Below are 113,309 nucleotides of genomic sequence, written 5' to 3' on the forward strand. Positions count from 1 at the left end.
TTCCGGCGCCACCAGCCAGCCCAGTCGCCAGCCGGTCATGCCGAAATATTTCGAGAAGCTGTTGATCACGAAGGCATCCGGACACTCCGCCAACGCCGTATGTGCAGGCACGCCATAGGTCAGGCCCTGATAGATCTCATCGACCAGCAGGTGAGCGTCCCGGGCTCTGCACAGCTCCCCCAGCGCCTGCAGCTCCTGTGGCGACAACACGTGCCCGGTGGGATTGGAAGGAGATGCCACCATCACCGCACGGGTGTTCTCGCGCCAGACCTCATCGGCAAGCTCCGCGGTCAGCTGCCAGCCGCTCTCGGCGCTGACAGGCACCACGTCGAGCTGGGCATCGACCAGCCCCATGAAATGGCGATTGCACGGGTAGGTCGGATCCGCCATCAGCACGCTGTCACCGCGCTCGGCACACAGCAGGGTGGCCAGCAGCAGAGCGCCAGAGGCGCCGGGCGTGACGATGATGCGCGAGGGCGAGACCGTGACACCGTGACGGCGCTGGTAGTCTGCCGCGATGGCGTCGCGCAGCGCGGGCAGGCCACAGGCGGGCGTGTAGCGAGTCTGGCCGGCGGCCAATGCCGCCTGGCCGGCCGCGATCACCGGCGCAGGGGTCGGGAAGTCGGGTTCGCCCACTTCCAGATGGATGACATCATGCCCGGCAGCCTCTCGCGCCTGGGCGGCTTCCAGCAGCGTCATCACGCGAAAGGCGGCAACGGATTCAAGACGGCGGGCAAACTGCATGATGGCACTCCTCGTGACGGAAGCTTCATTCTAGGCACCTGCCAAGGCCCATTCCCACCCCCTTTTCACAGGAAAATGCATGTTTGCGTGAACAGGCCTGTTCATGAGCCGGCACAAACTATCGTCGGAGTTCGGTTGCAAACTTGTCATTTTTACGCTAAATAAGCTGATCTTCTCGCGAGGGCAGCAGTCAGGACAGCCCCCTCGCCGTGGCCAAGGAGGCAGTGCAACAGACTGTCGACGGCCCAAGTCACCTTGCGGAATGAGGCGGTCCCATGCCAGTAGCTGAAACCAAGCCGGAAGCGCTTAAGAAATTCACCCCGTACGAGCCGGCAGCGGGTGAAGAGTACATGAACGAGAAGCAGCTAGCGCACTTCCGTCAAATCCTGCTGGACTGGAAACAGGAGCTGATGGAAGAGGTTGATCGCACCGTGCGTCACCTGCAGGAAGATGCCAACAACTACGCGGACCCTGCAGACCGTGCCACTCAGGAAGAGGGCTTCAGTCTCGAACTGAGAACGCGGGACCGCGAGCGCAAGCTGTTGAAGAAGATCAACGAGACCATCGAGAACATCGATGAGGACGATTACGGCTTCTGCGAAGCCTGTGGCGTCGAGATCGGTATCCGCCGACTGGAAGCACGCCCGACCGCGACCCAGTGTGTCGACTGCAAGACACTGGCCGAGCTGAAGGAAAAGCAGCTGGGCCGCTAAGCCCCGCTGTCGGTGAACCGACGGCCCGCCGTCGACCTCATCCCCCATACGGGCACCCTCCTTGGAGCGGTGCCCGTATGCGTTGGGGTCCATGCCCACCGCCTACCGTGGCCGTTTTGCCCCGACCCCCTCTGGCCCACTGCACGCCGGTTCACTGCTGGCGGCCGTGGCCAGCTACCTGGATGCCCGGCATCACGCTGGCCAATGGCTGGTGCGCATCGAGGACATCGACCCGCCACGCTGCCCCGCAGGCAGCGCCGACACCATCCTGCGTCAGCTGGAGGCCTTCGGGCTGCACTGGGACGGCGCGGTGCGCTATCAGAGTGATCGCCATGCCGCCTACGACGAGGCGCTCGCGAAGCTCAAGGCCACGGGTATCGCCTATCCCTGTGATTGCTCCCGCAAGCAGTGGCGGGACTTCGCGGTCTACCCGGGCTGGTGTCGCGATCGCGATGAGCCACCCGCTGGCGAGCACGCCTGGCGTCTGGACGTGCGAGCGGCAGAGCGCTTCGGTGGAGCCGGTGCCATCGCCGGCTGGCACGATCGCCTGCAAGGCCCGATCCAGCAGGAACTGGCGGCACTCGGCGACGTGGTGCTCAAGCGTCGCGATGGCCTGTGGGCCTATCAGCTGGCCGTGGTGGTGGATGATGCCGAACAGGGAATCACCGACGTCGTACGCGGCCTGGACCTGCTCGACAACACGCCTTGGCAACGCCTCCTGCAGGCGTCCCTTGGTCTTCCCACACCGCGCCTGACGCACCTGCCACTGATCACCGCCGACAATGGGCAGAAGCTCTCCAAGCAGAACCTGGCCCCGGCCCTGCCGGTCGATGAAGTCGCCATTCGCCAACTGCTGCATCACACGCTGACGCTGCTCGGGCAGGCACCGCCATCATTTCTTCACGCACTCCATCAGGCGAGCGATAGCATTCCATGGCCCGGATTCTGATCATCGAAAAGGAAGGTGCCACACGCACTGCCCTTCAGCATCTGCTGGAGCGCGACGGGCACGGCGTGGTGCATGCCAATGGACTTGAAGACGCCTGTCGTCAGAAACCCGGCGAGTTTGCACTGGTCATCTGCGATGTCGCGCTCGCCGGAGAACATGCCAAGCCCGTTCTCGAGGCCAGCCACCCTGCCCCGGTGATCCTGCTGGCGGATCCCCCCAGCCTGCATGGCGCCATCGCCTGCCTGAAAGCCGGCGCCGCGGATTATCTGCCCAGACCCTTCGATCAGGAGGCCTTCGCGCGCAGCGTACGTGAGGCGCTGGCCTTGCCGCGCCATTCCGGAGCCACCGGCTCGCAGGTCGAGATGATCGGCCACTGCCGTGCGATGCAGCAGGTCTATACCCGCATCCGCAAGGTGGCCCCCGCGGATGTCACCGTACTGGTACTTGGCGAATCCGGTACCGGCAAGGAACTGGTCGCACGTGCGATCCATCGCCAGAGCGGACGGCATCAGGCACCGCTGATCTGCGTCAACTGTGCCGCCATTCCGGAAACCCTGATCGAATCCGAGCTGTTCGGGCATGAAAAGGGCGCCTTCACCGGCGCAACGACGGCGTGAACGCGAGGCGGCACCCTGTTCTGATGAGATCGGTGCCGTGCAGCTGTGCGTGTCCTCAGGAGGATCGTGGCACGCGCCTGATCCGCTATCGCGGCCACACGTGACCTGCCCCCGGCGATTCGGACTCTATACGCCTAACGTCTGTACTGCCCCTGCGTGAGCGGAGATCTGAGCTGGCCGAACACCTGCTGAAGGGCATCGCGCGCCGGCATGCCCGGGAGGGGATGCGGCTGTCACAGCGTGCGCGCCAGGAGATCCATCAGTACGGCTGGCCCGGCAATGTGCGCGAGCTCGAGAACGCCCTGGAGCGCGGCGTGATCCTGGCAGACCGTCGGATCATCGCCCCGGAAGACCTGGGCCTGCGCGCGGCCTCGCTAGACTTTAGTGCCGAATCCATGCCGGAAAACACTTCCCAATCATTAGCTTGCGAGTCACTCCGTTAGACCTTCGCACCAATTGTTACCATCGACCCCAAACAGTGCCCCCATCCAGCGCGGTAATGGCCACGTCAGGTAACACCTCAGCCTCACCTACGCCTCACGTCTCAGCGACCTATGTCTAAATGACTGAATTACGTGTTTTTTTTAAGCTGTGGCACATCCGATGCAATAACACGGTCAAGAAAAAGAACAACCGGAAATACGAAGCGCGTCCAACAACAACAAGATTGCGCAAGGCTTCGAAAACCCTCGACACCAACAACAACAAGATTCGTCGAGCGAGTGACATTGATGATGACAGGCAAGCACGGCCGAGATTCATGGCCGGATGCTGGAGCCACAACAAGAACAAGCGGCCGCACGTCATCATCCGCCGAACCAACAACAACAAGATATCGGCAGTCCGGAATCTACTGACCAGGACGCGACGAATCCGGCCTCGAGTGCCAACAACAACAAGATACTCGACCCCGGATCACCCCCGACCCAACAACAACTCGCGGGGGAGGCTATTAAGCCGTCGGTGAATGGAAGATTGTTTTGAATACGAGATGGTCACTGAACAGACGGTCAGATAACAACAATAGCTTCATCTGTCTGCGTGATTGGCGACTGTGGTGCGTATTCAAGGCGATGCGCCTTCACGAAAAAGAACATCTGCTCAAGGATGCGTGTACTCTACCTGAAAGGGAGACCGAGAAATCGGTCTCCCTTTTTCCTTGCCCGAGAGGCATTTCTTCCCTCATCAGGCACCTTGAAGTGCAGTCTCGGCCCATCAGTGGCAGACCGGCGCTTTGCCAAGGTATCTGCCCTCCGCTACACTGGGCGGCCTGCTACGCACGAGTCGAATCGCTGCATGTTCAAAGGATTTACCCGCTTTCTCCAACGCCCCGGTGACCGCTTGAAGACGCTTTTCAATGCAACTGACGCGCCCGAGGCCACCCTGCCCAGCCTGCGTGTGATACCGCGGGATGAGCATCCCGTGTCCCGCCGCCAGCTCAGCGAAAACGCGCTGAAGGTGCTCTATCGCCTGCAGAGCGGCGGCTATCAGGCCTATCTGGTCGGTGGCTGCATCCGCGATGCCCTGCTCGGCGAGCGCCCGAAGGACTTCGACGTGGCGACCAACGCCACGCCGGAACAGGTCCGCGAGCTGTTCCGCAACGCACGTATCATTGGCCGACGCTTCCGCATCGTGCATGTACGCTTCGGCCGTGAGGTGATCGAGGTCACCACCTTCCGTGGCAAGCCTGCCGACAGCACGCCGAGCCAGCATACCCAGCAGTCGGAAGATGGCATGCTGCTGCGCGACAACGTCTGGGGCTCCATCGAGGAGGACGCGCTGCGCCGCGACTTCACGATCAACGCCCTCTACTACGACGTGTCCGACTTCACGATCCACGACTGGGCACATGGCGTGCGTGACATCGAAGCGCGCATGATCCGCCTGATCGGTGACCCGGAAACGCGCTATCGCGAAGATCCGGTCCGCATGCTGCGGGCGGTCCGCTTCGCCGGCAAGCTGGACTTCGACATCGAGGAAGCCACCGCCGAACCGATGTACGAGCTGGCACCGCTGCTGCTGCAGATTCCGCCGGCACGCATGTTCGAGGAAGTGCTGAAGCTGTTCATGTCCGGCTACGCTCTGGAAACGTTCCACCTGTTGCGTGAGTTCGGTCTGTTCCAGATGCTGTTCCCGGAAACGGAAGAGAGCTTCGCGCACTATCACTGGTCCATGCCGCTGATCGAGAAGGCGCTGGCGAGCACGGATGATCGTATCCGTGACGACAAACCGGTCACGCCGGCCTTCCTCTACGCTGCGCTGCTGTGGCCTGGCGTCAAGGCACGCACCGACCAGCTGGTCGCCAGTGGCATGCCGGACATCCCGGCCGCCCACCAGGCGGCTCAGCAGGCGATCGCCCGTCAGCTCAACCACACCTCGATTCCGAAGCGCTTCAGCATCCCGATGCGCGAGATCTGGGACATGCAGGCCAAGCTGCCGCGTCGCCGTGGCAAGCGCGCCTTCCAGACCCGCGAGCATCCACGCTTCCGCGCCGCCTATGACTTCCTGCTGCTGCGGGAATTCGCCGGCGAAGTGAAGCCGGGACTGGGCAAGTGGTGGACCGACTTCCAGGAAGTCGATTCCCGTGCTCAGGTCGCCATGATCGAAGGCGTGTCCGATGAGGGGCCGGCAGGCAGCAAGCCCGCGGGCACCAAACGTCGCGGCAAGCGCCGTCGCAATGGTCGTGGACAAGGCTGAGCACTGACGTGCCCACTGACGTGCCGACGCAGGAACCTCGCATGACTTCGACAGCCTTGATCGGCCTCGGTGCCAATCTTGACGATCCGCGCGCTCAACTCGAGCGCGCACTTGAGGCGCTGGACCGCCTGCCGCTGACCCGCTGCACGCGCCACTCGCGCCTGTATGCCAGCAAGCCGGTCGGGCCTCAGGATCAACCTGACTTCGTCAATGCCGTCGCCGAGCTCACCACACGCCTCTCCCCCCTGGCGCTGCTGGATCAACTGCAGGCACTCGAACAGCAGCACCGTCGCGTACGATTGCGCCACTGGGGGCCTCGCACCCTGGATCTGGACCTTCTACTGTTCGATGATCGCTCCATCACTACCTCGCGCCTGTCAGTGCCGCACCCCGAGATGCTCACACGAGGTTTCGTGCTGCGTCCACTGGCGGACCTGCTGGGCCCCGTACGCGTTTCCTCCCTGAGCGAAGATGACCTGGAGACGCTGGCACAGCGGGTTGAAGGAGATGACTTGCTCCCCCTCGGGCCTCGGGAGTAGAGTTTCGCCACATTGTTACCGATGCGCCCACTGATCGTGGCTCGGTAACACTTTCTGGTAACACCGGCTCGTCACACGCGCCGCAACGAGTACGCTTCCTGATGAAAAACGTCACCCTGAGCACCCTGCGCCGCCTCAAGGCCGACGGTGAGACGTTCAGTTGCCTCACTGCCTACGACGCGACCTTCGCCCACCTCGCTGGAGAAGCCGGCATTGAAGTACTGCTGGTCGGCGATTCCCTCGGCATGGTCCTGCAAGGCCACACCAGCACCCTGCCTGTCACCATCGATGACATCTGTTACCACACCGCGGCCGTCGCGCGTGGCAAACAGGGCAGCCTGGTCATGGCTGATCTTCCCTTCATGAGCAATGCCAGCACCGAGATACTTCTCGACCATGCCGCACGTCTGATGCGTGCCGGTGCCGAGATGGTGAAGGTGGAAGGCGAAGCCTGGCTCGCCGAGGCCGTCACGGCCCTCGTCCAGCGTGGCGTGCCGGTCTGCGTGCACATGGGCCTGACGCCGCAGCATGTCCATGCCTTCGGAGGCTACAAGGTGCAGGGCCGCGAGGAAGCGCGCGCCACGCAGATGATCGCCGACGCCCGCACGCTTGAAGCCGCCGGTGCCGCGATCATTCTGCTCGAGTGCGTGCCTGCCGAGCTCGCCGCACGCATTCGTGATGCGGTCGAGGTGCCGGTGATCGGTATCGGCGCAGGCGTCGAGGTGGACGGCCAGATTCTGGTCATGCATGACATGCTCGACCTGACACCGGGCCGCAAGCCGCGCTTCGTCAAGAACTTCATGGCTGAGGCCAGCAGCGTGCAGGACGCCTTCGCTGCCTATCATCGGGCCGTCAAGGAACGCAGCTTCCCGGCAACGGAGCACACCTTCTGATGGAGACCCTCACTCACATCAGCGCCCTGCGCGAGCGCCTGGCCGAGGTGCGCCGCAAGGGCCTGCGCATCGCGCTGGTGCCCACCATGGGCAATCTGCATGCAGGCCATCTGTCCCTGGTGCGCGCGGCACGCCAACAGGCGGACTTCGTCGTCGCCAGCATCTTCGTCAACCCGCTGCAGTTCGGGCCGGGCGAAGACCTCGACAGCTACCCGCGCACGCTTGTCGATGACCAGAACGCATTGACCGCAGAGGGCTGCGATCTGCTGTTCGCCCCGTCGACAGCGGAGCTGTACCCCGAAGGGCGCACCGGACTGTGCAACGTGCAGGTCCCGGGGGTCTCCGAAGGCCTGTGCGGTGGCAACCGACCGGGACACTTCGATGGCGTGGCCACCGTCGTCAGCATCCTGTTCCATCTGGTGCGTCCCGATGTCGCCTGTTTCGGCGAGAAGGATTTCCAGCAGCTGGCGGTGATCCGCAAGCTCAATCGTGATCTGCACTTCGGGATCGAGATCCTCGGCGTGCCCATCGTGCGTGCCGAGGATGGTCTGGCACTCTCCTCGCGCAACGGCTACCTGAGCGCCGAAGAACGCGCCATCGCCCCTCGCCTTGCGCAATGCCTGAATGCGCTCAAGGACAGCCTCGAAAGTGGCACCGCGCCTGCCGAGGCCCTGCGCGTCGCACTGGCCGCCATCGGCGAGTGCGGCTTCAAGCCGGATTATCTCGAACTGCGCCGCGCCGAAGACCTGGGCCCGGTGCAGGACGACACCCGTGATGCCGTGATTCTGGTCGCGGCACACCTGGGACGTACCCGTCTGCTCGATAACCTGAAGGTCGCCTTGCCGGTGGCCTGATGCCTGAATAGACTGCGCCGCCCTGCCTGCGCCCGGCGGCGCTCAACCGGAGATATCCCGATGCAAGCCATCATGCTCAAGGCCAAGCTGCACATGGCCCGCGTGACCCATGCCGTTCTCAATTACGAAGGCTCCTGCGCCATCGATGGTGACCTGCTCGACATGGCAGGCATCCGTGAGTACGAACAGATCCAGATCTACAACGTGGACAATGGCAAGCGTTTCACCACCTATGCCATCCGCGGTGAAGAAGGTTCGAAGATCATCTCGGTGAATGGTGCCGCGGCCCACCAGGCCGACGTCGGTGACCGCGTGATCATCTGCGCCTTCGCCAACTATGCAGAGAGCGAGCTGGAGGCCCACAAGCCCTCCATGGTCTATCTGATGGAAGGCAATGAGGTCAGCCACACGGCCAACGCCATTCCGGTGCAGATGGCCTGATCGCCTTGACTCAGACAGTCTCGCGAGAGAACAGGAGCGTTCAGATGCAAGATGTGGTGATCGTAGCAGCTCGTCGTACCGCCGTAGGTGCCTTCGGTGGCAGCCTCGCCGGCATTTCCGCCGCTGACCTCGGGGCACATGTCATCAAGGATATCCTCGCCAGCACAGGGGTGAGCGGTGATCAGGTCGACGAAGTTCTGCTCGGCCAGGTGCTGACGGCAGGCTGCGGCCAGAATCCGGCTCGTCAGACCGTCATCAAGGCAGGCCTGCCGGAAGGCGTGCCGGCGATGACCATCAACAAGGTCTGTGGCTCTGGCCTGAAGGCACTGCATCTGGCCACCCAGGCCATCCGCTGTGGCGATGCCCAGCTGATTCTGGCCGGCGGTCAGGAGAACATGTCACTGTCTCCTCATGTGCTGCCCAACTCCCGCAATGGCAAGCGCATGGGCGACTGGAAGGCGATCGACACCATGGTCCACGACGGACTTTGGGATGCCTTCAATGATATCCACATGGGCATCACCGCCGAGAACCTGGCAGAGAAGTACGAGATCACCCGCGAAGCGCAGGATGCCTTCGCTGCCGCATCCCAGCAGAAGGCCTGCGAGGCCATCGAGGCGGGCCGCTTCAAGAGCCAGATCGTTCCGGTCGAGATTCCGCAGCGCAAGGGCGACCCGATCGTCTTCGACACCGACGAGAACCCGCGTGCCGGCACCACTGCCGAGAAACTTGCCGGCATGCGTCCAGCCTTCAAGAAGGATGGTACCGTCACCGCAGGCAACGCCTCGGCGCTCAATGATGGTGCCGCCGTGGTCATGCTATGTTCCGCCGACAAGGCCCGCGAACTTGGCCTGACGCCGCTGGCGACCATCAAGGCGTACTCCAACGCCGGTGTCGACCCGAAGATCATGGGCATCGGGCCGGCTCCCGCCACCCGCCTGTGCCTCAAGAAGGCCGGCTGGAGCCTGGAAGATCTCGATCTCGTCGAAGCCAACGAAGCCTTCGCCGCCCAGGCGCTCTCCGTCAACAAGGAGCTGGGCTGGGATGTCGACAAGGTCAACGTCAATGGCGGTGCCATCGCGCTGGGCCACCCGATCGGGGCATCCGGCTGCCGTGTACTGGTCACGCTGGTACACGAGATGATCGCCCGCGATGCCAAGAAGGGTCTGGCGACCCTGTGCATCGGCGGCGGCCAGGGTGTCGCACTGGCCATCGAGCGCAGCTGATCGCTCACGGATCTCGGCTGCCTGACGTGCCACGAAAGCCGCCTTCTCTTCCTCGCTGATCTCCTTCAGCGACAGCTTGACGCGATTGCGGTTGTCGATGTCGAGCACCTTGACCACGACCTCATCGCCTTCATTGAGATAATCGCGCACGTCATTGACGCGCTCCTCGACGATCTGGGAGATATGCAGCAGGCCATCGGTGCCCGGCATGAAGGTGATGAAGGCCCCGAAATCGGCGATGCGAGCGACCTTGCCGGCGTACAGCTTGCCGATCTCCGCCTCGGCGATGATGCCCTCGACATAGTGAGCGGCCGCCTGGGCCTGGGCCTTGTGCTCGGCATAGATACGCACGCTGCCGTCATCGTCGAGATCGACATTGGCACCGGTCTCTTCACAGATCTTGCGAATGGTCGAGCCACCCTTGCCGATCACGTCACGGACCTTGGTCGGCGCGATCTTCAGCGACAGCATCGCCGGGGCGTTGTCGGACACCTCTTCGCGGCTACCCTTCAAGACAGCGTTCATCTGCTCGAGAATGGTCAGGCGCGCCTCAAGGGCCTGCTCCAGCGCCTGCTCCATGATGGCCTCATCGATCCCCTCGATCTTGATGTCCATCTGCAATGCCGTGACGCCCTCTGCCGTCCCCGCGACCTTGAAGTCCATATCCCCCAGGTGATCTTCATCCCCGAGAATATCGGTCAGCACGGCCACGCCATCGGCATCCTTGACCAGCCCCATGGCAATCCCCGCCACCGGCGCCTTGAGCGGTACCCCGGCATCCATCAATGCCAGCGACGCCCCACACACGGACGCCATGGAGCTTGAACCATTGGACTCGGTGATCTCGGAGACGACACGGATCGCGTAGGGGAAGTCCTCGACGGTAGGCAACATCGACTCGATCCCACGTCGCGCCAGACGCCCATGACCGATCTCGCGACGTTTGGGAGAACCGATGAAGCCCGTCTCGCCGACACAGTAAGGCGGGAAGTTGTAGTGCAGCATGAAGCGATCATGCTTCTCACCTGACAGCCCCTCCACCAGCTGGGCGTCACGCGTGGTGCCCAACGTTGCCGTCACCATGGCCTGTGTCTCGCCGCGCGTGAACAGCGCAGAGCCGTGGGCCTTGGGCAGGACGCCAACGGCAATGTCCAGCGGACGCACGGTGCGTGCATCACGACCATCGATGCGCGGCTCACCGGCAATCACGCGCTGACGGACGATGCGCTTCTCCAGTGCAGCGAAGGCACTGGCCACCGCACTCGCCTCGAAGCGTGCATCCCCTTGCGTCTCCAGCGCCTGAATCGCCCGAGCCTTGAGTGATGCCAGCGCATCCTGACGCTCCATCTTGTCATGCAGACGGTAGGCTTCACCGATCTCCTCGCCCACCTCACGCTCCAGCGCCTCCATCAACACGCTATCGTGCGTCTGGGCGACCCAGGACCACTGGGGACGATTGACCTTGGCGGCAAACATCTCGATCGCCGTGATCACCTTCTGCATCTCATGATGACCGTAGAGCACCGCGCCCAGCATCTCGTCTTCCAGGAGTTCCTGCGCCTGGGACTCGACCATCAGCACTGCCTGCTCGGTACCTGCCACCACCATGTCCAGCTCGGAGTGGGCAAGCTCGCTGTAGCCGGGATTCAGGAAGTAGCCCCGTTGCTCACTGAAGCCGACACGCGCCGCTCCCACGGGGCCGGCAAAGGGCACACCCGAGATGCTGAGCGCCGCCGAGGTACCGATGAGCGCCGCGATATCCGGATCGACATTGCGCTCTGCCGACATCACCGTGCAGACCACCTGCACCTCATTCATGAAGCCTTTCGGGAACAGCGGACGGATCGGGCGATCAATCAGCCGCGAGGTCAGCGTTTCCTTTTCCGTCGGGCGCCCTTCACGCTTGAAGAAACTGCCGGGGATGCGGCCGACCGCGTAGGAGCGCTCCTGATAATGCACCGACAACGGGAAGAAGGACTGTCCAGGCTTGGCGGACTTGCTGGCCACTACCGTGCACAACACCGAGGTATTGCCCATGGTCACCATCACGCTGCCGGTGGCCTGACGCGCGATGCGACCGGTCTCGAGCGTGATGGTGTCATTACCGTACTGGAAGCTGTGCGTAACCGGGTTCACGGCGCATGTCCTTTAGTCTGATTCCCCACGGTATCAGGCACAAAAAAACCGACACCGCCCGCAGGCAGTGTCGGTTTTCCTGTGCCCACCGGGGGCCCGCCATGCACCGGAATGCATGGCGGCAACATCGCTGATTAGCGACGCAGACCCAGACGCTGGATCAGAGCGGTGTAACGCTCGAAATCCTTGCGCTTGAGGTAGTCAAGCAGCTTGCGGCGCTGGTTGACCATGCGGATCAGACCACGACGGGAGTGGTGATCCTGCTTGTTGGCCTTGAAGTGGCCCTGCAGGCCATCAATGTTGGCGCTCAGCAGTGCAACCTGAACTTCCGGGGAACCGGTGTCGTTCTCGCCACGGCCGAATTCGCTAACGATCTCAGCCTTCTTCTCAGCGGTAAGTGCCATCTGTCTCTCCAGTAAGCAATATGCTTGGTAGATAAGAAATGTCGAAGACCACGCATATTTGCAGTCTTCATGCGGCTTGCGGCCAGGCCGCAATCAGCTCACCCAGCCGCCGCCTCGACAGCGGAGCTGAGCAGTCGGCGAGGAGCGATGATGCCCTCCGCCGCAATCCGGACCAGCCCGAGCAACTGCTGGTCCTGATACACACGAGCCAGGGAGTCCACTTCCAGCGACCCTGTCGTCGTTTCAGCCTGTTGACCACGCAATATCTTCCGAGCCATCTCGGCAGTGATGTCGAGACGTGGAAGATGATCGAGCAGGATGTCGACAGGCAACAGAACGCCTTCACGTGCCTGCTGATCTGCCAGCGCCTCGAGGCGCTCGAAATCCAGCATGGCATCACCCGTGAACGGGCCTGTCTTGAGACGACGCAGTGCCGTGAGGTGGGCTCCACAGCCCAGCGCCTCGCCGATATCCTCGGCCAGACTGCGTATGTAGGTGCCCTTGCTGACCGCCACTTCGATCTCGATACCATCGGAGTGCCGTGCAAGAAGCGCCATATTGTAGATGGTAACGCGACGGACTGCACGCTCGATTTCAATTCCCTGGCGCGCCAGCTCATAGAGCGGACGTCCCTGGTGCTTGAGCGCGGAGTACATCGGCGGCACCTGATCTATCTCGCCACGGAACCGGTCCAGCACCGCTTCCAGCTCGGACTCCGCAAGCTCGGGAATCTCCCGCTCACGCAGTATCTCGCCTTCCGCATCACCGGTGTCGGTGACCTGGCCAAACTTGATCCGTGCCCGATAGACCTTGTCCGCCTCGAGCAGATGCGAGGAGAACTTGGTGGCCTCACCGAAGCAGACCGGCAGCAAGCCGGTTGCCATCGGATCGAGCGTGCCGGTATGCCCTGCCTTCTGTGCCTGGTAGAGGCGGCGTGCCTTCTGAAGCGCGTAGTTGCTGGACATGCCCTTGGGCTTGTCCAGCAACAGTACGCCGTCAATCGGCAGGCCGCGACGACGACGGCCCATCAGGCGTCCGGCGTGGTGCCCGGGGCACCGTCTTCGCTGTCATCATCACCACGTTCTGCACTGCGCTTGCGGTCATCAGCGACCGCCGTATTGATCAGTGAAGACAGGTGATGGCCACGAACGACGCTCTCATCGTAATGAAAGCGCAGTTCCGGCACGTGACGCAGCTGAATGGTGCGCGCCAGCTGGGAGCGCAGGAAACCTGCCGCGCGCTTGAGCACGGCAAGATTTTCCTTGATGCGTTCCGGACTGTCGTCACCCAGCAGGGTCACGTAGACATCGGAGTAGGACAGGTCGCGGCTGACCTTGGCGGCGCTGACCGTCAGCATGCCAAGGCGCGGGTCCTTGACCTCGCGCTGAATCAACAGCGCGAGCTCCTGCTGGATCTGGTCCGCCACGCGGTCAGTACGGCTGTATTCACGCATCCGTGATCTCTCCTCGCAGGGGCGCTATCAGAGGCTACGCTCGACCTGAATCTGGTCGAACACCTCGATCTTGTCGCCCACCTGCACGTCGTTGTAGTTCTTGACGCCGATACCACATTCCATGCCGTTGCGGACTTCGTTGACGTCATCCTTGAAGCGACGCAGGGATTCCAGCTCGCCTTCGTAGATGACCACGTTGTCACGCAGCACGCGGATGCGCTTGGAGCGGTACATGGTGCCTTCGACGACCATGCAACCGGCGATGGCGCCGATCTTCGGTGCCTTGAAGACATCGCGCACTTCGGCCACACCCACGATCTGCTCGCGGAATTCCGGTGCCAGCATGCCGCTCATGGCCAGCTTGACCTCGTCGATCAGCTGGTAGATGACGCTGTAGTAGCGCAGATCCAGGCCTTCACGCTCGACGATCTCACGGGCGGAAGCGTCAGCACGGACGTTGAAGCCGACCAGGATCGCTTCGGAAGCGAGTGCCAGGTTGGCATCGGTGCCGGTGATGCCGCCGACGCCGGAAGAGACCACGGCCACCTTGACTTCGTCGGTGGAGAGCTCTTCCAGAGCGCCACGGATGGCTTCCAGAGACCCCTGCACGTCGGCCTTGAGGACGACGTTGACCTTGGCGACTTCTTCCTGACCCATCTGGGAGAACATGTTCTCCAGCTTGGCCTTCTGCTGACGCGCCAGACGCACCTCGCGGTACTTGCCCTGGCGGAAGTTGGCGACTTCACGCGCCTTCTTCTCGTCCGGGACCACGGTGAACTCTTCACCGGCTTCCGGCGTGCCACCCAGGCCCTGGATCTCGACCGGCATGGCCGGACCCGCGGAATCGACCTGCTTGCCGACTTCGTTGATCAGCGCACGCACGCGGCCGTAGTGCAGGCCAGCGAGGACGATGTCGCCCTTCTTCAGGGTACCGTTCTGGACCAGCACGGTCGCGACCGGGCCACGGCCCTTGTCGAGACGCGACTCGACCACGACGCCTTTACCCGGCGCGGACGGCACGGCCTGAAGCTCGAGCACTTCGGAGACCAACAGGACGGCTTCCAGCAGCGCGTCGATGTTTTCGCCAGTCTTGGCGGAAACGTGGACGAACTGGGTATCACCCCCCCATTCCTCGGAGATGACGCCGTGCTGGGACAGCTCATTCTTCACGCGGTCCGGATCAGCGCCTTCCTTGTCGATCTTGTTCACTGCCACGACCAGCGGGACACCCGCGGCCTTGGAGTGCTCGACAGCCTCGATGGTCTGCGGCATCACGCCGTCATCGGCAGCCACCACCAGGATGACCACGTCAGTCGCCTTGGCACCACGAGCACGCATGGCGGTGAACGCCGCGTGGCCCGGAGTATCCAGGAAGGTCACATCGCCGTTGTCGTGCTCGACGTGGTAGGCACCGATGTGCTGGGTGATACCACCCGCTTCACCTGTGGCCACCTTGGTACGGCGGATGTAATCCAGCAGCGAGGTCTTGCCGTGGTCAACGTGACCCATGACAGTGACGACCGGCGCGCGAGTGATCTGCTCACCCTCGTAGGAGATACCCTCGAGAACGGCTGTCTCGAGCGCGTCATCCTTGATCAGCTTGGGCGTGTGACCCATTTCCTCGACCACGATGGTCGCGGTTTCCTGATCGATCGTCTGGTTGATGGTGACCGCAGCGCCCATGTTGAACATGGCCTTGATCACTTCAGACGCCTTGACGGCCATCTTGTCGGCGAGGTCTGCCACCGAGATGGACTCGGGGATGGAGACTTCACGCACGAAGGTCTGGACCGGCTTCGGCGGCTGGCGATTGGTATCGCGACCACCACGACGACCGCCGCGACGCTCTGCGCGCTTGACCTTCTTGGCCCCGCCACGCTTGCGCTCGCTGCGATCTTCACGGGCCTCACGGCGATCACGTGATTCATCACGCGGCGCAGCCTTGGCACGACGCGGTGCATCACCACGCGGCTCCTTCGGCGGCGCATTGACTTCCGGCGCAGCATCCGCGACCGGTGCAGCGGCAGCGGCCGGAGCACTCTGACGCGGACGCTCTTCGCGACGGTTGTCGTTGCCACGACGCTCATCACGCTGCGGGGCAGCAGCCGGCTTCTCGGCGGCAGGCGCCTTGGCAGCCTGTGCCTCAGTCGCCGGCGCATCTGCGGCCTGCTCTTCACCATCCTTGACGTAGGTACGCTTCTTGCGGACCTGCACCTCGATGGACTTGCCGCGACCGCCGCCAGTGTTGATGCGTGACTTGGTCTTGCGGGTCAGGGTAATGCGGTTCTTCGGCGCTGCCGGGGCAGCACCACCGCCGTGGCTCTTGGTGAGGTGGTCAAGCAGCTTCTGCTTGTCGACCTCGGACACGGCGTCGTTCTCTGACTTGTGCTTCAAACCAGCTTCGTGCATCTGTTCCAGTAGGCGGGCTGACTCGCGGCCCACCTTCTTGGCGAATTCTTTGACTGTCATTTCTGACATGTACGACCCTCCTGAGCCCGTGACCTAGTTACTGTTCGCTTGCGAACCAGGGCGCGCGGGCGGTCATGATCAACGCCGCTGCTCGCTCTTCGTCGACGCCTTCGATGTCTTTCAGATCATCGATGGCCTGCTCGGCAAGGTCTTCCATGGTGACGATACCCTTGCTGGCCAGGATGTATGCCAAATGACTCTCCATGCCTTCCATGTTGAGCAGATCTTCGGCCGGCTGTGCGCCGTCCAGCTGCTCTTCAGTGGCGATGGCGAGATTCAGCAGTTCATCCTTGGCCCGAGCGCGCAGCTCCTCGACCAGATCCTGGTCAAAGCCCTCGACCTCGAGCATTTCCTCGAGCGGGACATAGGCGATTTCCTCGAGTGAGGTGAAGCCCTCGTCCACCAGGACACGGGCTAGATCCTCTTCAATCTCGAGATGAGTGATGAAATATTCGACAAAGCTGTCGATTTCCTGCTCGCGCTTGCCCTCGGCTTCCGCCTCGGTCATGACATTGAGCGACCAACCTGTCAGCTCACTGGCCAGGCGCACGTTCTGACCGCTACGACCAATGGCCTGTGCCAGATTGTCCGCGGCGACAGCGACATCCATGGAATGGGTGTCTTCGTCGACCAGAATGGAGCCGACATCGGCCGGTGCCATGGCGTTGATGACCAACTGGGCAGGATTGTCATCCCACAGGATGATATCCACGCGTTCATTACGCAGTTCGTTTGACACGGCCTGCACACGCGAGCCGCGCATGCCGACACAGGCACCGATCGGGTCGATGCGCTTGTCATTGCTCTTGACCGCAATCTTGGCCCGCGAGCCCGGATCGCGAGCCGCGCCCTTGATCTCGATCAGCTGCTCGGCGATTTCCGGCACCTCGATCTTGAACAGTTCGATGATCAGCTCCGGACGCGTCCGCGAGAGTATCAACTGGGATCCACGCGCCTCGGTATCAACCTTCCAGAGCAATGCGCGTACTCGCTCGTTCAAGCGGTAACGCTCGCCATGGATCATCTCGCCGCGCGGCAGGAAGCCTTCGGCGTTGTCGCCCAGGTCGATGATCAGGCCGTCACGTGTCGTTTTCTTGACGATCCCCGCGACCAGCTCGCCTTCACGCTCCGCGTACAGGCGCACGACTTCGGCACGCTCGGCTTCGCGCACCTTCTGCACGATGACCTGCTTGGCCGTCTGGGCAGCGATACGACCGAAGGCTTCGGACTCGATCTGCTGCTCGACCACGGCGCCCAGCGCCAGCGGCTCTTCGCGCTGTTCAGCGATACTGGCCTTGATCTCGTAGTCCGGCGTCTCGAACTCGTCGTCTTCCACGACGGTCCAGCGACGGAAGGTCGCATAATCACCGGTGACACGATCGATCTTGACGCGGATATCCGCCTCTTCCTGATCGAAACGCTTGCGTGAAGCCGAAGCCAGTGCCGCCTCGACGGCCTCGAAAATCACATCCCGCGGCACGCCCTTCTCATTGGAGATGGCGTCAACGACCAGCAGAATCTCTTTGCTCATGACTTTGCCTCGCCAGAAACCTGTCCTTGCGCATCGACTCTAGCTCGCCAAGCGAGCAATGTGCCGACAACGTCAGTTATTTGAACTGCGGCACAATGCGTGCCTGGTCGATGCTTTCGATCGGAAAGCAGTATTCTTCTTCGTCGACCCGGATCACGACATCACCGTCTTCGGTGCCAGTCACCAGCCCCTGGTACTTGCGCTGGCCATCGAAGGCCTGACGCAGTCGCAGTGCCACCACATGACCGATGTAGCGCTCGTACTGATCAAGCGTGAACAGCGGACGATCCATGCCTGGGGATGAAACTTCAAGCTGGAACTGGCCCGTGATGGGGTCCTCGACATCCAGCACGGCTCCGACCTGACGACTGACGCTTGCGCAGTCATCCACGGAAATGCCATCGGAATGGTCGATATAGATCACCAGACGGGACTGCTTGCCTTGGGAGAGATAGTCGATACCCCAGAGCTCGAAGCCCAGAGCAGAAACGACGGGATCGATAAGCGCTTTAAGCGTAGCGTCCTTGGTTGACACAGACGAGGCTCCTACAGCAGTTGCATCAGGCACCTGACCGGGAGTAGAGAGGAGAGCTAGGTGGCTGATTGGCACTGGTGCTAACAAAAAGCCCCTTCATAGGAAGGGGCCTTTCAAGAAACTTGGTAGCGGGGACCGGATTTGAACCGATGACCTTCGGGTTATGAGCCCGACGAGCTACCAGACTGCTCCACCCCGCAACAATAGTCGGACGATGGTAATGTCACCGTAAAAGGAGGTCAAGGAATGACGTCTTTCAAAGGTGGCAGAGTTGCGTCCAGACTGCCAATCGATCTAACAGGATGGTGCCGAAGGGGGGACTTGAACCCCCACGACCATAAGGTCACTACCCCCTCAAGATAGCGTGTCTACCAATTCCACCACTTCGGCACGGGGGCGGGTATCGCCTGAGACGTTACCCGGAAGAATTCAAACGATAATGCCTTGAATTCCTTAGAGTACTGGTTGGTCTGCGTTGCCGCTTTCCTCGAGCACTGGCGACGTATTCTCCACACTTTCACTGGAGTCGTCAAGTGATGGCAGTGAATTTTTCTGCTGCTCGATCACGCTGGCATTCGGGATGCCCGCTTCCACGGAGGTCTGGTTGGCATTGGAGGCGAACCAGGCCAGGGTCAGGGACGTCGCGAAGAAGCCTGCTGCCAGCACGCCGGTGAAGCGCGCGAGGAAGTTGCCACTACCGCTGGACCCGAAAACGGTCTGGGAAGCACCACCACCACCGAAGGCAGCGCCAGCTTCGGCACCCTTGCCCTGCTGGAGAAGGACGAGCACGATCAGTGCGACCGCGAGTACCACATGGACCATCAGAACGGCTACTTGCATGAGATTCAACCTGCAGACTGGCAAATGGCTAGGAATTCGTCGACCTGGAGAGAAGCACCTCCCACCAGGCCGCCGTCGATATCCGGCTGCGCGAGCAGCTCGGCGGCATTGGCAGCTTTCATGCTACCGCCGTACAGCAATTGCATGGCATCCGCGAGAGACGCGGACCACTCGCCCAGGCGTGCACGGATAGCGGCGTGCATGGCTTGCGCCTGCTCAGGCGATGCCGTGCGGCCGGTACCGATCGCCCAGACCGGCTCATAGGCCACGACAAGACGGGCACGCGCCTCAGCGGACAGCTCGGAGAACACGGCCTCCAGCTGACCCAGCACGACACGCTCCGACTCACCGGCTTCACGCTCTTCCAGTGTCTCACCGATGCACAGTACCGGCGTGAGGCCTGACGCGAGAGCCGCATTGACTCGTGCAAGCACGGCAGCATCGTCCTCGCCATACAGGCTGCGACGCTCGGAGTGCCCGACCAGCACCAGCGTCATGCCCACATCCTTGAGCATGCTGCCTGCCACCTCACCGGTGAAGGCGCCTGATTCCGCCGGATTCAACGTCTGGGCGCCCAGCAGGACCGTCGCCGGCAGCCGCTCGCGCGCAGCGCTCAGATAAGGGAAAGGCAATGCCAACGCCACCTGAACCCCCTGAGGCAGCGCTGCGGCCCCCAGTACGTCGGCGAACTCGTCGATCAGGGCAAGATCGCCATTCATCTTCCAGTTACCGGCAATCAGCGGTGTACGCATGTGCTTCTCCCTTATGAGCAGTGCGAGGATGGTAATGGAGCGGCCCCTGACTGACAACCTCATCGCGAACTGTCAAGCCCTGCAGGCACGCTCGATTGGGCCTTTCATGGCGTCCAGAATCGACGACAGGCGCACTGGGCGCCTGTCGTCGATTCTGATGACCGCGGGTAATATCAGCGGGCCTGCATGCTGGCCTCGACCGCCGAGGCGATCTGACGGGCCAGTGCCTGCACATCAAAGTGCGGCCGCCCCTCGACCATGACACGGATCAGTGGCTCGGTACCACTGGGACGCAACAGTACGCGACCTTCGCTGCCCAGCGTCTCTTCCACTTCCGCTACCGCGGCCTGGACGGCATCCGCCGCCATCAGCGCCTGGTTGTCACAGCCCGGAGTCAGACGCACGTTGATCAACGCCTGCGGCGCCTTCTCGAAACCGACCAGCAACTCACTGAGAGAACATTCCTCACGCGCCATGATCGCCAGCACCTGCAGCGCGGAGACGATGCCATCGCCGGTGCTCTGGATATGGCTGCAGACGATGTGACCGGAGGATTCCCCCCCCAACTGCCAGCCATTGGCTTCCAGACGCTCGATGACGTAGCGGTCACCGACCTTAGCACGCTCGAAGGGAATTCCCAGACCTTCCAGCGCTGCCGCCAGACCGAAGTTGGACATCAGCGTACCGACGACACCGCCCCCCAGCACCCCACGCTCGTGACGATCCCGCGCGATCATGTAGAGGATGTCATCGCCATCGATGACCCGGCCATCGGCATCGACCAGGATCAGACGGTCCCCGTCGCCATCGAAGGCCACGCCAAGATCGGCGCCCTGCTCGATCACGGCCGCCCGCAGTGCCTGCGGGTTGGTGGAGCCGACATCCTGGTTGATGTTCAGACCATCCGGCTCGCCACCGATGACGCTGACCTTGGCGCCCAGCTCACGGAAGACATTCGGCGCGATGTGGTAGGTCGCGCCATGCGCGCAATCCAGCACCACTTTCATGCCATGCAGGCCCAGACGGCCCGGCAGGGTCGACTTGCAGAATTCAATGTAACGGCCGGCGGCATCCTGGATGCGCGAGGCCTTGCCGAGGCTATCCGGCCCGACGATCTCGATATCGCGATCCAGCTCGGCCTCGATCTCGGCTTCCAGCGCATCATCCAGCTTGGTGCCGGCCGCGGAGAAGAACTTGATGCCATTGTCCGGATAGGCATTGTGCGAGGCCGAGATCACGATACCGGCATCCGCGCGGAAGGTCCGCGTCAGATAGGCGATGCCCGGTGTCGGCATCGGCCCCAGCAGCGAGACATCCACGCCTGCGGCAGAAAGACCGGACTCCAGCGCCGACTCGAACATGTACCCCGAGATGCGCGTGTCCTTGCCGATCAGTACCTTGCCGCGGCCATGGCGCGCAAAGACACGCCCGGCCGCCCAGCCCAGCTTGAGCATGAAGTCTGGCGTGATCGGGAATTCACCGACCGTGCCGCGAATACCATCCGTACCAAAATAACGTCGACTCATCGTATCGTGCCTTCCTGTAGCACGGCCCACGTCATGTCGACAGCATCGACAGTCGGGGCCACGTCGTGAACGCGTAGCAATCGGGCACCTTCACGGACGGCAAGTGCCGTCAGCGCCAGATTGCCAGCCAGTCTATCCTCTACCGCGCGCCCGAGCGCATTGCCGATCATGCTCTTGCGAGAGGTGCCGATCAGCAGCGGGAGGGTGAATTCGTGCAGCTGCGCCATGCGGTGATACAGACGCAGATTGTCTTGCAGGGACTTGCCGAAGCCGAAGCCGGGGTCCAGCAACAGACGCGAACGCTCGATCCCTGCGGCCTCACAGACGGTGATGCGCTCGGCTAGAAAGTCACTGACCTCATCCTCGATCGACTGCGCATAGGCGGTATCCTGCTGCATGGTGTCCGGCTCGCCACGCATGTGCATCAGGCACACCGGCAGGCCGCTGCGCGCGGCCGCCTCAAGGGCGCCCTCACGACGCAATGCACGCACGTCATTGATCATGCCAGCCCCGAGACGCGCCGTTTCCTGCATCACCTCCGGGGTACTGGTATCGACGCTCACCAGCGCCCCCAGCTCGCTCACCAGCCGCTCGACGACCGGACAGACACGTGCCAGCTCCTCATCCGCACTGACAGGGCTCGCCCCCGGGCGGGTCGACTCACCGCCCACGTCGATGATGGCGGCGCCATCGGCCAGCATCCGCTCGGCATGGCGCAGCGCGGCATCCAGGGTCGCGCTGCGCCCACCATCCGAGAAGGAGTCCGGGGTCACATTGAGAATCCCCATGACACGCGGGCGTGACAGGTCAAGCGTGCGTCCACCGCAGTCAAGCGCCATTGAATGGCCCACCACGGGCTCGCGTGGCAGTGAATCAGCGTAAGTCGACATGATCACCCATGCAGTCACCGTCGTCAGTGTCTGCGTCATCACCGTCAGACCCGGGGGCCTCAGGCGCCTCAGCTTTCGGCGTGTCGGCCACCGGTGCGACGAGACCACTGTCACCACCACCGGCCGGGCCACCCCAGTCCTTGGGCGGACGCGGAGTGCGCCCTGCCATGATGTCGGCCAGCTGCTCGGCATCGATGGTCTCGTAGGTCATCAGCGCCTCGGTCATCGCATCCAGCTTGTCGCGATTCTCCTCAAGGATCTGCTGCGCCTTGGCGTAGCACTCGTCGATGATACGACGCACTTCCTTGTCGAGACGTGAGGTGGTGTCGCCCGACTTCAGCTTGCCGCCGCCCTGACCCGGACCGCCGAGGAACTGGTGAGACTCGTCCTCATCGTACATGATCGGGCCCATTTCACTGGAGAGACCCCATTTGGCGACCATGTTGTGGGCAAGCTCGGTGGCACGCTTGATGTCGTTGGAAGCCCCGGTGGTGACACCATTCGGCCCCAGCGTCATCTCTTCGGCGATACGACCGCCGAACAGCGAGCAGATCTGACTGATGATCTGCTGGCGAGAATAGCTGTAGCGATCCTCTTCCGGCAGGAACATCGTCACACCCAGCGCACGGCCTCGCGGAATGATCGAGACCTTGTAGACCGGATCATGCTCTGGCATCACCAGACCGATGATGGCGTGACCGGACTCGTGATAGGCCGTGTTGCGCTTCTCCTTCTCGGACATGACCATCGATTTGCGCTCGGCGCCCATCATGATCTTGTCCTTGGCCAGCTCAAGCTCTTCCATGCCGACCAGGCGCTTGTTGCGACGTGCAGCGAACAGGGCCGCTTCATTGACCAGGTTGGCCAGATCCGCGCCAGAGAAGCCCGGCGTACCCCGTGCGATATTGACCGGCACCACGTCGTCGCCCATCGGCACCTTGCGCAGGTGAACGCCGAGGATATGCTCGCGGCCACGGATGTCCGGCAGGCCTACCATGACCTGGCGGTCGAAACGGCCCGGGCGCAGCAATGCGGGGTCAAGCACGTCTGGACGGTTGGTCGCGGCGATGACGATGATGCCGTCATTCGCTTCGAAGCCATCCATCTCGACCAGCAGCTGGTTCAGGGTCTGCTCGCGCTCATCGTGACCACCGCCCATGCCGGAGCCACGGTGGCGGCCGACGGCGTCGATCTCATCGATGAAGATGATGCACGGCGCCTGCTTCTTGGCCTGCTCGAACATGTCACGCACACGGGAGGCACCGACACCGACGAACATCTCGACGAAGTCAGAACCGGAGATGCTGAAGAACGGCACCTTAGCCTCGCCGGCAATCGCCTTGGCGAGCAGGGTCTTGCCGGTACCCGGCGGACCCACCATCAGTACGCCACGCGGAATCTGACCGCCAAGACGCTGGAACTTGCTGGGGTCCTTGAGGAAGTCGACCAGTTCCTCGACCTCTTCCTTCGCTTCGTCACAGCCCGCGACGTCGCTGAAGGTGGTCTTGATCTGATCCTGGCTCAGCAGCTTGGCCTTCGACTTGCCGAAGCTCATCGGGCCACCCTTGCCGGCACCACCACCCTGCATCTGGCGCATGAAGAACATGAAGATGGCCAGGATGATCAGAATCGGGAAGCTGGCAATCAACAGACGTGTCCACAGCGACTGCTGCTCAGGCTTCTTGCCGATGACCTCCACCTTGTTGGAGAGCAGGTCATCCATCAGCTTGGGATCGGACGCCGCCGGCCGGATGGTGGTAAAGCTGGAGCCGTCGGCCCGCTCACCCTCGATGGTGTAGCCATCGATGGTCACACTCTTGATCCGGTCGTTCTGCACCTGCTGGACGAACTGTGAATAGTTCATCGCCTGCGGCGAGGTATCGACGCTGAAGTTGTTGAACACCGTCAGCAGCACTGCCGCGATGATCAACCAGAGAATCAGGTTCTTCGCCATGTCGTTCAAGGGGACACCCTCATTGCATGAATCTGTCTTGGCATGCCGTGAATACTCCGACTGCCGTCTTGTGGTGGCCTGCCATGCTATCTGATCGTGCCTGCGGGGTATCAAACGACGCAACACGCCGCCTTGCCTACCGAGTCACTCAAAGCTTGCCCGTCAGCCCTTGAACCCCTGCCCAAGCAAATAGACCTCGCGCGAGCGGGCGCGCGACGCTTCCGGCTTGCGCGTGACGACCTTGTTGAAGCTGCCACGCATGTCCTTCAGGTAGGCATCGAAGCCCTCTCCCTGGAAGACCTTGACCAGAAAGTTGCCACCCGGCTTGAGCGTCTGGCGCGCCAGATCCAGCGCCAGCTCGACCAAATACATGCCGGCAGGCTGATCTATCGCGCTCATGCCGCTCATGTTGGGTGCCATGTCGGAGATCACGAGATCCACCGGGCGATCCCCCAAGGTGGCCAGAATCTGGTTCAGCACGGCCTCTTCGGTGAAGTCACCCTGGATGAAATCAACACCGGCCAGGGCGTCCATCTCAAGGATGTCGGAGGCGATGACCACGCCTTCCATGCCGACGCGATCCGCGGCGATCTGGCTCCAGCCACCGGGGGCGGCACCTAGGTCGATGACGGTAGCGCCCGGCTTGAGCAGGCGGTCCTTGTCATCGATTTCAATCAGTTTGTAGCTGGCACGGGAACGATAGCCATCGGCCCAGCTGCGCTGGACATAGGCGTCATCAAAGTGTTCCTTCATCCAGCCAGCGCTGCTCTTGCTGGGGTGAGCCACGTTGTCACCTGGAATGTCGGGGGAAATCGAATACTGGCGGGAGATGGTGCGGGGGGATAACGACGACACGAAAGGCGTGGCAAGCTTGCGCACGGGTCGTGTCATGAGCGTCGTCATGGAGTAGAATGGCGGGTCCTGCGCGCGGTTCCGCCCGCGGGCACAGACATTGCCTGCGCAACAGACGGGTTCACACCCCTGGATTTCAAGCCCTGGAGTCGACCCTGTCTTTCGCTACGCTCCCCGCTCCCATCGGACGCCAACAGGGAAACTTTACGATACCATGAGCTTGTCACAGTCACAAAAGAAAGCATTTCGCAGCATCGGGCACCATCTTGACCCGATCGTCACCGTCTCGGAAAACGGCCTTTCCGACGGCGTCGTGACCGAACTCGAGCGCGCACTGCACGATCACGAACTGATCAAGCTGAAGCTGGCGATCAATGATCGCGAAGCCCGTGGCGAGGTGGCTCGCCACCTGTGCAGCGAAACCGGCGCGACCCTGATCCAGAGCATCGGCAAGATCGCCCTGCTGTATCGCCGCAACCCGCAGGCCAAGCCGAAGCTGTCCAACGTACAGCGCTTCAGCGAGAAGTAAGCCGCCGGGCCCAGGCCTGACGAGGCTCACCTCGCACGCCACGCCTGCCGCAGACAGAAACGCCGCCCTCATCGAGGGCGGCGTTTCTGTTTTCTGTGACTGACAATCACGACCTGACGCGCTGATTCAGCTCAAAGGTGATGTCGTCCAGCGCCCGCTGGGTGACCTGATGACGCTTGAGTGTCGTCTGTCTGGACTCCCCCTCACCGCTGCCGGCATCACGATACTTGATGACCAGCGTCTTCTTGTCGAAGGTGAAATCCTCGATCAGCTCATACTCGATCTTGCGACACCCCATGAGTGGTGACGGCCGCAGATAAAGCGACTGATTGCCGAAGTGCGCCAGCGGCACCACCAGGTGGAAAACTCCCCTCGCCAACAGGGCACTCCCCAGGACCAATGACGGCGTCAACAGCGCCGAGTCCCCGGTGTACCGATAGGCAAACGACTGGGAGACCACATATGCCACCCCGAACAGCATGAACCCGAGCACCATGAAGATGGCCACCATGGAGGTTGCCATGATGCGCTTTTCCGGCTGACTTCCCTGTACTTCCATTACTCCCTCCCTGAAGGATTTCGTGCCCGCAGGCAAAAAAAACAGCCCTGCCGGGATGACCGGCAGGGCTGTCACGACATCAGGATCTGACGAATCAGAGGCGATGCTCTTCAGATGTGACGTGCTTCAGATGTGATGCACTTCGGAGATTTCATACTCCACATCGCCACCCGGGGTACGCACGACCACGACATCCCCTTCTTCCTTGCCGATCAGCGCACGCGCGATCGGTGAGGTAACGGAGATCTTGCCGTCCTTGATGCTGGCCTCATCCTCACCCACGATGCGATAGCGCACTTCGCTGTCGTCATCGAGGTTCATCAGATCAACCGTGGTACCGAAGATCACCTTGCCTGTCTTGGGCAGCTTGGTGACATCGATGACCTGGGACATCGAGAGCTTGGCTTCAATCTCCTGGATACGCCCCTCGATGAAACCCTGTTGCTCACGCGCGGCGTGATACTCGGCGTTCTCCTTGAGATCGCCGTGCTCACGTGCTTCCGCGATGTCAGCGATGACCTTGGGGCGTTCCGTGCCCTTGAGGTGCTCGAGCTCCTTGCGCAGGCGATCTTCGCCCTCGACGGTCATCGGACTTCTACTCATATCATGACTCCTGCATGCAGATCCTGGAGACGACGGACCTTGACATCGTTTCCGTACTCGAGCGCCATGCACACGGCATTGGCACCCGCCAGCGTCGTGGCATAGGGCACCTTGTGCGCCAGCGCAGTGCGGCGAATCACGGACGAGTCATTGATGGCCTGACGTCCCTCAGTGGTGTTGACGATGTAGGCGATCTCGCCGTTCTTGATCATGTCGACGATATGCGGCCGCCCCTCGAACACCTTGTTGACGGGTTCAACCTCGAGCCCGGCAGCGGCAATCACCTCTGCCGTGCCACGGGTAGCACAAAGCGTAAAGCCCAATGTTACCAGAGAGCGGGCCACCTCGATAACGCCCGCCTTGTCGAACTCGCGCACGGACAGGAACGCCTTGCGATCGCCCGTCAATGTCGGGATGGCTTCCCCGGCGCCCAGCTGCGCCTTGTAGAAGGCCTCGGCGAAGGTATCGCCAGAGCCCATCACTTCACCGGTGGACTTCATTTCCGGTGACAGGATCGGATCGACACCCGGGAACTTGGCGAACGGCAGCACCGCTTCCTTGACGCTGTAGAAGGTCGGCACGATTTCCTGGGTGAAACCGATCTCTTCCAGGGTCTGGCCGGCCATGCAACGCGCGGCGATCTGCGCCAGCGACTGGCCGATGCACTTGGAGACGAACGGCACGGTACGCGAGGCACGCGGGTTGACCTCGATGACGTAGATCACGCCATCCTGCCAAGCCAGCTGAACGTTCATCAGACCGACGACGTTGAGCTCCAGCGCCATGCGCTTGACCTGCTCACGCATCTCTTCCTGGACGTCTGCCGGCAGCGAGTAAGGCGGCAGTGCGCACGCCGAGTCACCGGAGTGGATACCAGCCTGCTCGATGTGCTGCATGATGGCGCCGATCACGACCTGCTTGCCATCGGACACCGCGTCGATGTCGACCTCGATGGCGGCATTCAGGAAGTGGTCCAGCAGCACCGGCGAGTCATTGGAGACCTTGACCGCGTGGGTCATGTAGTTCTCGAGCTCGGAGGCGGAGTAGACGATTTCCATCGCGCGGCCGCCCAGCACGTAGCTCGGACGCACCACCAGCGGGTAGCCGATGGTTTCGGCCTTGACGAAGGCCTCCTCGAAGCTGCGTGCGGTGGCGTTTTCCGGCTGGATGAGACCGAGCTTCTCGATCATCTGCTGGAAACGTTCGCGGTCTTCGGCGCGATCGATGGCGTCCGGCGTGGTACCGATGATCGGCACACCGGCGGCCTCGAGCTCACGGGCCAGCTTCAGCGGCGTCTGACCGCCGAACTGGACGATGACACCGACAGGCTGTTCCTTGTCGGCGATCTCCAGCACGTCTTCCAGCGTCACCGGCTCGAAGTAGAGGCGATCGGAGGTGTCGTAGTCGGTGGACACGGTTTCCGGGTTGCAGTTGACCATGATGGTCTCGTAGCCGTCCGCGCGCATGGCGAGGGAGGCGTGGACGCAGCAGTAGTCGAACTCGATGCCCTGACCGATGCGGTTCGGACCACCGCCCAGCACCATGATCTTCTTCTTGTCGCTGACCTCGGCCTCACACTCCTCCTCGTAGGTGGAGTACATGTAGGCGGTGTCGGAAGCGAACTCCGCGGCACAGGTATCGACACGCTTGTAGACCGGGCGGATGCCCTGCTGCTGACGATGCTTGCGGAAGGCTTTCTCGGACACGCCCATCAGGCGCGCCAGACGGGCATCACTGAAGCCCTTGCGCTTGAGACGGAACAGACGATTGGCATCCATCTCGCCCAGAGAACTTGCCGCCACTTCGCCTTCCTGAGCGATCAGGTCGGCCAGCTGCACCAGGTACCAGCGGTCGATGTTGGTGAGACGGAAGATCTCTTCGATGCCAAGGCCGGCACGCATGGCGTCGGCGATGTAGAAGATACGCTCGGCACCGGCGGCCTGCAGCTCGCCCTTGATGCGCGCCATGTTCTCGTCGCCGTAGTCGGCCACGATGGGATCGAGACCATCGACACCGGTCTCCATGCCACGCAGTGCCTTCTGCAGGGATTCCTGGAAGGTACGACCGATGGCCATGACTTCGCCGACCGACTTCATCTGCGTGGTCAGACGGTCATTGGCCTGCGGGAACTTCTCGAAGGTGAAGCGCGGAATCTTGGTGACGACATAGTCGATGGACGGCTCGAAGGACGCCGGCGTCTTGCCACCGGTGATGTCGTTCTGCAGCTCGTCCAGGGTATACCCGATGGCCAGCTTGGCGGCGATCTTGGCGATCGGGAAACCGGTCGCCTTGGAGGCCAGCGCAGAGGAGCGCGACACGCGCGGGTTCATCTCGATCACGACCATGCGACCGGTGTCCGGGCAGATGCCGAACTGGACGTTGGAGCCACCGGTCTCGACACCGATCTCGCGCAGGACGGCCAGCGATGCATCACGCATCAGCTGGTATTCCTTGTCGGTCAGGGTCTGTGCCGGGGCGACAGTGATGGAGTCACCGGTATGCACGCCCATCGGGTCGAAGTTCTCGATGGCACACACGATGATGCAGTTGTCGTTCTTGTCACGAACGACCTCCATCTCGTATTCCTTCCAGCCCAGCAGCGATTCGTCGATCAACAGCTCACGGGTCGGCGACAGCTCGAAACCGCGATGGCAGATCTCTTCGAATTCTTCACGGTTGTACGCCACGCCGCCGCCGGAACCGCCCATGGTGAAGCTGGGACGGATGATGGACGGGAAGCCCAGCTCGGCCTGGATTTCCCAGGCCTCTTCCATGGAGTGTGCGACCTTGGCCTTCGGGCACGCCAGGCCGATCTTCTTCATCGCCTTGTCGAAGCGATCACGGTCTTCGGCCTTGTCGATGGTATCGGCGTTGGCACCGATCATCTCGACGCCGAATTTCTCGAGCACACCTTCGCGCTCCAGGGCCAGTGCACAGTTCAGTGCGGTCTGACCACCCATGGTCGGCAGGATGGCGTCCGGACGCTCCTTCTCGATGATGCGCGCCACGGTCTCCCAGGTGATCGGCTCGATGTAGGTCGCGTCGGCCATCACCGGGTCGGTCATGATGGTGGCCGGGTTGGAGTTGACCAGGATGACCCGGTAACCCTCTTCACGCAGGGCCTTGCAGGCCTGTGCGCCGGAATAGTCGAACTCGCACGCCTGGCCGATGACGATGGGGCCGGCGCCGATGATCAGGATGCTTTTCAGGTCTGTACGTTTCGGCATGTCTCTTCCCGCAATGATCTGGTGACTGAACTCAACGATGGATCAGGCCCTCGGGCCTGCGCTCGGCTCAGCGTCGCGCGCGCATCATCTCGATGAAACGATCGAACAGCGGGGCGACGTCCTGCGGGCCGGGGCTGGCTTCCGGGTGACCCTGGAAGCTGAAGGCCGGACGGTCGGTGCGCTCGATGCCCTGCAGACTGCCGTCGAACAGCGACTTGTGGGTCGCGCGCAGATGGCTCGGCATACCGGCTTCATCCACCGCGAAGCCATGGTTCTGACTGGTGATCATCACCACACCACTGTCGAGATCCTGCACCGGGTGGTTGGCACCATGGTGACCGTGGCCCATCTTGACCGTGCTCGCACCGGAGGCCAGGGCCAGCAGCTGGTGACCGAGGCAGATGCCGAAGACCGGCGTCTCGGTCTCGAGCACTTCACGAATCGCGGTGATGGCGTAGTCGCAGGGTTCGGGGTCGCCCGGACCGTTGGACAGGAAGATGCCATCCGGGTTGAGCGCCAGCACCTCGGCGGCAGGCGTCTGCGCCGGCACGACGGTCAGACGGCAGCCACGCGAGGCCAGCATGCGCAGGATGTTGTGCTTGACGCCGTAGTCGTAGGCGACCACGTGGAAGGGGCGCTCTGACTCACGGGTGTCGGCGTAGCCTTCTCCCAGGGTCCATTCGCCTTCGTGCCACTCGAATGACTCGCGGCAGGAGGCTTCCTTGGCCAGGTCCATGCCCTTGAGGCCCGGGAAGGCACGAGCGGCTTCCAGCGCACGCTCGACGGCGTCATCTCCCTGAGCATCCTCACCGGCGAGAATGGCGCCGTTCAGCGAGCCCTTCTCGCGCAGGATGCGCGTCAAACGACGCGTATCGATATCCGCGATGCCGACGACATTCTCGTCACGCAGGTACTGATCGAGAGAGCGAGTGGAGCGGAAGTTGCTGGCCAGCAGCGGGAGGTCGCGGATGACCAGGCCGGCGGCCGCGACATGATCGGACTCGTTGTCCTCGTCGTTGATGCCGGTATTGCCGATGTGCGGATACGTCAGAGTGACGATCTGTCGGGTGTAGGAGGGATCGGTCAGGATTTCCTGGTAGCCGGTCATGGCAGTGTTGAACACCACCTCGCCACTGGTCTGCCCATCAGCGCCGATGGCGCTGCCGTGAAATACACTGCCGTCTTCCAAGGCCAGTATCGCGGGTTTGATCAACGCAACGTCCTCCCCTAAGTGTCCACTTTCCTGCCCGGAATCCGCGGTCGAACACCGGACATGCTGCTTGATTGTCGTACTCGGCTGACGCCGAGTCTGGGTCCCGCTGCCCGCTCGCCGGAAGCGGCAAATTCAGGCTGCAAAAAAGCGGGACGAAACCGAAAAATCAGGCTTCATCCCGCTTGTTATCATTCTTCGGAATATTGCTTGTCACAGCGGCCCCAAGAGTGCGGCCAACCAAGAGTGCGGCCAAATTGGGTAGAGATTACCCGAATCCTGCGGTGCTGACCACCCCATGACTGCACCGCGAGCGGGCGGCAGTGCCCACCATACGGTCGTTTCGTCACAGCGGTCAGCTTTCACTTGAGACCCAGCACGTCCTGCATGTCATAGCGTCCGACGCCACGCGCTGACAGCCACTCGGCGGCACGCGCCGCGCCCTTGGCGAAGGTCATGCGGCTTGAGGCCTTGTGGGTGATCTCGATGCGCTCGCCTTCGGTGGCGAACATCACGGTATGCTCGCCGACGATGTCACCGGCACGCACGGTGGCGAAGCCGATTTCCTTGTCGGTGCGCGGACCACACTGTCCTTCGCGTGCAAAGACACCGTGGGTCTCGAGATCACGACCGATGGCATGTGCCACCGCCTCGCCCATCGCCAGTGCCGTGCCGGAGGGGGCATCGACCTTGTGGCGGTGGTGCGCCTCGATGATCTCGATGTCATACCCCGCATCCCCCAGTGCCTGGGCTGCCGTTTCCAGCAGCTTCAGCGTCAGATTGACGCCGGAGCTCATGTTGGCGGCAAACACGAAGGGCACGCTGTCGCGATAGCCATCCAGTTGCTCGAGCTGCTCCGGGCTGAAACCGGTCGTGCCGATGACCATGCGCTTGCCGTGCTCCGAGCACAGCGCCAGATTGGCCAGCGTCACCTGCGGCGCGGTGAAATCGATCACGACATCGACGTCATCCACCACGGCGGCCAGACTGTCACTGGCGACCACACCCAGACGCCCCTGCCCCGCCAGCTCGCCGATGTCGGCACCTGCCAGGGAGCTGCCGGCCTCGACGATGCCCGCTGTCAGCGTCAGGCCTTCCACGGCACCGACGGCCTCGACCAACGTGCGTCCCATGCGTCCGGCGACGCCCATGATTGCGATACGGGTCATGCTGACTCCTGCCTGTTGTGGGTCTTGAGGGCAGCCACCCCCGCGAGTATATCAGCCGCCTGCAGCGTTGGCTGACGTCATGTATTTGCCCCCGTTACGCGCTAGAGTAGCTCCCTCTTCACCGCTCAGTTCCCGGAGTCAGCATGTCGCTACTTCATCGTTATGCCATTCGTCGTTGGCGCCTGCTACGCCTCGCGACCCTTGCCACGGCAGTTGCCGGCCTGCTGAGTGCCTGTGGCGTTCACCCGCGCCCCTACTCGCTGGCCTCGCCGGAGCAGATGAGCCAGCTGCCGGAGATCCAGTGGTGCGGCACCCTCAAGCTGCCAGGCAAGTGGCTGGATGGCACCCCCGTCGGCGGCCTGTCCGATATCGGCTGGGACAAGGATGAATCCCTGCTGTACGCCGTGTCGGACCGGGGCTGGCTGCACCGTCTGCGCCTGGCCTTCCGCCATGGGGAGCTGGTCGGCGCCAAGGCACTCAAGACCTATACGCTGCGCGACGAGACCGACATCTCCCTGCAAGGCGCCCTGAGCGATGCCGAAGGCATGCAGCTGCTGAAGGACCACAACGGCCGGCGCGGCGATACCCGTCTGGTCATCAGCTTCGAGCAGCAACCCCGAGTCGAGCACTTCCTGCCCAGCGGACTGGCGATCAGCGAACCCGCCACCCCCGTGGGCGTACGCGGTGCCGCCCCCAACAACGGCATGGAGGCGCTGACCCTGCACCCCGAGTACGGCCTGCTCGCCGGTCTGGAAGCCACCCCGGAGGGCATGGACGAAGGCACCACGCGCCTGTTCACGCTGGATGGCAAGCAGGAATGGCGCTACCCCCTGGCCAGCGACACGGGCTCGAGCCTGACCGCCATGGAGATGCTGCCGGACGGGGACATCCTGATGCTGGAGCGCGCCTTCTCGCCGCCCTATCCGCTGGTCATCAGCCTGCGGCGCGCGCATCTGGGAGAGCCGGGGACGACCGTCGAGGTCCGCACCCTTGCCCGCCTGTCGAGTGGCGAGGGGTGGTCACTGGACAACTTCGAAGGGCTCACGCACCTGGAGGGCAATCGCTTCCTGATGGTCTCGGATGACAACTTCAGCAGCTTCCAGACCACGTTGCTTAGCTGTTTCGCGGTGATCGAGCCCGAGGCCTTCACGGCCTAGGGCTTCATGTCCTCGAAGAACTTCTTCACGCCATCGAAGAAGCTGTTCTCCTTCGGCGAGTGGCTCTTGCCGGTATCGCCAAGGCTCTGCTGGAACTGGCGCAGCAGCTCCTTCTGCTCCTCGTTCAGGCTGACAGGTGTCTCGATGACCACCTTGCACAGCAGATCGCCGGCAGGGCCACCACGCACCGGCTTGACGCCCTTGCCGCGCAGTCGGAACAACTTGCCCGTCTGGGTCTCGGCCGGAATCTTGAGCACGACACGACCATCCAGCGTCGGGACGTTGAGCTCACCACCGAGCGCTGCATCCACGAAGCTGATCGGCACTTCACACTGCAGGTGACGCCCATCACGCTTGAAGATCTCGTGCTCGCGCAGATTGACCTGAACATACAGATCACCTGACGGCCCGCCGTTGACACCGCCCTCGCCTTCGCCGTTCAGGCGGATGCGGTCACCGGTGTCGACGCCCGGCGGAATCTTGACCGAGAGGGTCTTGGATTCCTGCACGCGGCCTTCGCCGTGACACTTGCGGCACGGCACGCTGATCTTCTCGCCACGCCCGTGGCAGGTCGGACATGCCTGCTCGACCGCGAAGAAGCCCTGCTGCATGCGCACCTTGCCCATGCCGTTGCAGGTCGGGCAGGTTTCCTTGGTGGAACCCGGCTCGGCGCCGTCACCATCACAGTGACCACAGGCAGCCAGACGCGGCACGCGGATGTCGACCGTGGTACCGGCGACCGCCGATTCCAGATCGAGATCAAGGTTGTAGCGCAGGTCGCTGCCACGCTGCGGAGCGTTCGGATTGCGACGGCCACCGCCGCCACCGAAGATGTCACCGAAGACATCGCCGAACACGTCGCCGAAGCCACCGGCACCACCACCAAAGCCACCGCCGCCGAAGCCACCGCCGCCCTGGCCGTCGACACCGGCATGACCGAACTGGTCATAGGCCGCGCGCTTGTCCGCATCGGACAGCACTTCGTAGGCTTCCGACACTTCGCGGAACTTCTCCGCCGAGGCCTCGTCATCCGGATTGCGGTCAGGGTGATGCTTCTGAGCCAGGCGTCGGTACGCCTTCTTGATGTCCTTGGTGTCGGCGCCACGCTCGACACCAAGCACTTCGTAATAATCACGCTTGGACATGGATCAGGTCCGCCTGGATTGCTGGCAGCCCAAGGCTGCCTGTCTGTTCTAGGATATCGGCTGTCACCGACAGCGTGCGCCCACGCGATACGCTACCGGTGCAAACGACAACGCGGGACACCTTCGCAAGGCTCCCGCGCTGTCATCAGACGTCGTTCAAGAGATCCCTCAGGACTTCTTGTCGTCGTTGACTTCCTCGTACTCGGCGTCAACCACGTCGTCGTCTTGCTTCTTGTCAGCCTGACCGTCGCCAGCCTGCTACCTGCACCTGCTCACCCTGGGCACCCTGCTCGGCGTACATCTTCTGCGCCAGGTTGCCGGAAGCTTCGGTCAGCGAATCCAGCTTGGCCTGGATCGCGTCCTTGTCGTCGCCTTTCAGGGCTTCTTCCAGCTCGGAGATCGCCGTCTCGATGGCTTCCTTCTCGCTGGCTTCGGCCTTGTCACCGGCTTCGGTCAGGGTCTTTCTGGTCGCGTGGATCATGCCATCGGCCTGATTGCGAAGCTGAACCATTTCCTCGAACTTCTTGTCTTCGTCGGCGTTGGCTTCCGCGTCACGCACCATCTGTTCGATCTCTTCGTCGGACAGGCCGCCGGAAGACTTGATGACGATGGACTGTTCCTTGCCGGTGGCCTTGTCCTTGGCGGACACGTTCAGGATACCGTTGGCATCCAGATCGAAGGCGACTTCGATCTGCGGCACACCACGCGGGGCCGGCGGGATGTCAGCCAGGTCGAAGCGACCCAGGGACTTGTTCTGTGCCGCCTGCTTGCGCTCACCCTGCAGGACGTGGATGGTCACCGCGCCCTGGTTGTCGTCAGCAGTGGAGAACACCTGAGACTTCTTGGTCGGGATGGTGGTGTTCTTCTCGATCAGCGGAGTCAGCACGCCACCCATGGTCTCGATGCCCAGCGTCAGCGGCGTCACGTCCAGCAGCAGCACGTCCTTGACGTCGCCACCCAGCACGCCACCTTGGATACCGGCGCCGACGGCGACCGCTTCATCCGGGTTGACGTCCTTGCGCGCTTCCTTGCCGAAGAATTCAGCGACCTTGGACTGCACCAGCGGCATGCGAGTCTGACCACCGACCAGGATGACATCGTCGATCTCGGAAGCGGACAGGCCGGCATCGGCCAGAGCGGTCTGGCACGGCTTCAGGGAGCGAGCGACCAGCTCATCGACCAGCGACTCGAGCTTGGAACGGGTCACCTTGACGTTCAGGTGCTTCGGACCGGTGTTGTCTGCGGTGATGTACGGCAGGTTCACGTCGGTCTGCTGAGCGCTGGACAGCTCGATCTTGGCCTTCTCGGCAGCTTCCTTCAAACGCTGCATGGCGAGATTGTCGCCGGACAGGTCGATGCCGCTGTCGGACTTGAACTGGTCAACGAGGTAGTTGATCAGATGCATGTCGAAATCTTCACCGCCCAGGAAGGTGTCACCGTTGGTGGCGAGCACTTCGAACTGGGTCTCACCGTCGACGTCCGCGACTTCGATGATGGAGATATCGAAGGTACCGCCACCCAGGTCGTAGACCGCGATGGTCTTGTCACCACGAGACTTGTCCATGCCGTAGGCGAGTGCCGCGGCAGTCGGCTCGTTGATGATGCGCTTGACCTCGAGACCCGCGATGCGGCCGGCGTCCTTGGTCGCCTGACGCTGGGAGTCGTTGAAGTAGGCCGGCACGGTGATGACCGCTTCGGTGACTTCTTCACCGAGGTAGTCTTCCGCGGTCTTCTTCATCTTCTTGAGGATTTCCGCACTGATCTGCGGCGGTGCCATCTTCTTGTCCTTCACCTGGACCCAGGCATCGCCATTGTCGGCTTCGACGATCTTGTACGGCACCATCTTGATGTCTTTCTGGACGACATCATCCTTGAACTTGCGACCGATCAGACGCTTGACCGCGAACAGGGTGTTCTCCGGGTTGGTCACTGCCTGACGCTTGGCCGACTGACCGACAAGGATCTCGTTGTCGTCGGTGTAGGCGATGATGGACGGCGTGGTGCGGCCACCTTCAGCGTTTTCGATGACCTTGGTCTTGTCGCCGTCGAGCACTGCCACACAAGAGTTGGTAGTACCCAAGTCAATACCGATGATGCGTCCCATAATCGTATACCTCGAATCTGTTGCTAGCCTGAAAGATGAGTCTGGTTGTCGGTACCTTGTGTCGGCACCTGAACTTGCTTCAATAAGTGGGGTCGCGCGTCAGGCTTTCAAGGGCCTCAGTTGGCCTTGCTGACCGCGACCATCGCCGGACGCACCAGGCGACCATTGAGGGTGTAGCCCTTCTGCATCACGTCGATGACGCTGTTCGGCTCGGCATCCGGAGATGGCACCATGGCGACCGCCTGATGGTATTCCGGGTCGAAGGGCTCGCCGTGGGGGTCCAGCTGCTCGACGCCTGACTTGTTCAGGGCATCCAGCTGCATTTTCAAGGTCATCTCGATACCTTCGACATGTGCCTTGGCTGCCTCGTCGTCGCTCATGGACTCAAGCGCCTTCTCGAGCGAGTCCACCACCGGCAGCATTTCCTTGACGAACTTCTCCAGCGCGAACTTGCGAGCCTTCTCGGCATCCTGCTCGGCGCGACGGCGCGCGTTCTGCGCCTCGGCAGCTGAACGCAGCGCCTGGTCCTTCGCCTCCTTCACCGCCTGCTCGAGTTCCTCGACCTGAGCGGCCAGCATCTCGGCTTCCGGATTGTCGATCAGCTCACCTTCGCTTTCGGCGGCGACATCGGTGGCATCCAGTATGTCTTCAATCACTTCGCCTTCCGGAGTTTCCGGCTGCGGCTCGGCGTCGCGAGCGGCACGCTGAAGTTCTTCATCCATCGGGGTCTGCGGATCCTGAGCCATGCTGTTCTCCTGCGGGCCGACGTCTGTGCGCCATTGCCCTGCCCTTCGGAGGTAGTCATGCTGCTACAGCTCGCCATTCAAGATTTCGCCATCGTCGAGACACTGGAACTCGATTTTCGCCGCGGCATGACCGCCATCACCGGCGAGACGGGGGCCGGCAAGTCCATCCTGCTCGGTGCGCTCGGTCTGTGCCTGGGCGAACGTGCCGATGCCGGCAGCGTGCGACACGGCGCGGATCGCGCGGATCTCATCGCACGCTTCGATATCACAAGCCTCAGCGACGCGCGTGAATGGCTGGACGAACGCGAGCTGGGCAGCGACGACTGCCTGCTGCGCCGGGTGATCACCGCCAGCGGACGCTCGAAGGCCTGGATCAACGGCACCCCCTGCACCATCGCGGACCTGCGGGAACTGGGTGAGCACCTGATCGACATCCATTCCCAGCACGCCCACCACTCGCTGTTGAAGGAAGAGACGCACCTGCGTCAGCTCGACGAGTACGCCGGGATCGAGACGCAGGTCACGCAGCTGCGCGAGGACTTCCGCCACTGGCAGGAGGCACATCGCCGCCTCAAGCGCATGAGCAATGATGGCGACGAGGTACGCGCTCGTCGCCAGCTGTTGCGCTATCAGGTCGAGGAGCTTGATGAGCTGGCACTCAGCGAGGGCGAGCTGGAGGCACTGGAGCAGGAGCAGGAAACCCTGGCCAATGCCGAACAGATTCTCAGCGAGGCGCAGGCCGCCGCCGAGTGCTGCGATCATGATGATGAAGGTGCCCTCGCGCGCCTCAATCAGGCCGTGGCGCGACTGACACACCTGCCGGGCAGCGAGCAGGGTTCGCTGGCCAGCGCACTGGGCATGTTGGAAGAGGCACGCATCCAGATAGAAGAAGCGGCACGCGAGCTGAACCGCTTCGTCGAAGTCACCGAACTCGACCCGGAGCGTCTGGCCTTCGTCGATGAGCGCCTTGGGCGCATCCACCAGATCGCCCGCAAGCATCATGTCTTGCCCGAGGAGCTGCATGGCCTGCACCAGCGACTGAGCGAGGAGCTGGAAGGGCTCGGGGGTGACGAGGAGGCCATCGAGGCCCTGCGTCAGGAAGTGGCGGCCCGCCGGGATGCCTGGAAGATCCTGGCTACTGAGGTCGGTACGTCACGAGCCGCTGCCGCCCCTCAGCTGGCCAGCGACATCCAGGATCAACTGGCCTTCCTCGGCATGGGCAAGGCGACGTTCGAGGTTGCCGTCGAGCCACGCGAGCGCCCGCAACCCGAAGGCATGGAGCGCATCCACTTCCGCATCAGTGCCAACCCGGGGCAGCCGCCGCGGGCGCTGGCCAAGGTCGCTTCGGGCGGTGAACTGTCCCGCGTCTCGCTGGCCATTCAGGTGGTGGCCGCCAGTCGCTCGACCATTCCGAGCCTGGTCTTCGATGAAGTGGATGTCGGCATCTCCGGTGCGACCGCCGAGATCGTCGGTCAGCTGCTGCGCCGACTGGGCGACAAGGGTCAGGTGCTGACCGTCACCCACCTGCCTCAGGTCGCGGCCCAGGCGCATCAACATCTGCATATCGAGAAGCAGGCAGAGAAGAACACCACACGTACCCACATGGCACTGCTGGACGAGAGTGGCCGCGTGCGGGAACTGGCACGCATGCTGGGCGGCATTCACCTGTCCGAGCAGACCCTGGCACACGCTCGCGAGATGCTCAGCGCGGCGGACAGCCGTCACTGAGCCCCGACAGGCATCAGCTGTCGCTCTTGGTGTCCTTGGGACGCACGTAGAGCACCAGCGCATGCTCGACCAGCTCATAGCCATGCTCCTCGACGATCTCGCGCTGGCGGCGCTCGATCTCGGGATCACAGAACTCTATGATCTCGCCGCTGTCCAGACATACCATGTGGTCATGGTGTTCTTCCTGGGACAATTCGAAGACAGCATGGCCGCCATCGAAATTGTGACGCATCACCAGTCCAGCAGTTTCAAACTGGGTGAGCACACGATAAACCGTCGCCAGACCGACATCTTCGCCAGCCTCAAGCAACGCCTTGTACACGTCCTCGGCACTCAGGTGTCGATCCATCGATTTCTCGAGGATCTGCAGGATCTTGACTCGCGGTAGGGTTACCTTGAGTCCCGCCTTGCGCAGTTCATGGTTCTGATCGGCCATGCTGGGGTACTCTTCGCAGTCGCTTGATGTATCAGGTATGATCGGCCAAGGCAAAACGATAGGGAATCTTCAGGGCAAATGCAAAACTTGATCAAAACAGTCGCCTTTTGCAGCGCCCTGTCGCTGCTCACCGGGTGTAGCTACTTCAGCGTCTACAAGCGCGACCTTCCACAGGGCAACCTGATCAAGCCGGAAATGGTCGAGCAATTGAAGCCGGGCATGAGCCGCGAACAGGTCATCTATGTGATGGGTTCACCGCTGCTAACCGCTCCCTTCAGTGAGAATAGCTGGGACTACGTATATCGCCTCAAGAAAGCGGACGGCGAGATCATCAACAAGCGCGTCACGCTGAATTTCGACGGCGATGTGCTTTCCACCATCGACAAGAGCGGCGACATCGACAAGGAAACCGTCATCGTGCCGGACCTCGACATCGACCCGCGTGCCGCACAGCCGAACCGCAACGACAGTGGTGCAGGCGCCGCTGACCTGCCGGACGAGCGCCTTGTCGGCTCGGCGCTTGCGAGCAAGCTTGGGGTCGTTGATCAAGGCACGGTAGACCTCGACCCGGTCACCGGCATCCAGCACGTGCTCATCGGGCTTGCGCAGCGCCTTGCCGAAGATCCCGAGATCCGCCTCGAGAAAGACCTCGGCGCCCAGTGTCGGGAAATGTTGCTCGAGATGTGCCATGCGTACGGCCTCGCGCGCCGTGGTTCCCGGCGCGACGGCCAGGGAGACGATCTTCTGCTTCTCCGGCAGCGCATAGGCCACCTCGACCGTGATTCTGTCGCTCATGCTTGCTCCTGTACAGCTGGTCAGCACGCCGCGTGAACGCCTCGACCATCTGACCGGCGACCTGACTGAACAACTTGCCGAAGGCCATGCCCAGCAGGCGATTGCTGAATTCGAAATCCAGCTCCAGCGAGACCTTGCAGGCATCCTCGCTCAGCGGCGTGAACAGCCAGCGTCCCTCGAGACGCTTGAAAGGGCCGTCGACCAGACTCAACTCTATGCGCTGGGGGGCGAACAGATCATTGCGGGTCACGAAGCTCTGCTCCATGCCCGCCTTGGACAGAGTCAGCCTGCCCACCAGATGGGCGTCATCCTGCTCAAGCAACTGGGCATCACTGCAGCCCGGCAGGAATTCGGGGTAACGCTCGAAATCATTGACCAGATCGAACATCGCCTGGGCCGAGTGCCGAACCAGGGCAGACCGGTTGACCGTAGGCATCTAGCTCTCCGCTGACTTGGATACGCGCCTTGCGTATCATGAACAATGGGCCGGCGCATGAAGTGCCGTCTGGCCTTGAATGGTAACACGCCTCCCCCCATCCAGAAGGATGCGCCAGCTGTCCGTCGGGCAGTGGCAGGAGCACACGACAAACGAGGCAACATGGGCAAGAAAAAGAAACCCCAACAGGGCGGCAACCTGATCGCCCAGAACAAGAAGGCACGCCACGAATACCACATCGAGGAAGCCTTCGAGGCGGGGCTGGTACTGGCAGGCTGGGAGGTCAAGGCGCTACGGGCGGGCAAGGGCCAGCTGACGGACACCTACATCGTGATCAAGAACGGTGAGGCCTGGCTGCTCGGCTGTCATATCCATCCGCTGGAGACGGTCAACACCCACGCGGTGGCGGACCCGCAACGCACGCGCAAGCTGTTGCTGCACAAGAAGCAGATCGCGCGCATCTTCTCGCGCACCCAGGACAAGGGTCACACCTGTGTCCCCATCAAGCTGTACTGGAAGAACGCGATCGTGAAATGCGAGATCGCGCTGGTGGAAGGCAAGAAGATGCATGACAAGCGTGCCACCGAGAAGGACCGTGACTGGAATCGCCAGAAGGCACGAATCCTGCGGGATCGCTGAGAAAAATTCCTGAGGCCTTGAACTGGCGTAGCACAGTCTCCACCTGTTATGATGACACCGTAGCAAAGCAGCAAAGCAGTAACACTGTTATGGGGGCGTTCTGGCATTCGACGCTGGTGGCAAACCCTGAGGTGCATGCCGAGATCGTAACGTATCTCGTAAATAAAACGTTGCAAATATATAGTCGCAAACGACGACAACTACGCTCTAGCTGCATAAGCTGCTCATGATACCGTTGCGCCTGTTCAAGGTGGATTGAGAACGAGCCCGTATAAACAGGATCGTCTTGGCCGACGTCTCTAAGGTCGAGATTAAAACTCAGAGAATCGCATTGCTGCAGCCTGTTCATTGGCGGCAGTCGTGTTAAATCAAATAATGAAACTAAGCATGTAGAGCCGAAGGCGGAGTGCCGGCGGACACGGGTTCGACTCCCGTCGCCTCCACCATATCCGTGACAAGAAGGCCTCCCCTCGGGGAGGCCTTCTTGTTTGCCACTCAGGCGCTCGTCCGTGCGCCGCACGCCGATCAACAGCGGGGTACCGGTCTCGGGGTCAGGAATCAGCCGGCATTCGACACCGTAGAGCTTGCGCACCAGCGCCGGTGTCACCACTTCGGAGGGCGGACCTTCCGCGACCACGCTGCCCGCATGCATCGCCACGAGGTGGTCGGCATAGCGACAGGCACTGGCCAGGTCATGCACCACCATCACGATGGTCTTGCCTTCCTCGTGGGCCAGCCGCTGGATCAGTTCGAAGACCTCGATCTGATGGCCGAGATCCAGCGCCGAGGTCGGCTCATCCAGCAACAGCAGCGGCGTCTGCTGCGCCAGCGCCATCGCGATCCAGGCACGCTGACGCTGGCCACCGGACATGGAGGCCAGCTCACGGTCGGCCAGACTCTCGATGTCAGCGGCCGCGATCGCCGCCGAGACCACCACCTGATCCTCCTGCGACCACTGACGGAAGGCTCCCTGATGCGGCTGGCGACCGAAGCGCACCAGCTCATGCACCGTCACGCCTTCCGGCGAGTGCGTCTCCTGGGGCAGCAACGCGATGCGCTGCGCGACATCACGGCGCCCGAGACGCCGTATGTCCTGGCCCTCCAGCAATACCGCGCCGGCATGCGGTGCCTGCAGGCGAGCCAGACCGGCCAGCAGCGTGGACTTGCCACAGCCGTTGGGCCCGACGATGGCCGTCACCTTGCCATCCGGCAGCGCCAGCGTCAGCGCATCGATCACGGCCACATGCCGCTGTCCGCTGCCATACCCCAGCGACAGCTCACTGGCCTTGAGAGTGGCGTCCACGGCGTCCCCGCAGCGGACTAGCGCGGGCTGCGCAGCAGGATCCACAGCAGATAGGGGCTGCCGACCACCGCCATCACGATACCGACCGGAATCTCGAGAGGTGACAGCAACGTGCGTCCCGCGAGGTCCGCCAGCACCATCACCAGCGCCCCTGCCAATGCCGAACCCAGCAAGGGCACTCCCTTGTGGCGCGACAGGTAGCGGGCGATCTCGGGACCGACCAACGCCACCATGCCCACCGGGCCGGCCACGGCCACCGCGGCGGCCGTCAGCAGTACCGAGAGCCACAGCGTCGCCATGCGCACACGGGCGACATGCTGACCAAGTCCGATGGCGACAGAATCGGTAAAGCGCAGCGTATTGAGCCCTCGCCCCAGCCACAACGCCGCCGGCACCGCCAGCAGCAAGGCAATCCCCAGCCATTCGAGCGAGGAGGCATCCCGTGCGTTGAGGCTCCCCACCGTCCACGGATAGGCGCTGTTGGCGACATCGATGGACACCCGCGCCAGCATCAGCTGGGTACCGGCACCGAACAGCGCCCCGACGCCGATCCCCGCGACCAGGAAGCGATAGCCGCGCGTGCCGATGCCACCGGAAAGCCCGAAGGCCAGCGCCGTGGCGACCACGGCGCCGCTCAGTGCCATCGCCGGTGGCGCCAGCGAGGCGCCGAGCCCGACGACGGAGGCAACCGCAAAGGCGGTCGCGCCATTGTCGATGCCGATGATGCCCGGCGTGGCGAGACGGTTGCTGGCCAGTGTCTGCATCAGACAGCCAGCCAACGAGAAGGCGGCGCCCGTTCCGAGGCCGGCCAGCAGTCTCGGCAGCCGCAGCTCCCGGACCACGAAGACATCGGCGAATTCACCATGGCCGAACGCGGCCTTCAGGGCGGCGTAGGGGCCCAGGCCCGCGCTGCCCAGCATCAAGGCGGCCACGCAGGCACTCAGCAGTGCCAGCAGCAGACCGAGGTTGGCCAGCAATGGGGCCCGATGCCACAGCAACGACAGGGGCCCGCAGCGCCACCAGAACGTATCGGCCGGTGCCGACAGAATCGGCAGGCGACGAGCGCGCACCACGGCAATCAGTACCGGCGCGCCCAGCAGCGTGGTCAGCACGCCCAGCGGCAACTCGGAAGGACGAACGAGCAGACGCGAGACCACGTCGGCGCTCACCAGCATCACCACGCCCAGCGGCAGGCACAACCACAAGGTGCGGCGGATATCCGCGCCACACAGCGCACGCGCGACATAAGGCACGGCCAGTCCCACGAAGGCGATCGGCCCCGCGAGGGCCGTGGCGGCCCCGACCAGCAACGCGACCACCAGTACCGTCAGCTTGCGCACGCGCCCCGGGTGATGGCCAAGTCCACTGGCCACCGCCTCTCCCAGCGCCAATGCCGCCAGCGGCCTGACCAGCCACAGCGTCAACGCGAGGGCGAGCATGAGGCTCGGCAGGCTGCCACCCAGCGCCTCCAGCGAACGCCCTGCCAGACTGCCGATGACCCAGAAACGGATCTCGTCTGCCGCGCGCTGGTCGATCAGCAATACCAGCGACGTGAGAGCCACCAGCAGGCTGGAAAGCGCTGCACCGGCCAGTACCAGGCGCACGGGGTCCTGGCGTGCACCACTCAGCCGCACCGTGCTCATCACGAACAGGCAGCCCAGCAAGGCGCCAGCCTGAGCCACCAGCACATGCAGGCCTGCGGCCTCCATCCCCAGCAACAGGGCGATGGCGACGGCAAAGGCCGCGCCTGCGCTGACACCCAGCAGCCCCGGCTCCGCCAGGGGATTGCGTGCGACCACCTGCATCAATGCGCCGCCGCAGGCCAGCATCATGCCCACGGCGATGCCGATCACGGTACGCGGTGCACGCAGCTCGGTGACCACGAAGCGGGCCTCCTCGCTGCCCTGCCCCATCAATACCGCCCACGCCTGGGCAGGGCCGATATCTCCCGCGCCCCACAACAGACTGGCCAGGCAGGCCAGTACCGCCGCCAGACACGCCACTGGCATGACCTGCCCCAACGACAGACGCCCGGCGACCTTGCGGGTCGCCGGGCGAAGAGCTGTCTGTGGGGAGCCAGGCCGTGAGGACGCTCCTTCAGCCGCCATGCTGCCTCCCGCGCTTACCCATCACTGCGCGCCTGCTCGATGTCCTTGAGCAGCGCCTCGGCCGCCAGCGGGCCACTGGCACTGGTCCACAACTGACCATTGACGCCGACCAGACTGTCACGCGATGCGTGCTCGAGACGCTGGAAGGCCGGCTCCTTCGCCAGGGCGTCAGCGGCAGCCTCAGAGGAATCATCCAGGGTCGCCAGGAAGAGTGTGTCGGCATCGATGCGCGCCATGTTCTCATCGCTCAGCGGGTCGGAGTGCGGACGCCCCGGCTTGACCAGATCCCCGCCCACCAGCTGATAGCCGGTCGCGGCGAGCAAGCCGGTCGCGAACAGCTCATCGGACATCGCCATCAGGCCACCCGGCATGCGACGCACCAGGCTGGCAGTCTGCGGTGTAGTCATCTCGGCCTTCAGGCGCGCCGCGTGAGCGTCGATGGCGGCCAGACGCGCCTCGAGCTCCGCTTCGGCCTCTTCCCCGAGCGCCAGGGCATAGACTCGGCTCTGCTGCTTCCAGGCCTCCCGGCTGAGCGCCTCCCCGCCTGGCACGATGGTCGGCGCCAGACGCGACATCAGCTGATATTGCGCCTTGTCCAGCCCCGGGGGAGCCAGAATCATGTCCGGCTTGAGCGCCACGATGGCCTCGAGATTGAACTCTCGCGGTGTACCGACGATCTCGATCTCCGGCACCCGAGATTGGAGATAGCTGGCCACGCCATCACCGCCGCGCGTGGTGACCGCGCCCAGCGGCGTCACCTCGCTGGCGACCGCCACATCCAATGCCCCTTCATAGAGCGTGACCACGCGCTGCGGAGTGCCCTCGAGCTCCAGTTCACCATAGGCGGTCTGGACCTCACGAGCCTCGGCAGACACCGTGGCTCCCATCAACACGACCGCCAGTGACGCCATCAGCCCCAGCGATGCTGACGCCGCCAGCTCGTCCTATGAGAGTCTGGCGACGTTGCTCGAGGACCCCGACCAGCGTGAGGCACTGATTGAAGGCTTGCGCCAGCTGGACAGCAAGACGAGCGAACAGGCAGCCGAGGTGGCGGGGACGGAAGTCACGCTGAGCGAGGACTCACCGTCACTGTCTCGCCAGCTGGCCGAGATCAGCCAGGAGCTTGTCGCAGAGCTTTCCGCCACTCTGGACCGCATGATCCAGACGCTCAGCGGCCTCGGCAGTGAAGATGCCAGCAGCATCGACTGGGAGCGCTTCATGACCGAAGCCATCAGTCTGGGGCTGGTGGTCATCTCCACCATCGGGCTGTTCCTGATCCTGCGCCGGCTGGCCCATCCGCTCTTCAGTCGCGTCAGCCAATGGTCGCTGGATGGTCAGCACCGCAGCCCGCTGCTGCGCACCCTGATGGCAGTGATCATCGCGGCGATCGTCGACGTGGCCGTGATCGGTCTGGCGTTCCTGGGGGGCTATCTGCTGGCCATCTTCGCCTATGGCGAACAGGGCGTGATAGGACAGCGCGAGTCGATGTTCCTGAATGCCTATCTGGTGATCGAGCTGGTCAAGGCCTTGATGCGCATGCTGTTCTCCTCCGGCTACCAGGGCCTGCGCCTGATGCCGATGCGAGATGAGGTCGCCCGCTACTGGAATCGCTCACTGGCATTGCTCGCCGGCTTCATCGGCTACGGTATCCTCGTCGTGGTACCGATGATCAACAACAATCTGGCACCGGCCGTGGGCAGCTTCGTCAGCCTGCTGATCATGGGTATCGCGCTGATCTGGGCCATCGTGGTCATCAGCCGTAACCGTGTTCTGCTGCGTGACCGCCTGCTCGATCAGGCCCGCGAGACCCACAATGCCTTCATCGCCGTCTGCCTGCGCATTCTGGCGCGTACCTGGCACCTGATCGCGCTGGCCTACTTCGCGACCCTGTTCATCATCTCGCAGACGACACCGGAAGAGGCGCTGCCCTTCATGATGGCCGCGACGCTCAAGACGCTGCTCGCCATCGGTGGCGGGGCACTGCTGTCTCGCGTGCTGACGCAGCTGATCGGCAAGCGCATCCAGGTGTCCGACAAGCTGCGTGGTCAGCTGCCGATGCTGGAGACGCGCCTCAACTCCTACATCCCGACCGCACTGCGCATCATGCGCGCCATCATCCTGGTCGTCGTGGTCGGCATGGTGCTGAATGCCTGGAGCATCGTGGCGCTTGGCGACTGGCTGGCAACGGACGCCGGGGCCCTGCTGCTGTCACGCATCTTCCATGTGCTGTTCATCCTCGCCTTCGCGGTCGTGATCTGGGTCGGCATCGCCAGCCTGATCGAGCACAAGCTCAATCCGGATACCGGCAAGGGCAAGCCCTCCTCACGCGTGGAAACCCTGCTGGCACTGTTCCGCAATGCCATCGCCATCGCGATGATCGTCTTCACCGCGATGATCGTGCTGTCGGAGATCGGCATCGACATCGCGCCGCTGCTGGCCGGTGCCGGGGTGCTCGGTCTGGCGATCGGTTTCGGGGCCCAGAAGATGGTGCAGGACATCATCACCGGCGTGTTCATCCAGCTCGAGAATGCCATCAACACCGGTGACGTGGTCACCGCCGGTGGCGTGACCGGGACGGCGGAACGCCTGACCATCCGCTCGGTGGGCATCCGCGATCTGTCCGGCACCTTCCATATCGTGCCGTTCTCCTCGGTGGATACCGTCTCCAATTACATGCGTGACTTCGCCTACCATGTCGGCGAGTACGGCATTTCCTACCGCGAGAACGTCGATCACGCCATCGTGCACCTGCGTGCGGCCTTCGATGAACTCCAGGAAAGCAGTTATGGCGCGGAGATTCTCGAGCCGGTCACCATCGCTGGCGTCTCGTCGCTCGCCGACAGCTCGGTCAACATCCGTGTGATGATCAAGACCAGCCCGGGCAACCAGTGGGCCATCGGCCGCGAGTACAACAAGCTCGTGAAGCAGCACTTCGACGCCGCCGGCATCGAGATCCCGTTCCCGCACATGACCATGTACTTCGGTCAGGACAAGGACGGTGGTGCGCCGCCGGCCAACGTTCGCACCATGCATGAACCATTCGTGATCGATGGCTCCGCCGCCGGTCAGCCGAAGACTCCCGAGCAGCGTGAGGCCGCCGCCAAGGTGGCTCAGCGTCGCGAGGAGACCCCGCTGACCCGCCATGCCACCAAGGACGGCGAAGTCGTGGATGCCGAGGAACAGCGCATCCGTCAGACCACCCAACCGGATGCCGACGGCGACTGATCGCGCGCCCGGGGTATCCCGACACGGTCCCGACACGGCTGCCTGCGATGGGCGCCGGACTGAAACGAAAACGCCCCCGAGCCAATGGCTCGGGGGCGTTTTCATGTGCGGGCGTAAACCGATGCCTCACACCTCATGCGCGAGGCTGGCTCAGGAGCCGGTGCCCCACAGGCCAGACAGTGAGCTCAGCAGCGTCGAGCTGACACCTTCGCCACCCATGTAGCTGAGCAGCACCGGCGCGAACTGGGACACCATGCTGCTGTCCATGCCCAGCGCGGAGAAGGCGCTGTCCAGAGACGCACTGTCATCGACATTGCCGACGGTGCTGGCCAATGCCGTGGCATTGTCATTGCCGCTCAGGCTGGCAAGGCTGGACAGGGTCGAGAGAGAGCTGCTGCTGGTCAGGCTGGACAGCTGCGGCACTTCACTGGACAGCTCGGAGGTCGCGCTGGAACCCAGCTGGGACTGAGCCAGTGCCAGCATGGCAGCGGAGCCACCCAGCGCCTGGGTGGAAGACACGCCCAGCTGGGAGGTCAGGCTAGACATCAGGTCGGCTGCCGGCAGGGACTGGCCCGTCTGGCTGCTCAGCATGCTGCTGGCCAGGCTCATCATGGAGCTGGAGGAGCTGGAGGAGCTGGAGGAACTGGCGGTGTTGCCAGAAGAGCTGTTGCCGGTAGCGGCACAGCCGGCAAGTGACACGGCCAGTACGGAGGCGCCCATCAGGGCCAGGGACTTTTGCAACATGCAGACTCCATTATGTCTTGGGGACGGGCGGCGTCGATCAGGCGTTGTCCTTGCTGGGCTGCGGCAGCGCCGGCAGTGAACGATCCAGCAGCTCGACGCTCTGGCGGTAGTAGAGCTGGCTCTTGTTGTGCTCGCCAAGGTTGGCGAACAGACGTGCCAGCTCGGCACACACCGTGCCGCTCGGACGCTGACGCTGACTGGCCTCGAAATACTCCTGCGCCTTGCCCCAGTTGGCATTGCGCAATGCCAGTCGACCCAGCGACAGCAGCAGGTCCGGGTCATTCGGACGCTCCTGCAGCCACTTCTCGGCATACACCAGCTGACGCGGCGCATCCACGTCCAGCAGGCCATAGCGCAGCACCAGACGTGAATCCCAGCATTCCTTCAGCGAGTGACGCAGCAGGCGCTCTGCCAGCCCTTCCTGCCCACCGGCGATCAATGCCTCGGCATACAGGGCGACCAGATTCACGTCGCTGCGCAGGTGGTCCGGCATGTCGGCCCACAGGTTGCGCACGCGCTCGATGTCTTCCGGATTGCGCGCGGCCTGCTGGATCAGTGCCACGTAGGCGCGCTGTTCCAGTTCCTTCTTCTCTTCCGGCGAGATGAGGTCCTGCTTGTCGAGACGCGGCATCAGGCGACGCAGGCCATCCCAGTCATTCACCGCCAGATACGCCTGCTTGAGCAGCTTGAGGACCTGCGGGTGCTCGCCGAGCTGCTTGTCGAGACGCGTCAGCGTCGCGAGTGCCTGCTCGTGCTGCTGGCGATCCAGCATCAGCTGCGCCTGCACCAGCCCCACGGCACTCTCGGAGCCCTGAGTGGACTCATGAGCACGCTTGAGCAGCGTATCCGCCTGCTCGAAACGCCCCTGATAGTGGGCGGCGAGTGCTGCGGACAGATAGTTGACCAGCGGTGTGCTGGAGTCCTCCGCAGAATGGGTCAGCGACTTCTCGGCACGCTTCCAGCGGCCTTCGGCCAGTGCCACCAGGCCACGCACGGTCTTGCGAGTGGCATTGCGATGGCGCGTGCGGCTGTTCCACACCTTGAGGCGCGAGAACGGATGCGCGAAACGCGACAGCAGACGCAGGCCGAAATGCAGTACCACGAAGGCGCCCAGCAGCAGCACCAGCCCGAACCAGAAGGACGTCTGGACCGAGGTATCACCGACACGAATCAGCCAATAGCCGGGGAACGACTGCATCAGCTGACCGAACAGCGCACCGATGGCCAGGCCGATGATGATCAGCAGTATCAGTTTTCTCATGCCTCACCACCCCCGGACTGGGCGCGGCGTTCGATCAGCTCACGCAGCGTGTTGAGAGACGCGGAGATATCCGGAAGCTCCGGGCGGATGGTCTTGCCCTTGAGGTCTTCCAGCTTGGCGACGGCATTCTGCACGCCATCGGTCTTGGTATCGTAGTAGCCGTTGACCAGCGTGATCGCCTTGTCGATGGCCGCCTGATACAGCTTCGGCTCTTCCTTGAGCAGCGCCAGCTGGGCCTGCTCGAGCACCAGACGCACGTTCTGGCGCAGATAGGATTCCTGCTCCGGCGTGATCAGGGCTTCCAGCGCCTCATCGTGACGACGCACGGTGACCAGATTCTTCAGCTCATTGCCGAAGCGCGCCAGCTGCTGCTGCCAGCCGCCGGTGGGCGGAGCGTCGTTCTCGACCTTGGCGGCGATCTCGGCCACGTCCTGCTTGAGCGGCAGACGCGCCAGCTGTTCCTGCTCGGCGAGCAGCGCCAGGTAGATGCCACTGCGATCGACACGCGGCACGCTGTCGAGGCTGGCCAGCTCGGACTGGATCGCCTTGCGAACCGGCAGCAGGGCGGGGTTGTCCGCCTCTGCGATACGCGCATCGGCGTTCTCGAGCAGTGCGTCGGCACCGTTCACGTCACGCTCCAGCTGCAGACGCTGATTGGCGAGACGCAGCAGGTATTCGGCCTCCGCGTAATGCCAGTCGCGGGCATCGGTCTGCTGGGTCTTGCTGAGCTCCTCGAGCACCTTGTTGAGCGCCTGCTCGGTCTGCTGGCTCTCGCCGGACAGACGCTTGTCGAGATCACTGACCTGCGACGCGTTCTTGTCGAGCTTGCCGGACAGGCTGGCGACCTTGCTCTCGACCTGGCCGACCTGCTGGGTCACGGATTCGCTGACCTGCTTGTCGAGGCCCTGGGCATCCGGCAGGGCGTTCAGACGCTGCCAGCCGAACCAGGCCAGTACCGCGACGACGATGGCAAGAAGAATGACCAGCACCAGTGCGATGCCGCCGGCAGCACTCTTCTTGCTGCCCTGCGGCTCGTCTCGGCGGCGTGCCGCGGTATCGGACTGCTTCGGGAAGGGAGATTTCGCGCCGGAAGGCGTCGAGGCGTTATCGTCGGAAGTCTGGCTCACGGGCGTGGACTCGCTGGCAGTGGAGGATGAAGAGGAGGAGCTGCCCTGTCCCTTTCCCCGTCCACGGACGAGGAAGAGGAGGACGAACGGGAGGCCTCGGCGCCAGGGCGGCCAGAGGCAGTGTCTTCGGCGTGTTCGCCGGGAGCGGAAGAGGCATCTGATGCGCGAGCGGCAGCATCCTTGTCGCTCGGCTTGCCTGGCGTGGTGCCGGCAGAGCCGTGGTCTTCCTGATCGTGTTCTCGGTTGCTCATCTACGCTTGCCCTTTTCCGGATTCTTGGGAATCGATGGCCTCGCGCGGACCAGGCGCAGTGGCGCCGGTCTCTCTCGCATGGCGAGTCGGGGCGCAGGCATCCAGCACTGCCTGCCTCAGGGCCCCGGGTGAGGCATCCGCGGCGACCGTCACGCGCTCGAACCCATGAGCGTGTGCCAGTGTAGCCAAACGGTTGCTCGACACGATTAGCGGTTGGTTCAAGGTCCGCGTCGTTGCCGAGGTCACTACCGCCTCAAGCAGCGTATTGCTGGTCACCACCATTGCATCATACGCGCCCGCCGCCAGACGGCCAGCCTGTTGAGAGGACAAAGCCAACGGAAGGCGTCGATAAAGCGCCAGACGCGTCACCTGGGCACCGCGTGCCACCAGGGTGTCCTCCAGCAGGGCGCGCCCGCCTTCTCCGGCCGCCAGCAGCCAGCGCTGCCCCTGAAGCTGCTGCAGGGACGGCAGCGAGAGCAGGGCCTCGCTGGTCGTGCCGACCGGGGCATCCACCTCGACATGTGCGCCACGCGTGGCGTGTGGCGGCACTCTCACCCGAACGCCGAGGCGTGAGTGGAGTACCTCTGCCGTCGCGGAGCCCACCGCGTAGAAGGCAAGCCCCTCGGGCAATTGCGGCCACCAGTCTTCCAGCCAGTCCGCCAGGTAGCCGGCGGCCTGAGGCGAGATGACTACCACCCCTCGATAGAGGTCGATGTCGAGAATCGCCTGACGCCCGGCGGGCTCCAGCGGCAGCGGCTCGAGCGCCATCAGCTTCAGGCACTCCACGGCGCAGCCAACGTCTCTCAGCATCGCATCAAGCACGGCACCGCGCGAGCCCGGACGCGTCGTCAGCACTTCAAGAGACGACTCAGTCACGCGCATCGCCATAGACCGCCGCCAGAATCTCGCCGGCCCCCTGCTGCAACAGATCTTCCGCCACGGCGATGCCCAGCGCTTCGGGCGTATCGGCCGGACCACGCGCCTCGGCACGCAGGATGACGCTGCCATCGGGATTGCCGACCAGTGCCCGCAACCACAGCTGCCTGCCACCCTCTTCCAGCACGGCATAGCCACCGATCGGTACCTGGCAGCCACCTTCCAGATGCGTATTCATGGCGCGCTCGGCCAGCACGCAACGACTGGAGTCTTCATGAGCCAGCGGCTCGAGCAGCGCAAGAATCTCCTCGTCCTGCAGGTTGCATTCGATGCCCAGCGCGCCTTGTCCACAGGCCGGCAGACAGGTCTCGGCGTCCATCTCGGCGGTGATGCGTGCATCCAGTTCGAGGCGCTGCAGGCCGGAGGTGGCGAGGATGATGGCGTCGAACTCACCGGCATCCAGCTTGCCGAGACGCGTCTGGACATTGCCGCGCAGGCTGAGCACCTCGAGATCCGGACGGGCGGCCTTGGCCTGCAGGCCACGACGCAGGCTGGAGGTGCCCAGGCGAGCCCCCCGGGGGAGCGCGTCAAAGTTGGCGTGGTCGTTGGAGACGAACGCATCGGTGGGCGCATGGCGCTCGAGAATTACGGCCAACCCCAGCGAGTCCGGGAAATGCATCGGCACGTCCTTCATGGAGTGCACGGCGATGTCGGCGCGGCCATCCAGCATGGCTTCTTCCAGTTCCTTCACGAACAGGCCCTTGCCGCCGATCTTGGCCAACGGCGTGTCGAGAATCTTGTCGCCCCGCGTGGACATCGGCACCAGCTCGACCGTCAAGCCGGGATGCAGGGCTTCCAGACGTGCCTTGACGTGTTCAGCCTGCCACAGGGCAAGCAGGCTCTTGCGGGTCGCGATACGCAGGGTCTCACGGCGGGACACGGCATTCTCCTTGCCCCTCGCCCATCCGACGGAGTCTGGTACACTCCAAGGTCAACGATACCGGCTGCGCGACCGTGCACCGGACGCCGAACTCTGGACATGTCACCACAATTCGAGATCCCGATGAGCGAATCTACCAATCAGTCCTGGGGCGGCCGCTTCAGCGAGCCGACCGATGCCTTCGTGGCCCGCTTCACCGCGTCCGTCGATTTTGATCAGCGCATGGCGCAGCACGACATTCGTGGCTCCATCGCCCACGCCACCATGCTGGCCGGCGTCGGCGTGCTGAGCGAGGAAGAGCGCGACACCATCATCGAAGGACTGAAGGAGATCAGCGAAGAGATCGCTCGCGGCGAATTCGAGTGGTCCGTCGCGCTGGAAGATGTGCACATGAACATCGAGGCACGTCTGACCGCCAAGATCGGCAACACCGGCAAGAAGCTGCACACCGGTCGCTCACGCAATGATCAGGTGGCCACCGACATCCGCCTTTACCTGCGCGACGAGATCGACGTCATCGACGCCGAGCTGACGCGTCTGCGGGAAGGCATGCTGGGCCTGGCCGAACAGGAAGCCGACACCATCATGCCGGGCTTCACTCACCTGCAGAGCGCTCAGCCGGTCACCTTCGGCCACCATCTGCTGGCGTGGCAGGAAATGGTCGCCCGTGACCAGGACCGCCTGCGTGACTGCCGTACCCGCATGAACGTGCTGCCGCTGGGCGCCGCGGCGCTGGCCGGCACCACCTTCCCCATCGACCGCCACGTCACCACCGAGCTGCTCGGCTTCGATCGTCCGACCGAGAACAGCCTCGACTCCGTCAGCGATCGTGACTTCGCCATCGAATTCACCAGCTTCGCCAGCCTGCTGATGATGCACCTGTCACGCATGAGCGAAGAGCTGGTGCTGTGGACCAGCGCCCAGTTCGACTTCATCGATCTGCCGGATCGCTTCTGCACCGGTTCCTCCATCATGCCGCAGAAGAAGAACCCGGACGTGCCGGAACTGGTGCGTGGCAAGACCGGCCGTGTCTATGGCCACCTGATGAGCCTGCTGACCCTGATGAAGTCCCAGCCGCTGGCCTACAACAAGGACAATCAGGAAGACAAGGAGCCGCTGTTCGATACCATCGATACCGTACGCGGCAGCCTGCGCGCCTTCGCCGACATGATTCCGGCGATCCGCGCCAAGTCCGACAACATGTACGCCTCGGCCAGCAAGGGCTTCGCCACCGCGACTGACCTGGCGGATTACCTGGTGCGCAAGGGTGTCGCCTTCCGGGATGCCCACGAGATCGTCGGCAAGTCCGTCGCCTTCGGCATCGAGCAGAAGCGTGACCTGTCCGAGATGACGCTGGATGAACTCAAGCAGTTCTCCGACACCATCGAACAGGACGTCTTCGACGTGCTCACGCTGGAAGGTTCCGTCGCGGCGCGCAATCACATCGGGGGCACCGCGCCGAATCAGGTGCGTGCTGCCGTGCAGCGTGCACGTGAGGCGCTGACCAGCCGCGCCTGACAGGCCCTCACCGCTTCATCGTCAGCTGCCAGGAGGCCGCCCGATGCGTCATCTGATGAGCCAGTCCGCCCGTCACGCCCTTCGTACCCTTGCGGGCCTGCTGCTGGGTGCAGGCCTTCTGACCGGCTGCGGTCAGAAGGGCCCGCTGTATCTGCCGGCGGACGCCGATGCCGGCGGTCAACGTGCCGAGGCACCCGCCCCTGCACCGGCTGCCGCCGAGACAGAGCGCACCGCCGCTACCGAGACTTCCGGCAGCGACGCCTGAGCCCCCCTTACATCTCCGGCGGGTGATGCCCGCCGGCGCGACATCTTGCAGGCCGGATCATGGATCACTTCGTATATCAGGATGGCGTGCTGCACGCCGAAGACGCCTCTCTCGCCACGCTGGCCGAGCAGTTCGGCACGCCTTGCTACGTCTACAGCCGTGCCACGCTGGAGCGCCACTTCAAGGCCTATCAGAATGCGCTGGGCGACCACCCGCATCTGATCTGTTACGCCGTGAAGGCCAACTCCAACCTGGCGGTGCTCAACGTGCTGGCACGTCTGGGTGCCGGCTTCGACATCGTCTCCGCCGGTGAGCTGGAGCGCGTCCTCAAGGCCGGCGGAGACCCCGCCAAGGTCGTGTTCTCCGGCGTCGCCAAGCAGGCCGCCGAGATGCAGCGCGCGCTGGAGCTGGGCATCAAGTGCTTCAACGTCGAATCGCTGCCCGAGCTTGAGCGCCTCAATGCCGTCGCCGGTCGCCTCGGGCGTATCGCACCGGTGTCGCTGCGCATCAACCCGGACGTCGATGCCGGCACCCACCCGTACATCTCCACCGGCCTCAAGGCCAACAAGTTCGGCATTCCTGTCGAGCAGGCGCTGGAGGTCTACGAGACCGCCGCCGCCATGGAGCACGTCAAGGTGGTAGGCGTCGATTGTCATATCGGCTCCCAGCTGACCGAGCTGGCGCCGTTCCTCGACTCCCTCGAGCGCCTGCTGGTGCTGCTGGACCGCCTGCGCGAGCGCGGCATCATCATCGAGCATCTGGATCTCGGCGGCGGCCTCGGCGTGCCCTACCAGAACGAGACGCCGCCGGAGCCCTTCGCCTACGCAAGCGCCCTGCTGGAACGCCTGGCGCGCTACGAGCATGGCAACGAGATGACACTGCTGTTCGAGCCGGGTCGCTCCATCGCCGCCAACGCCGGCGTCCTGCTGACCCGTGTCGAGTACCTCAAGCCCGGCGAAGAGAAGAACTTCGCCATCATCGATGCCGGCATGAATGACCTGATCCGTCCGTCGCTGTATCAGGCGTGGCAGAACATCGTGCCCGTCGACACGCGCGAGTCACGTGCAAGCGCCAGCTACGACGTGGTCGGCCCGGTCTGCGAGACAGGCGACTTCCTGGGCAAGGACCGCGAACTGGCCATCGCGCCGGGCGACCTGCTTGCCGTTCGCTCCTCCGGCGCCTATGGCTTCGTGATGGCCTCCAGCTACAACAGCCGCTGTCGTCCCGCCGAAGTGATGGTGGATGGCGGCCAGATGCATCTGGTGCGTCGCCGCGAACGTCTGGAAGAACTGTGGACCGGTGAGCAACTGCTGCCGGAAGGTGATGACTGATGCTGGTGCACTTCACCAAGATGCACGGTCTGGGCAATGACTTCATGGTCATTGACCTGATCTCCCAGCGTGGCCGCCTGCGCGATGCCGATATCCGACGGCTTTCGCATCGCAATTTCGGTATCGGCTTCGATCAGCTGCTGGTGGTCGAGCCACCCCGTGACCCGGACATGGACTTCCGCTATCGCATCTACAATGCCGATGGCAGCGAAGTCGAGAACTGCGGCAACGGGGCCCGCTGCTTTGCGCGCTTCGTGCTCAATCAGCGCCTGACCACCAAGCGCGAGATCCGCGTCGAGACCGCCGGTGGCCCGCTGACACTGGTAGTGGCCGATGACGGGCGAGTCCGCGTCGACATGGGCGCTCCGCGCTTCGCCCCCGCCGCGCTGCCCTTCGAGGCCGAGACGGATCTGCCGGTGCATGCGCTGGAGGTCGGCGGCGAGTCCCTGGAGATCGGTGTCGTCTCGATGGGCAATCCCCATGCGGTGCTGCTGGTCGACAGCGTCGACGAGGCACCGGTACGAGAGGTCGGTCCGCTGATCGAAGCGCATCCGCGCTTCCCCAGGCGCGTCAATGCCGGCTTCCTGGAAGTCGTCTCGCCCCATGAAGCACGCCTGCGCGTCTTCGAGCGTGGCGTCGGCGAGACGCTGGCCTGTGGCACCGGTGCCTGTGCAGCCGTCGCTTCCGGCATTCGTCGTGGCCTGCTCGCCAGTCCTGTCGATGTCACGCTGCCTGGCGGCACCCTGAGCATCGAATGGGGCGGCGAAGGTCACCCTGTCTTCATGACCGGTCCTGCCGAGACCGTCTTCGAAGGCCGCATCATCCTGTAAGCCGCCCGCAAGGAGAGCCATATGGCCGAGCCATCCGCCTCACGTCGCCCGCGCACGCTGGACCCGGACCGGGTCGCCGAGTGGCTGGCCACGCATCCGGATTTCTTCGAGGGTCGGGAAGGGTTGCTCCAGCAGCTGCGCGTGCCACACCCCGAAGCACGCGGTGGCAGCGTCTCGCTGCTGGAGCGGCTGGTGCATGACCTGCGCGGACGTACCGAGCAGGCCGAGGCGCGTCTCGAGGAGCTGCTCAATACCGCCCGCGACAATGAAAGCCGCTATCAGCGACTGCGTCAGATCGTGCTGGATCTGATGGATGCCGAATCGGATGATGCCCTCGCGGAGACTCTGGCAACCCGTCTCAGCGAGCTGTTCGACATCGCCGCCGTCTGCCTGTGGCAACGCGGCGCCGGCCCCGCGACCCAGCCACCGCGTCAGGTGCTCGATGATGCGCGTGCCGAGCAATTCGAGCGCCTGCTCGAAGGCCGCGCCAGCCGTTGTCTGGCGATGCCACGCACGCGCTGGGAAGCCCTGCTGCCGGACCATGACTGGCCGCTAGGGGCGGAGTGCCACGATCTGGTCGAGGCCAGCCAGGCGGATGCCACGCGCGGCTCCGCCGTCATCGTGCGTCTGACCCGTGGCGAATGTCTGGGCTATCTGGTGGTCGCCAGTGCCGAGGCCGAGCAGTTCCGTGCCGGACTCGACACTCTCTTCCCCGAATATCTCGGCGATGTGCTGGCGCGCTGCCTCGGGCGTCATGCGACGAGTCACACGTCAGACTGGCAGGCCCTGGATGTGCCGACACTGCGTCGCTTCCTGGGCGCTGAACGCAGTCGTGGGCTCGCCCCCCGTTCACTGGCCCGACGTCGCGCGGCGATCAGTCGTTTCTGTGGCTGGCTGGTCGATCACGGCATTCTGGCGCACAACCCGGCGGGCCTGGTACAGACACCGCGCCTGCCGGACCACCTGCCTCGTCCAGTGGACATCGACAGCCTGTCACGCTTTCTCGACTGCCCGCACGACGGCACACCACTGGCGATCCGCGATCAGGCCATGCTGGAGCTGCTCTACGGCTCGGGGCTGCGACTCTCGGAACTGGTCAGTCTCGACCTCGACATGCTGGAGACACGCCGCCTGCGCGTGCGCGGCAAGGGCAACAAGCCTCGCCAGCTGCCCATCGGCTCGCGAGCGCGTCAGGCGCTGGATGCCTGGCTGAAGGTGCGTGGGCAACTCGCGCCTGCTGACGAGACTGCCCTGTTCGTCGGCCAGCGAGGCCAGCGGCTGGGACAACGCGGCGTGCAGCTTCGTCTGGTGACGCAAGCGAAGACACGCGGCCTGCCGGAGCACCTGCACCCCCACCGACTCCGCCATTCCTTCGCCAGCCATCTGCTGGAATCCAGTGGCGATCTGCGCGCCGTGCAGGAGTTGCTGGGCCATGCCCATCTCTCCACGACCCAGGTGTATACCCGACTCGACTGGCAACAGCTGGCCAGCGCCTACGACCAGGCGCACCCCCGTGCACGTCGCCAGCGTGGGCCAGAAGAGGCAACGCCGGCTGACATTGACGCCGCCTCCCCTGCTGATGTTCCGCTCAAGGATGATCCCCTGTGATGCCCGTAACGACGCCTTCGCTGACCGCATTGACCTTCGATCTCGATGACACCCTGTGGGCCAATCGCCCGATCATGGAGCGCGCCGAGACGGAACACTACGCCTGGCTGGACGGTGAGATCGGTCATGCCACTGATTTTCCCCTCGAGGAATATACCCGTCGCCGCATGGCACTCGGGCTGGAACATCCCTTGCGGCGTGGTGACTTCACCTGGCTGCGCCGTGAAGCCATGCGCATCATGCTGCGTGATGCCGGCCATGGCGAAAAGGAAGCCCATCACTGGTCACATGCGGCCGTCGAACGCTTCCTGGCATTGCGCCACGAATTGCAGCCCTTTCCGGAAGCCAGCGAGCTGCTCGACTCACTGGCCCGGCATTACCGCCTCGGCGCCATCACCAATGGCAATGTCGACCTGACACGCCTGGCGCTGGACCATCATTTCGAGTTCAGCATCGCCGCCGGCGAATGGCTGGCGCCCAAGCCGGATGCACGCCCCTTCCTCGCCGCCATGGCACGTCTGGGCAGCCGCCCCTCCACCACGCTGCATGTCGGCGACTCATGGAAGGAAGATGCCCTGCCGGCAGTACGTCTCGGCATGCAGGCGGCATGGATCGACGTGAAGGGGCGTGGCGCGCCGGAGCCGGTTCCCGCCGGAGTCCATGTCATCTCGCATGTCCGGGAGCTTCCGGAACTGTTGCGGCACCTGAATGTCAGTCGTCGAACGGGTCCTGGGGGGCTTCATCGGCCTCACCCTCCGTGACACCTTCCATCACCGTCGGGTCCGCCAGCCACTCATCGAGCTTGGCGTGCACCTGCTCGACTCCCGAATACTTGAGCGACGAGAACAGCTGCACGGTGACGAGGTCTTCCCACTCCTTGAGGGCGTGCCGTACCTTCTGGAGGCTCGCCGCTGCCGGTCCACGCTTCAGCTTGTCCGCCTTGGTCAGCAGGATATGCACCGGCATCTGTGCCTCATCGGCCCAGCCCAGCATCATCTGGTCGAATTCGGACAGCGGGTGACGCACATCCATCAGCAGCACCAGGCCGCGCAGCGACTGGCGGTTGCGCAGGTAGTTGGACAGATGGGACTGCCACTCACGCTTCACCTTGTCCGGCACCTTGGCATAGCCATAGCCGGGCAGATCCACCAGATGGCGGCCCGTTTCACCGATGGTGAAGTAGTTGATCAGCTGAGTGCGGCCAGGCGTCTTGGAGGTACGCGCCAACGCCTTCTGGGACGTCAGGGCATTGATGGCGCTCGACTTTCCAGCATTGGAGCGACCGGCAAAGGCCACCTCGGCGCCGACATCCGTCGGGCACTGGGCCAGGGTGGCGGCGCTGATCAAGAAGCGCGCCTGACGATAGTGAAGCTTGGGGGACGGAGTGGCTGACTCGGCCATGAGAATTCTGAATACCTGTTGATGGCGGACGTCTCGCCCGCGCGACATCACGTGAGAGCAGAAGAAACGGCCGGTGAAACGGAAGCTGACGCTCGGCCTCTCGCCCCGCGCCGGCGCAGACGGGATCACCGCGGATGCCAGCGCCGGCCAGGCCAAGGCAGCCGTCTGTGCTGCCTGCCATGGCGCGCAGGGCGTGTCCCCAGCCTCCGCCTTCCCGCACCTCGCCGGACAGCAGGCCCATTATCTGCGCAAGCAGATCACGGATATCCGCGAGGGTCGTCGCGCGGTTCCCCAGATGGCAGGCCTCACCGACACCCTGAGCGATCAGGACATTGCCGATATCGCGGCCTATTATGCCGAGCAGCCCGCCAACCGCGGCCAGGCAGAGCCCGACGCCACGAAAGCAGGTGAGGTGCTGTACCGGGCCGGCTCGCTTGAGCGAGGTATCGCGGCCTGTACCGCCTGCCACGGCCCTCGCGGCGAGGGGATTGATTCAGCAGGCTATCCTGCGCTGGCTGGGCAATTCCCCGCCTACACCATCACCTCGCTGAAGGCCTTTCGTGACGGCACGCGTGACAACGACCCCAATGACATCATGAGCAGCATCGCCGCACGCATGAGTGACAGCGACATGCAGCAGGTCGCCGAGTATCTTCACGGCCTGCGCTGAGGCATCCAGTCAGGCAGATGTCACGTATGACATCTGCGATGGCGACCGGCTCCGGCACGGCGTGGCATGCTCTGCACGGCAACGTGGTCGAACGGCGTTCATCCAGCGGTCAACCTTGTCACGCTAGGCTGGCCAGACAGTGATCCGCCGTGTCCCGCCCGGCAGTCTCGACAGCGGTGGTGGCTGACACGCATACTCGATGCATCACTAATGTTGCCGGGTCTCATGCCCGGGCATGCCTCAACCCGATGGAGATGTTCCATGAAGTGGAAACCCCTACTGACTCTGGTGGCGGGCCTTGGCCTGTCAGCAAGCGTGTTCGCCGCTGAAGCTGGCAAGGACTATCAGGTACTCGACGAACCGGTGAAGACCGATGCACCAGCCGGCAACGTCGAAGTGGTCGAGGCATTCTGGTATGGCTGCCCGCACTGCTACGCACTGGAATCCAGCCTCGAGCCCTGGGTCGATGAGCTGCCCGGTGACGTGACCTTCCATCGTCTGCCGGCCACCATGGGGCAGGACTGGGTCAAGCACGCCTATGCCTTCTATGCCGCCAAGGATCTGGGCATTCTCGATCAGACCCACAAGGCCTTCTTCGATGCCATCCACAAGGACCACCAGCGCCTCACCGACCCGGAAGACATCGCCGCCTTCTACAGCGACTACGGTGTCAGCGAAGAAGACGCCGAGAAGTCCCTGACCTCCTTCGGCGTGAAGAGCCAGGTCAATCAGGCACACGCACAAATGCGCGCCTACAAGATCATGGGTGTCCCCGCACTGATCGTCGACGGTCGCTATGTCGTCTCTCCGAGCACGGCTGGCTCGCTCAAGAACATGCTCAAGATCACCGATGAGCTGGTCGAGCAGGTGCGTGAAGAGAAGGCTGGCGACAAGGACGCCGCCTGATGGCAGAGGCCGCTGACGACTCCCCAGTGGCCGCCGACGCAGCGGATGATGCCGGGCATGGATTGTCGGGTTCGCCGCTGCGTCTGCTGACCTTCAACATGCAGGTCGGTATCCATACCGCGGCGTGGCATCACTATGTCACCCGCGGTTGGCAACATCTGCTGCCACATCCCAAGCGCCACCGCCGCCTGGAACTGATTGCCGGGGCCATCACGCCTTACGACATCGTCGGGCTGCAGGAAGTCGACGGCGGCAGCTTCCGCTCCGGCAACGTCAATCAGGTGGACGCGCTGGCCGAGACGGCTCACTTCCCGCATCGCTATCAGCAGCTCAATCGCAACCTCGGCCGGCTGGCACAGCACAGCAACGGCCTGTTGTCGCGCCTGCCGATCAGCCATCTCGAAGAGCACAGCCTGCCCGGCACCCTGCCGGGGCGCGGCGCCATCCATGCTCGCTTCGGCGAGGGGGAGCATGCGCTGCATGTCTTCGTCACGCATCTGGCACTTGGCGCGCGAATCCAGCGCAAGCAGCTCGATTATCTCGGAGAGCTGATCGCACCGCTCAAGCACGTCATCGTGATGGGCGACCTGAACTGCACCCTGGCTCAACTGCGCCAGCACAAGGGATTCTGCGAGGCGCTCGACTCGCGGCCCAGCAAGGCGATCAACAGCTATCCTGCCTGGCAGCCACGGCGGGGTCTGGACCATATTCTGGCCTCCTCCACCCTGCACATCGAGCACCCCAGCACCTTGTCCCACCTCTTCTCAGACCATCTACCTCTTGCGGTGGAAGTGCACCTCCCCGTGGCCTGTCAGAAGGCGCTTGGCCTGGCCTGACACCCTTCCCGTTCCCGTCCTGCATGGATTTTTCAATCCAAGTGACTGAATCGAAAGATATATCTCGCCTGTCAGACCAATGATCCATTTGTCACTGGCCAGCCACTCGCTACTCTTGGCCTGTCGCAACAACAACGCCAACAAATATCACCTGCTACCCGCAGGCCAAGGGGATTCCATGTCTGCCACTGCCTCTACCCCCGGCTGGCTCACAGGGCTCGACCGCATGACCGAAGGGCTGGGACGCTGCGTGTCCTGGCTGGTCGTCATCATGATGCTGGTCGAATTCGCCATCGTGATGCTGCGCTACGCCTTCAACATCAACAGCATTCCGATGCAGGAATCCGTGATGTACATGCACGCGACCGTCTTCCTGCTCGCCGCCAGCTACACGCTCAAGCATGACAACCATGTCCGCGTGGATATCTTCTACCAGCGCATGTCCCATCGCGGGAAGTCGTGGATCGACCTCGGCGGCACCCTGTTCCTGCTGTTCCCGGTGATGATCTTCATCCTGCTCTCGAGCCTGGGTTATGTCGGCGACTCATGGAGCATCAAGGAAGCCTCCCCCGAATCCGGTGGCCTGCCTGGCGTCTATCTGCTCAAGAGCCTGATCCCCGCGGTCGCCATCCTGATGATGCTGCAAGGTGTCGCTGAAGCTGGTCGCCACCTCCTGTTCCTGTGCGGGCGGCTGCCGTCGCCGCATGCGAGCGATGACACCCCTGATCACGATGAGGAGCTGGTGTAATGCTCGAGATCATGCCGCTGCTGCTGTTCGTGTGTATCTGTGTCGTTCTCATGCTGGGCTATCCGGTGGCGCTGTCGCTTGCCGGTACCGCGCTGGCCTTCGCCGGGCTGGGCATGGGGCTGGACGCGCTGGGCATTACCCAGGGCGTATTCGATGCCAGCTTCCTGTCGGCGATGCCCAATCGCCTCTACGGCACCATGACCAATCAGACGTTGCTGGCCGTGCCATTGTTCGTGTTGATGGGCGTGCTGCTGGAAAAATCGAAGGTCGCCGAGACGCTGCTCGACGCCATGGCGCTGATGTTCGGCTCACTGCGTGGCGGCCTGGGCATCTCCGTGACCATCGTCGGCATGTTGCTGGCGGCCTCCACCGGTATCGTCGGCGCGACCGTCGTGACCATGGGCCTGCTGTCACTGCCCACCATGCTCAAGCGTGGCTATGACCCGTCGCTCGCCACTGGCGCCATCTGTGCCACCGGCACCCTGGGACAGATCATTCCGCCGTCCATCGCACTCGTTCTGCTGGGCGACGTACTGTCTTCCGCCTATCAGCAGGCGCAATTGTCGATGGGCATCTGGAGCCCGAAGACCGTCTCGGTGGGCGACCTGTTCATCGGCGCCCTGGTGCCGGGCCTGATCCTGGTGGTCGCCTATATCGTCTACATCGCCATCATCGCCTGGCTCAAGCCCGAGAAGGCGCCGGCCGTGGACCGTGACGCGCTGATGAAGGAGCTGGGCCACACCGGTGGCATCGGCTGGCTGCTCCTCAAGGGACTGGTGCCGCCGATCGTGCTGATCGTCTGCGTGCTGGGCTCGATTCTCGGCGGACTGGCCACGCCGACAGAAGCCTCTGCCGTAGGTGCCTTCGGCGCGCTGATGCTGGCCGTCGCCAACCGCAAGCTGAGCTTCAAGACGCTGACGGAAGTCGTGCGCTCCACCACCAACGTCACCACGATGGTCTTCCTGATCCTGATCGGTGCGGCGCTGTTCTCGCTGGTGTTCCGTGGTTTCGGCGGCGAAGAGGTCGTCACCGAGATCTTCGAGAACATGCCCGGTGGCGTCATCGGTGCCACCCTGGTGGTGATGCTGGTGATCTTCCTGCTCGGCTTCATCCTCGACTTCATCGAGATCACCTTCGTGGTGGTGCCGATCGTCGGCCCGGTGCTGCTGGCCATGGGCCTCGACCCGATCTGGCTGGGCATCATGATCGCCATCAACCTGCAGACTTCCTTCCTGACGCCGCCCTTCGGTTTCGCGCTGTTCTATCTGCGCGGCGTCGCGCCCAAGGAAGTCAGCACCAAGCAGATCTACAAGGGCGTCATTCCGTTCATCCTGATCCAGCTGTGCATGCTGGGGGCGCTGGCCGCCTTCCCGGGCCTGGCCACCTGGCTGCCGGCCCAGTTCTAGGCCACGACTGACGAGACAGTACAAGAACAGAACACGGACAGAACAAATACAGAGCAGCAACTGAATTGGCGGGGCTCGCCCCGCCAGCTGATGGGAGAGCCGCCAGTCGGCTCATGCAGATGCAATGCACGGGAGCCGTTCGCGGCCCACCTCTTGCCCAGCGCCAGTCCCTGACCGGTGCACAACAACAATCGGGCACTTCAAGGAGCATGCCATGCAACTCAACAAACTCGCCTTCGGCATCGCCGTCGGCACCATGACCGCCATGGGCACCCTGCCGGCCATCGCCAATGCCGCGGATACCTACACCTGGAAGATGGTCACCTCGTGGCCGAAGAACTTCCCGGGCGTAGGCCAGGGGCCGGAACGCCTCGCGCGCCTCGTCGATGAGATGTCTGATGGACGCCTCAAGATCAAGGTCTACGGCGCCGGACAGCTGGTGCCGGGCTTCGAGGTGCTCGATACCGTCTCTTCCGGTACGGCGCAGATCGGCCACTCAGCCTCCTACTACTGGAAAGGCAAGGCGCCGGAAGCCCAGTTCTTCGCCGCCGTCCCCTTCGGCATGACCGCACAGGAAATGAACGCCTGGCTGCATTACGGCGGGGGGCTGGAGCTCTGGAACGAGGTCTATGACAAGTTCGGTGTCGAAGTCATGGCCGGTGGTGCCTCGGGCGTGCAGATGGGCGGCTGGTTCAACAAGGAGATCAACTCGGTTGCCGATCTCGACGGCCTGAAGATGCGCATGCCGGGGCTGGGTGGCGATGTCATGCAGCAGATGGGCGTGGCGACCGTCAGCATGCCGGGCGGCGAGATCTTCACCTCGCTGCAGTCCGGCGCCATCGATGCCACCGAATGGATCGGGCCGTACAACGACCTGGCCTTCGGTCTCTATCAGGCCGCCAAGTACTACTACTATCCGGGCTGGCACGAGCCGACCGTCACCTTCGAGGCCATCGTCAATGACGACGCCATGGCCGAGCTGCCCAAGGACCTGCAGGCCATCCTGCGCTCCGCGGTACGTGACGTGAACCAGGACATGCTCGACGAGTACACCGCGCGCAACAACGATGCCCTCGAGACACTGCTCAACGAGCACAAGGTCGAGCTGCGTCGCTATCCGCAGGACGTGCTCGACAAGGCACGCGAACTGTCAGGCGAAGTGGTCAAGAAACTCGGCGACTCCAATGAGCTGGCAGGCCGCATCTACGAGTCCTACACCACCTTCGAAGGCAAGGTCGAGAAGTGGCACGAAGTCTCCGAACAGGCCTTCCTGAACGCCCGTAATCCGGAAGGCATTCAGTAATCAGCTCTCGAGCAGGAAGGTCACCGGCCCATCATTGAGCAGCGAGACCTGCATGTTGGCCCCGAAGCGTCCGGTCTCGATTCCCACACCAAGCTCCTCCCCGTGTTCACGCGCCTTGTCGACCAGATACGCGAACAGCCGCTCGCCTTCCGCCGGCGGCGCAGCCGAGGAGAAACTGGGACGCATGCCACTGCCGGTGTCCGCCGCCAGCGTGAACTGCGAGACCAGCAGCAGACTGCCACCCGCCTGCTGGACGTTGAGATTCATCTTGTCGTTCTCGTCGCCAAAGACACGGTAGTGCAGCAGCTTGTGCAGCAGCTTGTCGGCGCGCGCCTCATCATCGCCCTTCTCGACACCCACCAGCACCAGCAGACCGCCCGCGATGGCGCCGACCGTCTCGTTCTCCACCACGACCTGTGCCTGGGTGACGCGCTGGATCAATGCTCGCATGCCACTTGCTCCTTCAAGAGATGAATGATGATGAGCAGGAGCATACCAGACGCGAACGCCCCGCAGACCGAGTCTGCGGGGCGGCTAGCTGGCCAGGCCGGGCAGGAAGAGCGCGATCTGCGGGAACAGCATCAGCAGCACCGTCGCCAGCAACAGCAGGGCAATGAAGGGTGGCGTGCCACGGATGACCTCCATGTAAGGCTTTCGGAACACCGCCACCGCCGTGAAGATGTCGCAGCCGAAGGGTGGCGTCGCCGAACCGATCGCCGCCTGCAGGGTGACGAGGGTACCGACCAGCACCGGGTCCAGTCCGGCGGCATCGACGGCCGGGGCAAATACCGGCGCCAGAATCAGGATCACCACGATGGGATCGACGAACATGCAACCGACGAAATAGGCCACCGCGATCACCGCCAGCAGCGCCAGGGCGTGTTCTGACAGGTACGGGATGTACCCGCCGAGAATGGCATCCGGGATCTTGGCGAACGAGATCATCCACGAGAAGCCGGCGCCCGCCGCCACCAGAATGAAGACCACCGCGGTGATCAGACCGGTGGAGAAGGCCACGCCGGGCAGGTCCTTGAGCGTGACGCCACGGTAGATGAGCATCTCGAGAATCAGCGCATAGATCACCGAGACCGTGGCGGCCTCCGTCGGCGAGAACATCCCCGAGTAGATGCCGCCGATGATGATAACCGGGAAGCCGGCGGGCAGACTGGCGCGCTTCAATGCCTTGAGGCGCGCAGGCCAGTCCGCCTTGGGCTGCGGCGCGATGCCCAGCTTCCACGACTTCCACATGCAGTAGAGCGAGAACAGCACCAGGATCATCAGCCCCGGACCGATACCGGCGATGAACAGATCCCCCACCGAGGTACCGGTCGCGACGCCATAGATGATCATGCCGATGGACGGCGGAATCAGCAGCGCGATGTCAGAGGCATTGATGATCAACGCGATGGTGAACTTGTCGCTGTAGCCGGCTTCCAGCAGCCGCGGGCGCAGCGGGCGCCCCATCGCCACCACCGTGGCCTGGGTGGAGCCGGACACCGCGCCGAACAGGGTACAGCCCAGCGCGGTGGTCACCGGCAGACCGCCACGCCAGTGACCGACGAAACGCTCGACCACATCCAGCAGACGCTGGGCGGTGGAGCCCTTGAGCATGATATCGGCCGCCAGAATGAACATGGGGACCGCCGTCAGTACCACCGGCTGCAGGCCACCGATCATCTGCTGGATCACCAGCTCTGGCTTGAGAAAAGGGAAATCGCTGAACAACAAGAAGAAGGTGCCGACACTCAATGGCACCATCATGGGTACCCCAAGCAACAGCAGCCCCACCATCACGAGCAGAATCCACATCGCAGCTTCCGTCCCTGGGTCAATGTAGTGTGATCAATCGCTAGAGCGCACCGCTGCCGTCGACTTCCTCGTTCTCGTCTATCTCCGCCGTACGCCACGACAGCCAGGCACCTTGTGCCAGCAGATTGCGCAGAATCGCCATCAGATACTGGAGGGCGCCCAGCGCCAGCCCCAGCGGGACCACGGCATAGAGTGCCGCCAGCGACCAGCGCAGCGACGGCGTGACACGCCCTGACCTGGCCAGGCTCTGCAGATAATCCACCGCCAGCCAGGCCAGGTAGGCCAGCAGCGCACAGGTGATGACCTGTCCGGCGATCAACAGCACCTTGCGCAACCACGGCGGCATGAAGTCCAGCAGTGCCGTCACGCGGATATGGCGTCCGGCGCGCGCGCCGTAGCTGATGCCGAGAAAGGTCAGCCACAGCTGCAGGATCTGCATCAGCTCTTCGGTGAACGGCAGGCTGTAGTTGAAGACGTTGCGCCCGATCACATTGGCGATACTGGCCGTCGCCATGCCCAGCACGCACAGCGCGATCAGCCAGCGCTCGACGTGTGCCAGGCCCTGATCACCGCGTTCGAATATCGCCGCCAGGCGGCGCAGCGGTGCAGGCAGATGTGCGAGGCGGGTCTCATCAGCGGGGGGAGACTTGGAGGGGGGCGAATTCATGAAGCGGCTTCCTGTTGATGTGGCTTCCTGCCAGGCAGGCTTTCTGTCAGGCGACGCACGCACAGCGATTTGCGCCACGCCGTCTGCATTTGCCAGTACGATCCATTGAAGTTTTCCGAGACACCGCCGTGATTTTCACTTTGGTGAGTCATGATCTAGCTTTATTGACGGCTCGAGTACCAGAATCTCATGCGGACAGGCTCAGCCTATTCATAATAAATTCTAATCACACTATCCGATTTGGTAATTTTTTTATTATATTAAGAATGGCAATATTATCTAAATGATGCAAGTTGCACGCCGGGTTCGCCCCATACCACCCGGCGCTGATGGAAATCACACAAGGAGAACAAGATGACGATGCAATGGAACCCGTCACCCGAGCAGAATCGCGAGACGCCCAGAACTCCTGTTCACCTTTCTCGTCTTGCCGCGCTCCTCAAGGGAGGCGCCCTCACGGCCGGCCTCGGCATGGCGGCACTGGCCTCCGCGGGCGTACAGGCTGACACCTGGCGTTTCGCGCTGGAGGAAGTCTCCGGCAGCGTGCAGGATGCCTACGCTCAGGAATTCAAGAAACGCATCGAAGAGGCCTCCGGCGGTGACATCGATGTCGAGATCTACCCCTACGGCGCGCTGGGTACCTCCTCACAGCTCACCGAACTGGTGCAGAGCGATGCCATCCAGCTGACCTTTGCGTCACCGGGTCACCTGGCCTCGGTGATTCCTGAATCAGGCGTCTTCACGCTGCACTTCCTGTTCTCCGACGACAACGCCGTCAATGAAGAGGTGCTCGGCAACTCCAAGGCCATCGACATGCTGTCCGAGGCCTACACCGAGCAGAACCTTCAGCTGCTGGGCGTGATTCCGGAAGGCTGGATGGTCTGGACCGGCAACCGTGACATCGAGACGCCTGAGGACATGAAAGGCTTCAAGATTCGCACCATGACGTCACCGATTCTGGTGGAGAGCTATCGGGCCTATGGCGCCAACCCGACGCCGCTGCCGTATTCGGAAGTCTATTCCGGCCTGCAGCTGGGGCAGATAGACGGCCAGGTGAACCCGGTGTTCGCCATTCAGGAAATGAGCTTCTATGAAGTTCAGGACTACATGATCCAGGCCAAGCAGGCGCAGTTCATCACCACGCTGGTGGCCTCCAGCGATTTCTATTCCGGTCTGGATGACGAGCAGCAGCAGATGCTCGACAAGGTCACCAACGAGATGCGCCCGTATATCTTCGAGAAGCAGGAGGAGTACAACGCGGACCGTCTCGAGAAGATCAAGCAGGACAGCGACATCAAGATCATCACGCTGAACGACGAGCAGCGTGAAGCCTTCCGTCCGGTCGGCGAGAAAGGCTGGGAGGTCTTCCGGGAACAGGCCGGCGAGCGCGGCAGCAAGATCCTCGACACGCTGCAGGCTGACATCAAGGCGGCAGAAGCCAAGTAAGCCGCAGCACACGGTCTCACCAGAGTGCGTGAAAGTGGTGCACGGGGCCACGCCCCTTGCCGACATTCAGCTGATCCGAGGCACGCAGCGCCCCCAGCAGCCATTCCCGCGATTCCTCCACGGCTCTCGTCAGTGACAGCCCCTGCGCCAGTCGCGCCGTGATCGCCGAGGACATCGAGCAGCCGGTGCCGTGCAGGTTGTCGGTCTCGATCCGTGGCGCGCACAGCCATTGCTCACCGGCATCACTGACCAGCAGGTCATCGCAGGCCTGGCCCTCCAGTGCGCCCCCCTTGATCAGGACAGCATTGGCACCGCGCGCGCGCAACTCACGCGCGACCTGAGGCATGTCCTCCCGCCCGATCAGACGACGCTCGCCCAGCAGCACCGCCGCTTCATGCAGGTTGGGCGTGATGATGTCCGCCAATGGCACCAGATGCTCTGCCACCGCCTGGATGGCCGCGTCATTGACCAGCGCATCGCCGCTCTTGGCCACCAGCACCGGGTCGAGCACGATCCAGCGCGGGCGACGCTGACGGAGCCTGTCCGCCAGCAGCTCCACGACAGCCGGGTCCGCGACCATGCCGATCTTGATGGCGATGATATCGAGATCATCCAGCACGGCATCCAGCTGTGCTCCGATGAAGGCGCACGACACCGGCTCGACGCTGCGCACGCCACAGGTATTCTGGGCGGTCAGTGCCGTGATCACGCTGGCTCCATACGCCCCCAGCGCGGAGAATGTCTTGAGATCCGCCTGAATGCCGGCCCCGCCCGATGGGTCTGAGCCGGCAATCGTCAGGACGCACGGAATATGCATGCACGAGACTCCCGGAAAATGACATGAATTTGCCAACAGCATACCCGAGCGGCGAGGGGAAGAAAGCCACCCTCGCTGGGCCTGATAGCACTGGCCAGCGCCACGCTGCTGCCGGGCGGGTCGGAAGCCGCATTGGCGGGGCTGTGGTGCGAGGGGATCGCCCCATGGGCGCTATGGCTTGCCGCAACGCTTGGCAACACGCTGGGCAGCCTGATCAATGTCGCCCTGGGACGCGGTGCACGGCGTCTGCGGACTCGTCGCTGGTTCCCGGTCTCGCGGCGAGCGCTGGCGCGCGGCACGCTGTGGTATCGCCGCATCGGTGCCTGGAGCCTGCTGCTCAGCTGGGCACCCGTGATCGGTGACCCCTTGACGGTGCTGGCAGGCGTCTTCCGCCTGCCCTGGTGGAAGAGCGTGCTGTTGATCCTGGTCGCCAAGGGCGGCCGCTACGCCCTGCTGCTGGTGATCGCGGACCACTGGCTGACCCCCTGGTGAGCGTGGCGCTACCGGAAAGGAGAAGGTTTCATGCGTGATACATCCTGCGACTTCTGCGCTGACGCGCTCAATATTCTGGTCCTGCAAGGCGGCGGTGCCCTTGGCGCCTACCAGATCGGCGTGTTCGAGGCACTGGCAGAGGCCGGCATCCAGCCCGATTGGGTCGTCGGGACCTCGGTCGGTGCCATCAATGGCGCACTGATCGCGGGCAATCCGGATGGCGAGCGCCTCAAGGCCCTCGAAGCGTTCTGGTATGGCATCGCGCAACCGGCCAACAGCCTCGGGCCGGCCTTCCACCCCTGGGAGCGCAGCGTCGCGCGCTCCTCCGCCATGCTGTGGGGCATCCCGGGCTTCTTCCGTCCGCGCCCCCTGTGGACAGTTCCCATCTGGCAGAGCTTCTTCGGCGAACCGCCCAGTCTCTACGACACCGAACCGCTGGGAGACACCCTCAATCGCCTGGTGGACTTCGAGCGCCTCGACGCCCGTCACCCGGAGAACGTGCGGCTATCGGTCGGGGCGGTCAATATCGGCAGCGGCGCATTGCGTTACTTCGATTCGTCACAAGAGGCGCTGGATCACCGCCACATACTGGCCAGTGGTGCCCTGCCGCCGGCATTCCCGCCGGTGTGGATCGACGGTCAGGCCTACTGGGATGGCGGCCTCTACTCCAACACGCCGATCAGCTGGGTGCTGTCGGAGCGCGCGCACAGCGAGACGATCGTCAACTGCTACGTCATCGATCTGTGGAGCGCCTACGGGAAGGTGCCGGAAACCTTGCAGGAAGCCCAGCTACGCGAAAAGGACATCCAGTACTCCAGCCGCGCCGGTGAGCATCTGCATCTGATGGAAGAGAATCAGGCACTGCGCATGGGCCTGGAGCACCTGGCCGACCTGCTGCCGGAAGACCTGCGCCAGTCTCAGGAAATACACGACATCCTGGCCATGACCCAGCAACCGTCCATCAATGTCGTGCGTCTGCTGGCGGCGGCCCGCCCCGACGAGACCTCACTCAAGGATATCGATTTCTCGCGTGCGACCATCGATTCACGTCGTCGCAGCGGCTATGGGGACATGCATGAGGTGCTGAACCGCTGCGAGCAGTTCGATCCCCTGCCGCGCAACATCGGGGTCATCGTCCGCAACTTCACCCGCAACTCGCGGGGTGAGCTGATCAGCCTGTCAGCCCCGGATGTCCCCCCGACGGAGAGCGAAGAGGAGGATGAGGGTCTGCCGAGCCAGGCCAGCGGCCGCTGAGGCAGCGGCCTCACTCATGTGCCAGCGCCGCGCCGAGCCGCAGGCACTCGTCACGCGTCAGCTCCCGCCAGTCCCCCACCGCGAGCCCGGCGACACTCAGCCCCGCCACCGACTCGCGGTGCAGCCACACCACGCGATTGCCCAGAGTGCGCCACAGTCGCTTGACGTGATGGTGGCGCCCTTCGTGCAGCGTCAGGCGCGCCTCGTCCGCGGCCAGAAACTCGAGCCGCGCGGGCAGCGTCGGCCGAGCGTCATTGGCGAGCAGGACGCCCTGCGCCACCCGCGAGATCGCCTCGGCCTGCGCCGCCTCCGACAGCGGTTGCTCCAATCCCATGCGGTAGCGCTTGGCGGGCCCATCCAGTCCGGCATCACTGATGCGTGACGAGACATCACCGTCGTTGGTCAGCAGCAAGGCACCGGTCGTGGCGCGATCCAGTCGTCCGACGTGATGGATTTCCTCGAGCCAGCCGTCATTCTCTCCACGTGATTCAAGCGAATCGCGCAGCACATCGATGACGGTGGGATGTTCGGGGTCATGACAGGCCGTCACGACCCCGGCAGGCTTGTTGAGCAGCACATGGCGTGGACGACGTGGCGCCTGCAGGCGCTGTCAGCGCGATGGCATCGAAGGGACCGACCTCGTGCAGCGGATCGCGGACCGTCTGGCCATTGATCCGCACACGCCCCGCCGCCAGCGCACGCAACGCCAGGCGGCGATTGAGCTGCGGCTGGCGCGTCAGCCAGCGATCCAGCCGCATGCTTCAGTCCGCCGCCTTGAGCTGGGCTTCCATCTCTTCCAGCGCTTCCTGCGCCTCGAACCATTCGGCTTCGGCGTCCTCGAGACGTCCCTTGATCTCGCCCTGACTGGCCAGCAGCCGGGTCAGTTCGCTCTTGCGGTCCGCCTCATAGAGCGTGGCATCGCCCAGCGCTTCCTCGACCTTGTCCAGCTCCCCCTGCGCCTTGCTCATCTTCTGCTCGGCCTTGTCGCTGAGCTTCTTGAGCGGGCGCAGCTTCTCGCGCAGCTCGGCGGCCTGACGACGCGCTTCCTTGCGGTCCGGCGTGCGCGTGCCCTCGCTGCCAGCCTCGGCATCCTTCTGGGCGCGCGCCTCACGCCGCTCGCCCTCGACCCGCGCCTTGAGCCAGGCACGATAGTCGTCGAGATCGCCATCGAAGGGCGTCACGCGGCCATCGGCGATGCACCAGAATTCATCCACGCAGGCGCGCAGCAGGTGGCGGTCGTGGGAGACCAGAATCACGGTGCCCTCGAAGGTCGCCAGCGCATCGGTGAGCGCCTCGCGCATGTCGAGATCCAGGTGGTTGGTCGGCTCATCCAGCAGCAGCAGATTGGGCTTCTGCCACGCGATCAGCGACAGCGCCAGGCGTGCCTTCTCGCCACCGGAGAACGATTCCACCGAAGCGTACACTTCATCCCCATGGAAGCCGAAGCTGCCGAGGAAGGTGCGGATCTCCAGATCCCCGGCCCCCGGCGAGAGACGCAGCACATGATTGAAGGGAGTCGAGGTCAGGTCGAGCCCATCGACCTGGTGCTGGGCGAAGTAGCCGATGGCCAGATGCTCGCCGGCGGTGCGCTGGCCTTCGACCAGAGCCAGTTCACCGGTGAGCGCCTTGATCAGGGTCGACTTGCCCGCGCCGTTGGGGCCGAGCAGGCCGATGCGCTGGCCCGGCAGCAGCGAGAAGCGCACCCCGGAAAGCTGCGGCGGCTGACCGGGATAGCCGATCACCGCACGGTCCAGTCCCAGCAGCGGATGGGAGATCTTGTCGGAGCAGGGAATCGTGAAGTGGAACGGCGAATCGGCCTTCACCGCCGCCGTCTCCTCCATGCGCTCCAGCATCTTCAGGCGACTCTGGGCCTGGCGTGCCTTGGTGGCCTTGGCCTTGAAGCGACGCACGAAGTCCTCGATCTCGGCGCGACGCGCCATGGTCTTCTCGTGCTCGGCCTGCTCACGCACCAGGCGCTCGGAACGCGTTCGCTCGAAGCGGCTGTAGTTGCCCTTGTAGACCACCAGCTTGCGACGATCGAAGTGGATGATGTGATCACACACCGCATCGAGGAAGTCACGGTCATGGGAGATCAGCAGCAGCGCACCGGGGTAGCGTGCCAGCCATTGTTCCAGCCACAGCAGCGCATCGAGATCCAGGTGGTTGGTCGGCTCATCCAGCAGCAGCAGGTCAGACGGCGTGAAGAGGGTGCGCGCCAGATTGGCCCGCATCCGCCAGCCCCCCGAGAAGGCCGCCAGCGGCTGACTGAGCTGGGCCTGGCGGAAACCGAGCCCGACCAGCAGCTGCTCGGCACGCGCACGCGCGGTGTAGCCATCGAGGGTGTCGAAGTGAGCGTGCAGCTCGGCCTGACGCTGATGCTCGCCGCTTTCTTCGGCGGCGGCCAGAGCCCGCTCCGTCTCGCGCAGCGCGTGATCCCCGTCCATGACGTAGTCGACGATCGGGCGCTCCAGCGCATCGATTTCCTGTGCCATGTGCGCGACCCGCACGCCACCGGCCAGCGAGACGCTGCCGCTGTCGGGGATCAGCTCACCGAGAATCAGCCCGAACAGGCTGGACTTGCCGGCCCCGTTGGGGCCGACGATGCCCGCCTTGTGACCGGCATGCAACGTCAGGTCCGCTTCGTCGATCAGCGGGGCTCCGCCGCGTTGCAGGGCGAGCTGGCGCAGTGCAATCATGACAACCTCGATCAGAAAATCCGGGGGCGACTGACGTGATGAGTGCCTGTCTGCTGTTGCAGGACGAGGCCGGTCTCGATGTCTGCGAGCTTCTATGGATTCACTGGCTGGCCGCACGCGGTGTGGCGCTGGGTGCCTCGCCGTGCCTGATGCTCGGTAAGGTGCGTGACTGGCAACGCGGGATGACCGTGACACTGCGCGAGCGTCGCCGACAGCTCAAGCAGCACCTGACGGAGCCAACCGACACGCGAAGCGCGGCCACCACACGCCGGCTGGAAACGCTGTATCAGCAATTGAAGGCCTGTGAACTGTCGGCGGAGCAGGAAGCGCTGGCACGCCTGGAAGCCCTCAGCCCTCCGGTGCCGCATATGCGTTTCGGGCCCGTCTCAGGCCCATCCCATCCTGAAGGAGTTTTCATGAAACAGCTGGTTAGTGCCGTCGCGCTCGGCGCCCTCCTGGTTACCCCGTTCAGCTTTGCCGCCGACGACAGCCTCTCTGACGACCAGGCACAGCTCAGCTACGGCATCGGTGCGACACTGGGCAAGAGCCTGTCTCAGGACATCACTGATCTTGACCTGGATGCCTTCACGCAAGCCGTGCGTGACGTCTATGCCAAGGGCGACATGAAGATGAGCGATCAGGAAATTGCCGATGCGCTCTCGAAGTTCCAGCAGAAGAAGATGGAAGAGCAGCAGCAGATGGCCGAACAGCAGGCGGCCGACAACAAGGCGGCCGGTGACAAGTTCCTCGCCGAGAACGCCAAGCAGGATGGCGTGAAGACCCTGGATTCCGGCCTGCAGTACAAGGTGCTGAAATCCGGTGACGGCGAGAGCCCGGACGCGGAAGACACCGTCAAGGTGAACTATGAAGGCAAGCTGCTGGACGGCACCGTCTTCGACAGCTCCTATCAGCGTGGCGAGCCGGTCAGCTTCAAGGTCAACCAGGTCATCAAGGGCTGGCAGGAAGCGCTGCAGGAAATGAGCGTCGGGGATACCTGGATGCTCTACATCCCGGCCGACCTCGCCTACGGCAAGGCTGGCACTGGCGGCCCGATCGGCCCGAACGAGACGCTGACCTTCAAGGTCGAGCTGCTCGACGTGACCAAGGCAGATGCCGCGAAGTAATGGCGGAATGATTATCCACAATTCTCGTCACAGGCTCTTGCCAACTTGTGGACAATGTGTATTTCCCTCGTGAACAGCTGGTTGACCGAGCTTTCGAGCTGCTCCGCCGTGGAGGCAGGCGGATGGCTGTCAAAGTCGAACCAGCTGCCCAGGCGGCCACGTTCAGTGGTCACGATCACCTGTGCTCGCCATGCCATGGTGGCACTGCTGCAGAAACCGAGCTGTCCTTCCCCCGACCAGTGCTGACGTGCCTGCGTCGGCGCATCCCGGGTGGTCAGCAGACTGCGCTTGACCCCCATGTCCATGTGGCGACCGATGAAATCGACCTCCACGCCCTCGGGTGCCACATCTTCCGTGATCACCCGGATACCCAGCGGCGTCAGCGGGCTGATGTCACCATCGAGTGCGAGCGTGATACGCCCGAAGCGTCCCAGCTCGGCACTGCAGGGCGCATGGCTGAGCTCACAGGACTGGTTGGGGGCGAACCAGGTGACCTTGCCGTTGCTGCCGTCACGTACAAGGTAGTAGTCGATCAGGTAATAGAGCGATACGACGATGGTGAGCAGCGTCACCATGATCAGCAGGTTGAGCAAGGGCGGGCGGGCATTTTCTTCTTCGGCGCGATACATGGCGGTTCCGATGACAATCCGGCAGCACGCCGCGCCCAGGAGACAGAATGGCAAGTGTACAACAGGCGCTCGGTCCTCTCTTCCTGCTCATCGTCGCGGGCGCCTTGCTGGGCTGGAAGCGCTTCCCGGGCGAGGGGTTCTGGAGCGAGCTGGAACGCCTCATCTATTACGTGCTGTTCCCTGCCATGCTGATGTCCACCCTGGCGCGCGCTGACATGGCCAGCGTCCCGGTCATCCCTCTGGCCTGCGTGATGCTGGGCTCGATGCTGCTGTTCGCTGCCGCGCTGTGGCTGGGGTGGCGTCATGCCCCCGACTGGCTGAGCCGCCAGCTGGGCGATGCCGCGTCCTTCACCTCACTCTTCCAGGGCAGCATCCGCTTCAACAGCTACGTCGGCGTGGCCGGCGCGGCAGCGCTGCATGGCAGTGCCGGTGCGACCGTCGCGGCGGTGGCGCTGGCCCTGATGGTGCCAGCGGCCAACCTGCTGTGCGTATTGGCGTTCATCGGCGCCGGCACTCTGGGTGACGGCGGACTGCTGCGCTCACTCAAGGCGCTGACCCGCAACCCTCTGGTGCTGGCCTGTCTGGCGGGAACGGCGCTCAATCTCAGCGGCATCGGCCTGCCGGGCTGGAGCGGCGATGCGCTGACATTGCTGGGGCGCGCGGCGTTGCCACTGGGATTGGTGGCGGTAGGCGTGGCGCTGCGACCACGAGTACTGATGAACAGTGGCAGCGTGGCATGGCTGGCGAGTCTGCTGAAGCTGCTGGCGATGCCGGCATTGGTGGTGGGGCTGTGCGCCGGCGTTGGCCTGACTGGTGTGGCACGCGATGTCGCCATCCTGTTTGCCGCGCTGCCCACGGCTACCTCAGCCTACATCCTGGCGCGCCAGCTGGGTGGCAATGCCGAACTGATGGCGGCGCTGATCACCGCGCAGACGCTGCTGGCGATGTTGACCCTGCCCCTGTGGCTGGCGACCTGAAAAAAGGGCATCCCAAATGAGGATGCCCGAAGACCGTGACTAGCTTGATGAGGAGAAACTCCGCAGCGGGGGCCTGACTCCGCCGCCGCGGATGGGCTTGCGCCCTGCGATGTCTGCCCGGACACCGCACAGACAAGATAATCATTCTCATTTGCTTTTGCAAGCCAAATGCGAAGAATTTCTATTTACGCCGCGCCTTGTGCCTCCTCTCGCGTGAACACCCTCAGTTCCGCGTGCAGCTCGACCGCCAAGGCCGTCATAGCTTCGGCTCGTGCCAGACCATCACGCTCGGCACGATACAGATGCGGGGTCATGGTCAGCAGATCCCGGATCTGCTCATTGCTGGTCAATGAAAGCCCTGCATGCAGATGCTCGACCTCCCCCTCCACCACGAAACCTGCAGCTTCGGCGGCCATCACCCCGGCCTCGCCACGCGCGGGCTTCAGCTCCCGGTAGAGAATTCTGCGCAACGCCAGCAGGTGCTCGGCTCCCGCCTCCAGCAGCACCACATGGCCCCCGGGCTTGAGCACACGCGCGAACTCCTGCCAGACGGGGAAGCCGAAGGCGCAGATCACCACATCCACACAGGCGTCTTCCAACGGCAGTGCCGCGTTGGTGCCCACCAACCAGGCGGCATCGCGTGACTGCTTCGCTGCCGCCAGCACCGCGTGCTTGGAGATATCCAGTCCCGCCGCCGTCAGCGAGCGCTGCTGCTCATCGGCAGCGCCTGCCAGCTGACGCAGATAGAAGCCTTCCCCACAGCCGGCATCCAGCACGGCCAGCGCACTTGCCTGCCCTGCCAGCGCCAGCACACGTCGTGCCAGCGCCGAGGCGAGAGGCTGATAGCCACCGAGGGCGAACAGCCGCTGGCGAGCGCTGACCATCGCCTTGCTGTCGCCGGGGTCTAGACTGCGCTTGCGCTGCACCGGCAGCAGATTGACGTGCCCCTGACGCGCGATATCGAAGCGATGGCCATCGGCGCAGCACCAGCTCTGGCCATCTCGCATCAGCCGCTGGGCATCCAGTGGACAGGTCAGGGTCGTCAGTGGCGTCATGGTCGGCCGGTCAGCCGGCTCAGGGGTGGGCGTCGTCATGGTCATCAGCTCTCGGGACGAGGTGGGAAGAGAAAGGCAAAAGCGGCGGGTCTCAGACGCAAGCGGCCACCCGAAGGCGGCCGCGATGCAGCATCGTGATGATGCCGCCACTGCGCACGAGGCGCGAATCAGTCCTGCTTGACGAAGATCAGATCCCACACGCCGTGACCGAGACGCTCGCCGCGCTGCTCGAACTTGGTCAGCGGACGGAAATCCGGACGCGGCACATAGGGGGCGCTCTCGGCCGGAGCCGTGTTGACGAAGCCCGGTGCCTCGGCCATCTCTTCGGCCATGGCCTCGGCGTAGTTCTCCCAGTCGGTGGCCATATGGAAGTGACCGCCCGGCTTGAGCACACGACGCACCAGCTCGACGAAGGCTGGCTGCACGATGCGACGCTTGTGGTGTTTCTTCTTCGGCCACGGGTCCGGGAAGAACAGCTGGAAGGTGTCGGCACACCCTGCCGGCACGCAGTCAGCCAGCACTTCCAATGCATCGTGACGATAGACGCGCAGATTGGTCAGACCCAGCTTGTCGACATCATCCAGCAGCTTGCCGACACCCGGGGCATGCACCTCGATCCCGATGAAGTCGGTGCCCGGATTGGCCTGAGCCTGCTCGCACAGCGACTTGCCCATGCCGAAGCCGACCTCGATCACCAGCGGCGCACGGCGACCGAACAGCGCCTCGAGGTCCAGCTCGCCCTGCTCGTGACGCAGTCCAAGGCGCGGGAAGACCTCTTCGAGCCCGCGGGTCTGGGCCTGTGTCATGCGCCCACCGCGGATCACGTAGCTCTTGATGCCACGCTTGCGGGCGACGGCTTCATCCGCCACGGAAGGGATCGCTTGCGCGCTTTCGTTCTGCACGCTCTCGTTCTGCACGCTCTCTCTGCCTCTTGCTGCGCATCGTCAGCAGGAGCAGAAGTGGACGTGTCGTCCTGCGGCTTGGAAGTCTCGTCAGTCATGGGGTCGTCTTGGTCTTTGCATGAGCGATGCGCGAGCATCGGATTCGAATGATTCAGGAGGTCAGCCGGTGATCAGGCCGGCCCCCGGCGAGGAAGCGCGCGCCGTCAGGCGAGTCGGCATGCGTCCCGCCAGGAAGGCACCACGGCCGGAGATCACGGCCTGGCGCATGGCGTCCGCCATCAGCAGCGGTTGGCGAGCATGGGCAATGGCGCTGTTCATCAGCACGCCATCACAGCCGAGCTCCATCGCGAAGGCCGCCTCGGACGCCGTGCCCAGCCCGGCATCCACCAGCACCGGCACGTTGGCGCGCTCGATGATCAGCGACAGGGTATGCGGGTTGAGGATGCCGAGGCCGGAGCCGATCAGAGAGCCCAGCGGCATGATGGCGCAGCAGCCGATCTCCTCGAGCTGACGGGCGACGATGGGGTCGTCGGAGGTATACACCATCACGTCGAAGCCATCGGCGACCAGCTCCTCGGCGGCCTTGAGGGTCTCGACGATATTGGGATACAGCGTGTCCTGATCGCCCAGCACTTCCAGCTTGACCAGATTGTGGCCATCCAGCAGTTCACGCGCCAGCTTGCAGGTACGCACCGCGTCACGCGCGTTGTAGCAACCGGCGGTATTGGGCAGGAAGGTATAGCGACTGGGCGACAGCACGTCGAGCAGATTCGGCTCATCGGCATTCTGGCCCAGATTGGTGCGACGCACCGCGAAGGTGACCACTTCCGCGCCGGAGGTCTCGATGGCGGAACGGGTCTCATCCATGTCCTTGTACTTGCCGGTGCCGACCAGCAGGCGCGAGGAGAACTCGCGACCGGCGACGACCAGCGGACTGTCACCGGCGACCTGGGTGACGGGGGCGTTAAGCGTCTGGGCAGAACTGTCTGTCATGATGACCTCATCGAGCTGGACGTGAGCGAGCTCAACCACCACCGATGGCGTGGACGATCTCGATGCGATCACCGGCCTGCAGAAGGGTGTCGGCGTGAGCGCTACGTGGCACGATGTCCTCGTTGCGCTCGACTGCCAGGCGGCGGCCCTGAAGTCCGAGACTCTCGACCAGAGCGGCGACTGTCATGGCATCCGCCACCACATGATCTTCACCGTTTAGCTGTATCTGCATGCTGTCCTCCCGCGAAAAGAGGCCGCCATTGTAGCGGCTTTACGTGGACAGGCGTAGGCACAACATCCTCAAGGAATTTTCTCTCTATGCGTCACAACGACTCCCACTCCCGCCACTGGTGGCTGGCCATGGGCCTGGCCGGCATGTCCACCATCGCGCTGGGCGCCTTCGCCAGTCATGGCCTGCGCGGCACTCTGAGCGCGGACATGCTGCGCGTCTTCGAGACCGGCGTGCGCTATCAGATGTGGCACGTGCTGGCGGCGGTCGGCGTGCTGGCCTGGCGCTCGGTGCAGCCCCTGCGCGGGCAGATGCTGACGCTGGGGCTGTGGGCGGCCGGGATGCTGCTGTTTTCCGGTTCACTGTATGCGCTGGCCACCACGGCGCGCACCCAGCTGGGCATCATCACGCCCATCGGTGGCTTGCTGCTGATCGCAGGCTGGCTGAGCCTGGCCGTCACCGGCTGGCGTCAGCGCGGCAGCGAGGAAAAGGATGCCAACAAGCTGTAGCGGGGCGATCCCCCCACCACCACCTGCCGCTAGTCATCGCGATCCGGCAAGGCATAGGTTGCGGTCACGAGAGCGACCGGGTCCGTGTCGCCATGGCTGAACAGCTCGATCTCGCCCACGGCGAGACGCCGCCCGAGCTTGCGGAGGCGTGCGGTGGCCATCAGATCCCGGTCACCGCGGGCACGGCGCAGGAAATGGATGTTGAGATCACTGGTCACGGCCATCGGCTCCGGGCCGATCTCCCCCAGGATCGCGACATACAGACAGACATCGGCCAACGCCATCATCGCCGGACCGGAGACGCTGCCTCCGGGACGCAGATGCTCGTCCTCGATGGCCAGTCCCATGGTGGCCCAGCCATCCCCCACGGCTTCTATGGTGCCCAGGCGCTGGGGGAAGACATCATCGAGAAAGTCCTCGATGGCAGCAGCGTGCATGACGGGCATGACGTTCTCCTCGACAGGATGACTACGACAGATTGGTGGCACTCAGTGAGCCTGCTGCTTCTTCTCGAGGCGGCGGCGATGCAGTACCGGCTCGGTATAGCCACTCGGCTGCACTCGTCCCTGGAACACCAGCTCGCAGGCTGCCTGGAAGGCGATGGAGCCCTCGAGATCCGCCGTCATCGCCTGATAGCTGGGGTCCGCAGCGTTCTGACGATCCACCACGCCCGCCATGCGCTCCAGCGTGTCCTGCACCTGGGCGTTGTCGACGATGCCATGATGCAGCCAGTTGGCGATGTGCTGGCTGGAGATGCGCAGCGTGGCGCGGTCTTCCATCAGGCCGACATCGTGGATGTCCGGCACCTTGGAACAACCGGTGCCGTGATCGATCCAGCGCACCACATAGCCGAGAATCCCCTGGGCGTTGTTGTCCAGCTCGGCCTGGATCTCCTCGGCACTCCACTGGGGATCGAGCTCCAGCGGAATGGTCAGCAGGTCATCGAGACTGGCGCGCGGGCGGCTGAGCAGGTCATGCTGCACGTCCTTCACCGAGACCTGGTGATAATGCAGCGCATGCAGCACGGCCGCGGTCGGTGACGGGACCCAGGCGGTATTGGCACCGGCGCGGGGATGGCCGATCTTCTGCTCCAGCATCGCCGCCATCAGGTCCGGCATCGCCCACATGCCCTTGCCGATCTGGGCGCGACCCCGCAGACCGCATTCCAGCCCGATATCCACGTTCCACTTCTCATAGGCCTGAATCCAGGCCGCCCCCTTCATGTCGCCCTTGCGCAGCATCGGACCAGCTTCCATCGAGGTGTGCATCTCGTCACCAGTGCGATCCAGGAAGCCGGTATTGATGAAGGCCACACGGGAACTGGCCGCGGCGATGCAGGCCTTGAGGTTGACGGTGGTACGACGCTCCTCGTCCATGATGCCCATCTTGAGCGTGGCATTCGGCAGGCCCAGCAGCTGCTCGACACGCGAGAACAGCTCGTCAGCGAAGGCGACCTCGGACGGACCGTGCATCTTGGGCTTGACGATGTAGACGGAGCCGGTGCGCGAGTTGCAGATACCGCCACGGCTGTCCTTGTCACCCTTGAGATCATGCAGCGCGATCAGACTGGTGAAGATGGCATCCATGATGCCTTCCGGCGCCTCGCTGCCATCTTCCAGCAGGATGGCCGGGTTGGTCATCAGATGGCCCACGTTGCGGATCAGCATCAGCGAGCGACCATGCAGCACGCGGGTGGTGCCATCGGCGCCGGTGTATTCACGGTCCGCGTTCAGCCTGCGCGTCATCTGGCGACCCTTCTTCTCCAGCGTCTCGGTCAGATCGCCCTTCATCAGGCCCAGCCAGTTGCGATAGACGGCCACCTTGTCGTCGGCATCCACCGCGGCCACCGAGTCCTCGCAGTCCATGATGGTGGAGAGCGCAGCCTCCATGATCAGGTCACTGACGTTGGCGGGGTCGGTCTTGCCGATGGGGTGCTCGGCATCGATCACGAGCTCCGCGTGCAGCCCGTTGTGCGCGAAGATGATCGCGCTTGGCGCGCTTTCGTCGCCGCGATAGCCGAGGAAGCGTTCCGGCGACTTGAGGCTCAGGTCACGCCCGCCGACCCGCACCAGCAGGTGGCCGTCACGAATGGAGTACCCCTCGCTGTCATGGTGCGTACCGCCAGCCAGCGGCGCGATGGTATCCAGCACCTGGCGTGCGTAGGCCACCACCTTGGCACCCCGCACCGGGTTGTAGTCCTTGCCGCGCTCGGCGCCATCGTCATCACTGATCGCGTCGGTGCCGTAGAGGGCGTCATAGAGTGAGCCCCAGCGCGCATTGGCGGCGTTCAGGGCGTAACGGGCATTCATCACCGGCACGACCAGCTGCGGTCCTGCCTGCTGGCAGATCTCGCTGTCCACGTTGGCGGTGGTGGCCTCGACACTGGCCGGCTCGTCTTCCAGGTAGCCGATCTCCTTCAGGAAGGCCTTGTAGGCGGGCAGTTCGACCTTGCCGGGATGCTCACGGTGCCACTGGTCGATGCTGGCCTGAAGCTGTTCGCGCGTTTCCAGCAGCTCGCGATTGCGTGGCGCCAGCTCGTGCAGCAACGCATCGACGCCGGACCAGAAGTCGGCCGAGGCGATACCGGAACCGGGCAACGCTTCCTCCTCGATGAAGCGGTGCAGTCCGGCATCAATGGCCAGACGTTCAAGTTGAATGCGATCGGTCATGCGTGTGCTCTCCCTGGAAACGAATTTTTTCCTATGGCTCACGACAGCTCCAGCCGCTAGCATGGCAGCATTATGGAGATCACCATGCCCGACTTCAGCGCACTGCTCGATTATGGCCCTTTCATTCGTCTGCCTGAGTGTCTGCCCGGTCAGACGACCAGCCCGCTGGCCTGTTACCTGAGCCACTATGGCCTGGATGAACTGCGCAGCGCACATGTCACCGTACATGCCGGACACCTCGATGCTGGCGATTTTCGCCTGTGGGCACAGCTGTGGACTCCGCCGAGTCCGCGCGGCACCATCTTCGTGGTGCATGGATATTTCGATCACCTCGCGCTGTATCGGCACCTGCTGGCCCACCTGCTGAAACAGGGCTGGCAGGTCGCGCTGTGGGACCTGCCGGGGCATGGCCTGTCCTCCGGCGAGCCGGCTTCCATCGATGACTTCGGTGACTATGTCGGCTGCCTGCAGGCGTTTCAGGAGTACCTGGAAGTCCACGACCTGGCGCCGCATCCCTGGTTCGGGATCGGTCAGAGCACCGGCGGCTCCGTGCTGGCCACCGACGCCCTGATGCGTGGCAGTGACTCGCGCTGGCAGGGAATCGCGCTGCTCGCCCCGCTGGTCCGCCCCTGGGGGTGGCCGCAGTCCCGCTGGCTGCATAGCATGGCGCGCCCCTTCATCGACTCCATTCCGCGCAAGTACCGCGCGAATACCAATGACGCGGCGTTCTACGAGTTCCTGAGCACCAACGACCCGCTTCAGGCGGATCGACTCGCCGTGAAGTGGGTCTCGGCCATGCGCGCCTGGATTCCACGCCTGCAGGCCCTCCCGCCCTGCTCGCTACCCACCCTGATACTGCAGGGCGAACAGGACACCACGGTGGACTGGCAGTGGAATCTCGACGTGCTGGCCAGCAAGTTCCCCAACGCGCGGATTCATCGCCACCCCGAGGCGCAGCATCATCTGGTCAATGAGGCCGAGCCGATTCGCACGGCCTTGTTCGCCGAGCTGGATGCCTTCCTCGATGCGCTGTCGCCGCGCCCGCTGCGAACACTGGCGAGCCTGATGTTGATCACCGGTCTGACCGGCTGCATGGGACTGGATCAGGTGCCACGCGCGGAGCGCGACCCCATCTATGGCCTGGGCCAGAGTGCTGCCCGCCTGCTGGATGAGCAGAGCTGGACCCCGCCACTGGGCGAGCAGGTCCTGCTGCTGGCACCTCCTGAAGTGGATACCAGTCTCGAGGTGCAGCCCGGCGCACTCAATGAAGCGCTGACACGTGCCCTGCTGGCGCTCAAGGATGGCCCGCAGGTGCTCAACTGGAGCAACGATCGCCCCGGCATCGACAGTCTGCAATGGCGCCTCGTGGCACGCCTGGATACCAGCGGTGGCCCCCTGAGGCTCTCCGACCGCACCCTGCAGCCCTACCAGCTGACACTGGAGCTGGTGCGCCGTCTCAGCGCGGAGCGCCAGCAGACCCGGACATTCACGCTCAGCGGCGCCTTCGATCAGGCGGCGCTTGACGCCCTTGCCAGTGCGCGACCTGCCTCCTGAGCTCTGGAGCCAAGATGACTACCGCCACTCCCCGCCGTTTCCTGGCCCACCTTTATCAGGAGGGACCGCACAACCCGTTCCCCGGCATCAAGGCGCTGGAACGCAGACTGGGGCATGCGCTGCCGCATCAGTACGGCTCCAATGAAGGGCTCGACATGCCCCACGCGGTACTCGGCGGCGAGCTGGGCCATGCCCTGGCAGACCTGAGCCGCAGCTACGCGGACGCCGATGCCTGGCAACTGCGCCATCAACTGGCCGAGCGCCTGGGCGTCGCCTACGAGACGCTGCTGGTCGACGCCGGCGCCGACAGCCTGCTGGCGCTGGTGATGCGCGCCACCATCTGTGCGGGAGAGCGCGTGATCACCAGTGCCGGCACCTACCCCACACTGGCGTACTTTGCGCGCGGTCTCGGTGCTGAGGTCATTGAAGTGCCATATACCGAAGCCCATGCCTCTGATGATGCCCTCCATTTCGCCCAGCTGGCACCGGATCTCGCCGCACTCGCCGCGGCGGCAAGTCAGCATGCGGCCCGTGTCGTCTATCTCGCCAACCCGGACAACCCCAGCGGGCACCTGCACTCGGATGAAGATGTCCGAGCACTGCGTGATGCGCTCCCAGCGGACTGCAGCCTGCTGCTGGACGAGGCCTATCACGACTTCCGCCCCGATGCGGCGCAGGCCGACAATGCCCCGATGGCTCGTACCTTCCGGCTGCGCACCTTCTCCAAGGCTTATGGACTGGCGGGCCTGCGTCTCGGCTTCATGATCGCCGAGCGTGAGGATCTCGCCCTTCTGACCAAGGTTCGGATCCACTATGCCGTCAGCGCGCCGGCACTGGCAGCCGGCGAGCTGCTGCTGAAGCATCCCGAAGAAGCCGCGACTCACGTTGCCGCGGTCATCCAGTCTCGTGATCAGCTTGCCGAGCACCTGCGCTCGCTGGGGGCTGACGTCCTCCCCAGTGCCACCAACTTCCTCTGCGTGCGCCTCAAGAGCGCCGAGCGGGCTGCTCAGGTTCAGCAGCAACTGATGGCGCAGGGCGTGCTGATCACCCGCTCCCCTCACCCGGCGCTCGGCCATATCCTGCGCATCTCGACCCTGGAGGACAGCCTGGTACCGGGTCGACTGGCGCGTCTCGAGCAGGCCATCGTCGAAGAGAATCGCTCATGAGTGTCATGAGTGCCGGCCGATGAGCCTGACCAGCATCGTGCTCCGCAGCGTCGCCAGCCTTGCCTTGCTGGGGGCGAGCCTGTGGCTGATGCCTGCCCTGTGGTTCCGCCTGCCGGGACCGGAGGGGCTTCGCACGACACTGGCCGTCCTCGCGGGTGCGCTGAGCCTCATCTGTGTCATTGCGCTGTGGTGGCCGCAACTCCATGCGATTCGCTGGCGACTGGCGGGCAGCTACCTGATGCTGTTGGTCGCCAGCCTCGGCTGGTGGAACAGCATCACCCCGCGGGCGGACCGCGACTGGGCGCCGGAGGTCGAACATCTGGTCGAGGGGAGCCTCAGCCAAGATGACATCCTGCACCTCGAACAGGTGCGCAACTTCGAGTGGCGCACGCCTGAGGATTACACGCCGCGCTGGGAGAGTCGGGACTATCCTCTGGATCAACTGACCTCGGTGGATCTGTTGACCAGTCACTGGATGGGGCCGCAGATCGCTCATACGCTGGTCAGCTTCGGTTTCGCCGATGGACGCCATCTGGCCTTCTCGGTGGAAATCCGCAAGGAGCGTGACGAGGCCTTCTCGACACTGGGCGGGATGTTCAAGGAGTACGAACTGGCGGTGATCGCCGCTGACGAGCGCGACATCATCCGCGTGCGCAGCAACGTGCGCGGGGAGCAGGTGCATCTCTATCGGGTGCAGATGCCGCGCGAACTGATCCGCGAATTGCTGCTGGCCTACGTCGACGAAGCCGAGACATTGCGCACTCAGCCACGCTTCTACAACACCGCCACCAGCAACTGCACCACCCTCGTCTACGCAATGATGACGCGCCTCACCGACGGCCTGCCGCTGGACTATCGACTGCTGCTCTCCGGCTATCTGCCGGAATATGTCGCGGACCAGGATGCGCTCAGTGGCGCCGCACCCTTCGACGAGCTCAAGGCCAGAAGCCTGATCAACCCTGCCGCCATCGCCGCCGACGAGCACCCGGACGGCGACTTCTCGCGCCTGATCCGTGAGGGCATCCCCGGCGCGGACAGCCCGTCCTTCTGAACGGGCGGCTCCCGGGCGGGCCGGGTCTCTCCCCATCATGCGGTCCAGCTGACGATAGCCGATGGCTTCCATCAGCTGGGGCCGCTGCACGCCATCCTGCGCAATGAGATCGCTCAACGTCAGCGCGACACGCAATACCCGGTGATAGGCACGCGCCGAGAGATTGAGACGCGACAGCACGCCGGCCAGCCACTGACGCTCGCCGTCCTCCAGCTGGCAGGCGGCTTCCAGGGCATGGGTGTCGAGATGGGCATTGAGCCCGCCGCGGGCCAATTGACGAGCGCGGGCTGCCAGCACCCGTTCGCGCACTGCGTCCGAGGCCTCACCGGGGGTCGCGGACGTCAGCTCCTCAGCAGGCAGTCCCGGTACCTCGACCTGCAGATCGATACGGTCCAGCAGCGGGCCAGATAGGCGCGCCTGATAGCGCTGGATCTGGGCCGGCGTGCAACTGCAGTTGCGACGGCTGTCACCAAGATAGCCGCACGGGCAGGGGTTCATCGCCGCCACCAGCTGGAAACGTGCCGGAAAGCGCCGCTGATGGCTGGCACGCGAGATGAGGATGCGACCGCTCTCCAGCGGCTCACGCATCACTTCCAGTACACCACGATCAAATTCCGCCAGCTCGTCCAGAAACAGCACGCCATGATGGGCCAGCGACACCTCTCCCGGACGCGGCCTGGAGCCACCCCCGACCAGCGCGACACCACTGGCGGTATGATGCGGCGCCCGGAAGGGCCGCTGGCCCCAGCGCTCCATGATCGGCATCCCGCAGACCGAGCGTACCGCCGCGACTTCCAGGGCCTCGGCTTCTCCCAGCGGCGGCAGAATGCCGGAGAGGCGACTGGCCAGCATCGTCTTGCCCGTACCCGGCGGCCCCGCGAACAGCAGGTTGTGGCCTCCCGCAGCGGCAATCTCCAGCGCACGCCGCGCCTGATGCTGGCCACGCACCTCGCTCAGGTCCGGCTCCGGGAGTCGCGCCTGAGGAGTGACGGAACAGACATGCGGCATGATCCTCTCACGCCCGAGAAGGTGCGCCACCAACTCCAGCAGATGGCCCACGGACAGCACATCCAGCTGTTCCGCCAGCGCGGCCTCATCGGCATTGCCACGCGGCACCACCAGGGTGCGCCCGGCCTTGCGACAGCAGAGCGCAGCAGGCAGCACGCCCGTAACGGAGCGAATGCTGCCATCGAGTGCCAACTCGCCCAGACACTCGATCTGCGCCACGGCCTCTTCCGGCACCTGACCGGATGCCACCAGGATGCCCAGTGCGATCGGCAGATCAAAGCGCCCACCCTCCTTGGGCAGGTCAGCCGGGGCCAGATTGAGGGTGATTCGGCGCGCTGGAAACTCGAAGCCTGCATTGAGCAATGCGCTGCGCACTCGCTCACGACTTTCCTTCACCGCCGCTTCCGGCAAGCCAACGATGGAGAGCCCCGGCAGCCCGTTGGAGAGGTGTACCTCTACCTGCACCTCCGGAGCTTCAAGACCAAGAGATGCGCGCGTGCGCAACATTGCCAATGACATGAGTCTTCCCTGCGTGATGCCGCCTCTCTGCTGCACGGCGCAATCGGAGCAGGCACCCGCCTGCCATGAGCGCGAGGGCACGTATATTTGATCGGTTGTCTCGGCCCTGCTGATACAACCGCCAAGCTGTCTCAAGGAGGCCACCCAAGGGTGGCAGAGAATCGTCCAACCCACGGAAAGGGCCAGCCATTCAGGACGACTTCGGCTTGTTTCAGGAGTAACACCCCATGCAAGACATGCTTGCCTCGCTGGCACCCATGGCGGACATCATCGGCATGCTCGGCACCTCTCTGGTGGTCGGTGCCTTCTTTCTGCTGCAGATTGGCAGACTCGATGCACGTAGCCTGACCTACAACCTCATGAATCTGAGCGGGGCGATCCTCTTGTTGATCAGCCTGTGCATCAACTTCAATCTCGCCAGCTTCGTGATCGAGGTGTTCTGGATCGTGGCATCTCTGGTGGGCCTGGTTCGCTGGTTGATGGGGTCTCGTCCACAGACGGTCTGATCAGGCGTCGCGTTGACGCTCGATCTCCTCGGCGTGGCTGGCGGCTTCCCGCTTTGCCAGCGCGGTCTCTCCCTCATCGTCCACCGCCACGGCAGGCTCGGTGGTCGACGCAGCACCCGCCACCAGTCCCTGCTTCTCCAGCAGCGCCTCAAGTGCGATGACCTGCTTCTCCAGCGACTCCACACGCCCGCGAGTCCGCGTCAGCACATCCATCATGATGTCGAAGTCCTCGCGCGACACCAGTTCCATGCGATCAAAGGCGCTGCGCATCACGCCCTGTACGGACTTCTGCAGCTCTTCCGGGCCGTGCGAGGCGTCCTGGAGGCGCTCACCGATCTGCTGGGCCATACGCCCGATGACGTCGTTCTTGAACATGCTCCACCTCAGCCATTGCAAGCCGACGGGCCCATCATGGGGACAACTAGATGAATTTAAAGATTTTTTAACCTCATGGCATACCTCGTGCGATGCACTTGTCAGGAACAGGCCACCAGCAGTGTCTGATTGGCCGCACTCAACATGACAGATCATTGCGGTAGCAAACGGGGGCAGCACATGAAACTGATCACCGCCATCATCAAACCCTTCAAGCTGGACGACGTGCGTGAAGCGCTGGCCGACAACGGCGTGCAAGGCATCACGGTCACGGAAGTGAAGGGCTTCGGGCGACAGAAGGGCCACACCGAGCTGTATCGCGGCGCCGAGTATGTCGTCGACTTCCTTCCCAAGGTCAAGATTGAAGTGGCTGTTGATGACAGCAGTGTGGAAACGGTGCTGGACGCCATCACCCAGGCAGCCAACAGCGGCAAGATCGGCGACGGCAAGCTGTTCGTCACCCCGCTGGATGACGTGATCCGTATCCGTACCGGTGAACGCGGCGCCGATGCTGTCTGAGCCCCGCGCACAATAATAAAGGAGAATCCCGCATGAACGAGATCATCGAGGTCAAGTACGCACTTGATACCTTCTATTTCCTGGTCTGTGGCGCCCTGGTGCTGTGGATGGCTGCCGGCTTTGCCATGCTGGAAGCTGGCCTGGTACGCGCCAAGAACACTACCGAGATCCTGACCAAGAACGTGGCGCTGTTCGCCATCGCCTGCACCATGTACATGGTGGTCGGTTACCACATCATGTACTCAAGCGCCGAAGGCGGCTTCCTGCCGAGCCTGGGCTTCTTGATCGGCGCCGAGAATACCGCTGAGGAAGCGCTCGCTTCCGGTGGCGACATCTACTACAGCGCGCGTTCCGACTTCTTCTTCCAGGTGGTGTTCGTGGCGACCGCCATGTCCATCGTCTCCGGTGCAGTCGCCGAGCGCATGAAGCTGTGGGCCTTCCTGGCCTTCGCCGTGGTCATGACGGGCGTCATCTACCCGGTCCAGGGCTACTGGACCTGGGGTGGCGGCTTCCTGAGCGAAGCGGGCTTCAGTGACTTCGCCGGCTCCGGCATCGTGCACATGGCAGGCGCTTCCGCCGCACTGGCTGGCGTGCTGCTGCTGGGGGCTCGCAAGGGCAAGTACGGCAAGAACGGTGAGATCAACGCCATCCCGGGCTCCAATCTGCCGCTGGCGACCCTGGGCACCTTCATCCTGTGGCTGGGATGGCTGGGCTTCAACGGCGGCTCCGAGCTGGTGCTGTCCAACATCGATGAAGCCAACGCGGTCGCTCAGGTCTTCGTCAACACCAACGCCGCTGCCTGCGGGGGTGTCATCGCTGCCCTGATCCTCGCCCGCCTGTGGTTCCGCAAGGCTGACCTGACCATGGCCCTCAACGGCGCCCTGGCTGGCCTGGTCGCCATCACCGCTGGTCCGCTGGCACCGAGTGTCGGTGCTGCCACCCTGATCGGCGCCGTCGGTGGCCTGCTGGTGGTGTTCTCCATCGTCGGCCTCGACAAGCTCAAGCTCGATGACCCGGTCGGTGCCATCTCCGTCCACGGTGTAGTCGGTCTCTGGGGCCTGATGGCAGTGCCGCTGACCAATGACGATGCCACCTTCTCCGCACAGCTGCTGGGCGCCGTGTCCATCTTCGCCTGGGTATTCATCGCAAGCTTCGTGGTCTGGCTGGTCATCAAGACCATCATGGGACTGCGCGTCAGCGAAGAGGAAGAGTACGAAGGCGTCGATCTGGCGGAATGTGGCATGGAGGCGTATCCGGAATTCACCTCCAGCCGCAAGTAATCAAGGATCGAGACTCACGCGACACCCAAAGACTCCCGCCACCTGGCGGGAGTCTTTTTTCCTGACCGGATAAGCGGTGTATGCTTGAGCAATAGGGGCTGGCGTGGCGAGCAGCAACGCCACCCGCACCATCACCCAAGGAGAGAGACGATGAAACTGGTCACTGCCATCATCAAGCCATTCAAGCTCGACGACGTACGCGAATCCCTGTCCGAGATTGGCGTCCAGGGTATCACCGTGACCGAGGTCAAGGGTTTTGGCCGCCAGAAGGGCCACACGGAGCTGTATCGGGGTGCCGAGTATGTGGTCGACTTCCTTCCCAAGGTGAAGCTCGAGGTCGCCGTGGATGACGCCATGATCGATTCCGTGATCGAGGCGATCACCAATGTCGCCAACACCGGCAAGATCGGTGACGGCAAGATCTTCGTCTCGCCGCTGGAGCAGGTCATTCGCATCCGTACCGGCGAGACCGGCAAGGACGCCGTCTAAGCCCCTGGTGCAAGCCCAAAAAACCGCAGGCCATTGGTCTGCGGTTTTTTCGTTTCAGCACGTGCCGTTCATGCGTGATGCTCGTGGTTCATGCTCAGGGCATCACTTCTCAACACGCTCACTTCTCAACAAAGGCACGCTCGATCACATAGTCACCCGGCACACCCATCTTCGGCGAGATGGCGAAGCCACGGGCATCCAGCATGGCGCTGATATCGTCGAGCATCGCCGGCGAGCCGCAGATCATCGCGCGGTCACGCTTCGGGTCCAGCGGCGGCAGGCCGATGTCCTCGAACAGCTTGCCATTCTCGACCAGATCCGTGATGCGGCCCTGATTGCGGAACTCCTCGCGCGTCACGGTCGGGTAGTAGATCAGCTTCTCGGCGATCTCTTCCCCAAGATACTCGTGCTTGGGCAGCTCTTCCGCGATCATGTCGGCATAGGCCAGCTCTGAGACATGGCGCACACCGTGCATCAGGACGATCTTGTCATAGCGCTCATAGGTCTCCGGGTCCTGAATCACGCTCAGGAAGGGCGCCAGGCCAGTTCCGGTGGAGAACAGGTAAAGATTCTCGCCCGGCAGCAGATCGTCCAGCACCAGCGTTCCGGTGGGCTTGCGCGAGACCATGATCTGGTCACCCGGCTTGAGGTGCTGAAGGCGTGAGGTCAGCGGGCCGTCCTGCACCTTGATGGAAAAGAACTCCAGATGCTCTTCGTAGTTCGGGCTGGCGATCGAGTAGGCGCGCATCAGCGGCTTGCCTTCGACTTCCAGGCCGATCATCACGAACTGGCCATTCTTGAAGCGCAGGCTGTCTTCCCGCTGGGTGCGGAAGCTGAACAGCGAGTCGTTCCAATGATGGACGTCGATGACTTCGGTAGTGGTCAGACTGCTCACCTGGTGGCCTCCCGGGGTCGCGCCCCTTGAAATCAAGCATTCTATTATGGAATAAGCAAATAACAGCTTATGACCCAATGAACTATGCAGCGATTGTAGTCACTGTTGGGTTATGCGTTAAATGGTTTATCTGGATATAGGTTATCCAGACTATCAATATTGATTGCGAATGAATCGCATTACAAGCCCGCTGCATGCACAAGGAGGCGGAATGCGTTACAGCCTGCGACAACTGGCGGTCTTCGTTGCCGTGGCACGCCACGACAACGTCTCGCTGGCAGCCGAAAGCCTCGCGATGTCACAGTCCGCCGCCAGCACGGCCCTGGCCGAACTGGAGCGCCAGTTCGACTGCCGCCTGTTCGACCGGCATGGCAAACGCCTGCGCCTCAATGGCCTTGGCCGCGAACTGCTTCCCAAGGCCATCGCCTTGCTGGATCAGGCGGAAGAACTCGAGCAGCTGCTCGGCCAGCAGGATGCCACCGGTTCACTGGAAATCGGCGCCACCCTGACCATCGGCAACTACCTGGCGCCCCAGATCGTCGGCAGCTTCCTCGAGCATCATCCGGCCAGCCGTGTGGAGCTGCATGTCCTCAACACCCACCAGCTGATCGAGAAGCTAGCGCATTTCGAGCTCGATATCGGGCTGGTGGAAGGCGAGGTGGAGCACCCATTGCTGGAAGCCACGCACTGGGTAAGTGATCGCCTGAGCATCTTCTGCGCTCCCTCGCATCCTCTGGCCCGAGGAGAGTTGACGCTCGCACGTCTGCTGGAGGCGCGCTGGATCATGCGTGAACGGGGCTCTGGCACCCGCAGCACCTTCGAACAGGCACTGCGCCCACACCTCGAGAGCCCCTCGGACAGCGTGGCCCAGCGACTCGACATCATGATGGAACTGGAGCACACCGAGGGGATAAAGCGCGCGGTGGAGGCCGGCCTGGGGATCGGCTGCGTTTCACGACTGGCGCTACGAGACGCCTTCCGGCGCGGTAGCCTGGTCGAGCTGCCTACCCCATGGCTGGAACTGACTCGCGCCTATCGATTCGTCCATCATCGCGACCGCTTCATTACCCAGGCCATGCGCGAGTTCGTGACGAGCTGCCGCACCCTGAGTGGCTCTGCCTCACGCAGCGACGAGATCGAGATGCATCAGGTACCGTGATCAGTGATTCAGGCCAGTGAAGCGCTGCTTGATGTCGTCGGCACTCTCATGGGAGAGATCCTTGTCGACGGTCTCGCTGACCAGCTTGGCCACCGGCTTGTCGAGCTTGTCACGCAGCGCACCGAGGAACTTGGGTGCGGCAGCGATGATCAGCTGATCAAACTTGCCGTCGTTGGCCGCCTGCTTGAGATATTGCGCCACTTCCTTGGCGAAGAAGTCCTGATGCTTGTCCGAGGTCGCGCCATCATCTCCCGTCTGATGCAGGCTACCGTGCCCGCCACTGGACTCGCCCTTGCCACCGGTTCTCAAGTCACCGGTATGCTGACGGCTTTCAGGATGTACGAGGCTGTCCACTTCAGTGACCTTGCCGGCAGCACGGGCAAAGATACGAGCGCGGGCGGCATCAGCAGCAACGATGTAAGTAACCATTTACACACTCCCTGTCTCTCGTGAGGCGTCGTTGATCGACATGGCCGTCGCCACTCCCGGACATGACGCGGCTGGCGAAGTGCGTGCTAACATCCGCTGCACACAGGGCCCGCTCTGTCCTCTTTCTCGCCCTCTCACTCTTTTGCTCTGTTCCGGAGATGTCTCGATGCGCGATCTGCTCCTGATGCGCCGCCCACTGCCCCGCCGTGTGCTGGTCACCGCTCACCTGTCGATTCAGCTGGGCCTTCTGGTCGCGGCTACCGGTTGGACGCTGCAGCACCTGACGCCCATCGGGCCGGACAATTCACTGCTGGCACAATGGCCAGTCCTGTCTCAGGGTGTCGGCGGCTTCCTGCTGGCCTCCGTTCTCACGCGTCTGCTGTTCGAGCTGTTGATGGCACCGCATCACGTGATGAGCGTACGTGGCGCCAACCACTCGTTGGATGCAGCCGCACTTGTCACGCGCTCCATCTCACGTCGCCCTGCCGTGCATGACGATGACGACAGCTGGGTCGGCAAGCCGCGTAGTGTCACCTGGCCGCGCGAGGGCGAGGCATCAGCTGCCACACCGGCGGCAACGACGTCTTTTCTGCGGCTCACATCATCCGATCAGTCCGTGGCCTCAATGCCCCAGTATCTGGCTGAGGAACAGCTGGGTCCGCTCGGACTGCGGATTGTTGAAGAACGGCTCCGGCGCGTTCTCTTCGATGATCTGCCCCTGATCCATGAAGATGACACGATCCGCCACCGTCTTGGCGAAGCCCATCTCGTGGGTCACGCACAGCATGGTCATGCCTTCATTGGCCAGTTCGACCATGACATCCAGCACTTCCTTGATCATCTCCGGGTCCAGCGCCGACGTCGGCTCATCGAACAGCATCACCTCCGGGCTCAGACACAGCGAGCGTGCGATCGCGACACGCTGCTGCTGGCCGCCGGACAGCTGCCCCGGGAACTTGTGGGCCTGATCGGCGATGCGCACCCGCTCCAGGTACTTCATGGCTTCGGCTTCCGCCTCGCGGCGTGGCCGCTTCTGTACCCAGATCGGCGCCAGACAGCAGTTCTCCAGCACCGTCAGATGCGGGAACAGATTGAAGTGCTGGAAGACCATGCCGACGTTGCGACGGATCGCCTCGATCTGCTTGATGTCCTGGGTCAGCGGCATGCCGTTGACCACGATATCGCCTTCCTGATGCTCCTCGAGATGATTGATGCAGCGGATCATCGTCGACTTGCCGGACCCTGAAGGCCCGCAGATGACGATACGTTCGCCCTTGCGCACGCTCAGGTTGATGTCACGCAGCACGTGGAAGTCGCCGTACCACTTGTTGAGGCCCTTGAGCTCGATCATCGGGCGCTCATCGGCACCGGTTTTGCCCTGCGAGGCGGATGTTGTCGTTGTCATGATGAAGATTCCTTGGCGCCGTGATCAGCGCTTCTTGTGACCGGTATGCAGCAGGCGCTCGAGATACTGGCTGTAGCGCGACATGCTGAAGCAGAAGACCCAGAAGACCAGTGCTACGAAGGCATAGCCCTCGATGGAGTAGCCCAGCCATTTGGGGTCGGCGAGACCGGCCTGCACGATGGCGAGCAGATCGAAGAGCCCGATGATCAGTACCAGCGAGGTGTCCTTGAACAGGGCGATGAAGGTGTTGACGATGCCGGGGATCATCATCTTGAGCGCCTGGGGCAGCACGATCAGCCCCATGTTGCGCCAGTAGCCCAGCCCCAGCGCCATGCCGGCCTCGGTCTGCCCTTTCGGGATCGCCTGCAGGCCACCACGCACCACCTCCGCCATGTAGGCACTCTGGAACAGGGTGATGCCGATCAGCGCACGCACCAGCTTGTCCAGATTGACCTCACCGGGCACGAACAGCGGCAACATCACCGAGGCCATGAACAGCACGGTGATCAACGGTACCCCGCGCCAGAACTCGATGAACACGACGCAGATGCTCTTCACGATCGGCATCTCGGAACGCCGTCCCAGCGCCAGCAGGATCCCCAGCGGCAATGCCGCCACGATGCCCACCACCGCCAGCACCAGAGTCAGCATCAGGCCGCCCCACTCGTGGGTGCCGACGACCTCGAGCCCGAAGCTGCCACCATGCAGCAGGAAGTAGGCGATGAAGGGGAAGACCGCCAGCGTGACGATGGCGACCCAGCCCTTTGCCGGCAGTTTCGGAATCGCCAGCCAGGCGATCAGCACGGCAAAGATGGCGAACACGATATCGACCCGCCAGGTCTCCTCACTCGGATAGAAGCCATAGATGAACTGATCGAGGCGGGCGCTGATGAAGACCCAGCACGCCCCCTCACCCGTGCAATCAGCACGCGATGTGCCACTCCAGTCGGCATCGATCAGCGCCCATTGCAGGCTGGGCACCACCAGCAGGTAGACCAGATACAGCGCGAACAGCGTGAACAGCGTATTGATCGGTCCGGCGAACAGATTGGCTCGCAGCCAGGCCACCGCACCGATGCTGTCGCTTGGCGCCGGGCGGGAATCGATCATCTTCTCGGTAACCCGTGACAGGGTCTTTTCAATCGACATGGGCAGACCCTCAGCGCTCGACCAACGCCATGCGGGCGTTGAACCAGTTCATGAACATGGAGACCAGCAGACTGATGGTCAGATACACCAGCATCGTCATGGCGATCACCTCGATGGCCTGACCCGTCTGGTTGAGCGTGGTACCCGCGAAGACCGAGACCAGATCGGGATAGCCGATGGCCGTGGCCAGCGACGAGTTCTTGATCAGGTTCAGGTACTGGCTGGTCAGCGGCGGGATGATGACGCGCAGTGCCTGCGGCACCACCACGAGGCGCAGCGTCATGCCACCTGACAGCGACAGCGCCCGTGAGGCCTCCGTCTGGCCGTGCGGTACCGCCTCGATGCCGGAACGCACGATCTCGGCGATGAACGCCGCGGTGTACACCGACAGCGCGACCCACAGGGCGAGGAACTCGGGAACGACCGTGATGCCGCCACGGAAGTTGAAGCCCTTGAGTTCCGGCAGCTCCCAGCTCAGCGGCATGCCCATCGCGAAGTAGGCCAGCAGCGGCGCCACGATGATCAGGCCGAGCGAGATCCAGCCCGCCGGCAAGCGCTGACCGGTACGGGCCTGACGCTGGCGGTTCCAGTAGCTGAAGATGCCGCTGGCGACGACGGCCAGCACGAACACGGCAATCACCACCGAGAAGCCGCTGGAGGTGATCGGTGCCGGCACGAACAGACCGCGCACGTTGAGGAAGAAGGCCTCGCCCAGCGACAGCGAACCTCGCGGACTCGGCAGAGTGCGAAGAACGGCGAAGTACCAGAAGAAGATCTGCAGCAGCAGGGGAATGTTGCGGAAGACTTCGATATAGACCGCCGCCAGCCGCGAGATCAGCCAGTTGGGGGAGAGACGGGCGATCCCCATGATGAAGCCGATCACGGTGGCCGCGATGACGCCCAGTGCGGATACCAGCAGGGTGTTGAGCAGACCGACGATGAAGGTATCGCCATAGGTGGACTGCTCGGAATAGTCGATCAGACTTTGCAGAATGCCAAAGCCTGCGGTGTTGTCCAGGAAGGCAAAGCCGGTGGTGATGCCACGGCTTTCGAGGTTGGTCAGGGTATTGCTGACGATGATCGCCAACACGCCGAACACGCCTGCCAGCATCAGAAGTTGGAAGATCAGTGCTCGCTTGGCCGGGTCACGCCAGAATGGCGGCTTGACCGTGGCCGGCGGGCGAGAAGCAGGTTGTGTCATACAGGCAATCTCCGCCGGAAAGCTATGCGACTTCCGCCTGCCGCCCTATCGAACGGCAGATCAGTTATCTCTCGGCACTCGAGGAAAGGATCACGGGGAACAGACCAAGCCGGCGAGCCGAGGCATCAGCGAACGGGCGGTGCGTACTGGACGCCGCCGTCGGTCCACAGCGCGTTCAGACCACGCTCGATCCCCAGAGCGGAACCAGTGCCGACATTGCGCTCGAACATCTGCCCGTAGTTGCCCACCTGCTTGATGACCTGATAGGCCCAGTCAGCCGGGAGCCCCATGGCTTCGCCGTAGTTGCCATCGGCACCGACCAGACGCGCGACATTGGGATTGGTATCCGACTTCTTGGCTTCGATGTTGTCGGAGGTCAGACCCATCTCTTCGGCGTTGATCTGAGCGAACAGGGTCCATTTGACGATGTTGAACCACTGGTCATCGCCCTGACGGACGACGGGGCCCAGCGGCTCCTTGGAGATGACTTCCGGCAGTACCATGGCGGAGGCCGGATCGGAGAGCTTGATGCGCAGGGCGTAGAGCTGGGACTGGTCGGAGGTCAGGACGTCACAGCGGCCCGCTTCGAAGCCCTTGACGGTCTGGTCGGAGGTGTCGAAGACGACCGGCTCGAAGGACATCTCGTTGAGGCGGAAATAATCCGCCAGGTTCAACTCGGTGGTGGTACCGGACTGGATACAGACCGCCGCGCCATCCAGCTCCTTGGCACTGGAGACCCCCAGGTCCTTGCTGACCATGAAGCCCTGGCCGTCGTAATAGTTCACGCCGGCGAAGTTGAGGCCCAGAGACGTGTCACGCGTGGCGGTCCAGGTGGTATTGCGCGACAGGACATCGATTTCACCGGACTGCAGCGCGGTGAAGCGTTCCTTGGCCGTCAGCGGGACGTAGCGCACCTTGCTGGCATCACCCAGCACAGCCGCCGCGACACCACGGCAGACATCGACATCCAGGCCCTGCCAGTTGCCGGCGTCATCCGGCGCCGAGAAGCCCGGCAGACCGGTGCTGACACCACACTGGACAAAGCCCTTTTCCTTGACGCTATCCAGAGTCGCGGCACTGGCACCACTGGCTACCGAGGCAGCCAGGAGGGCGGCGCTAGCGATCAGCAGTGGCTTCTTGTTGTTATGCATCTTGAATCCCTCGCGTATGTCTGGAATCCGCTCGGAAACACCCCGAGACGGTGATGGTGCAATGCTGTGCATGGCACCCCTCGACAATAGCAAGCTCCGTTCCAATTTCCGCCTATCGTGTGATCCGCTGCGTTCAACGCTGAAAAAACAGCCGAACGGCAGTGAAAACGGCCAAACCTCCCGATGCCGACCGTCGATCATATGGCGAGACAAGCGTGCAGATAGTGGCGTCTGACGCCTCGTTCGCTTCATATCGGTGCAAAATAAAAACGGCCGTTTCATGACGAAACGGCCGTTTCAGTCTTCCAGCAGACGCTGCATGAAGGGAGGCAGTACCAGGGCGGCACGATGGCCTTCCACGGTATAGAAATCGCGCGCGAAGCTGGCCGCAGCCGCGTCTTCCTCACGGAAGGACTTCACGTCACATCCCTTGCCCGCCAGGGTGCAGCTCCACCAGCCGGACGGGTATACCGGCTGCGGGAACGGCAGGGTCGCGACGCTGTCGAAGCCCGCTTCGCCCATGTCGTTGCGCAGGTCCTTGATGATGGAGTCGGTGTGATACAGCGGCGACTCGCTTTGCTGCACCATCACCCCCCCCTGCTTGAGGATACGGTGGCAGCGCTTGAGGAAGTCGGTCTTGAACAGACCTTCCGCCGGACCGACCGGATCCGTGGAATCGACGATCAGCACGTCGATGCTCTCGTCCGGGCAGTTGTCGACCCACTTGACGCCATCCTCGAACAGCAGCTCGGCACGCGGGTCATCATTGGACTCGACCAGTGCCGGGAAGAACTGCTCGGAAGCCCGCGTGACCGCCGGATCGATGTCGATCTGGGTGACCTTCTCCACGCCCGGGTGCTTGAGCACCTCACGCAGGGTGCCACAGTCGCCCCCCCCGATGATGACGACACGCTTGGGGGCCGCGTGGGTGAACAGCGCCGGATGCGACATCATCTCGTGATAGAGGAAGTTGTCGCGGTCGGTCAGCATCACGCAGCCATCCAGCACCATCAGATTGCCGTAGGTCTCGGTGGCATAGACCTCAAGGTGCTGATAAGGCGTCTGCTCGTCATGCAGCTTGTGGCTGACCTTGAGCGAGAAGGCGCTGCCGTGGCGGTCGAAGATTTCGGTGAACCAGGAGCCATCGAGATGTTCGGTCATGAGAACCCGGGTAGAGGCCTGGCACACGGCCCGTCACAGGCGGCTCAGGCGCACCATCAGACGTCCGCCCAGGTGGCAGCCAAGCCCGGCAAGAATGCCGAGGAAATCCGCCAGCGCATCCAGCACTTCTGCCCCGCGATAGGGAATCACCAGCTGCAGCCCCTCGATGCCAACGCCCAGCAGCAGCAAGGCGGGCAGGATGACCAGACTGCTCAACCCGGCCAGCCGCGTGGTCAGTGCCAGCAAGGCGAAGGCGGAGAAATGCTGCAGCTTGTCCCAGGGGAAGGTCTGCTCCGGGTGAGGCTCGCCCGGCGTGAGCGTGCCGAACAGGATCAGCAGCAGACAGAACAGTGCCACGCACGCCCAGCCTCGCCTTGGCGCGAGGCGCTGCTCCAGCGGCGTCATGCTCAATCGCGCGCCAGCGGCGTGGCGTTGGCGGTGTCATCCTGATGATAGGCGGGGCTCAGCTCATGCAGAGCGTCCATCAGAGCATTGACGTTGCCCGGGTCAGTGAACTGGCTGATGCCATGCCCCAGGTTGAAGATGTGGCCAGGCCCCTGACCGTAGCTATCGAGAATGCGGCCGACTTCGGCACGAATCGCGGCGGGAGTGCCGAACAGCGCATTCGGGTCCAGATTGCCCTGCAAGGCCACGCGATGGCCGACGCGCGCGCGCGCATCCGACATCTCGGTGGTCCAGTCCAGCCCGACACCGTCACAACCGCTGGCGGCGATGTGCTCGAGCCACTGGCCGCCATTCTTGGTGAACAGGATCACCGGCACGCGATTGCCTTCGCTGTCAGGCTTGAGGCCAGCGACGATCTGCTCCATGTAACGCAGCGAGAACTCGAGATAGGCCGGTGTGGACAGGGTGCCGCCCCAGGTATCGAAGATCTGCACTGCCTGGGCACCCGCCGCGATCTGGGCGTTCAGGTAATCGGTGACGGCCTGAGCGAGGGTGTCGAGCAACTGATGCATGGCTTCCGGGCTGGAATACATCAGGCCTTTCACGTGGCGGAAGTCCTTGCTGGAACCGCCCTCGACCATATAGGTCGCCAGCGTCCAGGGACTGCCGGAGAAACCGATCAGCGGTACGCGACCGTTCAGCTCGCGGCGGATGGTCGAGACGGCACGCATGACGTAATCGAGATCACGCTCGACGTTCGGAACGCTCAGCGCCTCGATTTCCGCGGCGGTGCGCACCGTCTTGCGGAATTTCGGACCTTCACCTGTCTCGAAGTAAAGCCCGAGGCCCATGGCATCCGGGATGGTCAGGATGTCGGAGAACAGAATGGCGGCATCGAGCGGGAAACGCTCCAGCGGCTGCAGCGTCACCTCGCAGGCACGCGCGGTGTCCATGCACAGGTCCATGAAGCCACCGGCCTGACCGCGGATTTCACGGTATTCCGGCAGATAACGGCCCGCCTGGCGCATCATCCAGACAGGGGTACGGTCAACCGGCTGACGGGCCAGCGCGCGCAGGAAGCGATCATTCTTCAGGGTCATCGGAATCACACATCAGCTCGGGAATGTCCCGGCATTCTATCAGAGCCTGAGCAAAATCCCGCCCATCGCGACGATGCAACAAATGCATTGGCATTGTGGTGGTGTCGGCAACAACGCTTTTCCATCGCAGGCGATGAGTCGCACGCTTCAGACTGGTAAACTCGCCTGATGATTGCATGCTGGCCGCCAATGACGTGAATCACTCATCGAGACATTGCCGAGTCCCCGCATGCCCGTGCTTTTTCAGCCCGGCGATTGTTCGGGCGTTCGAGGTGAACAGTGACCATTCGATTCATCGCCGCCTCGCGGCTGCCAACCCCCTGGGCGACCTTCACCATGCACGGTTTCGAGGACGAAACCACCGGCAAGGACCACATCGCTCTGACCCTGGGCGACATCGATGACGGTGCCCCGGTGCTGGGCCGTGTGCATTCCGAGTGCCTGACCGGCGACGCCCTCTTCTCCATGCGCTGTGACTGCGGCTATCAGCTGCAGGAAGCGCTCAAGCGCATTGCCGCCGAAGGGCGTGGCGTGCTGCTCTACCTGCGTCAGGAAGGGCGCGGCATCGGCCTGCTCAACAAGATTCGCGCCTATGAGCTGCAGGATGGCGGTGCCGATACCGTCGAAGCCAATGAGCGCCTGGGCTTCGGCGCTGACATGCGCCGCTACGATATCTGCGTCCCGATGCTGGAGCATCTCGGGGTCAGCACCCTCAAGCTGATGACCAACAACCCGCGCAAGGTCGATGCGCTCACCCGCGATGGCGTCACCATCAGCGAGCGTCAGCCGATCACCACCGGTCTGAACCCGCACAACGAGCAATACCTCTCGACCAAGGCCGGCAAGCTTGGCCACATGATGGCACTCGATGACTTCACCCACGCCAGCGACGTGGATATCGAGCGCAGCGAGTAGGAGCGTGACATGACGGCGTCATCCTATAGAGAGTAGGCTTGAGAGGAATCCGCGCCGGAGACATCACCATGCGCAAGCCCTCACCCTCTCCCTCACCCTCTCTATACCCGGTTTGAAGAATGGCTACATAGTGCCAGCCACGGTCTCGGCGCTGTCATGGGACTCATCGGCACCGTGGTGCTGATCGTGATGGCCTGTCTGGCGGCAGAGGCCGATCCCTGGAAGATCATCAGCATCAGCCTCTATGGCATCACCCTGGTCGCGCTCTACGCTGCCTCGACGCTCTATCATGGCATCCGCCACCCACGCCTCAAGTCCGCTTTCCAGTTGATGGACCACTGCGCCATCTATCTGCTCATCGCTGGCACCTATACCCCCTTTCTGCTGGTCAATCTGCGGGGTCCGACAGGCTGGACACTGTTTGCCATCATCTGGTCCCTCGCGCTGGGCGGCATCTTTCTCAAGCTGCGCTGGCCAGCGCGTTTCAGTGCGCTGCGCGTCACCGTCTATCTATTGATGGGCTGGCTGATCGTGTTCGCGTCACCCCTGCTGGTCGAGCAGCTCTCCGAGACGGGGCTCATCCTGCTGGTGGCCGGAGGCATCACCTATACTCTGGGCGTCATCTTCTTCCTGATGACACGCCTGCGCTATCACCACGCCATCTGGCATCTGTTCGTGCTCGGCGGCAGCACCTGCCACTTCTTCGCGATCTACACAGGTGTGCTGCCGTATGAGGTCTGACACGAAAAAAAGCGGGAAAGGTCGTCATGACCCTTCCCGCTTTTTTTCGCGATGTTTCCGCTTTCAAGGGCACCTCATCGGCCGCATCGCCATTCAAGGCACGGTTGAGCTCAGGTGGAAGCGCTTGCCCACTCGGCGAGGTGCCCGGCGTACCAAGACAATGCTGTTCGAGCTCACGCAGCTCCTCCTGACGCTCCGCCACCACCGTGAACAATGTCTGGCGACGCCAGCAGAGCTGCTCCAACGCCTCTGCTTCCCAGTGTTTCGCCACCTGCCCCGTCCACTCTCCCTGCTGCTGCAATGCCGCCAGCGTATCGACGCGCGTCAACCAGCGAGTCAGCAGCAAGCGTCCGATCAACCCGTTGCCCAGCGCCAGTGGTGAGAGCGCCTGCCAGTGGGCATGCAGCCTGAGGGCGTTGATCACTCCGGGATTGCCAGCCTCCGGCTCCTCCTCTTCCAGACGCTGCCAGAAACGCTCCAGCTCATCCGCAAGTTCATCACCGGTCATGCCAGGCGCTCGGTAGCGCAATCGCTTGAGGCCATAACGTCCGCTGACCGCTTCATGGGGCCCATCACGCCATTCACCGAGACGCTGACCACTGCTGCGCGGCAGGAAGGGGCCCACCCGGCGATGCCATTCCAGTACCTGCTCACGCGCCAGCGGCTGGAAGGCCGTCCGCACCACTTCGAGCATGACATCCACGAAGACATCAATCCCCGGCACCTGCCCACGAGGCGCTTCCAGCTGTCCGGATTCCAGCCCCAATGCCTGGTAAAGGGCATCGCGCAATGCGGCCCTGCCAAATACCACGCCGGACAGGCGGGCACAGGCCTCCATCTCTTCACTGAGCAAGGTGGCTTCGAGGCGCAGACGTTGGCGAGCCTTCAATTGCTGCCCTTGCGCCACCAACGGTGACATCACCGCCTGCGTTGCGCTCATCTCGCTCAACAGAGGCGTGATCGCCAGTCGTCCCTGCGGCCAGTCAGGCTGCTGCCAGATCCACATAAGTCGTTATCCCCATTGAGGTTTCTGTGCAAATCATACCACGAGGATTCGCAATTAACGATATATCGAATCAATAAATGATGCGAAACGCCCGGAGAGCCCGCCTGAGGCCTGGAAACAAAAAAGGCGCCACCCTGATATCAGGGTGGCGCCTTGGCGCTTGTGCGAGCTTTCAGAGGTGTCAGGGGCGATTGGCGGCAGCCTGGGCCTCACGCTCACGCGCCCGTGCGCAGGCCGGGCGCGCAAGAGCTTCCTGCATCCAGCGCGCAAGCGACGAGGGGATCGGCTGCTGCGCCTTGTGGGCCCAGCCCAATACCTGAGCGAGGAAAAGATCAGCGAGGGTGAAGTCGTCGCCCAACAACCAGCCCTGTCCCTCGAAGCGGCGCTGGAGCGCTCCCAATGCACGCTGGAATTCCCACTGCGCGGTCTGCTTCACGTCTCCACAGCGTCGTTCTTCCGGCAATGCGAAGGTGTGCTTGGCCAGCGTCCACAGCGGCTGCTCAAGTTCGGTGGTCAGAAAGCTAAGCCACTGGTCTAGCTGCGCCTGACCTTCCAGCGAAGACGGTATCAGGCGGCCTTCACGGGCGGCGAGATAGCGACAGATGGCACTGGATTCAAACAGTACCAATTCCCCCTCGACGATGGCGGGCGCCTTGCCGTCGGGATGAATGGCCAGATACTCGGGGCTGCGTCCTTCTCCCGCCTTGAGATCGAGGCTGTGGATCCGATAGTCGAGTTCCAGCTCTTCCAGCGTCCAGGCGACGCGCAGTGAGCGGGAATTGGGGTAGCTGTAGAGAGTCAGCATCGTGGCGGGCGTTCCTTGGCTCAGCGTGCGAGACGCCCTTCGATACTGGCGCGAATGCCAGCCGCATCCAGCCCGCAATCACGCAGCAGCTCTGCCGGCTTGCCATGCTCGACGAAGTCATCCGGCAGTCCCAGCAGCAGCATCGGCTGCGCGAGACCAGCATTCAGGTAGAGCTCTGCCACGCCGGCACCCGCACCGCCTGCCACGGCATTCTCTTCCACCGTGACGACCAGATCATGCTCGTCGGCAATCTCCAGCAGGGCCTCGCGATCCAGCGGCTTGATGGAGCGCAGATTGAAGTGGGTCGCGTCCAGTGCCTCGGCGACCTCCGCCACCGGCGTGTTCATGCTGCCTACGGCAACGATGGCAATACGCACGTCGGGACTGGCACTGATGCGACGACGATATTCGCCCTTGCCGATCGTCAATGGCGTCAGGTCATGGCCCGTGGCGACGCCGGGTCCGGTGCCACGCGGATAACGCACGGCCGCCGGACCGGGATGTGCCAGCGCCGCACTCAACATGCCACGACACTCGCTCTCGTCCGCCGGCGCCATCACCACCAGCTCCGGCACGCAACGCAGGAAGGACATGTCGAGGCTGCCGTGGTGGGTCGGTCCATCCTCACCCACCAGTCCCGCGCGATCGATGGCAAAGGTGACATCCAGCTTCTGTACCGCGACATCATGGATCAACTGATCATAGCCACGCTGCAGGAAGGTGGAATAGATCGCCACCACCGGCTTCATGCCTTCACAGGCCATGCCGGCCGCCACCGTCACGGCATGCTGCTCCGCGATGGCGACATCGTAGTAGCGATCAGGATATTCCTTCGAGAAACGCACCAGATCCGAGCCTTCCCGCATGGCAGGCGTGACACCGATGACACGAGGGTCAGCCGCGGCGGCATCACAGATCCAGTTGCCGAAGACGCTGCAGTACTTCTGCGGCCTGGGTGCCGGTGCATCCGTCACGGAAGGCGCCTGCCGTGCCTGCTCCGACGAGGCCTTCTCCAGCTTGGTGATCGCGTGGTAGCCGATGGGGTCGCGCTCGGCCGGCAGGAAGCCCTTGCCCTTGCGCGTCACCACATGCAGGAACTGCGGGCCCTCGAGATCGCGCATGTTGCGCAGTGTCTGGACCAGCGTCGGCAGATCATGCCCATCGATGGGACCGATGTAATTGAAGCCCATCTCCTCGAACAACGTCGCCGGACTGATGAAGCCCTTCATGTGCTCTTCGGTACGCTTGGCAAGCTCCAGCGCCCCCGGGAGCGGCGACAGCAGCTTCTTGCCGTTGGCGCGCATCTGGGTATAGGGCTTGCTGGCCAGGATACGCGCCAGATAGCTCGCCAGACCGCCGACATTTTCCGAGATCGACATCTCGTTGTCGTTGAGCACGACCAGCAGGTTGGCCTTGACGTGCCCGGCATGCGCCAGCGCCTCGAAGGCCATGCCGGCCGTCAGGGCGCCATCACCGATCACCGCACAGGCGCGACGGGATTCTCCCGCGGTACGCGCGCCCAGTGCCATGCCCAGCGCGGCGCTGATCGAGGTGCTGGAATGTCCCACCCCGAAGGTGTCGTAGTCACTCTCGGCGCGCTTGGGGAAGGCAGACAGGCCGTTGTATTGACGCATGCTGTGCATGGCGTCGCGCCGGCCGGTCAGGATCTTGTGGGGATAGGCCTGATGACCGACATCCCATACCAGGCGATCACGCGGGGTTTCCAGCGCATGATGCAGGGCAACCGTCAGCTCGACGACACCGAGGCCGGCACCGAAGTGCCCCCCGGTGCAGCCGACGCTGTAAAGCAGGAAGGCGCGCAATTCATCGGCCAGCTGGCGCAGCTGTGCCGGACTCATGGCCCGCAGTGCGTCTGGTGTCTCGACCGCATCGAGCAATGGCGTCGCGGGGCGCGCCTCAGGTATCTCGTCAAACAGCTTCATAGGCGTCAGGAATCAGTGGTCTCGCTCGATCATGTAGCGCGCCAGCACCGCGAGAGGCTCTGCGGCCTCTCCCAGCGGTGCCAGGGCATCCAGGGCCTCGTCCAATAACTGACCTGCCCGGGTTCGGGCTCCTTCCAGGCCAAGCAATGACGGGTAGGTCGGCTTGTCGCGTGCAGCATCCGCACCGGCAGTCTTGCCCAGCGTGGCGGTATCGCCGGTCACATCCAGGATGTCATCCTGAATCTGGAAAGCCAGGCCGATGGCAGAAGCGTAGCGCTCGAGAGCCTCAAGACGCGAATCCGATTCCTCGACCGCCACCAGCCCGCCAAGACGAACAGCCGAGCGAATCAGCGCGCCAGTCTTGTAGGCGTGCATGCGTGACAGCGCCTCGACCTCTCGGAACTGCCCCACCGCCTCGAGATCCAGCGCCTGCCCCGCCACCATGCCACGTCGACCGGAAGCCTCCGCGAGGGTGCGTATCAGGGCTGGCGTTCTCGCATGTGCGGTATCGGCAATGACCTCGAAGGCCAGGCTCAGCAGGGCATCGCCCGCCAGAATCGCGGTCGCCTCATCGAAGGCGCGATGGACGGTGGGCTGGCCACGGCGCAGGTCGTCGTCATCCATCGCCGGCAGGTCATCGTGAACCAGTGAATAGGCATGGACAAGCTCCAGAGCGGCCGCAGTGGCATCCAGCGCTGCACGCCCTGCCTCGTCCTCATCGCCTCCCAGCGCACGTCCGGCAGCGTACAGCAGGACAGGCCGCAGTCGCTTGCCACCTCCCAGCACGCTGTAACGCATGGCCTCTTCCAGCCGATCACTGACCGCCGCCCCCGCTGGACTGAGCAATGCCTCGAGCACGGCCTCGCTACGCGCCTGCCCACCACGAATCAATTCGCTTGCCTGCGGCGGACGGCATGGCTTGCGTCGTCGATGCACCTGACATCACCAATCGTTCTCCTCATCCCCTGCGCCGACGGAACTGCCGGGCATCTCGGGCGCTTCGAATGCAGTGGACACCAGCGTGCCATCAGGCCCTTCGACCAAGGCCTGCAGACGCAGCTCGGCGTCGTCGAGCCGTCGTTGTGCTTCACGCGCCAGACGCACTCCCTCCTCGAAAGCGCCCAATGACGCTTCCAGCGACATGTCGCCGGCTTCCAGTTGCGTCACCAATCCCTCGAGACGCGCAAGGGTGGCGGCGAAATCCTGCGGCGCTTCCTGTTCGGCCATGAGTGCTCTCGCTGATCAGACCGGGCTGAACCGCTGTGCATTTTTCATGCTGACCGATTGGACATTTCAACCGGGGCCCGCACCAGCTGTGATATTCTTTGCCCCCCTGTTGACAGCACGCCCCGCTGTTTTTCTGGCATTTTCTAAAGGCGTGACACGCCAGCAGGACATGAAAAAGACCAAACGAACAGAAACGTCGGCATGACCGGCGAGAGGGTTGATTCGACAATGGCCAAGACGTCCCTGGACAAGAGCAAGATCAAGATTCTATTGCTCGAGGGTGTCCACCAATCCGCCGTGGATAACTTCCTCAACGCGGGTTACACCAACATCGAGCTGCTTCAGACCTCGCTCGCCGAGGACGAACTGATCGAGAAGATCCGTGATGTGCACTTCATCGGCATCCGCTCCCGCACCCAGCTCAACGAGCGCGTGATCAGCGCTGCCGAGAAGCTCACCGCCATCGGCTGCTTCTGCATCGGCACCAATCAGGTCGATCTGGAAGCTGCACTCAAGCGCGGCATCCCGGTCTTCAATGCGCCCTACTCCAATACCCGCTCCGTCGCCGAGCTGGTACTGGCAGAAGCGATCATGCTGATGCGTGGCGTGCCGGAAAAGAGCGCCAAGGCGCACCGTGGCCAGTGGATGAAAACTGCCAAGAACAGCCATGAAGTCCGGGGCAAGACACTGGGCATCGTCGGCTACGGCAGCATCGGCTCGCAGCTGTCCGTACTGAGCGAATCTCTCGGTCTGGATGTCATCTACTATGATGCGGTCACCAAGCTGGGCATGGGCAATGCCCGCCAGGTGGCAAGCCTGGAAGAACTGCTGGCGCGCGCTGACATCGTCACCCTGCACGTCCCGGAAATCCCCTCCACCAAGTGGATGATGGGCAAGCAGCAGTTCGCGCTGATGAAGCAGAACAGTGTCTTCATCAACGCCGCTCGCGGTACCACCGTGGTGATTGAGGACCTCGCCGAAGCCCTCTCCAGCGGCAAGCTGCTGGGCGCGGCCATCGACGTCTTCCCGGTCGAACCGAAAGGCAATGGTGAAGAGTTCGTCTCCCCGCTTCGCGAGTTCGACAATGTCATTCTGACGCCGCACGTGGGTGGTTCCACCATGGAAGCTCAGGAAAACATTGGCGTGGAAGTGGCGGAGAAGCTGGTGACCTACTCCGACAACGGCACCACCATCGGCTCCGTCAACTTCCCGGAGGTCGCGCTGCCGGCCCACCCGGAGAAGCACCGTCTGCTGCACATCCACGACAACGTGCCGGGCGTGATGTCTCACATCAACCGCGTACTGTCCGAGGAAGGCATCAACATTTCCGGCCAGTACCTGCAGACCAACAATACCGTCGGTTATGTGGTCATCGATGTCGACAAGGCCTACGGCAAGAAGGCACTCGAGGCCCTCAAGACCGTCGACCATACGCTGCGCATTCGTACTCTCTACTCGGAAGCTGATTTCGAAGGGTGAATCCGTCAGCGGTCTGACAATGGCGTACCCGCAACCGCCCAGTTTTCCGGCTCGACTTCCTGCAGTACGATCCATACCGACTCCTTGCGCACCTCCAGTACGCGAGCTGTCTCACAGGTCAAGGCTTCGACCAGTTCCCGTTTCTGTGCCTCTGTCTTGCCACTGATGAATTCCGCACGAATCATGGGCATGCTTTCGACTTCCTTATATGTTCCACGTGAAACATCTTTCAAGCGTAGCGCGTATCGCCCAACAGCACGCGTTCGACACGCCCGGTCAACTGCATGCCGAGCAGTGGCGTATTATGTCCAGCACTTGCCAGCGTCTCGCTGGAGACACGCCATTTCTGCTCCATATCAATCACCGCGAGATCACAATACTCACCTTCCTTCAGCATGCCCCCCTTGAGCCCGAAGCGCCGGGCGCTGAACGTCAGGGTCTCGATCAGGCGCGGCAGCTTGATCATCTCGGCCTTGACCAGCGCCAGCCCAAGCGGCAGCACGGTTTCCAGACTGGTCATGCCGGGCTCGGAGACCGCGAAAGGCGCACATTTCGCGGCCGCCTCATGTGGCAGGTGGTCACTGACGATCGCATCGATGGTGCCATCGGCGACAGCGGCACGAAGTGCCTCACGATCGTCGGCACTGCGCAGAGGCGGCTGAAGATGGAAGTTGGCATCAAAGCCTTCCAGCTGCTCATCGGTCCAATGCAACTGGGCGATCGAGACATCCGCGGTGATATCCAGCCCTCGGGCCTTGGCATCACGCACCAGCTCCACCGCGCGAGCACTGGAAAGCAGCGAGACATGCGCCCTCACGCCGGTCTGCTCGATCAGCAGCAGCCATTGGGTCAGCGCGATGGTCTCTGCCGATTCGGGAATTCCTGCCAATCCGAGGCGTGACGCGATGGCCCCCTCGTGCGCGCACCCCTGCCCCGCCAAGGTGGCTTCCTGTGCCTGGAAGACCACCGTGATATCGAAGGTGCGTGCATATTCCAGACAACGTCGCAGCACACCAAGATCACGGATCGGCCTGCGCAGGTTGGTCAAGGCGACACAACCGGCGGACTTGAGTGCGGCCATGTTGGCGAGCAGCTCCCCTTCCAGCCCCTGGGTCAGCGCTCCCAGGGGGGCCACCCTGACACCTGCCACATCGCGAGCGCGATCAAGCAGGGTGCGCACGTGAGAGGCACTGTCGAGCACCGGACTGGTATCCGGACGAGGCAGGATGACGCTGTATCCCCCTGCCAGTGCCGCGGCCGATTCACTGGCCAGGCTGCCCTTGTAGCGCGGTCCGGGATCACGCAGATGGGCCCCCAGGTCAGCGAAGGCCGGCACGACAAGCTTGCCCGAGAGGTCCTGCTGCTCATCCGCGACGAAGCCACGCGGTGGCGCACCGATCGCGACCAGACGCCCCTCTTCGAGGTGCAGGTCATACTGGCCATCGCGGCCACTGGAGGGGTCGATGACCCGAGCATTGATGAGGCTGAGTTTCATGCTCCAGCTCCTCGAGAACGTTCATTTCTGCGCTCAGCGCGCGCCTTCATCTGGCCTGATACCGCCATCGACAGCACCGCCATCCGGACGGCGATGCCATTGGTGACCTGATCGAGGATCAGCGAGCGCGGACCATCCGCGACGGCGGACTCGATCTCGACACCTCGATTGATGGGTCCCGGATGCATCACTACCGCCTCAGGATGCGCGTGGGCGAGGCTTTCGCGGGTCAGGCCGTAGCGACGATAGTATTCCGACTCCGAGGGCAGCAGCGCGCCATCCATGCGCTCCTTCTGCAGACGCAACATGATGACGACATCGACATCCTTGAGCCCGGCTTCAAGCTCGGTGAACACCTGGCAGCCCAATGTCTCGACGCCCACGGGCAGCAGTGTCCTGGGGGCCACGACACGCACCTCGGCTGCCCCCAGGGTGTTGAGTGCCAGAATCTGCGAGCGCGCGACTCTCGAATGCAGGATGTCACCGACGATGGCGACGCGCAGGTTGGCAAAATCACCCTTGTGGCGACGAATGGTCAGCATGTCGAGCATCGCCTGGGTCGGGTGGGCATGACGCCCGTCACCGGCGTTGATGATCGCCACATGGGGCGTGATCTGGCTGGCGATAAAGTGCGCCGCGCCCGAGTCACCATGGCGCACCACGAAGGCATCCGCCTGCATGGCCTCGAGATTGACCAGCGTGTCCATCAGTGACTCGCCCTTGGCTGCGGAAGACGTCTTGATGTCCAGGTTG

At 63.3% G+C, this 113,309-nt stretch carries 105 protein-coding genes, 2 tRNA genes, 1 other RNA gene and 10 pseudogenes (2 of these 118 only partly in view); 49 read left to right on the forward strand and 69 right to left on the reverse strand.

Translation table 11 applies throughout. From position 1 onward, the window contains the following. A protein-coding gene (locus CU110_RS14725) for an aminotransferase class I/II-fold pyridoxal phosphate-dependent enzyme (RefSeq protein ID WP_084209477.1) crosses the window boundary here: on the reverse strand, positions 1–744 show its 5' portion. 441 nt of this gene lie to the left of the window's left edge; only the first 744 of its 1,185 coding nucleotides appear in the window; it begins with the start codon at positions 742–744; its stop codon lies beyond the left edge, outside the window. A 275-nt stretch (positions 745–1,019) separates the two neighbouring features. Between CU110_RS14725 and dksA the strand changes: the two genes are divergently transcribed. The 10 genes from dksA (at position 1,020) to CU110_RS14775 (ending at position 9,673) form a co-directional block, all read left to right on the forward strand. Further along, positions 1,020–1,457 carry an RNA polymerase-binding protein DksA gene (gene dksA, locus CU110_RS14730; protein WP_077379460.1) on the forward strand — a complete coding sequence of 146 codons (438 nt, stop codon included), beginning with the start codon at positions 1,020–1,022 and terminating at the stop codon, positions 1,455–1,457. 91 nt (positions 1,458–1,548) lie between these two features. After that, on the forward strand, positions 1,549–2,406 hold the full coding sequence (gene gluQRS / locus CU110_RS14735) for a tRNA glutamyl-Q(34) synthetase GluQRS (RefSeq protein ID WP_127736503.1): 858 nt from the start codon (positions 1,549–1,551) through the stop codon (positions 2,404–2,406). Next, positions 2,391–3,023, forward strand: coding sequence for a sigma 54-interacting transcriptional regulator (locus CU110_RS17795; RefSeq protein WP_127736506.1), 633 nt, complete (start codon positions 2,391–2,393; stop codon positions 3,021–3,023). Before gluQRS ends, CU110_RS17795 begins: the two co-directional genes overlap by 16 nt. Positions 3,024–3,247: 224 nt before the next feature. After that, positions 3,248–3,466 carry a hypothetical protein gene (locus CU110_RS14745; RefSeq protein ID WP_127736509.1) on the forward strand — a complete coding sequence of 73 codons (219 nt, stop codon included), beginning with the start codon at positions 3,248–3,250 and terminating at the stop codon, positions 3,464–3,466. Between the two features lie 853 nt (positions 3,467–4,319). Beyond that, positions 4,320–5,720: a polynucleotide adenylyltransferase PcnB gene (gene pcnB, locus CU110_RS14750; RefSeq protein WP_077379465.1), complete on the forward strand. Its 1,401-nt coding sequence runs from the start codon at positions 4,320–4,322 to the stop codon at positions 5,718–5,720. Between the two features lie 41 nt (positions 5,721–5,761). Continuing rightward, positions 5,762–6,259: a 2-amino-4-hydroxy-6-hydroxymethyldihydropteridine diphosphokinase gene (gene folK / locus CU110_RS14755; protein ID WP_084209480.1), complete on the forward strand. Its 498-nt coding sequence runs from the start codon at positions 5,762–5,764 to the stop codon at positions 6,257–6,259. Between the two features lie 101 nt (positions 6,260–6,360). After that, positions 6,361–7,152 carry a 3-methyl-2-oxobutanoate hydroxymethyltransferase gene (gene panB, locus CU110_RS14760; RefSeq protein ID WP_077379469.1) on the forward strand — a complete coding sequence of 264 codons (792 nt, stop codon included), beginning with the start codon at positions 6,361–6,363 and terminating at the stop codon, positions 7,150–7,152. Continuing rightward, positions 7,152–8,006 carry a pantoate--beta-alanine ligase gene (gene panC / locus CU110_RS14765; RefSeq protein WP_084209481.1) on the forward strand — a complete coding sequence of 285 codons (855 nt, stop codon included), beginning with the start codon at positions 7,152–7,154 and terminating at the stop codon, positions 8,004–8,006. Before panB ends, panC begins: the two co-directional genes overlap by 1 nt. A 60-nt stretch (positions 8,007–8,066) precedes the next feature. After that, a complete protein-coding gene (gene panD / locus CU110_RS14770) occupies positions 8,067–8,447 on the forward strand; it encodes an aspartate 1-decarboxylase (RefSeq protein ID WP_077379473.1) in 381 nt (126 codons plus the stop codon). A gap of 44 nt (positions 8,448–8,491) precedes the next feature. Beyond that, complete coding sequence (locus tag CU110_RS14775) at positions 8,492–9,673, forward strand: acetyl-CoA C-acetyltransferase (protein WP_084209482.1); 1,182 nt, start codon at positions 8,492–8,494, stop codon at positions 9,671–9,673. A gap of 33 nt (positions 9,674–9,706) precedes the next feature. Here CU110_RS14775 and pnp read toward each other — a convergent pair. The 15 genes and pseudogenes from pnp to rlmE form a co-directional block, all read right to left on the reverse strand. Continuing rightward, positions 9,707–11,809 (reverse strand): annotated as a pseudogene (gene pnp, locus CU110_RS14780) (polyribonucleotide nucleotidyltransferase); the annotation flags it as partial. A gap of 134 nt (positions 11,810–11,943) precedes the next feature. Beyond that, positions 11,944–12,213, reverse strand: a complete 270-nt coding sequence (gene rpsO, locus CU110_RS14785) for a 30S ribosomal protein S15 (RefSeq protein WP_065392421.1) — start codon at positions 12,211–12,213, stop codon at positions 11,944–11,946. Positions 12,214–12,311: 98 nt separating this feature from the next. Next, positions 12,312–13,241, reverse strand: a complete 930-nt coding sequence (gene truB, locus CU110_RS14790) for a tRNA pseudouridine(55) synthase TruB (protein ID WP_077379479.1) — start codon at positions 13,239–13,241, stop codon at positions 12,312–12,314. Then, entirely contained in the window at positions 13,241–13,666 is a 426-nt protein-coding gene (gene rbfA, locus CU110_RS14795; RefSeq protein ID WP_065392581.1) for a 30S ribosome-binding factor RbfA, read from the reverse strand. The genes truB and rbfA overlap by 1 nt, the downstream gene beginning before the upstream one ends. 27 nt (positions 13,667–13,693) lie before the next feature. Continuing rightward, positions 13,694–16,144, reverse strand: coding sequence for a translation initiation factor IF-2 (infB, locus tag CU110_RS14800; RefSeq protein ID WP_077379481.1), 2,451 nt, complete (start codon positions 16,142–16,144; stop codon positions 13,694–13,696). A gap of 28 nt (positions 16,145–16,172) precedes the next feature. After that, the gene (gene nusA, locus CU110_RS14805; RefSeq protein WP_077379484.1) at positions 16,173–17,666 is read right to left on the reverse strand and encodes a transcription termination factor NusA; all 1,494 of its coding nucleotides are present in this window, start codon (positions 17,664–17,666) and stop codon (positions 16,173–16,175) included. A 76-nt stretch (positions 17,667–17,742) separates the two neighbouring features. Next, positions 17,743–18,201, reverse strand: a complete 459-nt coding sequence (gene rimP, locus CU110_RS14810; RefSeq protein ID WP_077379486.1) for a ribosome maturation factor RimP — start codon at positions 18,199–18,201, stop codon at positions 17,743–17,745. Positions 18,202–18,324: 123 nt separating this feature from the next. After that, positions 18,325–18,401 (reverse strand) — tRNA-Met (locus CU110_RS14815). A 103-nt stretch (positions 18,402–18,504) separates the two neighbouring features. After that, positions 18,505–18,591: transfer RNA gene (locus CU110_RS14820), tRNA-Leu, on the reverse strand. Positions 18,592–18,654: 63 nt separating this feature from the next. Continuing rightward, positions 18,655–19,041 (reverse strand): preprotein translocase subunit SecG, encoded by a 387-nt coding sequence (gene secG, locus CU110_RS14825; protein ID WP_084209484.1) that lies wholly within the window; start codon positions 19,039–19,041, stop codon positions 18,655–18,657. 5 nt (positions 19,042–19,046) lie between these two features. Continuing rightward, positions 19,047–19,793, reverse strand: a complete 747-nt coding sequence (tpiA, locus tag CU110_RS14830; protein WP_084209485.1) for a triose-phosphate isomerase — start codon at positions 19,791–19,793, stop codon at positions 19,047–19,049. Between the two features lie 173 nt (positions 19,794–19,966). Next, positions 19,967–21,319 (reverse strand): phosphoglucosamine mutase, encoded by a 1,353-nt coding sequence (gene glmM / locus CU110_RS14835; protein ID WP_077379492.1) that lies wholly within the window; start codon positions 21,317–21,319, stop codon positions 19,967–19,969. Next, positions 21,316–22,158: a dihydropteroate synthase gene (gene folP, locus CU110_RS14840; protein WP_240499765.1), complete on the reverse strand. Its 843-nt coding sequence runs from the start codon at positions 22,156–22,158 to the stop codon at positions 21,316–21,318. Before folP ends, glmM begins: the two co-directional genes overlap by 4 nt. Before the next feature lie 34 nt (positions 22,159–22,192). Further along, positions 22,193–24,172, reverse strand: a complete 1,980-nt coding sequence (gene ftsH, locus CU110_RS14845; protein ID WP_127736512.1) for an ATP-dependent zinc metalloprotease FtsH — start codon at positions 24,170–24,172, stop codon at positions 22,193–22,195. Between the two features lie 153 nt (positions 24,173–24,325). Further along, a complete protein-coding gene (rlmE, locus tag CU110_RS14850) occupies positions 24,326–25,054 on the reverse strand; it encodes a 23S rRNA (uridine(2552)-2'-O)-methyltransferase RlmE (RefSeq protein ID WP_084209486.1) in 729 nt (242 codons plus the stop codon). A 175-nt stretch (positions 25,055–25,229) separates the two neighbouring features. Here rlmE and yhbY point away from each other — a divergent pair, with 175 nt between their 5' ends. Further along, complete coding sequence (gene yhbY / locus CU110_RS14855; protein WP_077379496.1) at positions 25,230–25,544, forward strand: ribosome assembly RNA-binding protein YhbY; 315 nt, start codon at positions 25,230–25,232, stop codon at positions 25,542–25,544. A gap of 106 nt (positions 25,545–25,650) precedes the next feature. Here the strand turns inward: yhbY and CU110_RS14860 are convergent, their stop codons facing one another. The 5 genes from CU110_RS14860 to dapB all read right to left on the reverse strand — a co-directional run bounded on the left by CU110_RS14860 (position 25,651) and on the right by dapB (position 32,312). Then, on the reverse strand, positions 25,651–26,103 hold the full coding sequence (locus CU110_RS14860; RefSeq protein ID WP_084209487.1) for a hypothetical protein: 453 nt from the start codon (positions 26,101–26,103) through the stop codon (positions 25,651–25,653). Positions 26,104–26,229: 126 nt separating this feature from the next. After that, positions 26,230–26,706 carry a transcription elongation factor GreA gene (gene greA / locus CU110_RS14865; protein WP_077379500.1) on the reverse strand — a complete coding sequence of 159 codons (477 nt, stop codon included), beginning with the start codon at positions 26,704–26,706 and terminating at the stop codon, positions 26,230–26,232. Next, positions 26,703–29,933, reverse strand: coding sequence for a carbamoyl-phosphate synthase large subunit (gene carB, locus CU110_RS14870; RefSeq protein ID WP_084209488.1), 3,231 nt, complete (start codon positions 29,931–29,933; stop codon positions 26,703–26,705). The genes greA and carB overlap by 4 nt, the downstream gene beginning before the upstream one ends. Before the next feature lie 67 nt (positions 29,934–30,000). Next, positions 30,001–31,146, reverse strand: a complete 1,146-nt coding sequence (gene carA, locus CU110_RS14875; RefSeq protein ID WP_127736515.1) for a glutamine-hydrolyzing carbamoyl-phosphate synthase small subunit — start codon at positions 31,144–31,146, stop codon at positions 30,001–30,003. Between the two features lie 359 nt (positions 31,147–31,505). Continuing rightward, positions 31,506–32,312, reverse strand: a complete 807-nt coding sequence (gene dapB, locus CU110_RS14880; RefSeq protein ID WP_084209490.1) for a 4-hydroxy-tetrahydrodipicolinate reductase — start codon at positions 32,310–32,312, stop codon at positions 31,506–31,508. 143 nt (positions 32,313–32,455) lie between these two features. Between dapB and CU110_RS14885 the strand changes: the two genes are divergently transcribed. Continuing rightward, positions 32,456–33,469 (forward strand): esterase-like activity of phytase family protein, encoded by a 1,014-nt coding sequence (locus CU110_RS14885; protein ID WP_127736518.1) that lies wholly within the window; start codon positions 32,456–32,458, stop codon positions 33,467–33,469. Here the strand turns inward: CU110_RS14885 and dnaJ are convergent. The 3 genes and pseudogenes from dnaJ to grpE all read right to left on the reverse strand — a co-directional run bounded on the left by dnaJ (position 33,466) and on the right by grpE (position 37,464). Beyond that, positions 33,466–34,614, reverse strand: coding sequence for a molecular chaperone DnaJ (gene dnaJ, locus CU110_RS14890; RefSeq protein WP_077379510.1), 1,149 nt, complete (start codon positions 34,612–34,614; stop codon positions 33,466–33,468). The genes CU110_RS14885 and dnaJ overlap by 4 nt on opposite strands. A 168-nt stretch (positions 34,615–34,782) precedes the next feature. After that, positions 34,783–36,718: pseudogene (gene dnaK / locus CU110_RS14895) on the reverse strand (molecular chaperone DnaK). Between the two features lie 116 nt (positions 36,719–36,834). Next, positions 36,835–37,464: a nucleotide exchange factor GrpE gene (gene grpE, locus CU110_RS14900; protein ID WP_077379514.1), complete on the reverse strand. Its 630-nt coding sequence runs from the start codon at positions 37,462–37,464 to the stop codon at positions 36,835–36,837. Positions 37,465–37,521: 57 nt separating this feature from the next. Here grpE and recN point away from each other — a divergent pair, with 57 nt between their 5' ends. Then, complete coding sequence (gene recN / locus CU110_RS14905; protein WP_077379980.1) at positions 37,522–39,192, forward strand: DNA repair protein RecN; 1,671 nt, start codon at positions 37,522–37,524, stop codon at positions 39,190–39,192. 13 nt (positions 39,193–39,205) lie between these two features. Here recN and fur read toward each other — a convergent pair whose 3' ends face one another. After that, a complete protein-coding gene (gene fur / locus CU110_RS14910) occupies positions 39,206–39,628 on the reverse strand; it encodes a ferric iron uptake transcriptional regulator (protein WP_077379516.1) in 423 nt (140 codons plus the stop codon). Between the two features lie 78 nt (positions 39,629–39,706). On the opposite strand from fur, the pseudogene CU110_RS17800 reads away from it, so the two are divergent. Then, positions 39,707–39,994: pseudogene (locus CU110_RS17800) on the forward strand (outer membrane protein assembly factor BamE); the annotation flags it as partial. On the opposite strand, the gene CU110_RS18130 reads toward CU110_RS17800, so the two are convergent. Together CU110_RS18130 and CU110_RS14925 are read right to left on the reverse strand one after the other, a co-directional pair. Next, on the reverse strand, positions 39,890–40,423 hold the full coding sequence (locus CU110_RS18130) for an RnfH family protein (protein ID WP_346427198.1): 534 nt from the start codon (positions 40,421–40,423) through the stop codon (positions 39,890–39,892). The pseudogene CU110_RS17800 and the gene CU110_RS18130 overlap by 105 nt on opposite strands. Before the next feature lie 10 nt (positions 40,424–40,433). Beyond that, a pseudogene (locus CU110_RS14925) lies at positions 40,434–40,859 on the reverse strand (type II toxin-antitoxin system RatA family toxin); the annotation flags it as partial. Positions 40,860–41,021: 162 nt separating this feature from the next. Here CU110_RS14925 and smpB point away from each other — a divergent pair. From smpB to CU110_RS17370, 3 genes are all read left to right on the forward strand, one after another. Continuing rightward, on the forward strand, positions 41,022–41,498 hold the full coding sequence (smpB, locus tag CU110_RS14930) for an SsrA-binding protein SmpB (RefSeq protein WP_077379524.1): 477 nt from the start codon (positions 41,022–41,024) through the stop codon (positions 41,496–41,498). Positions 41,499–41,589: 91 nt separating this feature from the next. After that, positions 41,590–41,944, forward strand: a transfer-messenger RNA (tmRNA) gene (gene ssrA, locus CU110_RS14935). 38 nt (positions 41,945–41,982) lie between these two features. Next, a complete protein-coding gene (locus CU110_RS17370) occupies positions 41,983–42,822 on the forward strand; it encodes a hypothetical protein (RefSeq protein ID WP_240665417.1) in 840 nt (279 codons plus the stop codon). Here CU110_RS17370 and CU110_RS17375 read toward each other — a convergent pair. The 3 genes and pseudogenes from CU110_RS17375 to CU110_RS14950 all read right to left on the reverse strand — a co-directional run bounded on the left by CU110_RS17375 (position 42,819) and on the right by CU110_RS14950 (position 45,784). Next, positions 42,819–43,856, reverse strand: coding sequence for an iron ABC transporter permease (locus tag CU110_RS17375; RefSeq protein WP_240665585.1), 1,038 nt, complete (start codon positions 43,854–43,856; stop codon positions 42,819–42,821). The two genes, CU110_RS17370 and CU110_RS17375, sit on opposite strands and share 4 nt — an antisense overlap. Beyond that, positions 43,845–44,810 (reverse strand): annotated as a pseudogene (locus CU110_RS17380) (iron ABC transporter permease); the annotation flags it as partial. The gene CU110_RS17375 and the pseudogene CU110_RS17380, both read right to left, overlap by 12 nt. 113 nt (positions 44,811–44,923) lie before the next feature. Continuing rightward, complete coding sequence (locus CU110_RS14950) at positions 44,924–45,784, reverse strand: ABC transporter substrate-binding protein (RefSeq protein ID WP_240665418.1); 861 nt, start codon at positions 45,782–45,784, stop codon at positions 44,924–44,926. Position 45,785: 1 nt separating this feature from the next. Here CU110_RS14950 and ybiO point away from each other — a divergent pair, with 1 nt between their 5' ends. Continuing rightward, a complete protein-coding gene (gene ybiO / locus CU110_RS14955; RefSeq protein ID WP_127736528.1) occupies positions 45,786–48,134 on the forward strand; it encodes a mechanosensitive channel protein in 2,349 nt (782 codons plus the stop codon). Between the two features lie 150 nt (positions 48,135–48,284). Here the strand turns inward: ybiO and CU110_RS14960 are convergent, their stop codons facing one another. From CU110_RS14960 to hemC, 5 genes are all read right to left on the reverse strand, one after another. Further along, a complete protein-coding gene (locus CU110_RS14960) occupies positions 48,285–48,878 on the reverse strand; it encodes a DUF2780 domain-containing protein (protein WP_084209495.1) in 594 nt (197 codons plus the stop codon). Positions 48,879–48,915: 37 nt separating this feature from the next. After that, positions 48,916–50,139, reverse strand: a complete 1,224-nt coding sequence (locus CU110_RS14965; RefSeq protein ID WP_077379537.1) for a heme biosynthesis HemY N-terminal domain-containing protein — start codon at positions 50,137–50,139, stop codon at positions 48,916–48,918. After that, positions 50,136–51,266, reverse strand: a complete 1,131-nt coding sequence (locus tag CU110_RS14970) for a uroporphyrinogen-III C-methyltransferase (protein ID WP_127736531.1) — start codon at positions 51,264–51,266, stop codon at positions 50,136–50,138. The genes CU110_RS14965 and CU110_RS14970 overlap by 4 nt, the downstream gene beginning before the upstream one ends. Positions 51,267–51,517: 251 nt before the next feature. Next, entirely contained in the window at positions 51,518–52,393 is an 876-nt protein-coding gene (locus CU110_RS14975) for a uroporphyrinogen-III synthase (RefSeq protein ID WP_240665419.1), read from the reverse strand. Next, positions 52,386–53,333, reverse strand: coding sequence for a hydroxymethylbilane synthase (gene hemC, locus CU110_RS14980; protein WP_240499623.1), 948 nt, complete (start codon positions 53,331–53,333; stop codon positions 52,386–52,388). Before hemC ends, CU110_RS14975 begins: the two co-directional genes overlap by 8 nt. 123 nt (positions 53,334–53,456) lie before the next feature. Here hemC and argH point away from each other — a divergent pair, with 123 nt between their 5' ends. From argH to CU110_RS15010, 7 genes and pseudogenes are all read left to right on the forward strand, one after another. Further along, positions 53,457–54,851, forward strand: coding sequence for an argininosuccinate lyase (gene argH, locus CU110_RS14985; RefSeq protein WP_084209847.1), 1,395 nt, complete (start codon positions 53,457–53,459; stop codon positions 54,849–54,851). 43 nt (positions 54,852–54,894) lie between these two features. Further along, a complete protein-coding gene (locus CU110_RS14990) occupies positions 54,895–55,116 on the forward strand; it encodes a lipoprotein (RefSeq protein WP_077379540.1) in 222 nt (73 codons plus the stop codon). A 59-nt stretch (positions 55,117–55,175) separates the two neighbouring features. Next, positions 55,176–56,447, forward strand: a complete 1,272-nt coding sequence (gene lysA, locus CU110_RS14995; protein ID WP_084209497.1) for a diaminopimelate decarboxylase — start codon at positions 55,176–55,178, stop codon at positions 56,445–56,447. Further along, positions 56,447–57,277: a diaminopimelate epimerase gene (dapF, locus tag CU110_RS15000; RefSeq protein ID WP_077379544.1), complete on the forward strand. Its 831-nt coding sequence runs from the start codon at positions 56,447–56,449 to the stop codon at positions 57,275–57,277. Before lysA ends, dapF begins: the two co-directional genes overlap by 1 nt. A gap of 21 nt (positions 57,278–57,298) precedes the next feature. Further along, a pseudogene (locus CU110_RS17385) lies at positions 57,299–58,021 on the forward strand (DUF484 family protein); the annotation flags it as partial. Further along, the gene (locus CU110_RS15005; protein WP_276317935.1) at positions 58,007–58,885 is read left to right on the forward strand and encodes a tyrosine recombinase XerC; all 879 of its coding nucleotides are present in this window, start codon (positions 58,007–58,009) and stop codon (positions 58,883–58,885) included. The pseudogene CU110_RS17385 and the gene CU110_RS15005, both read left to right, overlap by 15 nt. Then, the gene (locus CU110_RS15010) at positions 58,885–59,646 is read left to right on the forward strand and encodes an HAD family hydrolase (RefSeq protein ID WP_127736967.1); all 762 of its coding nucleotides are present in this window, start codon (positions 58,885–58,887) and stop codon (positions 59,644–59,646) included. The genes CU110_RS15005 and CU110_RS15010 overlap by 1 nt, the downstream gene beginning before the upstream one ends. Here CU110_RS15010 and yihA read toward each other — a convergent pair. Continuing rightward, a complete protein-coding gene (yihA, locus tag CU110_RS15015; RefSeq protein WP_084209501.1) occupies positions 59,597–60,286 on the reverse strand; it encodes a ribosome biogenesis GTP-binding protein YihA/YsxC in 690 nt (229 codons plus the stop codon). The genes CU110_RS15010 and yihA overlap by 50 nt on opposite strands. A 73-nt stretch (positions 60,287–60,359) precedes the next feature. Here yihA and CU110_RS15020 point away from each other — a divergent pair, with 73 nt between their 5' ends. The 6 genes from CU110_RS15020 (at position 60,360) to CU110_RS15045 (ending at position 66,155) form a co-directional block, all read left to right on the forward strand. Further along, the gene (locus CU110_RS15020; RefSeq protein ID WP_127736543.1) at positions 60,360–60,956 is read left to right on the forward strand and encodes a c-type cytochrome; all 597 of its coding nucleotides are present in this window, start codon (positions 60,360–60,362) and stop codon (positions 60,954–60,956) included. A gap of 261 nt (positions 60,957–61,217) precedes the next feature. After that, the gene (locus CU110_RS15025; RefSeq protein WP_084209502.1) at positions 61,218–61,862 is read left to right on the forward strand and encodes a thiol:disulfide interchange protein DsbA/DsbL; all 645 of its coding nucleotides are present in this window, start codon (positions 61,218–61,220) and stop codon (positions 61,860–61,862) included. Positions 61,863–61,960: 98 nt separating this feature from the next. Further along, the gene (locus CU110_RS15030) at positions 61,961–62,698 is read left to right on the forward strand and encodes an endonuclease/exonuclease/phosphatase family protein (protein ID WP_240499767.1); all 738 of its coding nucleotides are present in this window, start codon (positions 61,961–61,963) and stop codon (positions 62,696–62,698) included. 178 nt (positions 62,699–62,876) lie between these two features. Then, positions 62,877–63,446, forward strand: coding sequence for a TRAP transporter small permease subunit (locus tag CU110_RS15035; RefSeq protein WP_084209503.1), 570 nt, complete (start codon positions 62,877–62,879; stop codon positions 63,444–63,446). Continuing rightward, positions 63,446–64,852: a TRAP transporter large permease subunit gene (locus tag CU110_RS15040; RefSeq protein WP_077379560.1), complete on the forward strand. Its 1,407-nt coding sequence runs from the start codon at positions 63,446–63,448 to the stop codon at positions 64,850–64,852. The genes CU110_RS15035 and CU110_RS15040 overlap by 1 nt, the downstream gene beginning before the upstream one ends. Before the next feature lie 256 nt (positions 64,853–65,108). Further along, on the forward strand, positions 65,109–66,155 hold the full coding sequence (locus CU110_RS15045; RefSeq protein ID WP_240499768.1) for a TRAP transporter substrate-binding protein: 1,047 nt from the start codon (positions 65,109–65,111) through the stop codon (positions 66,153–66,155). On the opposite strand, the gene dtd is transcribed toward CU110_RS15045, so the two are convergent. From dtd to CU110_RS15060, 3 genes are all read right to left on the reverse strand, one after another. Continuing rightward, a complete protein-coding gene (gene dtd / locus CU110_RS15050; protein ID WP_084209504.1) occupies positions 66,156–66,605 on the reverse strand; it encodes a D-aminoacyl-tRNA deacylase in 450 nt (149 codons plus the stop codon). Positions 66,606–66,689: 84 nt separating this feature from the next. Beyond that, positions 66,690–67,964 (reverse strand): TRAP transporter large permease, encoded by a 1,275-nt coding sequence (locus CU110_RS15055; RefSeq protein WP_077379566.1) that lies wholly within the window; start codon positions 67,962–67,964, stop codon positions 66,690–66,692. Positions 67,965–68,004: 40 nt separating this feature from the next. Continuing rightward, on the reverse strand, positions 68,005–68,631 hold the full coding sequence (locus tag CU110_RS15060; protein ID WP_127736546.1) for a TRAP transporter small permease: 627 nt from the start codon (positions 68,629–68,631) through the stop codon (positions 68,005–68,007). A gap of 354 nt (positions 68,632–68,985) precedes the next feature. Between CU110_RS15060 and dctP the strand changes: the two genes are divergently transcribed. Further along, the gene (dctP, locus tag CU110_RS15065) at positions 68,986–70,077 is read left to right on the forward strand and encodes a TRAP transporter substrate-binding protein DctP (RefSeq protein ID WP_217493015.1); all 1,092 of its coding nucleotides are present in this window, start codon (positions 68,986–68,988) and stop codon (positions 70,075–70,077) included. Between the two features lie 16 nt (positions 70,078–70,093). Here dctP and thiD read toward each other — a convergent pair whose 3' ends face one another. Beyond that, positions 70,094–70,894, reverse strand: a complete 801-nt coding sequence (gene thiD / locus CU110_RS15070) for a bifunctional hydroxymethylpyrimidine kinase/phosphomethylpyrimidine kinase (RefSeq protein WP_077379570.1) — start codon at positions 70,892–70,894, stop codon at positions 70,094–70,096. A gap of 132 nt (positions 70,895–71,026) precedes the next feature. Between thiD and CU110_RS15075 the strand changes: the two genes are divergently transcribed. Together CU110_RS15075 and CU110_RS15080 are read left to right on the forward strand one after the other, a co-directional pair. Further along, positions 71,027–71,386, forward strand: a complete 360-nt coding sequence (locus CU110_RS15075) for a VTT domain-containing protein (protein WP_240665420.1) — start codon at positions 71,027–71,029, stop codon at positions 71,384–71,386. Positions 71,387–71,416: 30 nt separating this feature from the next. After that, complete coding sequence (locus CU110_RS15080) at positions 71,417–72,640, forward strand: patatin-like phospholipase family protein (RefSeq protein ID WP_077379571.1); 1,224 nt, start codon at positions 71,417–71,419, stop codon at positions 72,638–72,640. A gap of 10 nt (positions 72,641–72,650) precedes the next feature. On the opposite strand, the gene CU110_RS15085 is transcribed toward CU110_RS15080, so the two are convergent. From CU110_RS15085 to CU110_RS15095, 3 genes are read right to left on the reverse strand one after another with little or no spacing between them, the layout of a single operon-like run. After that, a complete protein-coding gene (locus CU110_RS15085) occupies positions 72,651–73,217 on the reverse strand; it encodes a pseudouridine synthase (protein ID WP_164850388.1) in 567 nt (188 codons plus the stop codon). Then, positions 73,174–73,398: a S4 domain-containing protein gene (locus tag CU110_RS15090; RefSeq protein ID WP_127736555.1), complete on the reverse strand. Its 225-nt coding sequence runs from the start codon at positions 73,396–73,398 to the stop codon at positions 73,174–73,176. Before CU110_RS15090 ends, CU110_RS15085 begins: the two co-directional genes overlap by 44 nt. Before the next feature lie 3 nt (positions 73,399–73,401). Then, positions 73,402–75,336 carry an ATP-binding cassette domain-containing protein gene (locus CU110_RS15095; protein WP_084209506.1) on the reverse strand — a complete coding sequence of 645 codons (1,935 nt, stop codon included), beginning with the start codon at positions 75,334–75,336 and terminating at the stop codon, positions 73,402–73,404. Positions 75,337–75,374: 38 nt separating this feature from the next. On the opposite strand from CU110_RS15095, the pseudogene CU110_RS17390 reads away from it, so the two are divergent. Both CU110_RS17390 and CU110_RS15100 read left to right on the forward strand, forming a co-directional pair. Continuing rightward, positions 75,375–75,674, forward strand: a pseudogene (locus CU110_RS17390) (TIGR02444 family protein); the annotation flags it as partial. Positions 75,675–75,752: 78 nt separating this feature from the next. Next, the gene (locus CU110_RS15100; RefSeq protein WP_077379579.1) at positions 75,753–76,460 is read left to right on the forward strand and encodes an FKBP-type peptidyl-prolyl cis-trans isomerase; all 708 of its coding nucleotides are present in this window, start codon (positions 75,753–75,755) and stop codon (positions 76,458–76,460) included. A gap of 11 nt (positions 76,461–76,471) precedes the next feature. Here CU110_RS15100 and CU110_RS15105 read toward each other — a convergent pair whose 3' ends face one another. Continuing rightward, positions 76,472–77,089: a hypothetical protein gene (locus CU110_RS15105; protein ID WP_205694048.1), complete on the reverse strand. Its 618-nt coding sequence runs from the start codon at positions 77,087–77,089 to the stop codon at positions 76,472–76,474. A gap of 47 nt (positions 77,090–77,136) precedes the next feature. Here CU110_RS15105 and CU110_RS15110 point away from each other — a divergent pair, with 47 nt between their 5' ends. After that, entirely contained in the window at positions 77,137–78,066 is a 930-nt protein-coding gene (locus CU110_RS15110; RefSeq protein ID WP_077379585.1) for an AEC family transporter, read from the forward strand. A 185-nt stretch (positions 78,067–78,251) separates the two neighbouring features. Here the strand turns inward: CU110_RS15110 and CU110_RS15115 are convergent, their stop codons facing one another. The 4 genes from CU110_RS15115 to thiS all read right to left on the reverse strand — a co-directional run bounded on the left by CU110_RS15115 (position 78,252) and on the right by thiS (position 81,248). Then, positions 78,252–79,160 (reverse strand): putative RNA methyltransferase, encoded by a 909-nt coding sequence (locus tag CU110_RS15115; RefSeq protein WP_240499626.1) that lies wholly within the window; start codon positions 79,158–79,160, stop codon positions 78,252–78,254. A 128-nt stretch (positions 79,161–79,288) separates the two neighbouring features. After that, entirely contained in the window at positions 79,289–80,023 is a 735-nt protein-coding gene (trmB, locus tag CU110_RS15120) for a tRNA (guanosine(46)-N7)-methyltransferase TrmB (RefSeq protein ID WP_127736970.1), read from the reverse strand. Positions 80,024–80,182: 159 nt separating this feature from the next. Then, positions 80,183–81,016: a thiazole synthase gene (locus tag CU110_RS15125; RefSeq protein WP_077379589.1), complete on the reverse strand. Its 834-nt coding sequence runs from the start codon at positions 81,014–81,016 to the stop codon at positions 80,183–80,185. A gap of 31 nt (positions 81,017–81,047) precedes the next feature. Continuing rightward, entirely contained in the window at positions 81,048–81,248 is a 201-nt protein-coding gene (gene thiS, locus CU110_RS15130) for a sulfur carrier protein ThiS (protein WP_077379591.1), read from the reverse strand. A gap of 86 nt (positions 81,249–81,334) precedes the next feature. Between thiS and CU110_RS15135 the strand changes: the two genes are divergently transcribed. Then, a complete protein-coding gene (locus CU110_RS15135) occupies positions 81,335–81,754 on the forward strand; it encodes a DUF423 domain-containing protein (RefSeq protein WP_084209510.1) in 420 nt (139 codons plus the stop codon). A gap of 29 nt (positions 81,755–81,783) precedes the next feature. Here CU110_RS15135 and CU110_RS15140 read toward each other — a convergent pair whose 3' ends face one another. After that, a complete protein-coding gene (locus CU110_RS15140; RefSeq protein WP_077379595.1) occupies positions 81,784–82,200 on the reverse strand; it encodes a PaaI family thioesterase in 417 nt (138 codons plus the stop codon). A gap of 42 nt (positions 82,201–82,242) precedes the next feature. Continuing rightward, on the reverse strand, positions 82,243–84,423 hold the full coding sequence (locus CU110_RS15145) for a malate synthase G (RefSeq protein WP_084209511.1): 2,181 nt from the start codon (positions 84,421–84,423) through the stop codon (positions 82,243–82,245). An 84-nt stretch (positions 84,424–84,507) separates the two neighbouring features. Here CU110_RS15145 and CU110_RS17395 point away from each other — a divergent pair. The 3 genes and pseudogenes from CU110_RS17395 to CU110_RS15160 form a co-directional block, all read left to right on the forward strand. Continuing rightward, a pseudogene (locus tag CU110_RS17395) lies at positions 84,508–85,449 on the forward strand (alpha/beta hydrolase); the annotation flags it as partial. Positions 85,450–85,991: 542 nt separating this feature from the next. Beyond that, positions 85,992–87,143: a histidinol-phosphate transaminase gene (locus CU110_RS15155; protein WP_084209514.1), complete on the forward strand. Its 1,152-nt coding sequence runs from the start codon at positions 85,992–85,994 to the stop codon at positions 87,141–87,143. A 19-nt stretch (positions 87,144–87,162) separates the two neighbouring features. Continuing rightward, complete coding sequence (locus CU110_RS15160) at positions 87,163–88,194, forward strand: DUF4105 domain-containing protein (RefSeq protein ID WP_084209515.1); 1,032 nt, start codon at positions 87,163–87,165, stop codon at positions 88,192–88,194. 33 nt (positions 88,195–88,227) lie between these two features. Here the strand turns inward: CU110_RS15160 and CU110_RS15165 are convergent. Continuing rightward, positions 88,228–89,721: pseudogene (locus CU110_RS15165) on the reverse strand (YifB family Mg chelatase-like AAA ATPase); the annotation flags it as partial. Between the two features lie 227 nt (positions 89,722–89,948). Here CU110_RS15165 and CU110_RS15170 point away from each other — a divergent pair. Beyond that, a complete protein-coding gene (locus tag CU110_RS15170; RefSeq protein ID WP_205632716.1) occupies positions 89,949–90,227 on the forward strand; it encodes a hypothetical protein in 279 nt (92 codons plus the stop codon). On the opposite strand, the gene CU110_RS15175 is transcribed toward CU110_RS15170, so the two are convergent. After that, positions 90,228–90,602 carry an accessory factor UbiK family protein gene (locus CU110_RS15175; protein ID WP_084209517.1) on the reverse strand — a complete coding sequence of 125 codons (375 nt, stop codon included), beginning with the start codon at positions 90,600–90,602 and terminating at the stop codon, positions 90,228–90,230. A gap of 180 nt (positions 90,603–90,782) precedes the next feature. Between CU110_RS15175 and CU110_RS15180 the strand changes: the two genes are divergently transcribed. The 3 genes from CU110_RS15180 (at position 90,783) to glnK (ending at position 92,890) form a co-directional block, all read left to right on the forward strand. Continuing rightward, entirely contained in the window at positions 90,783–91,121 is a 339-nt protein-coding gene (locus CU110_RS15180) for a P-II family nitrogen regulator (protein ID WP_065392452.1), read from the forward strand. A 32-nt stretch (positions 91,122–91,153) separates the two neighbouring features. Then, positions 91,154–92,401, forward strand: coding sequence for an ammonium transporter (locus tag CU110_RS15185; RefSeq protein ID WP_077379618.1), 1,248 nt, complete (start codon positions 91,154–91,156; stop codon positions 92,399–92,401). A 150-nt stretch (positions 92,402–92,551) separates the two neighbouring features. Continuing rightward, positions 92,552–92,890 (forward strand): P-II family nitrogen regulator, encoded by a 339-nt coding sequence (gene glnK / locus CU110_RS15190; protein WP_024951507.1) that lies wholly within the window; start codon positions 92,552–92,554, stop codon positions 92,888–92,890. A gap of 118 nt (positions 92,891–93,008) precedes the next feature. Here glnK and CU110_RS15195 read toward each other — a convergent pair whose 3' ends face one another. Beyond that, the gene (locus tag CU110_RS15195) at positions 93,009–93,785 is read right to left on the reverse strand and encodes a ferredoxin--NADP reductase (protein WP_084209518.1); all 777 of its coding nucleotides are present in this window, start codon (positions 93,783–93,785) and stop codon (positions 93,009–93,011) included. A gap of 211 nt (positions 93,786–93,996) precedes the next feature. On the opposite strand from CU110_RS15195, the gene CU110_RS15200 reads away from it, so the two are divergent. After that, positions 93,997–94,944 (forward strand): LysR family transcriptional regulator, encoded by a 948-nt coding sequence (locus tag CU110_RS15200; RefSeq protein WP_084209519.1) that lies wholly within the window; start codon positions 93,997–93,999, stop codon positions 94,942–94,944. On the opposite strand, the gene CU110_RS15205 is transcribed toward CU110_RS15200, so the two are convergent. The 8 genes from CU110_RS15205 to hemE form a co-directional block, all read right to left on the reverse strand. Then, the gene (locus CU110_RS15205) at positions 94,945–95,373 is read right to left on the reverse strand and encodes a host attachment protein (protein ID WP_077379624.1); all 429 of its coding nucleotides are present in this window, start codon (positions 95,371–95,373) and stop codon (positions 94,945–94,947) included. A 622-nt stretch (positions 95,374–95,995) separates the two neighbouring features. After that, positions 95,996–96,724 carry an amino acid ABC transporter ATP-binding protein gene (locus tag CU110_RS15210; RefSeq protein ID WP_043331784.1) on the reverse strand — a complete coding sequence of 243 codons (729 nt, stop codon included), beginning with the start codon at positions 96,722–96,724 and terminating at the stop codon, positions 95,996–95,998. Between the two features lie 78 nt (positions 96,725–96,802). Further along, positions 96,803–97,927 carry an amino acid ABC transporter permease gene (locus tag CU110_RS15215; protein ID WP_084209521.1) on the reverse strand — a complete coding sequence of 375 codons (1,125 nt, stop codon included), beginning with the start codon at positions 97,925–97,927 and terminating at the stop codon, positions 96,803–96,805. 10 nt (positions 97,928–97,937) lie between these two features. Continuing rightward, on the reverse strand, positions 97,938–99,128 hold the full coding sequence (locus tag CU110_RS15220) for an amino acid ABC transporter permease (RefSeq protein WP_077379632.1): 1,191 nt from the start codon (positions 99,126–99,128) through the stop codon (positions 97,938–97,940). 125 nt (positions 99,129–99,253) lie between these two features. After that, positions 99,254–100,279: an amino acid ABC transporter substrate-binding protein gene (locus tag CU110_RS15225; RefSeq protein WP_077379634.1), complete on the reverse strand. Its 1,026-nt coding sequence runs from the start codon at positions 100,277–100,279 to the stop codon at positions 99,254–99,256. 297 nt (positions 100,280–100,576) lie between these two features. After that, the gene (speE, locus tag CU110_RS15230; protein ID WP_077379636.1) at positions 100,577–101,440 is read right to left on the reverse strand and encodes a polyamine aminopropyltransferase; all 864 of its coding nucleotides are present in this window, start codon (positions 101,438–101,440) and stop codon (positions 100,577–100,579) included. 33 nt (positions 101,441–101,473) lie between these two features. After that, the gene (locus CU110_RS15235; protein WP_127736564.1) at positions 101,474–101,845 is read right to left on the reverse strand and encodes a VanZ family protein; all 372 of its coding nucleotides are present in this window, start codon (positions 101,843–101,845) and stop codon (positions 101,474–101,476) included. Positions 101,846–101,847: 2 nt separating this feature from the next. Then, positions 101,848–102,945, reverse strand: coding sequence for a uroporphyrinogen decarboxylase (hemE, locus tag CU110_RS15240; protein WP_077380000.1), 1,098 nt, complete (start codon positions 102,943–102,945; stop codon positions 101,848–101,850). Between the two features lie 279 nt (positions 102,946–103,224). Between hemE and ribA the strand changes: the two genes are divergently transcribed. After that, entirely contained in the window at positions 103,225–103,860 is a 636-nt protein-coding gene (ribA, locus tag CU110_RS15245; protein WP_077379640.1) for a GTP cyclohydrolase II, read from the forward strand. A gap of 156 nt (positions 103,861–104,016) precedes the next feature. Beyond that, positions 104,017–104,601: a hemolysin III family protein gene (locus tag CU110_RS15250; protein WP_240665421.1), complete on the forward strand. Its 585-nt coding sequence runs from the start codon at positions 104,017–104,019 to the stop codon at positions 104,599–104,601. Between the two features lie 769 nt (positions 104,602–105,370). On the opposite strand, the pseudogene CU110_RS17400 reads toward CU110_RS15250, so the two are convergent. From CU110_RS17400 to xseB, 5 genes and pseudogenes are all read right to left on the reverse strand, one after another. Beyond that, positions 105,371–105,607 (reverse strand): annotated as a pseudogene (locus CU110_RS17400) (DUF4172 domain-containing protein); the annotation flags it as partial. A gap of 181 nt (positions 105,608–105,788) precedes the next feature. Continuing rightward, a complete protein-coding gene (locus CU110_RS15255) occupies positions 105,789–106,412 on the reverse strand; it encodes a glutathione S-transferase family protein (RefSeq protein ID WP_084209525.1) in 624 nt (207 codons plus the stop codon). Positions 106,413–106,432: 20 nt separating this feature from the next. Next, entirely contained in the window at positions 106,433–108,355 is a 1,923-nt protein-coding gene (dxs, locus tag CU110_RS15260) for a 1-deoxy-D-xylulose-5-phosphate synthase (RefSeq protein ID WP_084209526.1), read from the reverse strand. Positions 108,356–108,367: 12 nt separating this feature from the next. Continuing rightward, positions 108,368–109,213: a farnesyl diphosphate synthase gene (locus CU110_RS15265; RefSeq protein ID WP_240665586.1), complete on the reverse strand. Its 846-nt coding sequence runs from the start codon at positions 109,211–109,213 to the stop codon at positions 108,368–108,370. Positions 109,214–109,297: 84 nt separating this feature from the next. Beyond that, the gene (xseB, locus tag CU110_RS15270; protein ID WP_077379650.1) at positions 109,298–109,582 is read right to left on the reverse strand and encodes an exodeoxyribonuclease VII small subunit; all 285 of its coding nucleotides are present in this window, start codon (positions 109,580–109,582) and stop codon (positions 109,298–109,300) included. 228 nt (positions 109,583–109,810) lie between these two features. Here xseB and serA point away from each other — a divergent pair, with 228 nt between their 5' ends. Continuing rightward, positions 109,811–111,061 carry a phosphoglycerate dehydrogenase gene (gene serA / locus CU110_RS15275; RefSeq protein ID WP_077379652.1) on the forward strand — a complete coding sequence of 417 codons (1,251 nt, stop codon included), beginning with the start codon at positions 109,811–109,813 and terminating at the stop codon, positions 111,059–111,061. Between the two features lie 5 nt (positions 111,062–111,066). On the opposite strand, the gene CU110_RS15280 is transcribed toward serA, so the two are convergent. The 3 genes in view from CU110_RS15280 to CU110_RS15290 are tightly spaced (at most 38 nt apart) and all read right to left on the reverse strand, a layout consistent with a single transcriptional unit that may run on beyond the window. After that, positions 111,067–111,252 (reverse strand): tautomerase family protein, encoded by a 186-nt coding sequence (locus tag CU110_RS15280; protein ID WP_084209527.1) that lies wholly within the window; start codon positions 111,250–111,252, stop codon positions 111,067–111,069. A gap of 38 nt (positions 111,253–111,290) precedes the next feature. Next, the gene (locus CU110_RS15285) at positions 111,291–112,556 is read right to left on the reverse strand and encodes a dihydroorotase (protein ID WP_084209528.1); all 1,266 of its coding nucleotides are present in this window, start codon (positions 112,554–112,556) and stop codon (positions 111,291–111,293) included. Next, on the reverse strand, positions 112,553–113,309 hold the 3' portion of the coding sequence (locus CU110_RS15290) for an aspartate carbamoyltransferase catalytic subunit (RefSeq protein WP_084209529.1). Its footprint extends 296 nt past the window's final position; 757 of the gene's 1,053 nt are visible here — the last part of the coding sequence; its start codon lies off the right edge, out of view; the stop codon is at positions 112,553–112,555. The genes CU110_RS15285 and CU110_RS15290 overlap by 4 nt, the downstream gene beginning before the upstream one ends.

Source organism: Cobetia sp. ICG0124, assembly GCF_004006355.1.
Taxonomy (GTDB): Bacteria; Pseudomonadota; Gammaproteobacteria; order Pseudomonadales; family Halomonadaceae; genus Cobetia; species Cobetia marina.

What these genes read in the sequence shown, in the direction of transcription:
- dksA (WP_077379460.1), top strand. Translation starts at nt 1,020, where the DNA reads ATGCCAGTAGCTGAAACCAAGCCGGAAGCGCTTAAGAAATTCACCCCG.
- gluQRS (WP_127736503.1), top strand. Translation starts at nt 1,549, where the DNA reads ATGCCCACCGCCTACCGTGGCCGTTTTGCCCCGACCCCCTCTGGCCCA.
- CU110_RS17795 (WP_127736506.1), top strand. Translation starts at nt 2,391, where the DNA reads ATGGCCCGGATTCTGATCATCGAAAAGGAAGGTGCCACACGCACTGCC.
- CU110_RS14745 (WP_127736509.1), top strand. Translation starts at nt 3,248, where the DNA reads ATGCGGCTGTCACAGCGTGCGCGCCAGGAGATCCATCAGTACGGCTGG.
- pcnB (WP_077379465.1), top strand. Translation starts at nt 4,320, where the DNA reads ATGTTCAAAGGATTTACCCGCTTTCTCCAACGCCCCGGTGACCGCTTG.
- folK (WP_084209480.1), top strand. Translation starts at nt 5,762, where the DNA reads ATGACTTCGACAGCCTTGATCGGCCTCGGTGCCAATCTTGACGATCCG.
- panB (WP_077379469.1), top strand. Translation starts at nt 6,361, where the DNA reads ATGAAAAACGTCACCCTGAGCACCCTGCGCCGCCTCAAGGCCGACGGT.
- panC (WP_084209481.1), top strand. Translation starts at nt 7,152, where the DNA reads ATGGAGACCCTCACTCACATCAGCGCCCTGCGCGAGCGCCTGGCCGAG.
- panD (WP_077379473.1), top strand. Translation starts at nt 8,067, where the DNA reads ATGCAAGCCATCATGCTCAAGGCCAAGCTGCACATGGCCCGCGTGACC.
- CU110_RS14775 (WP_084209482.1), top strand. Translation starts at nt 8,492, where the DNA reads ATGCAAGATGTGGTGATCGTAGCAGCTCGTCGTACCGCCGTAGGTGCC.
- rpsO (WP_065392421.1), bottom strand. Translation starts at nt 12,213, where the DNA reads ATGGCACTTACCGCTGAGAAGAAGGCTGAGATCGTTAGCGAATTCGGC.
- truB (WP_077379479.1), bottom strand. Translation starts at nt 13,241, where the DNA reads ATGGGCCGTCGTCGTCGCGGCCTGCCGATTGACGGCGTACTGTTGCTG.
- rbfA (WP_065392581.1), bottom strand. Translation starts at nt 13,666, where the DNA reads ATGCGTGAATACAGCCGTACTGACCGCGTGGCGGACCAGATCCAGCAG.
- infB (WP_077379481.1), bottom strand. Translation starts at nt 16,144, where the DNA reads ATGTCAGAAATGACAGTCAAAGAATTCGCCAAGAAGGTGGGCCGCGAG.
- nusA (WP_077379484.1), bottom strand. Translation starts at nt 17,666, where the DNA reads ATGAGCAAAGAGATTCTGCTGGTCGTTGACGCCATCTCCAATGAGAAG.
- secG (WP_084209484.1), bottom strand. Translation starts at nt 19,041, where the DNA reads ATGCAAGTAGCCGTTCTGATGGTCCATGTGGTACTCGCGGTCGCACTG.
- tpiA (WP_084209485.1), bottom strand. Translation starts at nt 19,793, where the DNA reads ATGCGTACACCGCTGATTGCCGGTAACTGGAAGATGAATGGCGATCTT.
- glmM (WP_077379492.1), bottom strand. Translation starts at nt 21,319, where the DNA reads ATGAGTCGACGTTATTTTGGTACGGATGGTATTCGCGGCACGGTCGGT.
- folP (WP_240499765.1), bottom strand. Translation starts at nt 22,158, where the DNA reads ATGGCGCTTGACTGCGGTGGACGCACGCTTGACCTGTCACGCCCGCGT.
- rlmE (WP_084209486.1), bottom strand. Translation starts at nt 25,054, where the DNA reads ATGACACGACCCGTGCGCAAGCTTGCCACGCCTTTCGTGTCGTCGTTA.
- yhbY (WP_077379496.1), top strand. Translation starts at nt 25,230, where the DNA reads ATGAGCTTGTCACAGTCACAAAAGAAAGCATTTCGCAGCATCGGGCAC.
- CU110_RS14860 (WP_084209487.1), bottom strand. Translation starts at nt 26,103, where the DNA reads ATGGAAGTACAGGGAAGTCAGCCGGAAAAGCGCATCATGGCAACCTCC.
- greA (WP_077379500.1), bottom strand. Translation starts at nt 26,706, where the DNA reads ATGAGTAGAAGTCCGATGACCGTCGAGGGCGAAGATCGCCTGCGCAAG.
- carB (WP_084209488.1), bottom strand. Translation starts at nt 29,933, where the DNA reads ATGCCGAAACGTACAGACCTGAAAAGCATCCTGATCATCGGCGCCGGC.
- dapB (WP_084209490.1), bottom strand. Translation starts at nt 32,312, where the DNA reads ATGACCCGTATCGCAATCATGGGCGTCGCCGGACGCATGGGACGCACG.
- CU110_RS14885 (WP_127736518.1), top strand. Translation starts at nt 32,456, where the DNA reads ATGTCGCTACTTCATCGTTATGCCATTCGTCGTTGGCGCCTGCTACGC.
- dnaJ (WP_077379510.1), bottom strand. Translation starts at nt 34,614, where the DNA reads ATGTCCAAGCGTGATTATTACGAAGTGCTTGGTGTCGAGCGTGGCGCC.
- grpE (WP_077379514.1), bottom strand. Translation starts at nt 37,464, where the DNA reads ATGGCTCAGGATCCGCAGACCCCGATGGATGAAGAACTTCAGCGTGCC.
- recN (WP_077379980.1), top strand. Translation starts at nt 37,522, where the DNA reads ATGCTGCTACAGCTCGCCATTCAAGATTTCGCCATCGTCGAGACACTG.
- fur (WP_077379516.1), bottom strand. Translation starts at nt 39,628, where the DNA reads ATGGCCGATCAGAACCATGAACTGCGCAAGGCGGGACTCAAGGTAACC.
- CU110_RS18130 (WP_346427198.1), bottom strand. Translation starts at nt 40,423, where the DNA reads ATGAGCGACAGAATCACGGTCGAGGTGGCCTATGCGCTGCCGGAGAAG.
- smpB (WP_077379524.1), top strand. Translation starts at nt 41,022, where the DNA reads ATGGGCAAGAAAAAGAAACCCCAACAGGGCGGCAACCTGATCGCCCAG.
- CU110_RS14960 (WP_084209495.1), bottom strand. Translation starts at nt 48,878, where the DNA reads ATGTTGCAAAAGTCCCTGGCCCTGATGGGCGCCTCCGTACTGGCCGTG.
- CU110_RS14965 (WP_077379537.1), bottom strand. Translation starts at nt 50,139, where the DNA reads ATGAGAAAACTGATACTGCTGATCATCATCGGCCTGGCCATCGGTGCG.
- argH (WP_084209847.1), top strand. Translation starts at nt 53,457, where the DNA reads ATGAGCGAATCTACCAATCAGTCCTGGGGCGGCCGCTTCAGCGAGCCG.
- CU110_RS14990 (WP_077379540.1), top strand. Translation starts at nt 54,895, where the DNA reads ATGCGTCATCTGATGAGCCAGTCCGCCCGTCACGCCCTTCGTACCCTT.
- lysA (WP_084209497.1), top strand. Translation starts at nt 55,176, where the DNA reads ATGGATCACTTCGTATATCAGGATGGCGTGCTGCACGCCGAAGACGCC.
- dapF (WP_077379544.1), top strand. Translation starts at nt 56,447, where the DNA reads ATGCTGGTGCACTTCACCAAGATGCACGGTCTGGGCAATGACTTCATG.
- CU110_RS15010 (WP_127736967.1), top strand. Translation starts at nt 58,885, where the DNA reads ATGCCCGTAACGACGCCTTCGCTGACCGCATTGACCTTCGATCTCGAT.
- yihA (WP_084209501.1), bottom strand. Translation starts at nt 60,286, where the DNA reads ATGGCCGAGTCAGCCACTCCGTCCCCCAAGCTTCACTATCGTCAGGCG.
- CU110_RS15025 (WP_084209502.1), top strand. Translation starts at nt 61,218, where the DNA reads ATGAAGTGGAAACCCCTACTGACTCTGGTGGCGGGCCTTGGCCTGTCA.
- CU110_RS15030 (WP_240499767.1), top strand. Translation starts at nt 61,961, where the DNA reads ATGCAGGTCGGTATCCATACCGCGGCGTGGCATCACTATGTCACCCGC.
- CU110_RS15035 (WP_084209503.1), top strand. Translation starts at nt 62,877, where the DNA reads ATGTCTGCCACTGCCTCTACCCCCGGCTGGCTCACAGGGCTCGACCGC.
- CU110_RS15040 (WP_077379560.1), top strand. Translation starts at nt 63,446, where the DNA reads ATGCTCGAGATCATGCCGCTGCTGCTGTTCGTGTGTATCTGTGTCGTT.
- CU110_RS15045 (WP_240499768.1), top strand. Translation starts at nt 65,109, where the DNA reads ATGACCGCCATGGGCACCCTGCCGGCCATCGCCAATGCCGCGGATACC.
- dtd (WP_084209504.1), bottom strand. Translation starts at nt 66,605, where the DNA reads ATGCGAGCATTGATCCAGCGCGTCACCCAGGCACAGGTCGTGGTGGAG.
- CU110_RS15055 (WP_077379566.1), bottom strand. Translation starts at nt 67,964, where the DNA reads ATGTGGATTCTGCTCGTGATGGTGGGGCTGCTGTTGCTTGGGGTACCC.
- CU110_RS15060 (WP_127736546.1), bottom strand. Translation starts at nt 68,631, where the DNA reads ATGAATTCGCCCCCCTCCAAGTCTCCCCCCGCTGATGAGACCCGCCTC.
- dctP (WP_217493015.1), top strand. Translation starts at nt 68,986, where the DNA reads ATGACGATGCAATGGAACCCGTCACCCGAGCAGAATCGCGAGACGCCC.
- thiD (WP_077379570.1), bottom strand. Translation starts at nt 70,894, where the DNA reads ATGCATATTCCGTGCGTCCTGACGATTGCCGGCTCAGACCCATCGGGC.
- CU110_RS15080 (WP_077379571.1), top strand. Translation starts at nt 71,417, where the DNA reads ATGCGTGATACATCCTGCGACTTCTGCGCTGACGCGCTCAATATTCTG.
- CU110_RS15090 (WP_127736555.1), bottom strand. Translation starts at nt 73,398, where the DNA reads ATGCGGCTGGATCGCTGGCTGACGCGCCAGCCGCAGCTCAATCGCCGC.
- CU110_RS15095 (WP_084209506.1), bottom strand. Translation starts at nt 75,336, where the DNA reads ATGATTGCACTGCGCCAGCTCGCCCTGCAACGCGGCGGAGCCCCGCTG.
- CU110_RS15100 (WP_077379579.1), top strand. Translation starts at nt 75,753, where the DNA reads ATGAAACAGCTGGTTAGTGCCGTCGCGCTCGGCGCCCTCCTGGTTACC.
- CU110_RS15105 (WP_205694048.1), bottom strand. Translation starts at nt 77,089, where the DNA reads ATGTATCGCGCCGAAGAAGAAAATGCCCGCCCGCCCTTGCTCAACCTG.
- CU110_RS15110 (WP_077379585.1), top strand. Translation starts at nt 77,137, where the DNA reads ATGGCAAGTGTACAACAGGCGCTCGGTCCTCTCTTCCTGCTCATCGTC.
- CU110_RS15115 (WP_240499626.1), bottom strand. Translation starts at nt 79,160, where the DNA reads ATGACGACGCCCACCCCTGAGCCGGCTGACCGGCCGACCATGACGCCA.
- CU110_RS15125 (WP_077379589.1), bottom strand. Translation starts at nt 81,016, where the DNA reads ATGACAGACAGTTCTGCCCAGACGCTTAACGCCCCCGTCACCCAGGTC.
- thiS (WP_077379591.1), bottom strand. Translation starts at nt 81,248, where the DNA reads ATGCAGATACAGCTAAACGGTGAAGATCATGTGGTGGCGGATGCCATG.
- CU110_RS15135 (WP_084209510.1), top strand. Translation starts at nt 81,335, where the DNA reads ATGCGTCACAACGACTCCCACTCCCGCCACTGGTGGCTGGCCATGGGC.
- CU110_RS15140 (WP_077379595.1), bottom strand. Translation starts at nt 82,200, where the DNA reads ATGCCCGTCATGCACGCTGCTGCCATCGAGGACTTTCTCGATGATGTC.
- CU110_RS15145 (WP_084209511.1), bottom strand. Translation starts at nt 84,423, where the DNA reads ATGACCGATCGCATTCAACTTGAACGTCTGGCCATTGATGCCGGACTG.
- CU110_RS15155 (WP_084209514.1), top strand. Translation starts at nt 85,992, where the DNA reads ATGACTACCGCCACTCCCCGCCGTTTCCTGGCCCACCTTTATCAGGAG.
- CU110_RS15160 (WP_084209515.1), top strand. Translation starts at nt 87,163, where the DNA reads ATGAGCCTGACCAGCATCGTGCTCCGCAGCGTCGCCAGCCTTGCCTTG.
- CU110_RS15170 (WP_205632716.1), top strand. Translation starts at nt 89,949, where the DNA reads ATGCAAGACATGCTTGCCTCGCTGGCACCCATGGCGGACATCATCGGC.
- CU110_RS15175 (WP_084209517.1), bottom strand. Translation starts at nt 90,602, where the DNA reads ATGTTCAAGAACGACGTCATCGGGCGTATGGCCCAGCAGATCGGTGAG.
- CU110_RS15180 (WP_065392452.1), top strand. Translation starts at nt 90,783, where the DNA reads ATGAAACTGATCACCGCCATCATCAAACCCTTCAAGCTGGACGACGTG.
- CU110_RS15185 (WP_077379618.1), top strand. Translation starts at nt 91,154, where the DNA reads ATGAACGAGATCATCGAGGTCAAGTACGCACTTGATACCTTCTATTTC.
- glnK (WP_024951507.1), top strand. Translation starts at nt 92,552, where the DNA reads ATGAAACTGGTCACTGCCATCATCAAGCCATTCAAGCTCGACGACGTA.
- CU110_RS15200 (WP_084209519.1), top strand. Translation starts at nt 93,997, where the DNA reads ATGCGTTACAGCCTGCGACAACTGGCGGTCTTCGTTGCCGTGGCACGC.
- CU110_RS15205 (WP_077379624.1), bottom strand. Translation starts at nt 95,373, where the DNA reads ATGGTTACTTACATCGTTGCTGCTGATGCCGCCCGCGCTCGTATCTTT.
- CU110_RS15210 (WP_043331784.1), bottom strand. Translation starts at nt 96,724, where the DNA reads ATGATCGAGCTCAAGGGCCTCAACAAGTGGTACGGCGACTTCCACGTG.
- CU110_RS15215 (WP_084209521.1), bottom strand. Translation starts at nt 97,927, where the DNA reads ATGTCGATTGAAAAGACCCTGTCACGGGTTACCGAGAAGATGATCGAT.
- CU110_RS15220 (WP_077379632.1), bottom strand. Translation starts at nt 99,128, where the DNA reads ATGACACAACCTGCTTCTCGCCCGCCGGCCACGGTCAAGCCGCCATTC.
- CU110_RS15225 (WP_077379634.1), bottom strand. Translation starts at nt 100,279, where the DNA reads ATGCATAACAACAAGAAGCCACTGCTGATCGCTAGCGCCGCCCTCCTG.
- speE (WP_077379636.1), bottom strand. Translation starts at nt 101,440, where the DNA reads ATGACCGAACATCTCGATGGCTCCTGGTTCACCGAAATCTTCGACCGC.
- CU110_RS15235 (WP_127736564.1), bottom strand. Translation starts at nt 101,845, where the DNA reads ATGACGCCGCTGGAGCAGCGCCTCGCGCCAAGGCGAGGCTGGGCGTGC.
- hemE (WP_077380000.1), bottom strand. Translation starts at nt 102,945, where the DNA reads ATGACCCTGAAGAATGATCGCTTCCTGCGCGCGCTGGCCCGTCAGCCG.
- CU110_RS15250 (WP_240665421.1), top strand. Translation starts at nt 104,017, where the DNA reads ATGGGACTCATCGGCACCGTGGTGCTGATCGTGATGGCCTGTCTGGCG.
- CU110_RS15255 (WP_084209525.1), bottom strand. Translation starts at nt 106,412, where the DNA reads ATGCTGACTCTCTACAGCTACCCCAATTCCCGCTCACTGCGCGTCGCC.
- dxs (WP_084209526.1), bottom strand. Translation starts at nt 108,355, where the DNA reads ATGAAGCTGTTTGACGAGATACCTGAGGCGCGCCCCGCGACGCCATTG.
- xseB (WP_077379650.1), bottom strand. Translation starts at nt 109,582, where the DNA reads ATGGCCGAACAGGAAGCGCCGCAGGATTTCGCCGCCACCCTTGCGCGT.
- serA (WP_077379652.1), top strand. Translation starts at nt 109,811, where the DNA reads ATGGCCAAGACGTCCCTGGACAAGAGCAAGATCAAGATTCTATTGCTC.
- CU110_RS15280 (WP_084209527.1), bottom strand. Translation starts at nt 111,252, where the DNA reads ATGCCCATGATTCGTGCGGAATTCATCAGTGGCAAGACAGAGGCACAG.
- CU110_RS15285 (WP_084209528.1), bottom strand. Translation starts at nt 112,556, where the DNA reads ATGAAACTCAGCCTCATCAATGCTCGGGTCATCGACCCCTCCAGTGGC.